Origin of the sequence: Anaeromyxobacter soli, from assembly GCF_022808855.1 — a bacterium.
GTDB classification, from domain to species: Bacteria; Myxococcota; Myxococcia; order Myxococcales; family Anaeromyxobacteraceae; genus Anaeromyxobacter; species Anaeromyxobacter soli.
On the sequence record NZ_JAKZLF010000013.1, the window covers coordinates 1 to 112,400 of the forward strand.

The window sequence follows — 112,400 nt, forward strand, 5'->3', positions numbered from 1 at the left end:
CCGCATTCCGTCGTAGGCTTGCTATTCAGTTTTCAAAGACCGAACGAACCCTCCCGATCCGTCTCCGGCTCGGGCCTGACTTGCGCGGTGTCTCGAGGACAATCCGTTCCGTCAGCGAGGGCGGCGTGTTTAGCAGCTTGCCGTCCCAGTGTCCAGGGCTGATTCCGAGCAACTCGGAACCCGCCCTTTCGTGAGGGAGTCGGTTTCTAGCCGACCCGCCTCCGCCCGTCAAGCCCCTCGCGACGTTCAGCCGTGTCGCGTTCGAGCTCGAGGAGGGCGCAGCTTCTACCCTCCATCGGGCACCCCGTCAAGCGCGTCCGAATCATCCGTTCGGCCGAGCCTGGGAGGGGGCGTCTTGTAGCCGCCTCCCGGGGGTACGTCAAGGAAGAAACCCTGCTACTTCGGATGCTTGCTGCCGGGTTTCCACCAGAACCGGGGGCAGCTTCTACCCCCGCTCTCCCCTCCCGTCAAGCTGGCTCCGGATCGTGCTGTCCGCCGTCCGTGAGCCCGCCGCCGCGAGGGGTGCGCGTTGTACCCGCGTCCCGAGAGGGAGTCAAGCCGTCGAGGCCTCCTCCCCTCCCCTGCTCGCGCGTCAGCGCGCCCAGCCGCGCAGATCCGCGCGCTCGCGCAGGCAGCGCTCCGCGGTCTCCGCTGCGCCGGGATCGCGCCTCCCGGCGCGGCGCGCGCGCACGTGCGCGGCGATCGCGTCGAGCTTCGCGAGCGCGTCCTCGAGCTCGTCGTTCACCACGACGAACTCGTAGGTCTGGAGCCCGCGCGCGATCTCGTCGTGCGCGGCCGCGAGCCGCCGCCGGATCACGTCCTCGGCGTCGGTGGAGCGGCCGCGCAGCCGGCGCTCCAGCTCGGCCTCGTCGGGAGGGAGCACGAGCACCGTCGCCGCCGCGTCGGGCCAGGCCGCGCGGATCTGGGCGCCGCCCTGGACGTCGATGTCGAACAGCGCGATGCGTCCCGCCGCGAGCGCGGCGTCGACCGTGTGACGGAGCGTGCCGTAGCGCCTGGCGTGGACCTCCGCCCACTCGGCGAAGGCGCCCTCCCGGACGAGCTCGGCGAAGCGCTCCGGCGTGACGAAGTGGTAGTCCACCCCGTCGCGCTCGTCGCCGCGCGGCGCGCGCGTCGTCGCGGAGATCGAGAACACCGCGTCGGGGTGCGTCGCGCGGAAGCGGTGCGCGAGCGTGGTCTTGCCGGCGCCGGAGGGCGCGGAGAGGACGAGGAGCAGCCCGGGCGCGGGGGAGGCCTCACTCGACATTCTGCACCTGCTCGCGCATGCGCTCGATCTCGGCCTTGAGCGCGACGACCACGCCGGCGATCTCGGCGCTCTGCGACTTGGAGCCGACCGTGTTCACCTCGCGGTGCATCTCCTGGACGAGGAAGTCGAGCTTGCGCCCGGCGGGCTCGCCGCCCCCGAGGAGCGCGCGCACCTGCGCGGCGTGGCTCGCGAGGCGCGTGAGCTCCTCCGCGACGTCGCTCCGGTCGGCGAGCAGCGCGACCTCCTGCGCCAGCCGCGCCGGGTCGAGCGCCACCCCGCGCGCGAGCTCGGCGAGCCGCTCCTCGAGCCGCGCGCGGTGGTGCTCCACCGCCTGGGGCGCGAGCACCGCGACCCGCGCCGCCAGCGCCTCGACCGTCGCGAGCCGCGCGGCGAGATCGCGGGCCAGCGCCTCGCCCTCGCGGGCGCGCATCTCGAGGAGCGCCTCGAGCGCCGCCCCGAGGCCGGCCCGCAGGGCCTCGCGCGCGCCGTCGAGGTTCACGTCGCGCTCTTCGAGCCGCACCACGCCGTCCGCGGCGAGGATGTCGGCGAGCGTCGCGCCGGCGGCGAGGCCGAGGCGCGCCTGGAGCTCGGCGAAGGCGCGCGCGTACGCCTCGGCGAGCTGGACGTCCACCCGCGGCGCGAGGCCGCCCGCGCCCGCGGCGCGCCGGATCGACACGTCCACGCTCCCGCGCGCGAGCCGATCCTTCACGGCCTTCGCCGCCTCGAGCTCGAGCGCCGCGTACTCGCGCGGCAGCCGGACCTTCACCTCGCAGAACTTGTGGTTGACGGAGCGGACCTCGACGTCGAGCTCCTCGCCCGCGGCCGCGCCGTGGCCGGCGCCGTAGCCCGTCATGCTGCGGATCATCGCTCCACCCCGGGGCAATTCATGGGCGCGGACCGTAGCGTCGCCCACCGGGAGCGTCAAGGCGCGCCGCCGCCCTCTCCGGAGCGGCCGGGCGGACGATCGCCGAGCGGCCGCGCCTCGTCGAGCAGCATCACCGGGATGTCGTCCTCGATGCGGAAGACCAGCCGGCACGCGTGGCAGCGGATCTCCCGGAGCTCCTCGCGGAACTCGAGATCGCCCTTGCAGCGCGGGCAGGCGAGGATCTCCTTCAGCTCGGGCGCGAGCGCCATCGAAAACCTCCGGCGCGGAGATTACGCCGCGCGTCCGGCGGGCGGCAAGGCCAGGATCTCGGCGAGGAACGCGGCGATCGCGTCGCCTCGCGCGGTCTCCGTGAACGCGGTGGTCATGCGCTCGCGCGCGGCCCGCCCCATGGCCTTCGCGCGGGCAGGCGCGCCGAGGAGCTCCACGAGGGCGTCGGCGAGCGCGGCGACGTCGCCCTGCGGGACGAGGAGCCCCGTCGACCCGTCGACGATCGCCTCCGCGGGCGCGCCGAAGCGGTACGCCACCCCCGGCCGCCCCGCGGCCATGCCCTCGAGCAGCGCGCGGCAGGTGCCGTCGTTCCCCTCCGCGAGCAGCACCTTCGCGTCCAGCGTCCGGTACGCCGCGGCGAGCTCGGCCCCTGCCCGGTACCCGGCGAAGACGACGTTCCGCTGGAGCCCGCGGTGCGCGACCCGCACCCGGAGCGCCTCCTCCCCCTCCCCCCGCCCGACCACGACGAGCCGCGCCTCGGGGAGCCGGTCGGCCACCCCGCGGAAGGCGTCCACGAGATCCTCGTGGCCGCGGCGGGGCTTGATCCGCGAGACGATGCCGGCGACCGGCGCTCCGGCCGCGATGCCGAGCTCCTCGCGCAGGTCGGGGCCCTCCGGCGTGAACGTCCCCGCGTCCACCGCGCCGCGCGTGGCGAGCACCCGCGCCTCCGGGACGCGAAAGCGCTCGACGAGGACCCGCGCGTGGGCCTCGCACACCGCCACGAGGCCGTCGGTGCGCCGGAACGCGAGGCCCTGCACGCCGCCCCGGGCGAGGGCGCGCGCGGCGTGCACCGTCCGCACGACGCGCGCCCGGCCGCCGGCGCCCGCGGCGAGCAGCGCCAGCACGTGATCGTGCGAGAAGTTCGCGTGCAGCACGTCCACGCCCCCGCGCGCGAGCGCGGCGAGGCGGCCGACGTCGCGGAGGTAGCGGACGGGCCCGGACTTCGGGGAGAGCGCGAGGTCGCTGCGCACCGCGAGCCCCTCGGCGCGGAGCCGCTCGACGAGGTTGCCGGGGCGGAGCGTCTCGACCGCGAGCTCCACCTCGTGGCCGTGCGCGAGGAGCGCCCGCGCCACCGAGGCCATCGGCTCGGCCGGGCCGGTCCACCACGCCGACGAGAGGAGCTCCAGGACCCGCACGCCGGCCGCCGCGCGCCCGCCTACCGGCGCGTCGCCTCGAGCTTGCCGATGAGCTCGGTGGTGGAGTGGTCCTTGGGATCGCCCGCGACCGCCACGCGGCCGCCGTAGGAGCGCACCTCGGCCGCCTCGGGGATCGTGTCGGGCGTGTAGTCGGTGCCCTTCACCTGCACGTCCGGGCGGAGCGCGCGGATCACCGGGACCACGTCCTTCGAGTCGAAGAGGACCACGTGATCCACGCAGGTGAGCGCCTCGAGGATCTCGGCGCGCTCCGTCTCCGGGACGACCGGCCGCCCGGGCCCCTTGTTCGCGCGCGTGGAGGCGTCGCTGTTCACCGCGACGACGAGCAGGTCCGCCTCCGCCTTCGCGCCCTGCAGGTAGCGGAGGTGTCCCACGTGGAAGAGGTCGAAGACGCCGTTCGCGAGCGCGATGGTCCGGCCGGCCGCGGTCGCGGCGGCCCGCACGGCCGGGAGCTCGTCGAGGGCGACGCGCTTCGAGGCGCTCAAGTCGGACCTCATGGGCGGAGGAGCTCCGCGGCGAGCTCGTCGCGCGACACGGTGGCGGTCCCCGGCTTCTGCACGACGAGCGAGCCCGCCACGTTCGCGAGGCGCGCGGCCGTCACCGCATCGCCCCCTGCGGCGAGGCCCGCGCTGAAGGTGGCGGCGACGGTGTCGCCCGCGCCGGTCACGTCCACGGCGTCCTGGCTGCCGTGCGCGGGGACGTGCACGGGCGGCAGCCCCTTGCGGAAGACGGACATGCCGTTTCGCCCGCGGGTGACGAGCAGCACCTCGCAGTCCACGCGCTTCTGGAGGGTGCGCGCGGCGCGCTCGAGGGCGCCCGGCTCGCCGAGCGGCACGCCGGACGCCGCCTCGAGCTCGACCTCGTTCGGCTTCACCATGGTGAGGCCGGTGTAGGCGCGCAGCTGGTAGCGCGAGTCGACGCAGACCGGGACCCCGCCTCGCTTCAACCGGCGGAGCGCCTCGATGGCGTCGGCGTGGACCGTGCCCGAGCCGTAGTCGCTCGCGAGGATCGCCTGGGCCGAGCGCCCGTGCTTCTCGAGCTCGCGGACGAGCCGCTTCTGGACCGCCGCGGAGAGCGGCTCGCGGGGCGCGCGGTCGAGGCGGATCATCTGCTGGCGCCGGCTCGAGCGGCCGCCGGCCAGGATCCGCGTCTTCGCCTCGGTGGGACGGCCCGCGACGCGGATCAGCCCCGAGACGTCGATGCCGCCGCCCTCGAGCTCGTCGAGGAGCGCGGTGCCGAGCGCGTCGTCCCCGACGACCCCCACGGCGCGGACCTTCACGCCGAGCGCGGCGAGGTTCTGCGCGGCGTTGCCGGCCCCGCCGGCCTTCAGCTCGGAGGCCTCGTAGCGCACGATGAGGACCGGCGCCTCGCGGCTGATCCGCTCCGTCTCGCCGTAGACGTACTCGTCCGCGACGAAGTCGCCCACCACCACCACCTCGGTCCGCGCGAACGAGGGGAGCAGGCCGGCGAGCGAGGGCAGGAGGTTCTCTCGGGGGCGGCGCACGCGCGTTTCCTACCGCGCGCCGTCCGCGCGCGTCAATGCGGAGGCGGCCGCCGGGGGACCCGCGGCCTCGCCCTCCGGCCGCGTCTTCCACCGGCGGTGGAGCCAGTACCAGCGGTCGGGGTAGAGGCGGATCCAGCGCTCGAGCCGGTCGTTCAGATCCTGCATGAACGCGAGCGCGTCCGCGTCTCGGTCGCCGGTGTCGGGCACCGCGAGGGGCCCCTCGATGACGACCTTGTGGCGCCCGTCGCCGAGCGGGACGGAGACCGTGAAGACCACGGCCGCCCCGGTGCGCATCGCGAGCAGCGCCGGGGTCGCGGCGGTCGCGGCCGGGACGCCGAAGAAGGTCGGGAAGATGGCGCGCCGGCGCGGCTGGTTCTGGTCGATGACGTAGCCGAGCACGCGCCCCGCCTTGAGCGAGCGGATCGCGGCCGAGAGCGTGCTGCCCCGCGTGACCACGAGATCCTCGACGCCGGCGCGGAGCCGCGCCTTTCGCCAGAGGTCGTTCGCGCCCGACTTGCCCATCTCGCGCGTGATCATGGTGATGGGGACGCCGCGCAGCGTGTGGGCGGCGGCCAGCACCTCGAAGTTCCCGAAGTGCCCCGTCGCGGCGATGACCCCCTTCCCGCGCGCGCGCGCCTCCTCGAACCGGTCCCAGCCCTCGTGCACGAAGATGCCCTCGAGCTCCTCGCGCGAGAGGGACGGCACGCGGAAGAAGTCCGGGATCATCTGCCCGAAGTTGCGGTAGGTGCGGCGCGCGATGTCTCTGCGCTCGCCCTCGGTCTTCTCGGGGAAGGCGAGCCGGAGGTTGTCGAGCACCACGCGCCGGCGGATCCGGCTCGTCCAGGCGAGCCAGCCGAGGGCTGCGCCGAGCGCCGCGACGACGCGGGGCGGGAGGCGGGCGAGGAAGAAGCCGAGGAGGCGCATGCGAGTCACCCAGCGCTGCGAGAGGAACCGGCGTGGACCGTGAGCGCTGCGTCGAGGACCTCGGCGAGGACCGCCTCCCCCCGGACGAGCTCCGCGTCGATGCGCACCGCGCACAGGCGCGGCTCGGCGGCGCGGGCCGGCGCGAGCCGGACGGCGTCCTTCTCGGTCATGACCACGCGCGCGCGGGCGGCCTCCGCGGCGCGGAGGACGTCGTCGAGCTCGCGCTCGGTGAACCGGTGGTGGTCGGGGAAGGCCCGCTCCGCGACCACCTCGGCGCCGAGCCCGGCGAGGGTGCCGAGGAACGCGCCGGGCCGCGCGAGCCCGGACACGGCGATCACGCGCTCCCCGCGCAGCGCGCCGAGGCCGAGGCTCCGCCCGAGCGTCCCGTCGACCACGTCGACCGGCGCGTGCCGCGACTCGACCGGCGCGCGGCCGGTGGCGTCGAGCGCCAGCGCGCGCAGCGCCGTGAGCGCCGCCGCGTCCGCCCCGTCCACCCGGGAGAGCCAGACGAGCCCCGCGCGCCGGATCGCCCCGCGAGGCTCGCGGTTCGGGCCGCGCGGCAGCAGGTGCCCGTTGCCGAACGGGTTCGCTGCGTCGAGCACCACGACGTCGAGGTCGCGCGCGAGGGCGCGGTGCTGGAACCCGTCGTCGAGGACGAGGGCGTCGGCGCCGAGCGTGGCGACCGCCATGGCGGCGAGCGCGGCGCGGCGGGGACCGCACAGCACGGCGACGCCCGGCAGCCGGCGCGCGAGGAGCGCCGGCTCGTCGCCCGCCTCGTCCGCGCCGAGGAGCGTCCGCACCCCGTCGGAGACGACGCGCGGGTCGGCGCGCGACGCGCCGTAGCCGCGCGAGAGCACCGCCACGCGCCGGCCGCGCGCGGCGAGCCGGCTCGCGACCGCGATGGCGGCGGGCGTCTTGCCGGCGCCGCCGACCGCGACGTTGCCGATCGACACGACCGGAACGCCGGCGCGCGCCTGGGCGAGCAGCCCGCGGTCGTAGAGCGCGCCGCGGGCCGCGGCGCCCACCCGGAACAGGCCCTCCGCGAGGACGAGCGGCGCGAGCAGCGCGGTCTCGCCGGGCGCGGCGTGGGGTCGCCACCAGATCCGCTCCACGAGGCTCATCGGGCGAGCAGCTCGCGGGACGCCGCGAGCACGGCCTCGGGCGCGAGATCGCGCAGGCAGCGGTGGTGGCCCTCGGGGCAGTAGTCCCCGCCGTGGTTCGAGCACGGGGCGCAGGCGAGCGCCAGCGAGAGCGACCGCCCCGGCGCGGGCGGTCCCCAGCGCGCCGCCGAGGTCGGGCCGAAGAGCGCGAGCGCCGGGACGCCGACCGCCGTGGCGAGGTGCACGGGGCCCGAGTCGCACGCGACGAGGAGCCGGACGCGGGAGAGCGCGGCGGCGAGCGCGTCGAGCGGCAGGAACGAGAGGTCGGCGGCCACCTCGCAGCGGGCGGCGGCGCGGAAGGCGGCGAACGCGTCGCGGTCGCCCGGCCCGCCGCACAGCACGATCCGGTGGCCCTCGGCGGCGAGCGCGTCCGCGACCGCGGCGAACCGCTCCGCCGCCCAGCGCTTCGTGGCCCAGCGGGCGCCCGGGGCGACGGCGACGATGGAGCCGTCCACCGCGCCGAGCGCGTCGTCGGCGAGGGCCCGCGCCTGCGCCGAGAGCGCGACCTTCATCCGGCCGGGCTCGCCGATGCCGAACGGCGCGAGGGCCTCCGCGTAGAGGCGGGTCTGGTGCGCGCGCACGAGCGGCGGGTCCGCCCCGAAGACCGACCGCAGCGCCTGCAGCGCGGAGCGGCGGCGGAAGGCGGCGCGCATCGGCGCGGCGGCGCGCGCCACGAGGACGCTGCGGGCCTTGTGCTGGAGGTCGATCGCGACGTCGAACCGGCCGCGCAGGCTCGAGGCGAGCCCCCACGCGCCGTTCGTGCCGTCGCGCCCGAGCCGGTGGACCTGGGCGAGCTCCGGCAGCCCCTCGAGCAGCGGCGCGTAGAGCGCGTCCGTCACCCACTCGATCCGCGCCGCGGGGAAGCGCCGGCGCAGGGGCTCGAGGACGCTCGTCGCGAGGACGACGTCCCCGAGCGCGCTGTAGCGGACGACGAGGATGCTCGCCGGATCCGTCACGCCGCCGCCTTTCCACGCGGGAGCATGGAGAGCATGTGCTCGACGTTGCGGGCGCTCGCGCCGCGGATCGACGTCACCGAGCCGCGCGCCAGCGCGCCGAGCTCCTCGAGCTGGTCGGGCCGCGAGAGCAGCTCCTCGGCCACCTTGAGGAGCTGCTCGGGCGAGGCGACCTGGATCCCGCCGCGCCCCTGCAGCACCTGCACCGAGTCCTTGAAGTTCTCCATGTGCGGCCCGAACAGCACGGGCTTCCCCTGCGCCGCGGGCTCGAGCACGTTCTGCCCGCCGCGCGTGACGAAGCTCCCGCCCACGAAGACCAGCGTCGCGAGGCGGTAGGCGATCGAGAGCTCGCCGATGGTGTCGAGCAACGTGACCTGCGCGTGGCCCGCGGGCGCGCCGCCGCTGCGCAGGCGGACGCCGAGCCCCGCCTCCGCCGCGAGCGCCATGATCTTGCCGCAGCGCTCGAGGTAGCGCGGCGCGATGACGAGCTGGAGGCGCGGGTGGCGCTCGAGCAGCCCCTTGTACACGCCGAGGACGAGCTCCTCCTCGCCCTCGTGGGTGGAGCCGGCCATGAAGACGGGCGCGGTCGGGTCGAGGCCCATCTCCGCACGGAGCGCCTGCTCCTTGCCCTCCGCGCCTTCGAGCACGAGCGCGTCGAACTTGGTGTTCCCGGTCACCCACACGCGATCGGGGGCGGCGCCGAGCGCGAGCGCCCGCTCCGCCTCCTCGTCCGAGCGCATGAGGAAGCAGTCGATGCGGCGGAGGGGGTTCCGGATGGCGCGGAACATCGCGCGGTAGCGCGAGAGCTTCGCCGGGTTGAAGCGGCCGTTCGTGAGCGCGATCCGCACCCCCGCCTTGCGGGCGGCGCGGATGAGGTTCGGCCAGATCTCCGTGTACTCGAGCACCAGGAGGTCGGGCTTCAGCGCCGCGACCGCGCGCCGGGTCGCGCCGAACAGATCGTACGGCGCGTACAGCACCACGTCGGCCTCGGCGAGCTTCTTCCGCGCCATCTCCTGGCCGCTGTTCGTGATGGTGGTGACGATGATGCAGGAGCCCGGCAGGCGCCGCTTCAGCTCCCGCATCATCGGCTGGAGCGAGAGGAGGTCGCCGGCGCTCGCGCCGTGCAGCCAGACCCGCGGGCTGCCCCGGCCGAGGTCGAGGCCGCGCCGGTAGAGGCCGAGGCGCTGGGCGATGCCGTGGCGCAGCTTCGGGTGCGTGAGCAGCACCGGCAGCGCGAAGACGAAGAGCGCGTAGCTCGCGATGACGTAGACGAGGTGCAGGGCGGGACCTCTCGTGGGGCGCTTTTACTCGATGCGCAAGGGGTTCGTGAAGATCCACGGCCGGCCGTCGATCCGGGCCTCCACGCGGTAGTCGCCGGGGGCGCACCGGCCGTCGCAGCGGAACGCGGCGCCGTCCGCGTCCGGGGCGAGCGCGCCCGCGGGGCGGCCGTCGCGCAGGAGCGCGAACCGGGCGCGCGGATCGGGGGGCGCGCCGAGCGACAGCGCGATCGTCTCCGGGTCGGGGCGCCCGAGCCGGACGCGCGCCGCCGGCGCGACGCCGTCGAAGACGCACGCCGCGCTGCCGTCGAGGAGCGCCGCGGTCACCGCGCGCGCGTCGGCCTCCGCGTCCCCGCTCCGGCGCACGGGCACGCGCATCGAGAACGCCTCGAAGGCCGCGCGGTAGCCCGGGTAGCCGTGCGCGTCGGCCGAGCACAGGAGCACGCGGACCTCGCCGCGGCCGCGCGCGGCGCCCTCCTCGGCGTCGAAGCGCGCGAGCTCGTCCGCGGGATCGGCGGCGAGCGCGAGCACGGCGCCGGCGCCGTCGAAGGGCAGCGCCGCCGCGGCGCGCACCACCTTGCCGGCCGCGCGATCCGTCACCACCCGGTACCAGGACGTGTCGTTCGAGACGACCTCGAAGCCGCGCCACGGCCCCCGACCCCAGCCGGTGAAGGGCCGGCGCGGGTGGAACGGGTGCGCCAGCACCGCCTGGCCGCCGAGCGCGGCGATCGCGCCGAGGGGATCGCGGACGCGCTCCTCCCGCGTGAGCGCGCGCGGCACCCCGAGCGCCACCACGTGTCCGTAGGGGGTCGAGACCTCGGTGGCGGGCACCACGAGGACGCCGTCGAGGTACTCCGCCCGCTCCGGGGCGCGGACGTTGTGATCGGTGACCACGACGAAGTCGAGGCCCGCGGCGCGCACCGCGGCGACCACCTCCGCGAGCGAGCCGCGGCCGTCGCTCGCGGTGGTGTGCACGTGGTAGGCGCCGCGCAGCCCCTCCCGCGCCGCGTCGGCGTGCGCGGCCCCGGAGCGGCGCAGCGTGCGCTCCCGGAGCGCCATCGCGCCGAACCCCGCGTAGCCGGCGAGGAGGAGGACGACCGCGGCGAGGACGATCCGCTTCAAGCCTAGCCCGCGCTCACGCGCGCCTCCGCGCGCGCCTCGCCCTCGAAGATCCGGTGGAGGCGCGCGTACTCGCCGCCGCGCGCGACGAGCTCGTCGTGGGTGCCGAGCTCGACCACGCGCCCGCCGGAGAGGACCACGATGCGGTCGGCGTTCCGCACCGTCGAGAGGCGGTGCGCGATGACGAGCGTGGTGCGGCGGCGTCCGCCCTCGATGGCCATGAGGGAGTCGAGCGCGCGCTGCACCTCGCGCTCGCTCTCCGCGTCGAGCGCGCTCGTCGCCTCGTCGAGCACGAGGATGGGCGCGTCCTTGAGGAAGGCGCGGGCGATCGCGATCCGCTGCCGCTGGCCGCCCGAGAGGAGGACGCCCTTCTCCCCCACGCGGGTGTCGTACCCGTGAGGCAGCGCCTCGATGAAGCCGTGCGCCTGCGCGAGCCGCGCCGCGCGCTCCACGTCGGCCTGCGCCACCTCGGGACGGCCGTAGGCGATGTTCGCGCGGATGGTGTCGTTGAAGAGCACCGTCTCCTGCGTCACGAGCGCGAGCTGGGCGCGCAGGCTCGCGAGCGTCACGTCGCGGACGTCCTTCCCGTCGACGGTGATCCGGCCGTCGGTGACGTCCCAGAAGCGCGGCAGGAGGTTCGCGACGGTCGTCTTGCCGCCTCCGGACGAGCCGACGAGCGCCACCACCTCGCCCTTGCGGATCTCGAGGTCGAGGCCGTGCAGCACCGGGCGATCGCCGTACGCGAAGGCCACCCGCTCGTAGCGGATCGCCTCCGCGAACCGCGGGAGGACCTCGCGGCCGTCGTCCGGCACGGCGGAGGGCGTGTCGAGGATCTCGAAGATCCGGTCGCCGGCCGCCGCGCCCTGCATCGCGATCTGCCCGACGCGCCCGAGCTGCTTCACGGGCGTGTAGAGGAGGAGCACCGCCGCCACGAAGGAGAAGAACTTCCCCGGCTCGAGCTCCCCCGCCAGGATCCGCCCGCCGACCCACCAGATCGCGGCCGCGAGCCCCGCCGCCCCCATGATCTCCATGAGCGGCGACGAGAAGGCCCGGACGAGATAGCTGCGGCGCAGGATCCGGATGAGCTTCCCGTTCGCCTCGGCGAAGCGGCCGGACTCCCAGCGCTCCATCCCGTAGGCCTGCACGACCCGCATCCCGCTCACCGCCTCCTGCACCATCTCGGACAGCTCGCCGGCGGTGGACTGGGCGTGGCCCGTGACGCGCTTCAGCCGCTTCGCGAGGCGCACGACCGGCAGGAGCGTGACGGGGACCGCGCCGAAGGCGACGAGCGACATGCGCCAGTCGAGGACGAAGCACGAGACGAGCATCACGATGACGGTGAGCCCGTCGCGCAGGTAGCTCGGGATCGCGTTCGAGACGGCGGTCTCGACCGAGAGCACGTCCGCCGAGAAGCGCTGGAGGATGTCGCCGGAGTGGCGGCGCGTGTAGAAGCCGGGCGACAGCCGCAGGAGGTGGTCGAAGAGGGCGCGGCGGACGTCCGCGATCATCCGCTGCCCGACCATCCCCATCAGGTAGAACTGCCCGAAGTAGGCCACGCCCTTCAGCGCGGCGACGCCGACGATGATCGCGGGCAGGATGCCGAGGATGGTCGAGCGGTCCAGCCGGGCGAGCTGGCCCGCGACGTCCCACGACGCCGGCACGAACTTGGCGAGGCTGCCGAGGGCCCGCGGGTCCCCGCGGAACAGGAACTCGAGCGCCGGCCCGAGCAGGTACACGTAGGCGGCCGTCGTGACCGACAGGATCGCCATGCAGAGGATGGCGACGGCGAGCGTCAGCTTGTACGGCGCGACGAAGCGGAGGAGTCTCAGGTACGAGCGCAAGGCGCGGCCATCCTATGCCAGAACGTCCGCGGGGGGCAGGACGACGCTACCCCGTCCGGGCGGCACCCTCACCCACCCGGCCGCCCGCCCGGCCGCCTGCCGCCCCCACTGGCCCGGTTGACCCACCCTCGCCGCCGGCGCCGAATCGGATCGTGGGCGCGGCCCACGCCGCGCGCCACGGAGGTCGCAATGGCGAGGACGGTGGAGCAGAGGCGGAACCCGGCGGGCGTCGAGCACTGCATCGCGATCACGGGCAAGGGCACGCCCGGCGGCACGGCGCTCGAGGAGGCGATCGAGGCGGTGACGAGGACCGCGGCGGTGCTGGCGGCGGCCAAGAAGAAGGGCGGGAACCTGTTCCGCCCGGGCGCGCCCGAGGTCCGGCTGCGTCCGGCCGGCGAGGGTGATCGCGGGAGCGGGGGCTTCACGGTGCTCGTGCGCGTCCCCGACTTCGTGAGCGCGCGCGACGCGCGCGAGGCGGCGCACGAGGCCGCGGAGCGTCGGCCCGCCGCCAAGGCCGTGAGGCTCGTCGCGGTGGGCGCGGCGGCGCTGCGCGGCGGCGGGCGGCCGGGCCGCGACCGGCAGCCGAGCGGGATCCGTCGCACGCGCTCGGGGCCGCAGCACCGGGCCCGCGAGACGCTGCGCTGAGCGACGGGTCGCGCTCGCGACGACCGTCGCAGCGCGCGGCTCGCTCACTCCTCGAGGCCCTTCACCTTCCCCTCCGCCCGCCGCCGCTCGATGATCTTCTGCGCGATGGGCGGCGGGACGGGGTCGTAGTGCGAGGCCTCCATCGTGAAGTACCCGACGCCCTGCGTGAGCGAGCGGAGGTCGGCGTCGTAGGTCATCGCCTCGGCGTGCGGGCAGAGGGCGCGGACGAGCACCCCGCGCGCGAGCGGCTCCATGCCCTGCACCTTCGCGCGCCGGCTGTTCAGGTCGCCCATCACCGCGCCGACGTACTCCTCGGGGACGCGCACCTCGAGCTTCATCACGGGCTCGAGGAGGATCGGGCGCGCCTCGAGGACGGCCTTCTTGAACGCCATCGAGCCCGCCACCTGGAACGCCATGTCGGAGCTGTCCACGTCGTGGTAGCTGCCGAACACGAGCCTCGCCCTGAAGTCGACGACCGGGTAGCCGGCGAGCGGCCCGGAGTGCAGGGCGCCGCGGATCCCCTTCTCGACCGAGGGGATGAACTGGCGCGGGACCACGCCGCCGACGATGGCGTCCTCGAACTCGAACCCCTCCCCGCGCGCCTTCGGCACGAGCTCGACGTGGGCGTCGCCGTACTGCCCGTGCCCGCCGGTCTGCCGCTTGAACTTGCCCTGCGCCTTGGCCGGCGCGGTGATGGTCTCGAGATACGCGGGCGTCGGGGGCGCGAGCGTGACCTCGACGCCGTGCTTGCGCTTCACGCGCTCCACCGTCACCTCGATGTGCGCCTGCCCCATGCCCTGGAGGAGCATCTCGCCCGTGTCCGGGGAGCGGGCCAGCTCGAGCGAGGGGTCCTCCTCGATGAGCTTCTGCAGCGCCGCGGCGGCCTTGTCGTCGCCGGCCTTCGCGTGGACGGCGTACGACACCGGCCGGGTGTGCTGCGCGAAGTGCGGCAGGAGGATGGGGGCGGCCGGGTCGCACAGCGTGTCGCCGGTGTGCGCGTCCTTCAGCTTCATGAGCACGACGAACTCGCCGGGTCCCGCCTCGGGCACCTCCGCCGTCTGCGCCCCGTCGGTGCGGTGCAGGTGCGAGACGCGCTCCTCGCTGCGGGTCCTGGGGTTCATCACGTTCGCGTCGTGCTTCAGGGTGCCGGAGAACACCCGGACGTAGTCGACGCGCCCGGCGAAGTGGTCGATGGTCGTCTTGAACACCTGCCCGCAGAACGGCGCCTCGGGGGTGGCGGGGCGCGTCACCTCCTTGCCGGCGAGGTCCTTGCCCTTCACCTCGCGCGCCTCGGGGCCCGGGACGATCCCAACGACGAGGTCGAGCAGCTCGCGGACGCCGACGCCGCTCTTCGCGCACGTGCACGCGACGACGAGGATGCGCTGCTCGGCTGCGCCCCGGGCGAGGCCGCGCGCGATCTCCTCCTCCGAGAGCGACCCGCCCTCGAGGTACTTCCCGAGCAGCTCGTCGTCCGACTCCGCGGCGGCCTCGACGAGCGCGGTGCGGAGGCGCTCCGCCTCGGCCGAGAGCTCGCCGGGGATCGCGCCCTCCTCGTACCGGCCCTTGCCGTCGTGCAGGTGAGCCTTCATCGAGACGAGGTCCACGAGGCCGGCGCACTTGCCGCCGCGCAGGATCGGGAGCTGGACCGGGACCGGCTTCACCTTGAGCGAGGACTCCACGTCGGCGAGCGTCCTCGCGAAGTCGGCCTGCTCGTGGTCGAGCCGGGTGATCACCGCGATCGCCGGGCGGCCCGAGTCGGCGAGCACGTCGTACGCGCGCTCGGCCCGGTTGTGCGCGCCGTCGGCGGCCGAGAGGGCGAGCACCGCGCCATCGGTCACCTGCAGCGCCCACTCCACCTCGGTGAGGAACGCGGCGAACCCCGGGCAGTCGAGCACGTGGAACGCCCGTCCGCCCTCCTCGAAGCTCTCGGGGTGGAGCGCCAGCGTGAAGTTTCGCTTCTTCTCCTCGGGCTCGGCGTCGAGGCGCGAGGTGGAGGCTTCGCCCGGGGGCCGCTTCGGATCGGCGATGCGCCAGAGCGCCTCGACGAGGGCGGTCTTGCCCGCCCCGTCGGCGCCGATGATGGAGAAGGTGCGGATCACGCGGGAGTTGGCCATGTCGTGTCTCCGGCTTCCCCGCGCCCCGGGGCGCGGGCGTGTGCGTTGAAGGATGCAACGAGACGCATGCGCGGCGCCACGTGTTCTTCACCGCGCGGCAGACGCGGCCCGAGAGGGCCGCGCCCGTTCGTCGCGCCCGCGTCAATCGCCCCTGGCGATCTCCGGGAAGTCGTCCTGCCAGAACTCGCGCGGGCCCCGCGGCGCCCCGGGCTCGCGGCCCTGCTCGCGGCGCCGCAGCTCGACCCGCCGGATCTTGCCCGAGACGGTCTTGGGCAGCTCCGAGAACTCCAGGCGGCGGACGCGCTTGTACGGCGCGAGCCTCCGGCGCAGGAACCGGAAGAGCTCGAGCGCGAGCTCGCGGTCCGGCGCGCGCCCCGGCTTGAGGATGATGAACGCCTTGGGGACGAGGCCGCGCACCGCGTCGGGGCTCGGCACGACGGCCGCCTCCGCGACGGCGTCGTGCTCGATGAGCGCGCTCTCGAGCTCGAAGGGGCTGATCCGGTAATCGGAGCTCTTGAAGACGTCGTCGGCCCGCCCGACGTAGGTCACGTACCCGCCCGCGTCCCGGGCGGCGACGTCGCCCGTGTGGTAATGGCCGTGGCGCGTCGTGAACTCGTTCAGGTTGGGGTCCTGCTCGTAGCCCGCCATGACGCCGGCCGGGCGCGGGTCGAGCGTGATGGAGAGCTCGCCCTCGGGCGCGTCGTTCCCCTCCTCGTCGAGCAGCGCGATGCGGTAGCCCGGCAGCGGGCGGCCCATCGAGCCGGGCTTGAGCGGCTGGCCCGGCGAGTTGCCGATCTGCGCCGTGGTCTCGGTCTGGCCGTAGCCGTCGCGGATCGTCACGCCCCAGGCCTTCCGGACCTTCTCGATCACCTCGGGGTTGAGCGGCTCGCCCGCCGAGAGCGCCTCGCGGACCTTCACCTGGTGGCGGGAGAGATCCTCGAGGATGAGCATGCGCCAGACGGTGGGCGGCGCGCACAGGGTCGTGATCTGGTGCCGCTCCAGGACGCCGAGCGTCTCGCGCGGCACGAACCTCGCGTAGTTGTGCACGAACACCGTCGCCCCGGCGTTGAACGGCGCGAAGAAGCTCGACCAGGCGTGCTTCGCCCAGCCCGGCGACGAGACGTTCATGTGCACGTCGCCCTCCCGCAGGCCGATCCAGTACATCGTCGAGAGGTGGCCCACCGGGTAGCTGCGCTGGGTGTGCACGACGAGCTTCGGCTTCGCGGTGGTGCCGCTCGTGAAGTAGAGCAGCACCGGGTCCGAGGACATCGTCTCGCCGTGCGGGATGAACAGCGACGACTCGTCGTAAGCGAGCTCGAACGGGATCCAGCCCGGCACCTGCTCGCCCACGACGTGCCGCGCGAACCCGCCGTCGAGCGCCCGCATCTTCTCCGCGCCGGCGGGGTCCGTCACGACGTGGCGCACCCGGCCGCGCTCCACGCGATCGACGAGGTCCTCCGGCGTGAGCAGCGTGCTCGCCGGGATGACGCACGCGCCGAGCTTCATGGCCGCGAGCATTACCTCCCAGATCTGCACGCAGTTCGGCAGCATCATGAGGATGCGATCGCCGCGCTCGACGCCGTGGCGGCGGAGGTAGATCGCGACGCGGTTGGAGCGCTCCGCCAGCTCGGCGTACGAGAGGCGCACCTCCGCGCCGTACTCCTCCACGAGGTGCAGCGCCGTCCGCGGGTTGCCGTCCGCGACGATGTCGAACCAGTCGAGCGCCCAGTTGAAGCGATCGAGGGCCGGCCAGCGGAACTCCCGGTAGGCGGTCTCGTAGTCCTCGCGGTGCTGCACGAGGAAGTCGCGGGCGCGGCGGAAGCTCTCCGTGGACGACATGCGGGCCTCCCGGGGTGGAGGCCGAGTGTGACAGACGGCCACAGGGCATTGCGAGACGCCCCGCCCGTCCCGTCCGGGTGCTCGCTAGGGACCCAGCAGGCGTCCGGCGAAGGACTCGGACAGCCCATCGAGCATGAACTGGATGCCGATGGCGACGAGCAGCAGGCCCGCCGCGCGCTCGAGGATGGCGAGGCCGGTCCGCCCCAGCACGCGCTCCGTCCGCGTGGCGCCTGCGAGGATCACGTAGCTCCCCGCGGCGGTGAGCGCGATCGCGACCAGCACGGGGATGGCGTGCCACCAGGGCCCGCTCCGCGCGCGCGCCATGAGGACGACGGCGGTCGCGATGCTCCCCGGCCCGGCGAGCAGCGGCATCGCGAGCGGCACGATGGCGATGTCCTCCTTGTCGGCGCCCGCCTCCACCTCACCCTCGGTGATGCGCGTCCTGGACGGCTGGGTGCGGATCATGTCGAGCGCGAGGAGGAGCAGCACGACCCCGCCGGCGATCTTGAACGCGCCGAGGCTGATGCCGAGCAGCTTGAAGATCCAGGCGCCGGCGAGCGCGAACGCGGCGAGCACGAGGCCGGCGGCGATGGCCGCGCGGAGCGCGATGACGCGCCGCTCCTCCGCGCTGTGCCGCCTCGTCATCGCGAGGAAGAACGGCACCGCAGAGAACGGATCGACGACGAAGAAGATCGCCGAGAACGAGACGAGGCCGAGGCCGAGGAGCTCACCCATGACGAGGCGGGCGGAAGATACCGCGGACGGCCGCGGCGCGGGGCTACTTCTCGGGCGCGGCGCGGCGCGCGAACCCCGAGCGGCGGATCGACCAGACCTTGCGCACCGCCTCGATCACGATCCGGCGCGACATCTTCGACTGCCCCACCCGCCGGTCCGCGAAGACGATCGGCACCTCCACCACCCGGAACCCCCGCCGGAGCGCGCGGTAGGTGAGCTCGATCTGGAACGCGTAGCCCGAGCACTCGACGCTCGGCAGGTCGATCGCCTCGAGCACCTCGCGCCGGAAGCACTTGAACCCGCCGGTGAGGTCGCGCACGCGCACGCCGAGGATGGTCCGCGCGTAGAGGCTGCCCCCGCGCGAGATGAGCTTGCGGCCGAGGCCCCAGTTCACCGTCCCGCCGCCCGGGACGTAGCGCGAGCCGAGCACGAGGTCGGCGTCGCTGCGGGCGCGAGCGAGCAGGGCCGGCAGGTAGCGCGGGTCGTGCGAGAAGTCGGCGTCCATCTCGAGCACGTAGGCGTACCCGCGCGAGAGCGCCCAGTCGAAGGCGGCGAGGTACGCCCTCCCGAGCCCCTGCTTCGCGGCGCGGTGGAGCACGTGGACGCGCGGCTCGCGCGCGGCGAGCCGGTCGGCGAGCTCGCCCGTGCCGTCCGGCGAGCTGTCGTCCACGACGAGCACGTCCACGTCCGGCGTGGCGGCGAGGATGCCCGCGACGATGGGCTCGAGGTTCTCGCGCTCGTCGTAGGTGGGGAGGCAGACGATCGCCGGGCGCCGCTCCGTCATGACATCACCCCCACGATCTCCTCCGCCACGCGCCGGGGCGCGCCGGGCTCGCCGAGCGAGTCGCGCACCTCCTGCAGCGCCGCGAGCTGCGCGTCGCGCACCGCGCGATCGCCGAGGAGCCGCTCGATCTCCGCGGCCATGCGCGCCGGGCTCGCCTCTCCCTGCAGGAGCTCGGGGACGACGCTTCGGCCGGCGAGGATGTTGACGAGCGCGAAGTGCGCGATGCGCACGAGCATCCTGCCGAGCGCGTACGTGAGCCAGGAGAGCCGGTACACCACGACCATCGGCCGGAGCATGATCGCGGTCTCGAGCGTGGAGGTGCCGCTCTTCACGATGGCGGCGTCGCTCGCGCCCACCACCTCCTCGGTGCGCCCGTCGACGAGCTTCACCTCGATGGTGCGGTGCACGGCGAGGTACGGCTCGAGCGCGGCGCGCGGGAGGGTCGGGGCGACCGGCACCACGAACTGCGCGTCGGGGTGGACGGCCTTGATCCGCTCGGCGGCCTCGAGCATGGGCGCGAAGAGGCGCTTCAGCTCCGACGCGCGGCTCCCCGGCACGAGCGCGACGGTGGTCCGGCCGTTCGCGAGTCCGAGGGCGGCGCGGTAGCGGTCCGGGGCCTCCGGCGGCGGCCGCTCCGCGAAGGGGTGCCCGACGAAGCGCGCCCGGACGCCGGTGCCCTCGTAGAAGCTCGGCTCGAACGGGAGGATGCAGAGCATCCGGTCGACGACCTTCGCGATCTTCTTCGCCCTGCCCTTCCGCCACGCCCAGATGGTGGGCGAGACGTAGTAGACGACGGGGATCCCGAGCTTCTTGAGCTTCGCCGCGAGGCGGAGGTTGAAGTCCGGCAGGTCGACGAGCAGGGCCGCCTTGGGGCGGCGCTCGGCGGCGGCGCGCGCGAGCAGGCGCAGGATCCCGAGGATCCGCGGCAGCCGCGGCAGCACCTCGGCGACCCCCATCACCGAGATGTCCTCCGCCGGCGCGAGCACCTCGAGCCCCGCGGCGCGCAGCCGCGGACCGCCGACCCCGAACGCGTGGATCCCGGGCCGCAGCGCCGCGAGCTCCTCGAGCGCGCGCGCCGCGTGCAGATCGGCGCTCGCCTCGCCGGCGACGATGAGGATCTCCTCGGACAAGCCGGCGGGTCATAACACGCACGCCTGGGCGGTCCAACGGTCCCAGGGGTCGGTGTGGGCACCCGGCGCCACGAAGATCGCGGTGGAGCCCCGCGCCGGTGCGTGGCTAACATCCCCCCGTGCCGCTCTTCCGCCGCCGGCCGCGCACGCGAGCCGAGATCGTCGCCGCCGCCGACCGCGCCCGGGCGCGCGGACGCATCCGCAAGGCGGTGGCCGGGTACCGCGAGGCCCTCCGCAACGACCCCGAGGACCCCTCGCTGAACGTGAAGCTCGCTCCGCTGCTCGCGCGCCTCGGCCAGGGCGCCGAGGGCGCCCGCTGCTTCCGCCGCGCGGCGGAGCGCCACCTCGCCGCGGGGTTCACCGATCGCGCCGCAGCGGTGTGCGCCACGGCGACCGGGGTGTTCCCCCTCGAGCCCGCCTTCCGCGTCGAGCTCGCCCGTCTGCACGCGCTGCGGGGCCGCCGGGCCGACGCGGTGGGTGCCCTCGTGGACGGCGGGCGCGCGCTCGCCCGGGCGCGGCGCCGCCCGGCCGCCGTGTCGCTCCTGCGCCGGGCGCTCGAGCTCGAGCCGCTGCACCTCGAGGCGCGGCTCGCGCTCGCGCCGGCGCTCGCCGCCGAGGGTGAGCGCGAGGAGGCGCGCTCCCTGCTCCGGGGACTCGAGGGGCACGCCCGCGGGCGGGACCTTCGGCGGGTGCGGTGGGCCGCGCTGCGGCTCGCGCCGACCCCCGCCGCGCTCTGGCGCTGGCTCTCCGCCGCGTTCGCGGGCGACGCGCCCGGCCGCCAGCCCGGCGGCGGGCGCGGACGAGACCGCGCTCGCTAGTCCACGTTTGGATTTGCGTCCACTCCGGCCCCCATGCTGGAGTGCGACCGAATGACACATGGGGGCCGGAGCGTCAGGGGCGAGCTGCCCTGGCTGGGGGTGTCGCTGTGCGGCATCCTGGCCGCGCACGCGTTCTCGCACTTCGTCATCCACCGCGGCGCCATCGTGGCGTCTCTCGCCGCCACCGGGACCGTGCCAGGCTGGATGTGGGGCGCCCTCTTCGCGCCGGAGCTCGTCGCCTGCTTCATCGTGGGGTGGCGGCTGACGCGCTGGTGGCAGGTCGGCCTGTACGCCGTCGGGGCGACCGTGGTGCGCCAGGCCTGCGAGCTCGCGCTCCACTTCGCCGGCGACGCGGGGCACGTCATCGAGGGGCCGCGCGCCGTGCTCGTCGCGACCCCGGTCGTCGCCCTCGTCTACGCGATGCTCATCGGGCTCGCCTCGGCGTCCGGCCGCCAGGACCGGCAGCTCGACGGCGCCTGAACGGCGGGACGATGCGCGGCACCGAGGGCGACCGCGCGTCGCCAGCCGTCATTCAGCGCTCGCAGCGCTCCATGCAGCAGACGAGGTCTTCCAGCGCCGGCTCGGCGAGCCGGTAGCGCGCGAAGCCGTCCTCGCGCGTCGCGGCCACGAGCCCGAGGCTGCGCAGGATGCGCAGCTGCTGGGAGACGATCGCCTGGCTCGCGCCCAGGCGCTCCGCGAGCGTCGAGACGTTCAGCTCCTCGCGGCAGAGCGAGGCGACGATGCGCAGCCGCAGCGGGTGCGCGACGGCCTTCAGCACCTCCGCGATCCGCCCGGCGCGGGCGGGGTCGGAGGCGAGGGGGGGCTCTGGACGAAGGTTCGACACGGAGGGACAGGATAGCGCGGACGGGCGTCGGGCGCCCGCCCGCGCCGGGGGACCTAGAACTCTTCCTTCTTCTGCTCCTTGTCGTGGAGCCGGTCGAACCAGAGCTCCGCGCTCTTCAGCTTGCGCCGGGCGATCTCGCCCTTCGAGTAGCCCAGCGCCTCGAAGTCGAGCTGCCCGTTCGCGGTGTGGCAGCGATCGCAGGACAGCGCCTTCTGCCTCGTCACGAGGTGGCTGTTCGCGAAGTAGATGGTCTGCCAGCCGGGGACGGGGTCGACGTTCTTCAGGCCGAGCGTCTTCGCGGCGGAGGCGACGCCCGCGAGCGTGTCACCGGTCGCCGTCGGCTGGGCGAAGTCCATGGAGAGGAGCTTGCCCGTGCGGCGATCGTAGTAGGCGCGCCCCTCGTAGATCTTGAACGGGGTGATCTTGCTCTTCGGGTCGGCCCGGCTGCCCTTCGGGCCGATGAAGTGCGGCTCGTTCCGGACGGAGCCGTTGAACCACGCGTAGACCGGCTTCGTGCCCGCCGGCTCCCGCTTGATGGTGGACGGCTCCCAGAAGCCCGTCGACGCGTCCTTCGACCACTTCGTGAAGTCCTTCGCCACCGCGCCGCCCGAGGTCGGGATGTGGCAGGTCTGGCAGGCGATCTTCGCGACGTGCGCGTCGTAGTCCGCGTCCTTGTGCGGCTTGGCGCCGTGGCAGTCGGCGCAGGCCACGCGGACGCCGTCGTTCGCCCAGTTGTTCGGATCGAAGCCCGTCGGGATCTTGTGGTCCTTCGCCTTGTGGCAGTCGGCGCAGGTCATGCCCTTCGCGGCGTGCGCGTCGTGCTCGGCGTCGAACGCGAAGCCGCGCTTGATGAGCGTGCCGCCGCCCGCCGTCTCGTGGCAGGTCATGCAGGCCTTGACGGTGGGCTTGCCCACCGCGAGGGCCGCCTCGACGCTCCGGTCCTGCCCGATCGCGACCTTGCCGTCGGGGGTCTTGTAGGGCTTGCGCTTCGAGTAGTCGTACTTGGCCGAGTGGCACACCAGGCAGTCGATGGCGGCCTCCGCCTCCGCGCCGTCCGAGCCGACGCCGGCGAGGTGGTTGCCGGGGTGGCAGGTGTTGCAGCCGGTGAGCTTCGTCTTGCCGAGCGCGTTCTGCGGGATCTCCTTGAGATCGTTGACGACGTCGTTCCCGTTGCAGAACGTGTAGATGCGGTTCTTCATCCCGTACTCGAGCTTGGGATCAAGGTTGTCCACGTTCGTCACCTTGGACGCGTGCTTCCAGTGGACGGTCCCGAGGAACGCCTTCGCCGTGCCGGGGTGGCACTCCTCGCAGGTCTCCGGGCCCTTGTAGCCCTTCTCGCGGATGACGTCGTTTCCGGGGTGCTCGGCGGCGAGCGCGGGCGCGGCGGCGAGGGCCGCGGCGAGCGCGAGGGTGCGGGACAGGATGCGCATTTTCACTCTCCGTTCAGCGTGTGATCTGAAAAAAAGGGCTGCAGCGCAAGGGGACGTGCGCTGCAGCCCTGCTCCGGCCCTCTGGAGGGGAGCCAGAGCGTCGCTAGCAGCCGCCGGCCTTCTTGAAGAACGTGGAGTGGTTCTTCCCGTCCTTCTTCTCGAACTTGGCCTTGATCTCGTCGCCGACGCCGATCCGCTTGTCCTTGAACTTGTCGAGCGTGACGGTGTCGTCCACGAGCAGATCGACGAGCGAGCCGCTCTTCGAGTCCTTGAGCGTCGCCGTCGCCGTCGCGCCGGCGAGGTCGATCTTCGTCACCGTGCCGAGCATCTTCTCCTCGGCGTGCGCGGGGGTCGCGGTCGCGAGGGTGAAGGCGACGGCGAGGGTGAGGGCGGACAGGATCTTCTTCATCTTGCTTCTCCTTGTGTCGACTGCGGGGTGAGCGGCGGCGGGATCAGGGCGCCGCAGCGGTGCCGGTGGGCAGGGCGAGCATCGCGACGCCGGCGAGGGCCACCGCGACCAGGCCGACGAAGATCCACTTCTTCGCCGCGCCCGACGGGCTCTCGGCGAGGGCCGCTCCGGCGACGAGGCGCTCGATGCGCTCGCCCGCGAAGAAGGCCGCGATCGCGAACGCCACGACGAAGACGGCGACGATCGGCGCGGGGAGCCCGAGCCAGGTGGAGAGCGAGAGCGCGCCGAGCTTGCCCGAGTTCGGGAACGCGCCGAGCGCCGGCTCGACGTGCGCGTACACGAGGCCGCCCACGACCACGCCGAAGACCGTCGAGACGCCGTCGAGCTTGCCGGAGGCGGTCGCGACGAGCGAGGTGCCGGGGCAGTAGCCGGACATCACGAACCCCGCGCCGAGCAACAGGCCGCCCACGATCATCGGCCAGAGGTAGGTCGGGTAGTTGAACTGGATGGCCGCGAGGTCCACGACCCCCGCGGAGGAGAGCACGACGAGCCCGAGCATCGCCGTCACGATCGCCGTGAACATCACCTTGAGGACGGTGAAGTCGTAGCCGTAGAACTGCCCGACGAGCTTCTGGGCGCGCCCGAAGCCGGAGCGCTCGAGCACGAACCCGAACGCGATCCCGACGACGACCGCGACGCCCAGGCCGAGGGCGCGGCGCTCGTCGGAGAGCGCCTCGATGGGGAAGATCGTCGTCATCGCCACTGCCTCCTCAGGAAGTAGGCGACCGCGTAGCCGCCCGCGAACACCGACAGCATGAAGGCCCACGACCCGACCGACATGGCCGCGCCGCCCGAGAGCGCCTGCCCCGAGGTGCAGCCGCGCGACAGCTTGGCGGCGAACCCCATGATCACGCCGCCCGCGATCGCGAAGCCGATCCGGCCGCCGCTCGAGAAGCTCGGGCCCTTCAGCACCTCGCGCGAGAAGCGCCCCGAGGTGATCGCGCCGAGGACGCCGCCGATGAGGACGCCCACGACCTCGAACACGAGCCAGTCGTCGAGCGGGTGACCGTCCTCGAGCATGCCGGCGATGGCCGGCACTCGCTCCGCGTGCGCGGGCGCCAGGCCGGACACGGCCCACACGCCGACCCGGTACGTCGCGCCCGAGGCTCCGAGCCCCTTCCCCATGAGCAGGAACGTGACGAGCAGCACCAGCCCGAGCGCCACGCCTCCGGCGTAGGGGTTCCAGAATCTGTTGGGGTTCCTCTCCATCCGTTCCTCCGCGTCGCGCGCGGCCCGTTCGACGAGCCGCGCCAGTCCGAGCTCAAGCGAGAGAGCCCATGCCTCCCCGAAGGGTTCTTCCACCGCTCGGCAGGCGGCCCGGCTCCACCGCCCGCGCCGCGGCGGCGGCGAGCGTCCGGGGCCTCGCGCACCGCTTCGCCCGCGGGCGCCCGCGCCGCCCCGCGGGGCCGGCCTCTGCGTCCTGCCGAAGAAGACATAGCGACATCGCTAGTTCGCTATGCAACCGCCGCACCCATCCCCGACCCTGCGGCGCTTCCGCCCATTTCTCGCGGGCTTCGGAGGCCCGCACCCCCTCCCCGCGCCGCCGCCTCCCGTCCTCCGGCGCGCAACCGGTGCGTGCTCGCGAGCCGAGTACGCAAATCGATCCGCCGCGCGCGGGTGAGCGATCCGCGAGGCGGCGACCGCCCCGCCGCACGATGGGCTCCCCATCACGATTTCTCTATCAGTGAAACCGAACCTGTCCCGTCCGGGCGAGATGACAAGGTCCCGTCACACGGATTAGACAGTCCGAGTGCCCCCTGGCCCCTCCCAGCGCGCGGGCGAGCCTCGACCGAACGTTTCCGAACCGCCCCGCGCCTCACGCTGGCGGCGGCGCCTGCCCTGGCCGCCCGGCCGCATCGTCGCCGCTTACGCGCTGCTCTCCGCCGTCTGGATCGAGCTGTCCGATCGGGCCGTCGAGCTGCTGATCGGCGATCACGCCGGGACGATGATCCAGACCGCGAAGGGCATCGCCTTCGTCGCGGTCACCTCCGTGATGCTGTACGCGCTCATCGGGCGTCGCGAGCGCGGCCTGCGCACGCGCGGCGCAGAGATCCGCGCCACCATCGAGAGCATGGCGGACGCGGTGCTCGTCGTGGACGCGGACACCCAGATCGTGGAGGCGAACCAGGCCGCGGCCGAGCTCCTGCGCGTCGGCAGCCGCGAGGCGCTGCTCATGCCGATCGCCGAGTGGGGCAAGCGCTTCCAGCTGCGCCACCTCGACGGCACGCCGGTCCCGCTCGAGCGCTTCGCGACGATCCGCGCGCTCAAGGGCGAGCGGGTGCCCGCGTACGACGCGATCATCCGCTCCGCCGACGGCCGCGACGTGTTCCTCTCCGTCACCGCCTCCCCCGTGCTCGTCCCGGGCGGCGGAACGGAGCTCGCCGTCGCGGTGCTGCGCGACGTCTCGCCCGCGCGCCGGCTGGACGAGCTGCGCGACGAGTTCCTCTCCACCGCCGCGCACGAGTTCAAGACCCCCCTCGCCGTGATCAAGGCGTATGCCCAGCTCCTCCAGAAGCGAGATCCCGGCGAGGCGCAGGCGCTCGTCGTCATCCAGCGCCAGGTGGACCGCCTGAACAGGCTCGTCCAGCACCTCCTCGACACGACGCGCCTCCGGCTCGACGCGCGCGAGGGGCACCTGCAGCACTTCGACCTCGGCGCGCTCGCCGGCGAGGTCGTGTCCCGCATGCGACCCGCCGCGCCGGCCCACGCCCTCTCGGTCGCGACCGTGCCGGCGCAGGTGCTCGCCGATCGCGAACGGCTCTCGCGCGTGATCACGAGCCTCGTCGACAACGCGGTCCGCTACTCCCCCGGCGGCGGCGCGGTCTCGGCGCGCGTCGAGTCGCGGGACGGCGAGGCGATCTTCTCGGTGGAGGACCACGGCCTCGGCATCCCGCCCGAGCGTCAGGCCCGGATCTTCGAGCGCTACTACCGCGCCCACGCGGGCACGCCGCAGGACTACGGCGGGCTCGGCCTGGGCCTCGACATGAGCCGCGAGATCGTGGCCCTCCACGGCGGGCGCATGTGGTTCGAGAGCGCCCCGGGCCGCGGCTCCACCTTCCACTTCAGCGTGCCGCTCGCCGGGGAGGGCTCCGCATGACCTCGCGCAGCGTGCTCGTCGTCGAGGACGATCCGGACCTCCTCGCCCTGCTCGAGATGATCCTCGAGGACGCCGGCCACAAGGTGCGGACCGCCCAGGAAGGCGGAGCGGCGCTCGCCCGCGTCGCCGAGGAGATGCCGGGCGTGATCCTCCTCGACATGCGGATGCCCGGCATGAACGGGTGGGAGTTCGCGCGCGAGTTCCGTACCCGCTTCGGGCACGCCTGCCCGATCGTCGTCGTGACGGCCGCCGAGAACGCGCGGGGCCGCGCCGAGGAGATCGGCGCCGAGGGATGGCTGTCGAAGCCGTTCGAGCTCGAGGACGTCCTCGCGACGGTGGCGCGGCACCTCTCAACGGCGGAGGGGGCGGAGGGGGCGCCGGCGACGCGCTGAACGGCCGATCATGACTCGCGAACAGGCCAGCGAAGCGAGCCCGCCAAACTGTCGTCTAGCGCCCTCGCTACGGGAATAGCGTGAACCGCACGCCCGCCTCGAAGAGCGGCTGGAGCCCGCGGTCGTCGATCGAGCGGCGGGGCAGTCCGAGGCCCTCCTCCTCGATGCGCGTGTAGGTGGTCCACGAGACGCCGCCGTAGAGGCCGACGCCGAACACCGGGTTCGAGCGCAGATCGACGCCGCCCATGAGGCGCAGCATCTCGTGGCCGGTGTAGGAGACGAGCTCGTGGCTGTCGCCGTTCGACGTCGTCACATTCGCCGCGGCGAAGCCGGTGCCGACCGCGAGCCACTTGCCGACCGGCGAGGTGGCGCCCCAGGTGTGCCTGAGGAGCACGCCGAACTTCACCGTCGAGGACATGCAGTCGAGCCCCGCCGCGGAGCAGGCGTCCCGGTACATGTTGCCCGCGTCACCGACGCCCACGTCGAGGTAAAGGCCGAGGCCGATGGCGGGCGTGATGCGCGCGCCGCCCTCGAACCAGAGGTCGAGCTGCCCCTCGAGCACGTCGCCCGTGTCGATCCCATCTCCCATGTCGCCGCCGAAGCCGATCCCTCCCAGCCCGAAGGAGGCGTACACGGGGAGGATGGGCGCGAGGCCTCGCTGCGGGCGCGCCTGGGCAGGCTGAGCGTACGGCGGCGGGCCCGCGTACGGCGGCCCCGCGGGCGGTGGCGGACGCCGCGGTGGCGGAGGGCGCGGATAGGGCTCGCGGCGCACGCGCACCGAGCCGTCCGCGTAGGCGATGCGCGCGATCTGCTCCGCGGGGATCCGCCGGGTCGTCCCGTCGGGGAGCTGGATCGTCACGCCCTCGGAGACCTCCTCGATGACGCGCCCGCGGACGCGTCCGCCGCTCACGAGGAAGACGGTGTCGAGCGGCCCCTGCACGACCGGCGGGGCGCTCCTCGGCTCCTGCGGCGCGGTCGCCGCGGGCCCGGACGGCTGCGACTGCGGCGGGCCGGCCGGGCTCGCCTGCCTCGCGCCACCGCCGCGCTCGATCCGCACGATCGCGTCGGGGTCGAAGCGCCGCAGGGTGCCGTCCTCGAGCTGGATCGTGACGCCCGTCGACGGGCTCTCCTCGACGATGGTGCCGGTGACCCGGGTCCCGTCCTTGATGACCACCGTGTCTTGCGCCGGCGCGGCGGCCAGGGCCGCGGCGAGCAGGATCGCGAGCATGTTCGTCCTCCGGACGGACCCCAGGGCCCGTCCCTTCCGAGCACACTAGCGACAAGCGTGCCGCTCCCGCAGGCCGCCGGGCTCCGCGGCCCGGGTGCCGTGCCGCACCGCGACATCACGGGCATTTCGCCATCCCGGCCCGATCCCTCGGGGACGGGCGGACCGTCCGCCCGCCCGCGCCGACCGCCTCCCCCTGTGGGCGGGCGGCTCGCGTGTCGCAAGGGATTCACGCCCCGCCCGCTGCCCTCACGCGGTCTCGGGATCGATCCACCTCTGCACGCGCGGCGGCTCGAACCGGTCGAACGCGTCGAGCAGCGCTCCGGGCTCCTCTCCGACGAGGATGAGCCGGCGATGCTCGGACCGAAGGAAGCCCTCCGTCACCGCATGATCGAAATAGGAGATGAGCGGGCGGTAATAGCCGGCGACGTCGAGGAGCCCGCAGGGCTTCGCGTGGAGGCCGAGCTGCGCCCAGGTGAGGATCTCGGAGAGCTCCTCGAGCGTGCCCATCCCGCCGGGCAGCGCGAGGAAGGCGTCGGAGAGCTCCGCCATCTTCGCCTTGCGCTCGTGCATCGATCCGACCACGTGCTGCCGCGTGAGGCCGCCGTGGCCGAGCTCGCGCGCGAGGAGCGCTCGCGGGATCACCCCGTCCACCTCGCCGCCCGCCTCGAGCGCGGCGCTCGCCACCGCGCCCATGAGCCCGACGCTCCCGCCTCCGTACACGAGGCCGAGCCCGCGCCTCGCGAGCGCCCTCCCGACCTCCTGCGCCATCGCCACGTACGAACCGTTGATCCCGGGGGAGGAGCCGCAGAACACGCAGATGCGTTTCATGCGCCGCAAATTAACGGACCAGTCTGGCCCGCAAAGGGCCCCTCCCGGGACTAGCATACCCGCGCGTGGTCTGGCACCGTGTCGGCCTCTATGTCGACCTCCGTGAGTCCGGTGTCCGCGCCCCGCGCTACGCGCCTGGGCGCCCTGTGGAACAGCGCCGTCGGTAAGAAGGCGCTGATGGCTGTGACGGGGATCGTGCTGTTCCTGTTCGTCCTCGTTCACATGATCGGCAACCTGCAGGTCTTCCAGGGTGCCGCGAAAATCAATCACTATGCGGAGCTGCTCCGCATCTCCCCGCCGTTCCTCTGGTTCACGAGGATCGTGCTGCTCGTGGCGGTGTTCGTCCACGCGCTCGCGGGCATCGAGCTCTGGATGGAACGCCAGCGCGCGCGCCCCGTGGGCTACCAGGACTACCGTCCGGTGGTCTCGTCCACCGCCTCGCGGACGATGATCTGGAGCGGCCTGCTCATCCTCCTCTTCGTCGTTTACCACCTGCTCGATCTCACGATCGGCGTGGTGAACCCGAGGTTCGAGCACGGGCAGGTGTACGCCAACCTCGTCGCGAGCCTGTCGCGCGCGGTGGGCGCCGCCATCTACCTCGTCGCGATGATCGGGCTCGGCTTCCACCTCTGGCACGGGCTCTATTCGATGTTCCAGTCGCTCGGCCTCTCGAACCGCGGCATCTCGCCGACGATCCAGAAGTTCGCGATCGGCTTTGCCGTGCTCCTGACGCTCGGGTTCTCCGCCGTTCCGCTGGCCGTCATCCTCGGCCTCGTGGGGTGAACAAAGACATGCCGCTCGACGCGCACATCCCTTCTGGCCCCATCGAGCAGAAGTGGCAGAAGCAGAAGTTCGACCTGAAGCTCGTCAACCCCGCCAACAAGCGGAAGTACCGGGTCATCGTGGTGGGCACCGGCCTCGCCGGCGGGGCCGCCGCGGCGTCCCTCGGTGAGCTCGGCTACGAGGTCCTGAACTTCTGCTTCCAGGACACTCCCCGCCGCGCGCACTCGATCGCCGCGCAGGGCGGCATCAACGCCGCCAAGTCGTACCAGAACGACGGCGACTCGGTGCAGCGCCTGTTCTACGACACCATCAAGGGCGGCGACTTCCGCGCCCGCGAGGCGAACGTCTACCGCCTCGCCGAGGTGTCCGCGAACATCATCGACCAGTGCGTCGCGCAGGGCGTCCCGTTCGCCCGCGAGTACGGCGGCGCGCTCGCGAACCGCTCCTTCGGCGGTGCCCTCGTCTCCCGCACGTTCTACGCGCGCGGCCAGACGGGCCAGCAGCTCCTGCTCGGCGCCTACCAGGCCTTGCAGCGGCAGGTGGCCGCCGGCACCGTGAAGCAGTTCGTCCGCACGGAGATGATGGAGCTCATCGTCGTCGACGGACGCGCCCGCGGCATCGTGGTGCGCGACCTCGTCACCGGCAAGATCTCCTCGTACGTCGCCGACGCCGTGGTGCTCGCCACCGGCGGCTACGGCAACGTCTTCTACCTGTCGACGAACGCGAAGGGCTCGAACGCCACGGCCATCTGGCGTGCTCACCGCAAGGGCGCGTTCTTCGCGAACCCCTGCTACACGCAGATCCACCCGACCTGCATCCCGAAGTCGGGCGAGTACCAGTCGAAGCTCACGCTGATGAGCGAGTCGCTCCGCAACGACGGGCGCGTCTGGGTGCCGAAGGCAGCCGGCGACAAGCGGCCGCCGAACGAGATCCCCGAGTCCGACCGCGACTACTACCTCGAGCGGATCTACCCGACGTACGGCAACCTCGCCCCGCGCGACATCTCCTCCCGCCAGGCGAAGAACGTCTGCGACCAGGGGCGCGGCGTCGGTCCCGGCGGCCTCGGCGTCTACCTGGACTTCCGCGACGCCTTCAAACGGCTCGGCCGGAAGGTCATGGACGAGCGCTACGGGAACCTGTTCGAGATGTACGAGCGGATCACCGGTGAGGACCCGCACGACGTCCCGATGCGCATCTACCCTGCCGTCCACTACACGATGGGCGGCCTCTGGGTGGACTACAACCTCATGTCCAACCTCCCCGGCCTGTTCGTGGGCGGCGAGGCGAACTTCTCGGACCACGGCGCCAACCGCCTCGGCGCGAGCGCGCTCATGCAGGGGCTCGCGGACGGCTACTTCGTCCTGCCGTACACCGTCGGCGACTACCTCGCCCGCGGCGGCTTCGCGAAGATGGACACCTCCCACCCGGCCGTGAAGGACGCCGAGCGCGAGGTGAACGAGCGGACGAAGCGCCTCATGTCCATCGGCGGCAAGAAGAGCGCCGACCAGCTCCACCGCGAGCTCGGCGAGATCATGTGGAACGACTGCGGCATGGCGCGGACGAAGGAGAGCCTCACGCACGCGCTCTCCGTCATCCCGGAGCTCCGCGAGAGGTTCTACAAGGAGCTGCGGGTCACCGGCTCGGGCGCCGAGCTCAACCAGCAGCTCGAGCAGGCCGGCCGGGTCGCCGACTTCTTCGAGCTCGCCGAGCTGCTCTGCTACGACGCGCTCCAGCGGAACGAGTCGTGCGGCGGCCACTTCCGGGTCGAGTACCAGACCTCGGACGGTGAGGCGCAGCGTAACGATGACGAGTACGCGTACGTGGCGGCCTGGGAGTTCAAGGGTGTCGGAACGACGCCCGTCCTGAACAAGGAGCCACTCGTGTTCGAGAACATCCACCTCGCTCAGCGGAGCTACAAGTGAGGATCACCCTCGACATCTGGCGTCAGAAGAACCCGCGCGACCCCGGCCGCTTCGAGCGGTTCGAGGTGCCGAACGTCAACGAGCACATGTCCTTCCTCGAGATGCTGGACGTGCTGAACCAGCAGCTCGTCTCGGAGGGCAAGGAGCCGGTGGCGTTCGACTCCGACTGCCGCGAGGGCATCTGCGGCATGTGCGGCTTCCTCATCAACGGCGAGGCGCACGGGCCGCTCCGCAACGCGACCGTGTGCCAGACGCACATGCGCCACTTCAAGGACGGCGACGTGCTGCGCCTCGAGCCGTGGCGGGCGTCGGCGTTCCCGGTGCTGCGCGACCTCATCGTCGACCGGTCCGCCCTCGATCGCATCATCGCCGCGGGCGGCTACACCTCGACCCGCGCCGGCAGCGCGGCCGAGGCGAACCAGATCCTCATCCCGAAGCCGTCCGCCGACAAGGCGATGGAGGCGGCGGCGTGCATCGGGTGTGGCGCGTGCGTCGCGTCCTGCCCGAACGCCGCGGCGGCGCTCTTCACCGGCGCCAAGATCGCGCACCTCGGCCACCTGCCTCAGGGTCAGCCCGAGCGCATGGGGCGCGCGATCGCCATGACGAGCCAGGCGCACGCCGAGGGCTTCGGTCACTGCACGACGATCGGCGAGTGCGAGGCGGTCTGCCCGGCCGGCATCAAGCTCGAGGTCATCTCGCGGATGAACAAGGACTTCATCAAGGCGACGCTCGGCGGGTACGCCAACGAGGTGCAGACGCTCGCGGCGCTGCCGCCCTCCGCGGCGATGCGCTTCTTCGAGGCCGAGCCGCCCAAGAAGGAGCCGTAAGCCGTCAGCCGTCCCCGCCGGCTCCGCGCCGGCGAGCCCCGCCCCGCATGCGCCGCGACCTCGCGGCGTGCGCGGGGCGGTGGCATTTCGAGGGTGCGGCGCGGCGAGCTCTCCCCCGCGACGGGGACGGACGGACGCGCGGAGACCTAGGCCGGCTCGAGCTCGGCGAGGAGCGGCTGCGCATCCCGGAGCGCGTGCGAGAACCAGCGCTCCCAGGGGAACCGTCCCTCCGAGTCGGGCCACACCGCCTGCAGCGCCGGGAAGCGCGGGCCGCCGTGGAACCAGCCTGCGTAGCCGAGGTACGCCGGGTAGTGGCGGCGCGCGACCGGCCGGAACGCGACCGGACGGTCCAGGAGGATCCCGTCCACGACGCCGCCCTCCTCGAACCGCTCCCCGGCGCGCACGCGCGCGCCGAGGCGGTCGAGCGCGGCCTCGCGAGTCGCGGCGTCGAGGCCGAAGACGATGACCTCCGGGTGATCGAACGAGCGGAACAGCCCGACCGTGAAGGCGTGCTCAGCGCCCGCGCCCTCGGCCTGGATGACGTGCCACCCGCCCTCGGCGACGTCCGCGAGCACGCGGAGGTCGAGCGCGTCGAGCGGCTCGCCGCGCCGGGGCGGATAGCGCGGATCGAGCGACGGCCAGCGGCGCGACGGTCGCGTGGGGAGCGGGAGCGGGCCCTCCCGGACGTGCCAGCGCTCCCCGAGGCCGGCGCGGCCGAGCGTCGTTCCGCGCGGGTGCAGCACGATCTCGACGCACGACGGGTCGCGCGCCACCACGGCGTCGAGCGTCCAGTCGCGGTCGTCGGCGGCGTCGTGCGGGGCGCGCCCGCACCGGAACCGCCACTCCGCGCCCCCGTCTCGGCCGCGGGCCGCGGCCAGGATGGGCGCGCCACCCTCGGCCACGTGCTTGCACACGGCGGCGCGATCGCTGGACATCGACGGGAGCAGACCACTTCGGTGCCTGCTTGTCACGGGGTGTCACGGGCGTCCCAGCGCGTCATGCCGGTGGCCCTCCGGGGTGGCCGCCGCGGCGCCCCGTTGCCGCGCCACGCACGGAGCCCGACCGTCTTGTGGAATGGCGGCCGAGACCGACGCGGCGGATCCGGGCGGGGCGTCCCTCATGAGACAGGCGGGGCCGCTCATCGCGGCGCGCCTCTTCACCGCGATCCTGACGCTGTCGATCCCGCTCGTGCTCGCGCGGGTCCTCCCGCTCGCCGAGTACGGCACGTACAAGCAGCTCTTCCTCATCGCGCTGACGCTCTCGTCGATCCTCCCGCTGGGCGTCGGGCAGAGCCTCTACTACTTCATTCCGCGCACGACCCACCGGCGCGTCTACTTCGGCCAGACCCTGCTCTTCCTGCTCGCGGCGGGCGGCGTGGCGGCGGTGGGGCTGTTCGCCGCGATGCCGCGCGTGGCCGCGGCCTTCGAGAACCCAGGGCTGCTCGACCATCGCCTCCTCCTCGCGCTCTACACGGGCTTCACCGTCGCCGCGTCCCCGCTCGAGCTCTCGATGACGAGCCAGGGCCAGACGCGTCGCTCCGCGCTCACCTACCTCGTGTGGGACAGCGCCCGCGCCGCCGCGTTCGTGGTGCCGGCCACCACGGGCCGCGGCCTGGGGGCGATGATGACCACCCTCACCTTGCTCGCCGCGCTCCGGCTCGTGGCCGCCTGGGCGGTGATGCTGGGCGGGAAGCGAGGCCCCCTCCTCGACCGGCGCCTCTTCGCGGGACAGCTGGCGTACGCCTTCCCGTTCGGGATGGCGATGCTCGTCGCGATCCCCCAGCAGTACGCCCACCAGTACGTCGTCGCGAGCACCGTCGGCCCCGCCCTCTTCGCGATCTACGCGGCCGGCTGCTTCGACCCGCCGTTCGTGGATCTGCTGTACACGCCCACCGGCGAGGTCCTCATGGTGCGCCTCGGCGCGCTCGAGAAGGCGGGACGCGCGGGCGAGAGCGTCGCCGTCTTCCGCGAGGCCGCGGGCCACCTCGCCCGCTACCTCCTGCCGGGCGTCGTCTTCCTGTGGGCGATCGCCCCGGACTTCGTGGTCGCCGTGTTCGGCGAGCGCTTCGCGCCCTCCGCCACGATCTTCCGCGTCTGGCTGCTCGCCATCCCGTTCGGCGTCTTCCCCATGGACGCTGCGCTCCGCGCCCGCAACGAGACGCGGCACCTGTTCCGCGCGTACGTCGTGAAGGCGGTCGCGACGGTGCCGCTCGTGTGGGCCGGCGTGAGCCGCTTCGGGATCCTCGGCGGGGTCGGGTCCTACGTCGCGGCGGAGCTCGTCGGCAAGGCGATGCTCGCGGCCCGGCTCCCGCGCGCGCTCGCCGACGCGGGCGTCCGTCCGCCGCTGCAGGCGCTCGTGCCCTGGGGCGAGATCTCGCGGGCCGGGATCGGCGGGACGCTCGCCGCGATCGCCGGCGTCGCGGTCCTCCGCGCGGCCCCTGCGCTGGAGGCGCCAGGTGCCGCCGCGACCGCCCTGTACCGGTTCGTGCCGCTCGCCATCGCGGGGCTCGTGGGCGCCGCGATCTATGTCGCGGTGCTCTGGATGACGGGCGTGCGCCCGGCCGCCGCGCTCGCCGCGATCCGCTCGCGCCGGCCGGCCGGGCTCCGTGAAAGCTCAGCGGGCCTGCGCCCCCTCGCGGCGCACCGCGCCGTAGACGATGCGAGGGACGTCTAGCCCGGTCAGGTCCTCGTACAGCGCGTCGTAGCTCGCGCGCATCTGCTCCACCGAGAACTCACGCTCGACCCGCCGCCGACCCCGCTCGCCCATCCGTCGCCGCAGCGGGGCGTCGTCGAGGAGCTCCAGGAGGCGCCGCGCGAGGACGGCCGGCGCGCCGGGCGGGACGAGGAAGCCCTCCTCGCCCTCGTGGACGAGCTCCGGAGTCCCGCCCACCGAGGTCGCGACCACGGGGAGGCGCGCGGCCATCGCCTCCAGGAGGGCGTTCGAGATCCCCTCGGCGTAGCTGGGCGAGACCGCCACCTCCGCCCGCGCGAGGAGTGAGGCCACGTCGCGGCGGTGGCCGAGGAAGTGGCAGTGCTCGGCCACCCCGAGCTGGCGGGCCGCCCGCTCGAGGAGCGGCCGGCGCGCGCCGTCGCCGACGAGCACGAGGCGCGCCTCGGGCCGGGCGCGCACGACCTCCCGCATCGCGTGGAGGAGGTCCGTCTGGCCCTTCACGGGATGGTGCATGTTGGCGACGCAGACGATCGCGCCGGCCTCCGGCGCGGGGGCCTCGGGGGCGCGGCGCGCCGCGCGGTCGAGCTCGCCGAGATCCACGCCGTTCCGCACCACCACGACGCGGTCCGGCGCCACTCCGTCGCGGACGGCCTGGTCGCGGATGCAGAGCGCGTTCACGAGCACCCGGTCGGCGAGGCGCGACGCGAGCACGAGCGCGGGGCGGTGCAGGCCGGGGAGCTGGTGCCCGAGATCCACGCGGGTGACGATCGACGGGACGCCGGCGAGGCGGGCCGCGACCACGCCGAGGACGTTCGTGCGAAGGTCCTGGGCGTGGACGATCCGGACCCGCTCCTCCTGGACGAAGCGCACGAGGCGCGCCACCTGGAGCAGCGTGTACGCCCTGAGGAGCTTGCTCCCGACGTCGAACACGAACGGGCGGACACCCTCCGCGGCGAGGTCCGCGAGGTGCTCGCCGTCGTCGTGCAGGGTCGCGACCACCGGCTCGAAGCGCGAACGCTCCATCGTCCGGACGTTGAGGACGGTCTGACGCTCCTGCCCACCGAGCTGGAAGCGGTCCTGGAAGACGAGGATCTTCAGCGGGCGGCCCACGGCGGCAGCTCCCCCCCGAGCGCCGCCCGCTCGCGCGAGAGCCGCATCGTCACCAGGGCGCAGGCGAACAGGAAGTAGAGGAACCAGGACAGCGAGTACCCGTTGGCCATCTCGATGACGAGGTAGCCCGCGAGCGCCGCGAAGACCGCGCGGGCCTCGGTGCCGACGAGCGGATCCGCGCCGACGCGCCACAGCTTCGGCATGAGCCAGGCGACGAACGCGCAGAAGAGCAGGAACGCGACCACCCCGAGCTCGCCGACGATCTCGAGCAGGATGTTGTGCGCGACGTAGCGGCGCCCGCCCGCCTCGAGCGGCGCGTAGCGACCCCAGGCCTGGAGGTACGCGCTCGCGCCCACGCCCGTGAACGGGCGCTCCTCGAGGATCACGCCCAGCACCTTCCAGGCGTTCTCGCGCCCCTCGACCGAGACGTCCGTCTCGTACTGCGTGATCGTGGCGTTGCGCTCCCAGAAGCTCGAGGGCGCGAACGCGACGAGGCCGAGCGCGATGGCCGAGGCGGCGACGAGCTTCCTCGCCGTGCTGAGGCTCTTGCCGCGGAACAGGAAGAGTGCGATGGCGACGGCCGCGGCCACCGAGCCGGAGCGGGAGTGGGTGAGCACGATGGCCGAGATTTGGGCGGCGAAGACGGCGGCGAACGCCACGCGGGCCCAGCGCTTCCTCGCGGTGACCGCACCGTAGAGGGCGAAGGGCATCACGGCGATGAGGCACATCGCGAGGCGGTTGGGATCTGCGTACGGACCGCGCCAGTGCGTGCGGAACCCGTCGATGAGGGCGTCGTCGTTGCGCCAGACGTCGATCGCCCCGAGGGCCGGGCCCAGCGCGGCGAGGGTCCCCACGAGCATGAAGCGCCTGAGCCGCTGGGGGCCGTCCACCGCGTTCTGCACGACGACGAAGACCACCGCCATCTTGGCGGCCTCGACCGTCGCGCCGAGGGTGTCGGTCTGCGAGATGGTCCAGGCGAGCGAGAGCGGCACGAAGGACAGGTAGACGAGGAGCGGGACCACGCCCGGACCGCCCACCCGCACCCGCTCGCCGGAGGTCACCCGGTGCATGAGCAGCGCGAAGGCTCCGACCGCCATCGCCACGAAGGCGAGCCGGAACTGCTCGAACCACGGCCACCAGAACTGCGGGTTCGAGTACAGCATCACGACGAACGCGAGCGTGGCGCCGTGCACGAGCAGGTGCCACCTCCGGCTCGCGCGCTCGATCCACGCTTGCCGCGCGAGGAGCGCCGAGTCGAGAGTCGCTGCGTCCGCGTGAGCCGTCATGTCCACCTCTGTGGGTCAGAAGGTGCGCGCACCCTGGCTCGCCCGGCCACCGTCCGTTCGGGGTCCGCTGAGCAGCCAGGCAGGCGTGCTCGACGAGGGAGTGGACCTGTACCTGAAGATCCCGAGCGCACGCCGCACCTCACGAGGCCGCGCGCTCGCGGCCGGCCGCGTGCGCCTCGTCGTCCACCGCTCCGGACAGGGCGTCCGGGCGCTCGCCCGAGACGTGCCGAGCGAGCCCCAGCGTGTGGAAGACGCTGTCCAGGCTGCAGATGGCGAGCGCCGCGCTGTAGGAGATCGGGCCGAGCGTCGAGTTCTCCCAGAGCACCTTGCGCGACATCGCGTACGGGTCGCCGCCGCGCACGTTCTCGCGATCCTCCGTGGTGACCCCCGTCTCGAACCCCGACTCGGCGACCGCGTGCCGCACCGCCGGCGTGTAGTAGCCGTTCGGATAGGCGAAGTGGAGCGGCGGGCGCCCGAGCCGCTCCGCGATCATCTGGCTGCAGCCGGCGATCTCGCGGCGCGCCTCCTGGAGCGGCAGGTTCGAGAGCACCGCGTGGTTCACGGTGTGGCCGCCCACGTCCATCCCCGCGCCGCGCAGCTCCGCGAGCTCTTCCCAGGTCATCGCGCGCGTGTCGTCGGGGAGGTCCTGCTCGGCGAGGCCGGTCCGCGCCTCGAGGGCGCCCGCGATCGCCACCAGCCGATCGTGCGGGAGCCGCGCGATGAGCCGGTCGAGGGTCGCGGCCGGCCCGGGCTCCGCGCAGGCGGTGAGCAAGGACTGCAGCGGCCCCGGCAGCCCTGCCCGCTCCACCGGGATCCCGCGCCGCGCGATCTCGGTGAGCGAGGCGTAGAGGCGGTCGTGCGGGAACCGCTTCGCCGTGCCGGTGTAGCCGGTCGCGACGAAGAAGGTGGCCGGGACCTTGAGCGCGGCGAGGACCGGCATCGCCACGTGGTGGTTGTCGGCGTAGCCGTCGTCGAAGGTGACGACGAACGCGTCGCGGCGGCGCGTGCCGGGCGGCTCGCCCAGGATCCGGCGCGCGTCGGAGAGCGACACGATCTCGCGGGTGCGCGCGATGTCCTCGATCTGGCGCTGCAGGGTCTGTGCGGAGATGAACATCGAGGCGATCGACTCGCGGGCGCTCGCCTCGAAGTCCAGGGTGGCGCGGTGGTACGAGAGGATGACCACGCGGGTCCCGCCGGCCTGCCGCCGCTGCCACGTCCGCACCGCGCGGTGGACCCCCGCCGCGAGGAAGGTCCCCGCCGCCGCGACCTTCACCGCCCGCCTCAGGATCCACTTCGGGCTGTTGTCCGCACGCTCCGGCATCTTCCGCCTCTCTTCTTCACCTTCGACCTCGCCGCCGCGCGGCGCGGCCCCACCCCCGCCGTACCGCCAGTCAGCCGCCGCGCGCGCCCGCCAGCGCGCTCGCCTCGAGCGAGCGCCTCGCGCGCCTGAGCGCCCCCCACACCCGCTCCGGCGCGACGGACCTCGCGATCCCGCGCGCCGCGCGGAACGCCTCCTCCGCGGCGACGGCGGTCCCGGCGCGCAGCGACGGCGCCTGCAGGCGGACGCTGCACGTCTCGCGGCGATCCCAGGCCCAGTCCATCTTGTAGGCCTCGGTGCCGCGCAGGAAGTCGTAGTCGGTGAGGCCGCGCGCGTAGGCGTCCGCGACCGTCCGCCCGACGAGCACGACGCCGGGGCTCCGGGCCGACCAGGCAGGGTCGTAGCCGGACTGATAGTAGAAGAAGCGGCGGCCCACCTCGAGGCCGTAGACCGCGGCGATCGCGTCGCGCCCCACGAACAGGCGGTACATGCGCAGCCAGCCGCGCGCGGCGAGGAGCGGCGCCACCTCGCGGTGGAACTCCTCGACCGGCCCGGGCGGGATGCCGGAGGAGCCGCCCTCGACCTCCCAGCGCAGCCGGTGCAGCCGCAGGAAGTCGTCCATGGCGGCGGTCGCCTCGTCCGCGGCCGCGACCTCGATCCGGAAGCCCGCCTGCTTCTCGAGCCAGCGGACCCGCCGCGCGTACGTCTCGCGCCGGCGGATCCTGGCGAGGTGCTGCTCGAAGGTGCCGCGCACGACGAACCCGGGACAGACGAAGCCGCGCTCCACCTGCGCCCGCACTCCGCGCGGCGCCATGGCCGCGCGCAGGGCGGCGACGGTCGGCGAGCCGCAGGGGAGGTCCTCGAGGCAGAGGACGTCCCACGCCGCGGCCCCCGCCGCGAGCGCCCGCGCGATCGCCTCGCGCGCGGCGGCCGCGTGCTCGGGCCGGGCGAGCACGTCGAGGCCGTCCGCGCCGGTGAGGCCGTTGCCGAGGAGGCTGAAGCGCCGCTCCCCCACGAGCCCCGGGCGCGCCGAGAGCACGAGGAGCCCGGCGAGCCGCGCGTCGCGGTCGCGCGCCTCCAGGATCCAGATCGGCCGGCGCGCGGCGAAGCAGCGGTGGAAGGTGTGGAGCCACTCCCAGGAGAGGAACGGCGACGGCGCCTGGGCGGCGTCGAAGAGCGCGCGCCACTCCTCCTTCAGGACCGCGAGGCGCGCGGGGTCGCGGTGCTCGACGACGGTGAGGCCGGCGGCGCGCTCCCCGGCGGGCGCTGGGCTGGTGGGCGTCACTCGAGCGCCTCCCTCACGCAGCGGGCGAGGTATGCCATGTCGTCGGGCTGCAGGTCCTGATGCACGGGGAGCTCGAGCACGCGCCGCCGGAGCATCGCGACGTCCGGGAACGGCTCCTCGGGGCAGAGCGGGTGCCCGGTGCGCCAGAAGTCCACCGTCTCGACGCCGCGCGCGGCGAGCCGCGCGGCCACGGCTGCCTTGTCGTCGCAGAGGAGCGGGTAGAAGAGCGGGCTCGCGCCGGCGGGCAGCTCCGGGAAGATCGGCACCACCCGGTCGCGCAGCCGGCCGAGGAGGAGGAAGTAGTTGCGCCGCCGCGCCGCGACGATGGCCTCGGCGTCGAGCCGCCGGGCGATGAGCTCGGAGAGGGAGCTCATGCCGAGATCGACCGTCGCGAGGTCGAACGTCATGGTGCCGGTGGAGACCGGGTGAACTCCGGTCGCGCCGCGCACGTACGAGTACGCCCGCCGCGCCGCGCTGCGGAGCGCCTCGCCCGCGTCCCCGAGCCGGAACGCGGCGTTCTGGAGGAGCGAGCCGGTCGCGTGGGAGAGCGTGGACGCGAGCGGCGCCGCCTCCGGCTGCGGGACCTCGCCGCGAACGGACGGGTCGTTCACGACGAGCGCGCCGCCGTTCGGCACCGGGAGCGTCTTGTAGAAGCAGAAGATCCCGAGCGCGCCCACCGACCCGAGCGGCCGGGTCCCCTCGGCGGCGAGGAGCGACAGCGCGCAGTCCTCCACCACCGGCAGCCCGTGCCGCCGCGCGATCGCCGTCACCTCGTCCATCGGCTGCGCGAAGCCGGCGTAGTGGATGACGTAGAGGGCGCGGGTGCGGGGGCCGATCTTGGCCTCGAGGTCCTCGAGGTCGAGGCGCATGCGAGCGTCCACCCGCACGAAGCGCGGGAACGCGCCGGCCGCGGCGAGCGCCCCCACCTCCACGCCGTGGTGGTAGGCCGGCACGAGCACCTCGTGGCCCGTGAGCCCGAGCAGCCGCGCGCCGTGGTAGACCGCGTTCCGCGCCAGGTAGAAGTGGGTCGTGCGCCGCGCCCCGAACGGGAAGGCGGGCGGCCGGGAGGCGGCCAGGGGAGAGAGCATCCTCGGCCAGAGCGTGGGCAGGGCCGGGATGTAGCGCCTGCGCGCCTCGCGCGCGGTCGGCCAGGTCCGCGCCGCCACCGCCCGACTCATCGCCACCACGAGAGCGCCTCCTTCACGGCCGGGCGGACCCGGTGCTTCAACGTGTGCATGGCCCTGCCGGCGAAGGAGGGGCGATACACGTAGAGCCAGTCATGGGGAGCGTGGGCCGGAGCCCAGTCGCGCTTCCACTCCATGTCGGGGCCGAGGAAGTCGAAGCGCGAGAGGCCGCGCGCCTCGCACTCGGCGAGCACCTCCCGCTGGAGGAGCTGCCCGGGCGAGACCTGGCCGAGGCGCTCGTCGTACGCCGTCTTCGGCAGGTAATAGACGCCGCGGTGCACCACGCCGAGGTGCACCGCGATGGCGCGGCCGTCGAGGGTGAGCGCGCGCACCGCGAGCGCCCCGCGCTGGGCGGCGTCCCGCGCGATGCGCGCGTAGAACTGCACGAGGGGCTGCGCGAGCGCGATGGCGGTGCCGCCCTGCCCCTTCCACCCGCTCGCCTCGAGCGCGAAGAACTCCGCGAGCGCCACGTCGAGCCCCTCGGCGCCGTCCACGCGCGTGAGCGCGACCGCGCCCAGCTCGCCGAGCCGCCTCGCGCGCCGGCGCAGGTTCGCGCGGAACTTCGCGCTCGTGCGCTCCTCGGCGCCCTTCTCGGACAGCTCGACGTAGGGCGTCCGCAGCGACTCCCAGCGCCCGGCGAGGTGACGGTCCGCGCGCGCGGCCGCCTCCAGCAGCACCGAGGTCGGCCCCTCGCGCGGGACGTCCCGCAGCACGAGCACGTCCCAGCGGATCCGGTCGCGCAGGTGGCCCCACAGCGCCGCGACCGCGCCGGGGGCGTCCTCCCCGAGGACCCACTCCACCCGGCAGGAGTGGTCGTTCGCAGGGGCGACGAGCCGCGTCACGCCGCGCTCTCGCTGCAAGAGGAGCGGGGCCATCCCGGCGGCCCGGCCGGCGCGGGTGCGCGCGACGAGCACCCGCAGCGGGGCGTCCGGCGCGAAGGCGTCGAGCCAGGCGGAGATCCACTCGTGACGGGCGAACGGGACGTCCACCGGGCCGCGCGCGAGCAGCCCGTTCCACTCGTCCCGGAGCGCGTCGAAGGCGGCGCGCCCCTGCAGCTCCTCGACGCGGTAGCGCGAGCCGGCGGGCTCGTGGGCGGGCGCGAGGAGGGTCTCGGCGGTCTGGACCAAGGTGTCGTCCCCTCCTCAGCGGACCCGCGCGATCGCGAGCAGCGCGCGCGCGAGCTTCCGGGGGTCGTGGCGCCCGCGCTCTCCCTCGGCGAGCAAGTCGGTCACGACCGGGACCGCGCCCGCGGCGTCGATCGCCGCACGTTCGACCCGCACCGGGACCGCACCCTCCCCGGCGTAGGCCGCCACCACGTCCTCGGGCAGCGGGGGCCGCTGCGCGAGCGCCACGTCCACCACGTCCCCGAGGTGGCGCTGCACGGCGCGGACGTGATCGGCGGCGTCGAAGCCGTCGGTCTCGCCGGCCTCCGTGAAGAGGTTCACGACCAGGACGCGCGTCGCGCCCGTCGTCCGCAGCGCCTCCGGGATGCCCGGCACGAGGAGCCCGGCGAGCACGCTGGAGTAGAGGCTGCCCGGCCCCAGCACCACCAGGTCCGCGCCGAGGATCGCCTCGATCGCCTGGCTCGAGGCCTGGGCCGCGCCGGCGAGCCGCAGCTCCGCCACGCGGCCGCGCGCCGCCGCGATGGCGGTCTCGCCGCGCACGATCCGGCCATCGTCCAGCTCCGCGACGAGCTCGACCGGCGTCGCCGTGGCGGGGACCACCCGACCGCGGACGCCCAGCATCCCGGCCGCGGCCTCCACCGCCTGGCCGAAGTCGCCGAGCCGCTGCGCGAGCGCGGTGAGGACGAGGTTGCCGATGGTGTGACCGGCGAGCTCGCCGCCCCCCTCGAAGCGGTGCTGGAACACCGACGCGAGCGGCGCTCCCGCCGCGAGCGCCACGAGGCAGTTGCGGACGTCGCCCGGCGCGGGCACGCCGTAGCGCCGCCTGAGCTCGCCGGAGCTCCCCCCGTCGTCCGCGGTCGTGACCACGGCGGTCAGCTCCACCGCGGGCTCCTCGTCCGGCTCTCCGTCGCCGGCGGCGAGCCCCTCGAGGACCCGGGGCAGCCCGGTCCCGCCGCCCACCGCCACGACGTGCACGGATCGCGCGTCGGGTGCGCGCACCGGCCGGGGGACGAGCTCCTCGAGCACCATCACTTCGCCCCCTTCCCGAGGAGCACCACCTTCGCGGTGGCGAGGAGGCAGACGAGGTCGAGGAACAGCGAGGCGTTCTTGATGTAGTAAAGGTCGTACTCGAGCTTGCGGGCCTGTTCCTCCATCGTGGAGCCGTACCCGTACTTGAGCTGCGCCCACCCGGTGAGGCCCGGCTTCACGAGCTCGCGCAGCGTGAAGAGCGGGTAGCGCACCTTCAGCTCGGAGAGGAACACCGGCCGCTCCGGGCGCGGGCCGACGAGGCTCATGTCGCCGCGGAGCACGTTCCAGAGCTGCGGTAGCTCGTCGAGCCGCGCGCGCCGCAGGAAGCGGCCCAGCGGCAGCACGCGGGGATCCTGCTCGGTCGCCCACACCGCGCCGTGCTGCTCGGCGTCGCGGCGCATGGTGCGGAACTTCCACACGCGGTACGGCGTGCCGCTGCGTCCGGTGCGCTCCTGCGAGTAGAAGATCGGGCGGCCGTCGGAGAGCCAGATCGCGATCGCGGTGGCGACCATGATCGGCGCCGCCCCGGCGAGCATCACGAGCGACACGGCGAGGTCGAGCGCCCGCTTGGCGGTGCGCGTGCCGCGCGAGACGCGGAAGCCGTCGTCGAAGATGAGCGAGCTGGGACGCACGAGCGACAGCGGGATGCGCTGCAGCGTCGCCTCGGCGAAGCCCACGTCGTCCACCACCCGGCGACCGCGCGTGCGGAGCGTCAGGAGGTCGTCGATGGGCAGGCCCTCCCGCCGGTCCTCCATGGCGACCACCACGATCTGGACGCGCTCCCGGCGCGCGACCTCGCCGAGCGAGCCCTCCAGGATCGCGTCCGCCGGGACCGCGGCCGGGGCGAGCGACCGCTGGGGCCTCACGAAGCCGACCGCCCGGTAGAGCCCGTCCGCCTCGCGCTCCATCGCGCGCGCGAGGTCGCGGGCCCGCGCGCCGGTCCCGAGGAAGACAACCCGGGTCGGCGAGCCGACGACGGCCGGCATGAGGACGCGGGCGGCGATGACGCCGAAGGCGCCGCCCGCGGCGGCGAGCACGAGCGAGCGGTGCAGCATCCACCCGGGCAGGAAGAGGTCGAGCGCGATGTCGGCGAGGGCGATGGCGATCGCGGCCACGCCGATCGCCCGCAGGAGGCGCCGCCCGTCCGCGCGATCGCGCACCGCCGCGTGGAGGTCGTAGAGGTCGCCGAGATAGAGCGCGCCCGCGAAGAACACGGAGGCGAGCGCGGCGCGGAGCACCGCCGGGTACATCGGCGGCCCTCCCACGGAGCTCGTCGCCTGGGCGGCGACCGGCCCGAGGGACGCGCCCGCGAGCAGCGCCAGCACGAGGACCGTCTCCTCGGCGAAGAAGTACGCCGCCTTGCGCGGCGAGAACCAATGGTTGAAGACCCGGACCAAGTCCCCTCCCCGTCCAACCCCGACCGCCGTGCCCGGCGCGCACTCCCGCGCACGGGCCAGGACCCGAGCCACCGTCTCCGGCCACGACCGTGCGTCGTGGCCACCCCCCTCCCACGCCCCCTCCGCGCCGCCGCTGGCGGCGCGGGAGGGCGCCGGTCCTTACCCCGCGCGGCGGCCGGCGATGGCCGGCGCCGCCTCCCCGGGTCCGCCGTACAGCCAGCGCCCGTGCGCCACGGACTCCGGGTCGACGTCGTTCAGCACCACGCCCGCGGCCCGGTCGCCGAGCGACTCGAGCGCGAGCCGCACGACCTGGCGCGGCGTCGCCCCGGCGCGCACGACGAGCACGGCCGCGTCGGCCGCCCCCGCGAGCCGCTCGCCGTCCGCGAAGGCGAGCGCCGGGGGCGCGTCGAGGACGACGAGGTCGTACGCCGCCCGCAGCTGCTCCACGAGCGCCGCGGTGCGCGGGTGGCGGATCGCCGCCACCGGGTCACGCACCTCGCCCGCGCACAGCACCGACAGCATGCCGACGCGCACGATGGCCTGGGACAGCTCGGCGGTGCCGTCGAGCACCTCGGCGACCCCTGCGCGCGGCGCGAGCCCGAACAGGCTCGCCACCGACGGCCGGCGGAGATCCGCGTCGACGAGGACCACTGCGCGCCCTTCCTGCGCGGCGGTGAGCGCCAGGTTGGCTGCGGTGGTGGTGCGGCCCTCGCCGCGGCTCGCGCTCGTCACGGCGACGACGCGCATGGCGCGGCGCGCCGCGAGGCGGGCGAGCCGCTGGTAGAGCACGCGGTACTGGTCCGCCGCGGGCGAGTCCGGCGCGGCCAGGGCCACGAGCTTCTTCTCGGGCGCGGCGGCGGGGTGGGTGGCCTGAAGGGTGTCGGCAGGGATCATCGGTCCATTCCTCCGATCGATTACGCGCAAGTCAGGAAGCCCGCCCGATGCGAGGGATCGCCGCGAGCACGGGGATGCCCAGCGTCGCCGCGTCCTCGGGTCCACGCATCGATGCATCGAGCCACTCGGCGATCCCCGCCGCCCCGAGCCCCATCGCGATCGCGGCGAGCACCGCGATCCACAGGAGCTTGGGCCGGTCGGGGGCGGCCGGCAGCCGGGGCGTGACCGGCGTCTCCACCATCCGGAACATGGTCGGCTGGTCCGCCGCGAGGAGCTGCTCGGCGGCCGCCGAGTCGGCGCGCCGCGAGAGCGTCGAGGCGTACTTGGCGCGCATCACCTCGTACTCCCGGGACAGGTTCGCGAGCGCCTGGCCCCAGCGCGGCGCCGCCTCGATCCGCTTCTGGTAGGTGGTCATCTCCTTGCGGAGGGAGGCGATCTGCTCCTCGTGCGCGCGCACCTCGTCGTCGATGCGCGCGAGGTGAGCCTGCACGCGCTCCTTCTGGAACTTCTCGAACGCGCCGTCGCGCTGGGAGAGCGCCTCCTGGAACTCGCGCCGAGCGCGCTTCACGTCGGGGTGATCCGGCCCGTAGGCCGCCTCGGCCGCGTTGAGGCGCCGCAGCGCGGCGTCCAGGCCGGCCTCGGCGAGACCCGGACCGCTCGGGCCCTCCGGGATGGACGAGAGCACGTCGCCGCGGCGCCGCTGCGCGTCGGCGATCGCGCCGAGCCGCATCTCGATCTGGCTCTGCGCGCGCCCGACCGCGCGGGCGTTGTCCTCGAGCAGCTCGGGCAGCTCGGCGGTGTGGTCCACCTTGAAGGCGAGGAGCTTCTTCTCCTGCGTCGAGAGCTCCTTGCCCATGTCGTCGACCTGGCGATCGAGGGTCTCGCGGAGGCTGCGCGCCTGGGCCTCGAGGACCTGACGCGTGAGCTCGCCGTAGTACTTCGGCAGGAGCTCAGCGGCCCGGGCGACCTTCTCCGGATCCCTGCCGCGCACCTCGACCACGAAGAGCAGCGCGGGCGCGCCGGCGGGGACCTCGCCCTCGAGCCGGACCTCCACGTTCCGCCGCATCTTGCGGAGCGCCTCGTCCATGTCGTCGCGGAGATCGGGGAAGAAGTCGGTCTCCTTGATCACCCGCTCGAGCACCGGGCGGGCCAGGATGCCGTGCTTGATGGTCCGCATCCGATCCTCGAACGGCGTGCCGTTCTGGGCCGGGAAGAAGTCGAGCCCCAGCCGCCGCGGCTCGATCTGGACCACCGATTGGGCGGAGTACTCCGAGGGGACGCCGAGCGCGAGCGCAACCCCGACGACGAGCACCGCGCCTGCGACGACCAGCGCGAGGAGCCGGCGACGCCGCAGCGCCGCGAGGAGATCCTGCAGGGTGTAGGTCCGTTCCATTCGTCCTTCCTCTTCGTCACCGTTCCGGCAGGGTCCAGCCGAGCCGGAGTCCGAACGTCGTTCGCCGCAGCGCGGCCGACGAATCGTCGAGCCGCGCGAAATGTGTCGCTGCCAGCGCCAAGCGCACCCCTCCCCCGACGAGGAGTGCCGCCTCGCCGTAGGTCACGTAGCCGGTCACCGCGTCCCCGCCGCTCGGGGCCCGGCCGGAGCGCCAGATGCCGCCGTCACCGCGGAGCTCGAAGCGCCGCGCGAACCTGCGCGCGAGCCCGAGCTCGACCGAGTCGACGAGGCCAGGGCTCGCGGTGTTGCCGAGGCCCAGCCCGTGGGCGAGCTGCGCACGCCCCTCCCAGTCGCGGGAGACGCCGACGAGCTCGACGCTGCCCTCGGGGACGACGACCGCGTTGCCGCTCTTCAGCCACAGGGCGGGCCCCGCCGAGCCGTTCACGGTCAGCTGCCGGCTGAGCTCGTACCGCGCGCGCGCCCTGAGCGCGTGCGCGAAGGCCCAGTCGGTGGCGTCCCGCTCGAAGCCCTGGAACAGCGAGGCCAGGTAGCCGGCCCCGAACGAGAGGCGCCGGCCGTACCGGTACAGCGCCTCCACGCCGGGCTGGTGCATCGCGCCGCCCGTGCGGTCGTCGAAGCGGACCGTGTCCTCCGTGAGCAGGGCGGCCACGTCCACGCGCTCGGAGGCGCGGTACTCGGCCCTGCCCCGGCCGTGGAGGATGAGCGCGGAGTCGCGCCCCGTGCGGAAGACGCCCATCTGCGCGAGCCCCACCGGGTCGAACGCGTACGCGCCCCGGAAGTCCGCGTGGAGCGTGAGGCGCCGCGTGGTTCGCGCGTCGAGCACGAGCGACCCGCGGTGGTTCCAGCTCCCTCCGGGCTGCATGCGCTCGTACGTGAGGAAGTCCACGCCGTAGAGCGTGCGGAGCTCCCAGGTGTGATCGCGGAAGCGGAGCCCCACGTCCGGGGACACCCGGCCGACGCGGTCGCTGCCCGAGCCGTCGTAGAGCACGTTCGAGTCGTAGCCGCCCTCGAGGGTGAGGCGGGCGATGGGATCCACGACCGTGCTCGCCGCCGCCCGCGCCGCAGCGCAGAGAGACACGGCGCAGAGCGCCGCCCTCCCGAAGCGCCCCGGCGCTCCCATCGCCCACCTCTTCCTCGGCCCTCTCATGGTCGGCACCGTCCCGCTACGGCACGTAGAGGACGTCGCCGCCCCTGAGCCAGAGCGCACCCTCCGCCTCCCCCTTCACCAGCTCGTCGAACGAGAGCTTCACTCGATCGGTCTTCCCGTTCGCTCCCTGGCGGAGCCAGCTCACCTCGCCGCGGGCGAACTCGGTGCGCCCGCCGGCGAGCGCGATCGCCTGCACCACCGACATGGGACCGCGCAGCGGGAACCCGCCAGGGCGCGTCACCTCGCCGAGCACGTACACCCGCGGTCCGTTGATCTCCCGGACCAGCACGGCCACGGCCGCGTCCTTGATGTACGGGCCGAGCGCCTTCGTGAGGCCCTGCTGCAGCTCCCCCGGCGTCTTGCCTGCCGCGTCCATCTCCCCCGCGAGCGGAAGCGAGATCTTGCCGTCCGGCCGGACGGGCACGACCCGCGTCAGCTCTGGCTCGTGCCAGACGACGACCTCGAGCACGTCCTCGCGCCCGATGCGGTACTCGCCCACTTCGGGCCGGGGATCCGGCCGCTGCGAGGCCCCCGACGAAGCGCACCCCGTCGCGGCGAGGAGAATGCCGGCCACCACTGCCCTCTTCGAGAACGCCATCCAATTCCTCCCGGGACTCCCCGTCCCGAAACGACTCCCTCGCATCGAGCACACCTCGTGCCACGACGCGTCGTTCACCCCGAGCGAACTCCACGCCACGCGTCGCCGCTCCTCCAGCGCACGTCGTCCACGCGATCCGGCGTGCGGCCACGAACGCGACGCGCGAGCGAGCGGCTGCCGCCGAGAGCGGGTTCCGGTGCGACGCTGAGGAACTTTTTTCCCTCGCGTGGGAACGGACGTGCCTGCGTTGCCGCGGCGACGAGGCGGGATGACGTTCTCCCTGGACGCGGCAGGATGGACCGGCAGTCGGCGCCGGTATGGAGGGCGGGAAGGCATGCTGAGGGCGGCGGCGTGGACGCTGGGCCTGTTCGGGGTCGGCACTTCGGTCGTTGGACTGTTTCCGGAATCGGCATGGGTCGAGCCGATCGTGCTGCTCGCGCTCGGGATCGCGTTCCTGTACGTGAGCGCGCGCACCGGCTTCCGCGAGCGCCGCTCGCGCGGCGAGCTCGCCCCCAAGCAGGCTGCGGCCTGAGCTTTCCGGCGGGAGGGGCGCATCGGATCTCCGGGGGGGGACCAGGGCGCGGCGCGGCTCCTCGCGGGGCCGCGCCGCGCTGCTTTCTCACTCGATCGTCGCCGCGTCTCGCGGGTCGACGATCCCGCAGTCCTTGATCTTGTAGAGCAGCGCCTTGTAGCTGACCTGCAGGCGCTTCGCGGCCTTCCGCTTGTTCCAGCCGGTCCGCATGAGCGCGCGGAGGATCGCCTCGCGCTCCGCGATGCGCGCGGCCCGCCGGGCCACGTCCTTGAGCGGCGCGTCCTCCGGGAGCGCCGGGCCCTCGCCCGGGCGGTGGACGCCGTTGACCCCGGGCGCTGCCGGCGGATGGGCCCCCGCGGCGACGAGCGCCGGCGGCGAGCCGCCGAGCTCACCCAGGACCATCGCGGGATCGCGCAGGACGACGAGCCGTCGCACGAGGTTCTCGAGCTCCCGGACGTTCCCGGGCCAGTCGTAGGCGTGGAAGCGCTCCATCACCTCGGCCGGGATCTCCTCGAGCCCGCCCCGGTAGCGCTGCCGGTACTTGTCGACGAAGTGCCGCACGAGGGGACCGATCTCCTCGCGCCGCTCGCGGAGGGGCGGGACCCGGATCGTGACGACGTTCAGCCGGTAGAAGAGATCCTCCCGGAACGTGCCCTGCCGGATGGCCGCCTCGAGGTTGCGGTTCGTCGCGACCACGACGCGGGCGTCCACGCGCACCGGGCGCTTGCCGCCCACCCGGTAGAACTCCTCGTCCTGGAGGACCTGCAGCAGCTTCGCCTGCAGCCGCGGATCCATCTCGCCGATCTCGTCGAGGAAGATCGTCCCCCGGTGAGCCAGCTCGAACTTGCCGGGCTTCTCCGCGTGCGCTCCCGTGAACGCCCCCTTCTCGTGTCCGAAGAGCTCGCTCTCGAGGAGCTCTCCCGGAAGGGCCGCGCAGTTGATCTTCACGAAGGGGCGGCCCGCGCGGTGGCTGGTCGCGTGGATCCGCCGAGCGATCACGTCCTTGCCGACGCCGCTCTCGCCGATGAGCAGCACCGGCACGTCCGTGTCGGCGATCCGGTTCACCAGCGACCAGACGCGCTCCATCGGGCCGGAGAGCGGGGTGGTGGGCAAGAGGTCGCCGTCGCCCGACTCGGCCACGACCGCTGCGACGCGCGCCTCGGCGACGTCGGGGGGACGCCGTCCGGGTCCGTCGAGGGCGCGGCGCAGCACGAGGTTCAGCTCGGAGACCTCGAAGGGCTTCGGGAGGTAGTCGTTCGCGCCGAGCTTCATCGCACGGACGACGTCCTCCGCCTGCGCCAGCGCCGACATGACGATCACCGGGACGCGCGGGTCGCGCTCGCGGATGCGCCGGAGGACCTCGAACCCGTCGGGCTCGGGGATCACCAGATCGAGCAGCACGGCGTGGGGGCTGGAGTTCGCGATCGCCGCCAGCGCCTCGACGCCGTTGCGAAGGGGGCGCACGCGATATCCCGCGGTCGCGAGGAACTCGCAGAGCGCCTCGCGGGCGTCGTCGTCGTCCTCGATGACCAGTACGGTGCAGTCTTTGTCCATCGTCGTTCCGCCGGCGGGGAGGTGCTTGCCGCCGGTGTGAAAATGGAACGACCAGGTGTTCCCGGCACCGGCCCTAACGCGGCGGCTGACGGCCGAGCGAGCGCTTCGCTTCGCTTTCGCGTGGAGGCGTTCCATGACATACCGGGGCCGTGCGGATGTCCCGTTCCCGTCTCCTCCTCCGGGCGGTCCTGCTCGCGACGGGAGGCGCGTTCATGCTGTGGAAGGCGTACGACTCCGCCCGCGGCGCGCGCGCGCTGCAGGGCGGCGAGGCGACGCTCCTCGATCGCGTCGCGCTCGTCGAGGCGCTCGTCGGCGTCCTCGCGCTCGGCGCGGCGTTCGTGGCCGCCGCCGCGCTTCGACCGCGCCGCAGGAAGCGCACGCTCACCCTCGGCGACGCGGATCGCCGGCCCTGACGCCGCTCCGAGCCCCGGCGCGCGGCTCGCGGAGCTCGGCCCGCCCGGTCTCCCGGTGATCGTGTACTGCGAGACGGGGAGGAAGAGCGCCGCGGTCGCTCGCGCGCTCGCAGAGCTCGGCTACTCGCGCGTCTACGATCTCGGCGCGCGCTCCAGCTGGTGATCGGTGGAAGGGGCGACGCGCGCTCCCGGGCGGGAACCCCTCGCGGCGCTCTTCAATAGAGGCGGGCGAGCTCCGCGCCCGAGTAGTAGCTGCCCAGGATCTCGCGGTACCCCTGGCCGGCCTGCGCACGCCCCACCGCGCCCCACTGGCACATCCCCGCGCCGTGGCCCCACCCCCCGCCGCGCAGGACGACGCCGTCGCTGGTGGGCTCCACCACGAACATCGCGGAGGGCAGCTCGCCGAGGAGCCGCCGGATGCGGAGCTCACCGGCGATCTCGACGCGCCCACGCTCGCCCTCGACGGCGAGGCGGCGGGCGCGACCCGACACGCCGCGCGCGCCGACCGCGATGGCGCGCACATGACCGACCCCGAGCTGCGCGGCCGCCGCGTCGAGCTCCGCGGCCGAGAGGCGGCGCTCCCATCGGAAACGCGTCATGCCCGGCGTGGAGGGCCGGCGGCACCACGCGTCTCCGGGCTCGGCGAGGAACGCGCGGAGCCTCGCCTCGTCGGCGAGCCCTTCCTTCCATCTCGCCGCCTGGGCCGCGGGAAGATCAGGCCGTCCACGCAGGCTCGCGCTCGCGGCGCCGCCCCAGACGAGCTCGTTGTGCTCCCCGTGGCCGCCGCAGGTCGCGGAGTACACGGCGTCGACGAGCGCCTGGTCCGCCGCGCCGAAGAGCGTCTCCCCGCGCGTGGTGCGCACCGCCTCGTCCGTGCGCGAGGTCCGCGCGCCGTCGCCGCGGTACGCCTGACAGTGAACCTCGGCGCACAGCATGAACGGGTCGGCCGAGTGGCGCGCGCCGAGCTGCGCGAGGACGTTCGAGCGGGCGGTGACCGCCTGGGCCTTGAGGGCCTCGAGCGGCGAGGACGCCGGCATCTCGCTGGGGACGAGCCCGCGCAGGAGCTCCTCGAGCGGGACCCCGTGGATGGCGGCGATCCCCCCGTGCGCGTCCAGCGTGACGAACAGTCGGCCTCCGTAGGCCCTGTCCTCGCGCGCCCGGCCGCGAGGACCGCGATCGTGCTCGACGCCCTCGACGAGGAACCCGGCGTCTCCCGCGACGTCCAGCCACAGCGCCGCGTCCGCCTCGCCGAGCGGCGCGCCGCCCTCGCCGCGGAGCTCGAGCGTCCCGCGCGGCCGGGCGACCACCTCTGCGCTCAGCGCCGGCTGCTCCCCGAACCGCTCGCGCAGCGACGCGCCGGTCGCCCGCGCCGCCTCGAGCGAGCCGTCTCCCTCGGCGACGAGGAGCTCGCGGCGCGCGTCCACCACCCGGCCGCCGACGCCGTACACCGTGCCGGTCACGCGGGAGCGCACCGGCACACCTCGCGCCGCCCAGGTGCGCCGCGCCTCGTCCAGCGCGGCACGCGCCGCGAGCGGCGCCTCCGCGAGCAGGGCGTGGTGAACGACGATCGCGGGCGCCGCCTCGCGCGCGCGGACCGTGAGCCGGGCACCGGCAGGGACCTCGACGACGGTCCCCCCTCGCAGCGTGATCCGCCCGGGGGCGCGGGCGCGGAACGCGATCTCGCGCTGCCCCTCCATCAGCCGGATCGTGACGAGCGGCTCGCCGTCTCGCGTGAACGCGAGGCGGTGGGCCCAGAGGAGCTCGAGGGGATCGGCGAGATCGGCCGCGGGAGGGGGAGCGAGGGGAGCGGGCGCCGGAGGCGGGATGGCGGTCGGGGTCGGGGTCGGGGTCGAGGTCGAGGTCGGGGTGGGGGTCGGGGTCGAGGTAGGGGTCGAGGTCAGGGCCGGGGCGGGGGTGGAGATCGACGGCGACGGCGACGGCGAGGTCGAGCTCGGGGCGTGCTCCACCCTCCCCGTGCCTCCCACCTCGTTCCGCCCGATCGCGCACGCGAGCAGCGCGGCGACGGCGAACCCCAGGGCTCCGCGGCTCCTCACGACGCGAGCCGCGCGTCCTTCTCGGCCGCCAGCGCCTCCAGCGACGCGGCGGCGGCGGCCCGCGCCTCCGGGGCAGCGCCGGGATCGCGGAGGAGCGCAGCGGCCCGCGCGAGCTCCTCGCGCTCTCGAGCCTCGCGCTCGCGGATGGCGTCCACCATCGCGCCGACGTCCACCGCGAGATCGACGAGCAGGTCGCGAGCGCGCAGGGGCCGGACCGGCGCGAGCCGGCCTGCGGCGACGTCGCGACAGGCGCGGCTCAGGACGAGCGCGGGGCCGGCGATCCGGTGCGTCACCACCACCGCAGCCGCGAGGAGGCACGGCAGCACGGCGGCGAGCACGACGGCCACGAGGCCGATGCGTCCTCGGTCCTCCGCCGCGAGCGCCTGCGCGAGGGACTCGCCGGCGAGCGGATCGCCGAGGGCCACGACCCGGCTCGTCTCGCGATACGCCGTCCAGAGGAGCCAGCCCAGGCCGGCCGAGAGCGCGACCGCCACGGCGAGGAGGTAGCTCGCGAGCCGGAGCTGCAGCGCGCCGTCGAGGAGATAGTTGCGGAACCGCCGGCGCGGGGGCTCTGCGGGAGGAGCCAAAGGCTCGGGCGCGGCCGGCGCTGGCGCCGCGCCAGGTGAGGGCGGCGGGACGGGACTCTGCCGGCCGGACGCGGATTCCATCCCTTCGGTTTACCTCCCCCCGAGCCGCGCCGCGAGATCCTCGCACAGCGCCCGGGCGGCGGCGTCGAGGGCCCGGGCGGCGTAGGAGGCGATCTTCGCCTCGGGGATCGCCCCCGCCGCGGAGAGGCGCGCGCCGCTCTCGAGCATCGCCGCCATGCGCCCATCGCCGTCGACGGCGACGAGCGCCGCCTTGACGGCGACGATCGTCCGCACGGCGTCCGAGTCCACGTCGACCCGCAGCACCGTCGGCTTCAGCACCATCCCGCCGCGTTCGAGGACCTCCCAGCCGTGCGCCGCGAGGTGCCGCGCGATCGCTGCGCGGAGCGCGTCCCGGGCCGCGGCCCCGCCGGCGCTCCCGCCGGGCTCGTCGATCGAGAACGCGAGGCCGAGCACGTCGAGGGCGCGGACGACCGCGGCCCGCACGGCCGGATCCGCGTCCGAGCGGCGCGCCGCCTCGAGCGCCCGGCGTGCCCCTCCGCCCCCGACCCTGCCCAGCGCGCCGGCCGCGGCGATGCGGACCGCGGGCGCGGCGTCGGACGCGAGCGCCGCGGCGAGCAGCGGGACGGCCTCCGCTTCGCCGCGCTGGCCGAGCACGATCGCCGCCTGAGCGCGGACCTTCACCGAGCCGTCCTCGCGGAGCGCGCGGGCGGCGTCGTCGTGGGAGTCGGCGCGGGCGACCGCGGTGAGCGCGAGGAGGACTGCGCAGACTGCGATCCGTGGCATGCGCGCGCGAGTGTACGCTCGCGCCCTGCCGCCGCCAGGGCGATTTCGCCGCCTACCTGCGCACCCTCAGTCCTACAGGACCGCCCGCGAGTCGCCTGAAGGCCTGGTGCAGGTGATGGGTGAGCGGCCCGGGGCGCCCGGCGCCGACGGGGCTGTCCCCGAGCCGTGTGACGGGGAGGATCTCCCGGACGGTGGAGGTGATGAAGAGCTCGTCCGCGCGCTCCAGGTCTTCCGGTCGGAGCGGCACCTCCTCGACGGGGACGCCCTCGGCTCGCGCGAGCCGGAGCACCACCGCCCGCGTCACGCCCTCGAGGATCCCGGACGCGATGGGCGGGGTGAGCAGCCGGCCCCCGGCCACCGCGAAGACGTTGGAGGACGAGCCCTCCGTCACGAACCCCGCGTCGTCGAGCAGCAGCGCCTCCTGCGCGCCGGCCGCGCGTGCCTCCCGGACGGCGAGCACGTGCGTCAAATGGGCGCCCGTCTTCGCGGAGGGGTCCACCGCCTGCGGGGAGGCGCGCCGAACTCCCACGACCGCCGCCGGGATCCCGTCCGCGTAGGCCCGCGCCGGCGGTCCGACGAGCGGCTGCACGATCACGATGGCGAGCGGATCGACGGCGAGCGCCGGATCGAGCCCGATCTCCCCTGCCCCGCGCGTCATCACCACGCGGACGTACCGCTCGCCCGCGTTCCACGGCGCCGCGTCCGGCTCCGGCGCGTCCGCTCCGCGCGCGGCGGCGAGGGTGCGATCGATCTCCGCGGCCGTCCGTTGCGCGTCCCAGCGCGGCGAGAGCCCGATGCGGGCCGCGGAGTGCGCGAGCCGGGCGAGGTGGGCCTCGCGCTCGAACGGGCGGCCGCCGTAGGTCCGGATCACCTCGTAGACGCTGTCGCCGTACAGGAAGCCGCGGTCGAACACCGAGACCCTCGCCTCCGCGGGGGCGACGAGGGAGCCGTCGAGGTTCACGAGCGTCCGCATGCCCCTGTTCTAGCGGAGAAGCGCGCGCCCGGCGCGCCGGGGTGTGGACCGCACGAGTCGCTCGACCGCGCGGGCGCCCCCTACGGATCCGGCCCGAATTCTTGACCCTGGGATCCCCCGGCGATATCCCGGGAAATCGATGGATGCCGCGGTCGAGTGCACTCACTGCAAGGTCGTGATGACGAGCTGGTCGGCTCCGGCCAGCCAGATCCGCTACTTCCAGTGCCCGTTCTGCGCGCGGACGCACTCCTCGCTCTACGGCGAGGTGTTCCGGCGGCGCGCAGGGGCGCGGGTGATCGACGCGCCCGCCCGGGCCTCCGCGCCTGCCGAGATCCCGATGGCGAGCGCCGAGGACATCCGCTGGGCCCGCGTGAAGGCGACCGCCGCCCAGTGGTTCGCGCGGGTGGAGGCGGACGAGCGCGCCTGCGCGCCGCGCGCCGCGCCCGTGACGCGAGTCCCCGCTAGACCCGCCCCTGCCGCTCCCGCGGCAGCCCGTGCTCGCATGGCCGTGGCCGCCGGCACGAAGCGCAAGCCCTGACCTCCGCGCGCTGGGCGAGGCCGCGACCCTCCGCGCAACCGCGGGACGGCGTCCTCATCCCGCACCCCCGAAGGGCGCCTCGGATCCCATCGCCCGGGCGAGCTCTGCCTCGGCCTCCGCGAGCTCCGCGAGCGCCTCCACGTGCTCCCGCCTCGCCTCGACGGCGCCACGCCGGATGAGCAGCAGCTCGGCGACCCCGATCTTTCCGGCGTCGTAAGCCTTCGTCGCGAGCGTGACGTTCGCCGCGGCGCCGGCGAGGGCCTCGCCCTCGAACGCCTGAGCGGCCTCCGCGGCGGTCTCGAGCCGCGAGACGGCCAGCCGCACCTCCTCACGGACGCGCCGCTCCGCCGCTGCGACCTCGGCCTCGGCCCGCGCCACGCGGGCCGAGGCGAGGCCTCGCCCGCCCTGGTTACGGTTGAAGACCGGCAGCTCGAACGTGAGCGTCCCGAGGACCACGTCGGCCCCCTCCTCGCGGGAGTACCTTCCGCCGATCGCCGGAGCGGGAAGCGACTCGCGTCGCGCGAGCCGCACCTCGCTCTCGGCCGCGGCGAGCTCGCGCCGCGCCGCGACGAGATCCGTCCGGGCGGACAGCGCCCGGTTCACGAGGCCCTCGGTGTCGAGGGGGGCGGCGCGGATCGCCCGCGGCAGCGCGCCGGCGAGCTCGAGCGGCGCGCCCGGCTCGCTGCCGAGCAGCGTCCGCAGCTCGGACAGCGCGGACGCTTGTCGCCGAGACGCTACCGCGACCGCTCGCGCCGCGCGTGCTCCCTCCACGCGCGCCGCGTTCACCTCGAGCTGCGTCGTCGCGCCGAGCTCGAAACGCCGCTCGACCGCGTGCACGGCGTCACGGGCGACCGTGAGGTCCTCACGTGCGAGCGCGATCAGCCGCTCGGCCGCGAGCACGCGTGCGAACGAGGCGCGGACCTCGGACGCGAGCCCGACGCGTCGCGCCGCGAGGCGCGCCTCGGACACGTCCCGCTCCGCCGACGTCACGTCGATCCGCGCGCCGCGCTGACCGAAGAGCTCGACGCGCTGCGAGACTGCGACCTCGACGTCGGTCGTGCGCCGGTCGCCCCGGCTCCGTGGGCCGGCGGCCGCCGAGATCTCCGGGTTGGCTCGAAGCGGGAGCTCCGCGTCGGCGAGCCGCGCGCGGGCCGCCCGGGCCTCCGCGGCGAGCCCGGCGAGCTCCGGGTTCCGCTCCAGCGCGATCGCGACCGCGCGCTCGCTCGTGAGGGGTTCCGCCCCTGCCGCCGACGCCAGGCAGACGGCCGCCGCGGCGGCGATGTTCTTCGCGTTCACGCCCGCTCCTCCCGTGCCGCCGAAAGCCCGGATCGTTCGGGCTCGCGCTCCGGGTCCAGGTCCTCCTCTCGCTCACCGCGCTCCGCGTCGCCCTTCGCCCGCAGCGCGGTGAACAGGACGGGCATCACGAGCAGCGTGAGCGCGGTGGACGACAGGACGCCGCCTATCACGACCGTCGCGAGCGGTCGCTGGACCTCGGCGCCCGGTCCCGTCGCGAGCGCCATGGGGATGAACCCGAGCGATGCCACCGACGCGGTCATGAGCACCGGCCGAAGCCGGGAGATCGCCGCCTCGCGTACCGCCTCGAGGAGCGCGACGCCCCGGTCGAGCAGCTGCCGGACACGCGAGACGAGCACGAGCCCATTCAGCACCGCGACGCCGAACAGCGCCACGAACCCGACCGCCGCCGAGATCGAGAACGGCAGCCCGCGCGCGGTCAGCGCCAGGATGCCTCCGACGAGGGCGAAGGGTACGCCGCTGAAGATGCGGAGCGTGTCGAGCAGGCGCCCGCTCGAGGCGTGGATCAAGAGGAACACCAGCGCGAGCGCGATCGGCACCACGACGAGGAGCCGCGTGCGGGCGCGCTCCAGGTTCGTGAACTGCCCGCCGAAGCGCACGAAGTAGCCGTCGGGCAGCTCCACCCGCTCGCCGATCGCCTGCCGGGCCGCCGCCACGAAGGACCCGAGATCGCGGCCGTGCACGTTCGCCTGGACCACCACGCGCCGCTTGCCCCACTCCCGCTGGATGGTCGTCGGGCCCGAGTGCTCCTCGACGTGCGTGAGCCGCGAGAGCGGGATCCGCTCGCCGGCGGGGCCCGGCACCTGCACGGCCCCCAGCGCCTCGGGATCCCGGAACTCCTCCGGGAGGCGGACGCCGAGCGCGAAGCGGCGGTCCCCCTCGCGGATCTCTCCCACGTGGCGGATCCCGACCGCCTCCGTGGCGTCGAGCACGCTGCGGGCGGTGATCCCGTACCGGGCGATGGCGTCGCGGTCCACGGTGACCTGGAGCACGGGCTGCCCGGTCACCTGCTCCACCGTCACGTCCGCGGCCCCGGGGATGCCCCTCAGCACCGTCTCGACCTCGCGTGCCTTCGCGCGAAGGAGGTCGAGATCGTCGCCGAACAGCTTCACGCCCAGGTCGCTGCGGATGCCGGCGACCATCTCGTTGAGCCGCATCTCGATGGGCTGCGTGAAGGCGAGCCGCTCGCCCGGGAGGCCCTCGAGCTCCTTTCGCATCGCCTCGACGAGCTCGGCTTGCGTGTGCGCGCGCTTCCAGCGCTCCCGCGGGCGGAGCGCCACGAACACGTCGGACAGCTCGACGCCCATCGGATCCGTCGCGACCTCCGGCGTGCCGGTGCGTGTCCAGACGCGCTCCGCCTCGTCCGGGAACTTCGCCAGGATCACCTGCTCGATCCGCTCGCCCATGCGGACGGACTCGTCGAGCGAGACCTCGGCGAGGCGCGCGACGTTCACGACGATCGTCCCCTCCGACAGGCGCGGCACGAACTCGCTCCCGAGCCGGAGCGCGCCGATCGCCGCCAGCGCGACGACCGCCGCGGCGCCGCCGAGTACCCACCGTGAGTGCGCCATCGTCCACGCGAGGATCGGCGCGTACGTCCGCTTCAGCCATCCCACCCACCTCGGCTCCGGGTGGGCACCCCTGCGAAGCGCCAGCGACGCGAGCACCGGCGCGAGCGTCATCGACAGGAGGACGGAGCCGAGCAGCGCGAGCACGACGGTGAGCGCCATCGGCCGGAACAGCTTCCCCTCGACGCCCTCGAGCGTGAGGATCGGCAGGTACACGAGCGCGATGATGAGCTCACCGAAGAGCGTCGGCTTGCGCACCTCGACGGCCGCGTCGCGCACGACCTCGCTGACCGTGCGCCGCCCGCCCTCCATTCCCAGGCGCCGCTCGGCGTTCTCGACCAGGATCACGGAGCTGTCCACGACCAGCCCGAAGTCGATCGCGCCGAGAGACATGAGCGTCCCGGCGACGCCGAACCGCAGCATCCCCGTGAACGCGAAGAGCAGGGAGAGCGGGATGGCGCTCGCCACGATCAGCCCTGCGCGGAGGTTCCCGAGGAACGCGAACAGCACCGCCACGACGAGGAGCGCCCCCTCGAGCAGGTTGTTCCGGACCGTCCGCAGCACGAGGTCCACGAGCTCGGTGCGCTCGTAGACCGGCTCGGCCGTGATTCCGGCAGGGAGGCTCTTCTGGAGGTCCGCGAGGCGCGCCGCGAGCGCCTTCGTGACCTCGTGGCTGTTCTCGTGGACGAGCATGAAGCCGAGCCCGAGCACGGCCTCGCCCTCGCCGTCCGCCGTGACGGCCGCGCGGCGGATCTCGTGCCCGACCTCGACGCGGGCGACGTCGCGGATCCGCACGGGCACGCCGTCGTGCGCGGCGACGACCACGCCTTCGACGTCGCGCCCGTCCGTGAGCGCGCCGACGCCCAGCACGAGGCGGCTCGTCCCGCCGCGATCGAGGACGCCGCCGCCGACGTTCGCGTTGTTCTTCTCGAGCGCCTCGTAGACGTCGCCGAGCGACAGGTCGAACTTCTGGAGGCGGCGCGGATCGACGACGACGTGCCACTGCTTCTCGTTGCCGCCCCAGGCGTTCACCTCGGCCACCCCGGGGACGCTCCGGAGCTGGGGCGCCACGATCCAGTCGTGCGCGGTCCGGATCTCCTCGAGCGACCTGCCCTTCCCCTTCACGAGATAGTGGAAGACCTCGCCGAGACCGGTCGCGACCGGCCCGAGCGCCGGCCGTTCGATGCCCGCGGGGAGCTCGAGCCGGGAGAGTCGCTCCGAGACCTGCTGCCGGGCGAACCACAGGTCCGTGCCGTCCTCGAACTGGACGGTGATCTGCGAGAGCCCGAACTTCGAGATGGAGCGGAGGTCCTCGACCTTCGGCAGCCCCGCGAGCACCTGCTCTACGGGGATCGTGAGCTGCCGCTCGACCTCGAGCGGCGCCAGGGCGGGCGCGACCGTGTTCACCTGCACCTGCACGGGCGTCGTGTCCGGGAAGGCGTCCATGGGGAGCGCGCGGAACGAGAGCACCCCGGCGACGACGATCGCGATCCAGGCGCCGACGACGGCCCGGCGGTGCCCGAGGGACCACTCGATGATTCGCGTGAGCACGGTCGCTCCTAGTCGTCGGCGCAGCCAGCGCCGATGGAGTCCTTCAGGATCTCGGTCTTGAGGACGAACGCGCCGGTCGTGACGACCTCCGAGCCGGGCGCGAGGCCGCCGACGACCTCCACGTCACCGCCGACCCGCGCGCCGAGCCGGACCGCGACGGGGTCGTACTGGCCCGGCGCGGTCCGCACGAACACGAGATCGTGCTCCTGCGCCCGCTGGATCGCGTCGCGCGGGACGAGGAGGGCGCCCCGCGGCGCGGCCACCTCGATGGTGCCGTGCACGAACGCGCCTGCCCGGAGCGCTCGGTCCTGGTTCGGCAGGTCCACGCGGACGCGGACCGTTCGCGTCCGCGGGTCGACCGACGCGGGCACGCGCGCGACGCGCGCCTCGCGGACCTCACCGGACCCGTCGACGCGAACCGTCACCTTCTGGCCTGCGCGGAGCGCTCCCGCGTGCTCCTCGGGGACCTCGAGCACGGCCCAGAGCGTGCGGACGTCCGCGATCTCGACGAGGGAGTCCTCCGGCGAGACCGCCCGTCCCGCGACGGCGGCCCGCGCGACCACGGTCCCATCGAACGGGGCGACGAGCGCGTACCGGCCGCCGCTCCCCGCTGCGCCCGCGCCTGCGGCGCGCAGCTCGGCTCGAGCCGCGTCACGCTCGGCCTCGGCCGCGGCGAGCTCCGTGCGCGCCTGCTCCACGTCGCGTCGCGAGCTGATCCCGTCGCCCACGAGCGACTCCTCACGGGCGAGCGCTGCCCGCGCCGACTGAGCGCGCGCCTCGGCCGCGGCGAGCCTCGACTGCGCCCCGCCGACGGCGCCGGAAGCGAGCACGACGAGCGGCTGGCCTCGGCGGACGTCCTCGCCCACGTCGACCTTCACCTCGACGACGGTCGCCTCGCCGCGCGCGGACAGCCGCGCGAGCTTGTTCTGGTCGAACTCGAGCTGGCCGACCGCCTCGATCCTCGGCGCGAACGGACGCTCCACGACGCGCGTGGTCACGATCCCGGCTTCCCGCTCCAGCTCTGCGGAGGCGAGGCGGATCTTCGTCCCCGGCTCCGGAAACGAGGGGAGCTCGTGCCCGGCGGCCTTCACCTTCTCGGGGTGACAGTACGGGCACACGGACTCGGGATACCCGTGCTCGCGGCAGTAGTCGCCGGCCTGGATGAACTTCGCGATGAGCTGCGGCCGGCACTTCGTGCACATCTCCTCGGGGACCGCGTGCTCCTTGCACCAGGGCAAGGGGCCCGGCGCGGCCTTCGCCGTCGTCTTCGCGGCCGCGAACGTGAGCCCTGGGTTGCACTTCACGCACTGCGACTCGGGGACGCCGTGCTCGTTGCACCAGTCGCCCATCTCCTTGAACGCCGGGATGAGGTCCGGGTTGCACCTCGTGCACAGGTCCGCGGGGACGCCGTGCTCGCAGAGCCTCGGCGCCTCGGCGCTCGCGGCGTGCGCCGCCTTCTCCGAGGTGCCGCCGTGCGGTCCCTCCGCGCCCGGCGCCGTGCGCGTGCAACCTGCCCCCGCGACGACCGCGGCGAGCGCTACCGTCAGGGCGACCCGGGTCACTTCACGCCCTCCTTCGCGAGCTTCGGGTTGCACCGGGCGCACTGGCTCTCGGGCACGCCGTGCTCCCCGCACCAGTCGCCCTTCGCCTTGAACACGGGGACGAGCTTCGGGTTGCACCGCGTGCAGAGCGTCTTCTTCACGCCGTGCTCGCACCTGGCCGCGGTGGAGTCCGCCGCGCGCGCGGCCGGCTCGGCGGCACGGCCCGGGACGGCGGAGGTGAACAGGGTGACCAAGCCGAGCGCGAGGACGATCGTGCGCATGGACTCTTCTCCTTCCGCGCAGTGGGCGCGGCGAGCGGACCGCGCTATCGCGCGGGCGCGTCGTGGACTTTGGACGAAGGACGGGGAAACCCGCTCGAGCGGGCACACTGCTCCCGTGATGGGAGCGCGTCAGGCTCTCGGCGGGTGAAACACGCCGGCCGTCACCACCGGGAGCCGAGGCGACGCCTGCGCGACGACGACGCTGCGCACGATCGTCGCTGCTGCCGGGCCGGGGCACGGCGCGCCGACCACGGCGAGGGATGCATGCACGTTCGCGCAGATGCCCTGGGCGCAGTTCGGCGGACAGTGCTTGCCGTCCAGCGCGCCGTCGCACGCCGCTGCGCAGTCGTCGTCCAGCGCGGCCGTGAGGACCTGGGGGACGCCCGACGTGAACACGCCGACGGCGACGAGGACGAGCACACGCAGGAGGCGCATGCTCACCGCGTCCCTTCGAGCGCGGTCTCGAGCGCTTCCCGGACCCACGCGTCGGCGAGGCTGTAGTACGCGAGCTTGCCGTCCATTCGGAACTTCACGAGGCCGAGCCTGCGGAGGAGCTGCAGCTGCTGCGAGGTGGCGGGCATCGAGCGCCCCGCGACCTTCGAGAGATCGCAGACGCACAGCTCGGCGCGGCAGAGCGCGTGCAGGATGCGGACCCGGGTGGGATCGGAGAGCGCCGAGAACCGCTCGGCGACCTGCAAGATGGCCGCGTCGTCCGGGGCCGCGGCGCGAACCGCGGCGACCCTGCGCGCGTCCACGCACACCACCGCGCACTCACCCGACGCGTCGAGGCGCGGGGGACGGGCACGGCGGGGTCGGGCGGAAGTCACTTCCACGACTTCGAAACTACGAAATCGGCTCCGCTCGGTCAAGCGGCCGCGGAGGACCTCACCGCAGCGTCTTCAGGAACAGGAGCAGATCGTCCCAATCCTGCCCGCTCAGCTGCCAGCGCGGCATGCGGGGGTCGAGCGTCTCGCCGTCGGCGCCGACGCCCTCGACGACCGCGCGGCGGATGAGCTCGTCCGTATACGTGGGGCCTCGAGTGCCGTCGGGCTCGCGCAGGCCGGACGGGTCCGTGAGGTTCGGGTACGTGATGTTCGGCGTCGTGAACATCATGGTGCGGAGGCCATGCCCATCGGACCCGTGACAGCCTGCGCAGCCGCTCCTGGTCATCATCATCATCCCGAAGCCGCCGCTGCGGACGATCGGCTGTCCGTCAGCGCCGATCCCCCAGTCGAAGATGCGCTCGCCGAGAGCGACGGGATCGCCGCTCGGGCCGGGGACGACGCCCGGGCCACCGCCGCATCCGTTCGCCATCGGTCCCCAGCCGTAGCCGTAGCCGTCGAGACCGCTCATCATCTGTCCGCACCGCGCGTAGACGTGCGCGGAGTACGAGGCCATGACGTCCGCGTGACGGAAGGCCTCCGCCTGGTCGTCGGTCAGGCTCGCGAAGGTGCACGCGACGCGGCCGTGCGCGTCGAGCTCGGCGAGCATCGCGCTCGCGACGCAGCTCATGTCCACGTACGCGACGCCGTCGTGCGCACCGATGAAGCCGTCCATCGCGCCGCTCAGCTGGACCATCTGCGAGATCCACGGACGCACCTGCGCGTCGTAGGCGTCGTGCGCCGCCGGGCAACCCGTGACCGTCATCGTGGAAGCGCCCATCGTCGCGCGATAGGAAAGCGCCGCCGACTGCACGCGCGCCGTCAGGTCCTGGTAATCCGCTATCTGCGTCCTGTCGGCTGTCGTCGAGCTGTTGCTCGGGTTCGTCGTCGACGACCCTCCGCAGGCGGTGACGGCGAGCAGGCCTGCGCTCGCAAAGGCAAGGATTCCGATCCGCATGTCGACGCTCGCGTGGCTCGGGGTTGAACGCGGGGGTGTAGCAACATGCGCGCCTCACCACGCCAGCAAGCGATCCGGGACGTGCGCCACCCACCAGGGGTGCGCAAGCGATGCGGAAGGCGCCCATCTGCGTGCACACATCGCGCTCGCAATTCGTGGCGCGCGACGCGGCTCCGTGACGGTGCGAGTAGCGTTCTCCAGAGTCGTCCACGGTCTCAGAGAGCGGACGCCACGCCGGGCGCATCCCGGTCAGGCGGGGGCAGGCTGCGCGGGGGCGCCAGTCACGTGACGCCGATGACCGCCGCAGTGAAGAGCGCGCTCATCGACTCGCGACTCGGGCAAGCGACGTCCACGGGGCGCACCCGCCGGCCGCGAGCCTCGTCCGGTCCCGCTGCTCCACGAGCTCCTCCGGCGGCGCTCAACTCGTGCAGCGTTCCTCGCCGGCCACGTGGTATCAAGCGACGCGACACACGGGGGCGAGTCACCGGATCATGGCCGGGTTCCGGCGCGACCGCGGGCTCCTCCTGTCGATCTTCGGCACGGACGTGAAGGAGGGCGATGCATCGCCCGGCGTGATTAGCTAAGAAGTGCGGAGCCTCGAGGCGCTAGCTCAACTGGCAGAGCATCGGCCTTTTAAGCCGGTGGTTCTGGGTTCGATTCCCAGGCGCCTCATTAGCCGCAGCGTCCTGAGCGAGAGCCGGCAGGTGGTCGAGCACCGACCGATCGGCGCCGGCGCCGCTCCGGGGTGAACGCGACGTGCGCAACGCGAGATCAGCCCACGATCGAGCCGCGCCGGCCGGACGCGAAGCGGGTGCGCCGGGCCTGGGCGCGGCTGCCGGCGCGACGGCCCCCGCGGCCGTGTTCACGCCGCCTGCCCCGGACCTCGCCGGACGGATCGATCTCTGCTGGTCCGCCGTGGGCGCCGGCCCCGGCACGACGCGCCACGAGTTCTTCCCCGACGCCGGCGTGCACCTCGTCTTGCGGCGGTCCGAGACCGGGTCCCGGCTGGTGCTGCTCGGGCCCGCGACCGAGCGGGCCACGATCGAGCGCGCCGCAGGCGCGGAGTACCTCGGGATCCGCTTCCGCGCCGGTCAGGCTCCCCGCCTCGCCGACGTCCGCTCCTCGGAGCTCACCGACGGCTGCGTCGAGCTCGACCGGCTCGCGGGCGAGCCGCTCGAGGTGATCGCCGAACGGCTCGGCGCGCTTCCGGACCTCGCCTCGCGGCAGCGCGCGCTCGAGGCGCTCGTGCGGCGGGCGGCGCGACCGCTCGTGGAAGACGAGCGGTGCCGCCAGGCCGCGCTCCTCCTCGAGGCCCGGGGCGGACGGGTCAGGGTGGACGCGCTCGCCGCCGCCGTCGGCCTCCACGTCCGCAGCCTGGAGCGGCTGTTCCTGGACGCCTTCGGAATGACGCCGAAGCGGGTGGCGCGGCTCGTCCGCCTCCGCCACGTGCTGGGCGCGCTCCACGCCGGCGGGTACGGGAACCTGGCCGACCTCGCCCATGCGTGCGGCTACGCGGACCAGCCGCACCTCGTCCATGACTTCAAGGCGCTGACGGGTCGGCTCCCCGCCGACGACGACGCCGCTCGCAGCCGGACGCTCGCGCGCGGGGACACGCGGGTCGTGCACCGCGTGAGGCCGTAGCGCGCGGATCGCCGGGGCGGCGTGTCGCATTTCCACAAGACGGCGCCGTCCGGGCCGCGCTACGAACGGCGCGCACCCCAGGAGGACGGCATGCGCGCGGAACGTGAGCTCGAATCGAACGCAGGACGGACGGCGGCGGCTGACGGCTCACCGCGCATGGTGAGCACGCGGCGCGGGCCCGTCGAGTGCGCCATCTCGGGCGAGGGTCCCGCGGTGCTATCGCTCCACGGCGCGATGGGCGGCCACGACCAAGGGCTCATCCTCGCGCGGACGATCGGCGCGCCGGGGTTCCGGTACGTCGCGCCCTCGCGCCCGGGCTACCTCGGCACGCCGCTCTCCGCCGGCCGGACGCTGGCCGAGCAGGCCGATCTCTACCGCGACCTGCTCGACGCGCTCGGCGTCGAGCGCGCCGCCGTGATGGCCGTCTCGGGCGGCGGCCCGTCCGCCCTCCAGTTCGCGCTCAGCCACCCCGATCGCTGCTGGGGCCTCGTGATCGTGTCGTCTGTCTGCCGGCGCGTCGAGCAGCGCCTGCCGCTCGCGTGGTACGTCATGAAGCTGACCGCGCGCTGCGGCCCGCTCGTCGCCGCGATGCGCCGGAAGGCGGAGCGGGATCCGGAGGCGTCAGCGCGCCGGCCGATCCGGGACCCGGCGGTGCGCGCGCGGACGCTCGGCGATCCCGAAGCAGGCCCGCTGCTCAGGGAGCTGCAGCTCAGCACGATGGATCGGATGGCGCTCCGCATGCCCGGCACGGAGCTCGACGTCGCCGCCACGCGCAGCGACCTGTCGTTCCCGCTCGAGCGGATCGCGGCGCCGCTCCTGGTCGTGCACGGGACGCGGGACAGCGCGGCGCCGTTCGCGCAAGGCCAGGAGCTCGCGGCGCGGGTCCCGGGCGCTGAGCTGCTCGAGATCGAGGGCGGCGAGCACGTCGCCATCTTCACGCACCGCGACCTCGTGCGCGCGCGGGTCGCGCGGTTCCTCGCGGCGCACGCGCCGCCGGTGGGCTCGAAGGAGAGCTGATACGCTTCCCCTCCCTACTCAGCGCGCCCCGAGCCGCCGGGCGCCCCACCCTGCGAGGGCGACGGCCGCCAGCGACGCGAGGATCGCGCCGCGCCGGAGCTGCAGCCACATCGACAGGCTCGTCGCGTGCGCCTCGCGATCGAACTCGCCGCGCGCGCCCGGATCGCCCGGGACGGGCGCGTCGACGTCGTCGGGCCGGCCCGGCTCCGGCGGGAAGTCGGCCTGCTGGGCGCGGTAGCCGATCCGCCCGAGGTAGCGATCGAGCAGGCCGGGGATGACGAACTGGCCGAGGATCGCCCGCGCGGTGGGCCAGCCGAGCCAGAGCTCCCGCACCGGGCGCCCCGCCACGCGGAGCACCGCGCCGGCGATGAGCTCGGGCTGGTAGATGGGCGGCACGGGCTTCGGGTGCCCGGGAAGCCGCGTGCGGACGAGGTCGAACTGCGCGGTGTTCACGGCAGGGAGATGGATCATCGAGAGCTTCACGCGCGAGCGGTCGTGGTGGAGCTCGCAGCGGAGGGCGTCGGTGAAGCCCCGCGCCGCGGCCTTGGCGGCGCAGTAGGCGCTCTGGAGCGGGATGGACCGGTAGGCGAGCGCCGAGCCGATCTGGATCACGTGCCCGCGGTCGCGCGGGAGCATGTGCCGGAGCGCGGCGCGCGTGCCGTGGACGACGCCGAGGTAGGTGACCTCGGTGACTCTCCGGTACTCGTCGGCGGTCATCTCCATCACGGGCGAGAAGACGCTGACCATCGCGTCGTTGACCCAGAGATCGATGGCGCCCCACTGACCGACGACCGCGTCGGCCGCCGCCTGGACCGCGCGATCGTCCGCCACGTCCGCCACCAGGACCAGCGCCTCGCCGCCGGCGGCGCGGATCTCGGCCGCCGCGTTCTCGAGCGCCTCGCTCCCGCGCGCGAGCAGCCCCACCCGCGCCCCCTCCGCGCCGAACGCCCGCGCGATGGCGCGGCCGAGCCCGGCGGCGGCCCCGGTGACGACGACCACCCTCCCCGCGAACCTGCGGCTCACCCCTCGCTCCCGCGCCTCGGGCCCCGGGGGGCGGGATGGTGCGGGTGCTCCACCGGCTCACCCTTCCGGTTCTCGACCTCCTCGTCCCGGGGCTCGAGCGCTCCCTCGGGCGGGTAGCCCGGCGAGCCGTCCCCCAGGATGCGCGGCGTCCCATCGTCGAAGCCGGGCGGCTTCGGTCCGGGCCCGCCCGCGAGCCCCGGCTCGGTGCCCAGCTCGTCCTTCGGTGTCCGTTGTTTCGCCATCGAAAGTCCCCTTCCCTTTCAAGGTGGGGAGTCCCTGCCGCCCGCGCGATGTCACGGCAGACGGAGGTCCAGCACGATCGGCTGATGGTCGGACGCGCGGGCGACGTCGGTCCCGTGCACGACCTCCGCGCGCACGACCGCGCCCGCGTGCCCCCGCGCGACGAGCAGCGCGTCCAGCCGCTCGGCGGCCACCCCCGTGGACCAGGTCGTCGCCTCGGCAGGCAGCGGATCGAGGTACGAGCCGTCGGCGGCGAGCGGCCCGAGGGCGGGCGCCGTGGGCGGGTCGTTGAGATCGCCGCCGGCGAGCACGACCGCGTCCGGATCCGCCATGGCGAGCGCGTCGGCGATCTCGCGCATGCGCGCCGCCTGGGCCGCGCGACGGGTGCCGTCGTCCGAGAGGCGCGAGCTGAGGTGGCTCATGACGATCGCGAGCCGCGTGGCGCCCGCGGCGAGGTGGACCTCCGCGCAGTCGCGCGGCCAGAGCACCCGGCCCGCCGCGTCGCGCTCCCCGGCGTGGCTCACGTAGCGCGAGATCGGCCGGCGCGAGAGCGCCGCGACGTCGATGCCCCGCGGGTCGTTGCCCTCGACGAGCCGCGCGACCTCGTATCCCGCGCCCTCCGCGAGCGCCTCGAGCAGCGCGAGGTTCTCGACCTCCTGCAGCAGCACCACGTCGGCGTCGAGGCGAGCGAGCACCGCCGCGAGCGCGCCGAGCTTCGCCTCCACCTCTGCGGTCGAGGGCACCTCGTCCTCCGCGCCGGGCGGCAGGAGGCGGTCCTCGGCGTCGAAGAGATCGTGGACGTTCCAGGTGACGATCCGCACCGCCCGCACCTCGGGCGCGCGCGCGGGGACGTCGAGCAGGGGCTGGCAGCCGGTGAGGAGCGCCGCGGCGAGCGCGGCCAGAGGGCGTCGCATGCGGCGCCCCCGTGCAAGCGCGGCGCCCCCGGACAGCGCCGCGCTCGCGAGGCGCCGGAGTCGAGCTCGGGCCGCGCTGCGGGCCTACCGTGCGCGCGACGGCCGGGGAGGCACCTGGCTCGCGTGGGTTGCGGGCGAGGCGCATGCCGCGCCCCGCCGCCGGCCCGCGCTCACCCTGGCGACCGTCTCTCCCGGTGCGGGTCGCCCGCCCGGCGAGCCTCTGCTTGACAGGACTCGCATCCGCTTTTAAAGATGGCGTCCGTTATAGCGGAACCCGCGCCGGGACCGCTCGCGAGAGGACACGGGATGCGCATCGCGGACGACGTGACGAAGCTCATCGGCAACACGCCGCTCGTGCGGCTCAACCGGGTGATGGATGGCGCGCGCGCCAACGTCGCCGCCAAGCTCGAGAGCTTCAACCCGTGCTCGTCGGTGAAGGACCGGATCGGCGTCGCGATGATCGAGGCGGCCGAGCGCGACGGGCGCATCAAGCCCGACACCATCCTCCTCGAGCCCACGAGCGGCAACACCGGCATCGGCCTCGCCTTCGCGGCCGCGGCGAAGGGCATCCCCATCGTGCTCACGATGCCGGAGACGATGAGCATCGAGCGGCGCAAGCTCCTGCTCGCGCTCGGCGCGAAGCTCGTCCTCACGCCCGGGCCGGAGGGCATGAAGGGCGCCATCAAGAAGGCGGAGGACCTCGCCGCCGAGGACGGCCGCTACCTCGTCCTGCAGCAGTTCGAGAACCCGGCGAACCCGGAGATCCACCGCCGCACCACCGCCGAGGAGATCTGGCGAGACACCGACGGTCGCATCGACATCCTCGTCGCCGGCACGGGCACGGGCGGCACGGTCACCGGCTGCGCCGAGGTCCTGAAGGCGCGGAAGCCGGGGATCCGCATCGTCGCCGCCGAGCCCGCCGACTCGCCGGTCCTCTCCGGCGGCAAGGGCGGGCCGCACAAGATCCAGGGCTGGGGCCCGGGGTTCGTGCCGAAGGTCCTCAACGTGAACCTCATCGACGAGGTGATCACGGTCGGGAACGATCCGGCCGGGGAGATGGCGCGGCGCCTCTGCCGCGAGGAGGGCATCCTCTCCGGAATCTCCTGCGGCGGCGCCGCCTGGGCGGCGCGCGAGGTGGCCCGCCGGCCGGAGAATGCCGGCAAGCTCGTCGTCGTGGTGCTGCCGGACACGGGCGAGCGCTACCTGTCGACCTGGCTGTTCGAGGAAGGCGCCCGCTGACACCTGGCGCGCCGCGTCGGGGCGCCGCCGCCCCCGACGCGCTCCGGGTACGCTTCCCGCGTGTCGCGTTGCGGGCCGAACGGCCGCCCCCTACCTTCCAGGGAGAAGGGCGCTCCTGCGCCGCCCGGAGGCAAGGCCGCCAAATGACGCACGCGTCGCGCGAGGAGCTCCGCGCCGAGCTCATGGGGCGCATCCCGAGCACCTACTCGCCCACGCTGCACCTGTTGCTGCCGAGCCTCGGCGGCCTCGCTCTCGCGGCCCTCGCCCTCTCGCGCGTCGAGGGCCTGACCGCCTGGCAGCTCCTGCTCGTCCCTGTCTTCTTCGCCTTCGGCAACGCCGTCGAGTGGCACGTGCACCGCGGGCTCCTGCACCGGCGCGTGCGCTGGCTCGAGGTCTTCTACACACGCCACACGCCGCAGCACCACGCCGTGTTCGTCGGCCAGGACATGGCGCTCCGCAGCGCGAAGGAGCTGAAGCTCGTGCTCCTCCCCGCGTACGCGGTGTTCGGCATCGTGATCCTCACCTCGCCGATGGCGCTCCTGTTCCTCTGGCTCCGCCAGCCGAACCTCGCCGCGCTGTGGGTCGCGACGGTCGTCCTTTACGTGCTCTCGTACGAGTGGCTCCACCTCGCCTATCACCTGCCCGAGGAGAGCCCCATCGGCCGCACCCGCGCGATCGGCTACCTGCGCCGCCACCACCAGCTGCACCACGCGACGAGCCTCATGCAGCGCTGGAACTTCAACGTGACGTTCCCGCTCTGGGACCACGTCCGCGGGACCGTCTACCGCCCGCGCGGCGCACCGGCGCACCCCGCCGCCGCCCGTCGCGTCTGAACCGACGCCCGGCGAGCGCCGACCCTTTGACAGACGCCGCCTTGTCGGGTACTAGACCGCCCGACCCCATCGTCTAGAGGCCCAGGACTCGGCCCTTTCAAGGCCGCAACCGGGGTTCGAATCCCCGTGGGGTCACTCACCATCCATTGATTCCGACTCGGGTTTACGGAGACGCGCCTTTCTGCGCCTCCGTTGCCCGGGTCGTCGTTCGTGGGACGTGCGTCGAGGGTGTTGCGACATCCCGCGGATCGCTTGCCACCGCCGCGTCCCGCCCGACGTCACTGCGCGTCGTGACAGACAGCCTCGATGTTGTGACCGTCCGGATCGAGCACATAGGCGCCGTAGTAGTTCGGGTGGTAGTGCGGCCTCAGGCCCGGCGCACCGTTGTCCCTGCCGCCTGCTGCGATGGCCGCCTTGTGGAAGGCATCCACCGCTGCGCGCGAGGACACGCGAAATGCGATGTGGATGGGCGGTGTGATCGCATCGCCCTGGCTGATCCAGAAATCGGATCCGTCGGCATGACAGAAGCCGGCGGTCAGCGCATGGCCATCGCGCGCGGCAGGGAGCTCCACCAGCCGCGAATGGCCGGTCTGCGCGAGCGCCTGCAGGTAGAAGGCCTTGCTCTTCGCGTAGTCGCTGACGATGACGCTCACGTGATCGATCATCGGAACTCCATCCGGTTTGCAGCGCAGACGTGAAGCAGCACCGGGGACCGTGGAGAATACGCCCCTCAGCCGAGGCGGCGGATCACCTTGCAAGGGTTTCCCGCAGCGACGCAGCGCGGCGGTACGTCTGCCGTGACGACGCTCCCCGCGCCGATCGTCGAGCCCTCACCCACCGTGACGCCGGGGAGTATCACCGCTGCGCCTCCGATCCACACCCGCGACTCGATGCGAACGGCGAGGGCCCGCTCCAGCCCTCGAGCTCGCTCGCCGGGATCGACGGGGTGCGTCGCCGTGTAGACCTGGACCGCCGGGCCGATGAGCACGTCCTCACCGACGTCGATGCGGTTGCAGTCGAGCAGGATGCAGCCGGTGTTGAGGTAGGTACGCGCTCCGAGGCTCACGTTGAACCCGTAGTCCACGAACAGCGGCGGCTCGACGTAGACGCCCGATGCCATCGAGCCGAGCAGGTCCGAGAGGACGGCGTTGCGAGCATCCAGATCGTCGGCATCCACCTCGGACAGATGCTTGATCAGGCGGCGAGCGCGGGAACGCGCTCGAACGAGCTCCGGGTCCGAGGCCAGGTAGAGCTCGCCCGCAGCCATCTTGTCTCGTTCGGTCATCGCGCGGTCGTAGCCCGGTCAGTCGGTCCGCGCTGCGAGTTGCCCGCCTGGGAGCGAGGCGGGGGACGGCTGCCCGTGCCCTCGTCTTGCCGTCATCGACCCGCGCCGGGCGTGCCATCGCAGGGCAGCTGCGCAGCATTCCCGCGTTCGGCGGACGCCCCTGGAGCCTCCGCGGAGCTATCGTCTCGCTGGCTGGGTTGAGGGTCTCTCATGCCGGAGCAGGGCGTGCGCAGCGTCGCTGAGCCGTCGTCGCGTCAAGACCCCGGCGCGCTCTCGGCTTTGCTCGCGGAGCTCGCGCGGGCGCCCGAGGGCGCGTGGGAGGCCGAGCTCCGGCCGGGAGCAGTCATCGGCAGGTTCGAGCTGATTCGCGAGCTCGGACGCGGCGGCTTCGGGATCGTCTGGGAAGCGCGCGACCGGGAGCTGGGCCGCGGCGTCGCCTTCAAGGCGCTCCGCCGCGGGGCTGGGCGCGACGTCGCAGAGGATCCCCTCCTGCGAGAGGCGGCGATCGCGGCGAGCCTCTCGCACCCGAACGTCGTCACGCTCTTCGATTTCGGGCGCGCACCGGCGGGCCCTTTCCTGGTCCTCGAGCTCCTCCGGGGAGAGACGCTCGGAGCCCGCCTCGCCCGCGGGCCGCTCCCGCCGCGCGAGGCGCTGCGCATCGCGCTCGAGGTCGCCCGAGGGGTCGCGCACGCGCACGCGAGCGGCGTCGTCCACCGCGATCTCAAGCCCGGAAACGTCTTCCTGTGCAGCGACGGGCGCGTGAAGGTCCTCGATCTCGGGATGGCGCAAGCGTTCGCGCACCGCGCGATGCCGGGCGGAACCCCTGGTCACATGGCGCCCGAGCAGGTGCGGGGCGCCCCGGAGGACGAGCGCACCGACGTGTTCGCGCTCGGCGTCCTCCTGTTCCAGATGCTCCGGGGCGAGCCGCCGCCGCGGGACGGCGAGGGCGACGTCGAGGGCGCCGTGCTCAGGGTCCCCGAGCCCCCTTCGGTCGCTCCGCTCGTCACGCGGATGCTCGCGGCCGATCCGGTGGAGCGCCCTCGGGACGGCGGCGAGGTCGTCGCCGCGCTCGCCGCGCTCGAGCGCGGTCCCGCAGCGGCGCCGACGCCATCTTCCGCCTCCTGGCGCGACACACGATACGAGCCGCACGGCCGCGGCTCCGGCCCGCCATCGATCGCGGTGCTGCCGTTCGCGAACATGAGCCCGGATCCCGGCCAGGAATTCTTCTCGGACGGGGTCGCAGAGGAGATCCTGCACGCGCTCACGCGGGTCCGCGGGCTCCACGTCGCCGGGCGGACCTCGTCCTTCTCCTTCCGCGACTCGCGTGAGGACGCGGCGACGATCGGGCGCAAGCTCGGGGTCACGAACGTGCTCGAGGGGAGCGTGCGCCGCGCCGGCGACCGAGCGCGCATCACCGCTAAGCTCCTGAGCGCGTCCGACGGGTTCACGCTCTGGTCGCAGACGTACGACCGGGAGCTGACGGACGTGTTCGCGGTCCAGGAGGGCATCGCGAGCGCGGTCGTCGCCGCGCTCGAGGTCCGGCTCGCGCGCGGCGAGGCGCCGTCGGTCGAGTCCCATCGCACCGCGCGCCCGGAGGTGTACGACGCCTACCTCATCGCGCGCCGGCTGCTCGAGCGACGCGATCTGCTGGGCCAGGCCGGCGCGACGAGCGCTTACGAGAAGGTCATCGCGCTCGATCCCGGCTACGCGCCGGCGTGGGGGGACCTCGCGGAGGCGCTCCTCTGGGCCTCCGACCTGGTGGCCGACGCGGCCTCCCGGACCGGGTGGCGGGGGCGCGCGCTCGAGGCGGCGGAGCGCGCCGTCGCGCTCGATCCGGGGCTCGCGACGGCGTGGAGCACGCGCGGAACCCTGCGGATGCTCCTCCGGTGGGATTTCGCCGCGGGCCGCGAGGACCTCGAGCGCGCCGTCGCCCTCGGGCGGGGCGACGCGCGCGTGGTGCGGGACCACGCGTGCATGGTCCTCGTCCCGTTCGGCCGGGTCGAGGAAGGGCTCGCGTCGCTGGTGAGGGCGACCGAGCTCGATCCGCTCGACGCGCTCGCCTGGACGTACCTCGCGATGACGTACGCCGGCACGGGAGACGTCGAGCAGTGCGCGCGGGCCGCGGAGCGGGCGCTCGAGCTCGATCCCGGGAATCCCTACGCCGCGTTCTGGCGGTCCGCGGCGCTGGTCCTGAGCGGTCGCGCCATCCAGGCGACCGCCGTCTTCGCGCCGCACACGTCGCAGGCGCACGAGGGGTTCGGGCTGACGATCGCAGCGATCGCACATCACGCGCTCGGCCACGCCTCGCGCTCACGCGTCGCGCTCGAGGCGCTCGAGGCCAGGTTCGCGTCCTCGATGCCGTACCAGCTCGCCGAGATCCACGCGTGGCGCGGCGAGCACGAAAGAGCGTTCGCCTGGCTCGAGCGGGCCCGGACGTCGCAAGACGCCGGCCTCGTGCTCGTCACCCGCGACCCCTTCCTGCGCAGCCTGCGATCCGATCCCCGATATCCCGCCCTGCTCCGCCGCCTGAACCTGCCTGCGGCCTGAGGCGTGCGGGTGAGCCTCCGGGACCATCGACCCCTCGGTCCCCTCCCCCGCCTACCCGAGGTGTCCCCGCTCAAGCGCCGCGCGGGGACAGGCGGGTGGGAAGACCCCGAGCACGAACGTGACGGTGGCGCTCATCACGAGCAGCTCGCCGATCTCCTCGATCAGCGCGCCGCCGCGGAGTCCCGCCAGCGCGAAGTCGACCACGACCCCGAACGCCGCGAGCAGGGCCGTGAGCCCGAGGAGCCAGCGCGCGAAGCGTCTCGTGTCCGCGTCGCTCCGGAGATAGCCGAGACCGAGCGGTACGAGGAACATCGACCCGACGGCCGCGGCCCACGCAGGCTGTCCGAGCTTCTCCGGGAGCAGCCCCGAGGCCGCCACCGCCGAGCCCATGACCTCGTGGATCCGCAGCGAGTCGTCGAGGAGGAGGTACAGGTAGAGCAGCGCCAGGACGGCGAGGAGCGTGCTCCGCTTGCGGACGCCGGCGATCCCGAGGAGCAGGAGCACGGAGAGCTCCTTCGCGTACTGGAACCACTCCGCGTAGCCGCCGTCCTGGGACAGCGAGAGCATGGGATCGTCCGGGAGCCACCCGAAGTGCCTGCCGAGGTGCAGGAGCACGAAGCCCGCGTCCGTGCCGACGAGCGCGAGGGCGACCCGGAAGTCGATCCGGGCGGGGACCTTCACGCCAGCGGGAACGGACGAGACGAAGGGGTCGAGCGGTACGGTGACGGATCGAACGACGTCGGCCATGGTGACGCTCCGTGTAGCCGCCCACGACCGGCCGCCGCATACCGGCGCGTCGACCGCGAGGGCTTCCGTTCTCCTGCTTCGGCGACTCTACGTGACGGCGCCGCTCCGGCGAGCGGCGCTCGCGGGGGCAGATGGGCGGGCGCCCTATTCGCGCCGCGATCCACATCCGCGCCTCCCCTCCACACGATCGCGTGCCCGCGCCGAGCGGGACTTGGGCCTAACGCCGGAGGCCGAGCGGGGACCGGAGGGCCGCCGCCGACGCTCCGCCCGGCCCTGCGCGTCGGTTCTCGGGAACCGCGTCCTCGGCACACCAACGCCCGGAGGCCGCGCAGCGTGATCTCGTGTAGCGCGGATCACGGACGTCTCGCGCGCCGAGGGGGCGCGCGCAGACCGCGCAGCCACCTGGGCCCGCCGCAGCCATGGAGCTTCTCCCGTGGCCGCAGCAGCGAGCCCCCGTCGAGCCCGGCGGCTGCTTCGCCGATTACGACTGCGCCGCGGGCGCGCTCTGCCTCGACGGCCTCTGCACCGGCTGCGCCACCGATGCGGCCGTGTGCTCGGGCGCGTTCGACGCGGCCGACGCCTCGCGGAACAGCTGCACGAGGTGCCTCACGGCCGCGGACTGCTCGGGGAGCGCCTCGCGCAGCAGGTCGGGGAGCTCGCAACCAGGCGGCACCTCGTGCAGGCCGTCGAGCACGAAGACGAACGGCACCTTGATGCTGGCCCAGAGCTGGCGGAAGAAGCGGCGCGCGAAGGTCTGGAGCCCACCGTGATACGGAGGGGTGAAGAGCGGGAGCGGCCGCCGGGAGCCGGGCGTCGCGCGCCGCGACGCCTGGACGAGATAGTAGAAGAAGGTCGCGGGGTCGGCGTCGCCGGGATCGAGCTGGTACCAGAGGCAGCGCAGCGCGCGGGCCGTCACGTAGCTCGCGGCGAGCGTCGTCTTCCCCGCGCCGGGAGGCCCGGCGATCCAGGTCGCCGCTCGCGCCTCGTCGAGCCGCGCGAAGAGCCGCGCGCGGGGCACGACGGCAGGCAGCCGCGGGCGGGAGATCTTGGCGAGCGAGGCCATGGCCGGATCCGGGCGCAGGCGCACCACTTCACGTGGGCAGCAGGCGCCCCATGCGCAAGGAGCTCGGGCGCGCCGCTCCGTGACGGCGCCTCGCGCGATCGCCCTATACCAGGAGCGGAAACCCACCCGGAGCACACCGACCGAGGCGCCGGCCGACGGCCTGCGCTCCGCTCACCGCTCGCGTTCCGGCCGGCGCCGCGCGACCGCCCCGCGCGCCGCCGCGGGCTGGCCGCTCGGGAGCGCCACGACGAAGGTGCTCCCCATCCCGGAGGAGGACGCCAGCTCCACGCGCGCGCCGATCGCGGCCCCGAGGTCCCGCGCGACCGTGAGGCCGAGACCGAGCCCCGGGACGTATTGCTCGGCGGCGCGCGCGCTGCGCTCGAAGGGCTCGAAGAGGCGGGAGCGATCCTCCGGCGCGATGCCCGGTCCGGAGTCCTTCACCTGCACGCGGAGCTCGTCGCCGCGGCTCTCGATCGCGACCTCCACCGCGCCGGCGGTGGTGAACTTGATGGCGTTCCCGACGAGGTTCGCGAGGATGAGGCGCAGGAACCGCGGCTCCGTCTCGATCCATGGGACGTGATCCGGCGCGCGGAGGACGAGCTCGAGCCCCTTGTCCTCCGCCTGCGGGCGCTGCTCCTCCACCACCTTCGCGACCAGCGCCCCGAGATCGACGTCCTCGACCTCGGCCGCGAGCCGGCCGCTCGCGAGCTGGGCCTGGTGCAGGAGCGCCTCGACGAGCCCGGTGAGCCGGGTCGCGGCGAACACCCCGCGGCGCAGGATCGCGCGCTGGTGCTCCTCGAGCGGATGCTCGGCGTCGCGGGTGAGCCGCTGGAGCTGGAGGTGCAGGGTCGTGAGCGGAGTCCGCAGCTCGTGGGAGACGAGGCGGAGGAAGTGGGTCCTTACCGCGTTCGCCCGCTCCGCGTCCTCCTGCGCGCGCCGCGCCACCTCGAGCGCGGCCTCGAGCTCGCGCTTGCGCGCCGCGAGCGCTCCGGCGAGCGCGACGACGTCGTGCGTCTGGGAGTCGAGCTCGCGCTGCAGGACCTCCCGGGCGCGCTTCACGGAGACGAGGTTCGCGACCCGGGCCCGCGCCTCCTCGGCCACGAACGGCTTCATGAGGTAGTCCTGCGCGCCTTCCCGGAGGAGCTGGGCGCGGAGCGCGTCGTCCGCCCTCGCGGTGAGCACGAGCACCGGGACGCCGTCGAGCTCGCGGCGCTCGCGCATGGCGCGGACGAGCGCGTCGCCGCTCATGCGCGGCATCATCACGTCCGTGACGACCGCGTCCGGCGGCCGTGCGAGCGCCTCCACCAGGCCGGCCTCCCCGTCGGGAGCGGTCGAGACCTCGAACTCGCCGGAGAGCACCTCGGCGACGAAGCGGCGCATCTCCGCGTTGTCCTCCACGACGAGCACGCGCGGCCTGTCCAGCCCTCCGCGCGAGACCTCGTCCGGCGGATCCGCGGCGGTCCGAAGCTCCTCGACGACCCCGGACCCGTAGTCGCCCTCCCCGCCCGCGGCGCCCGGGGGGAGCTCCTCCTTGCGGGCCTGCGGGGGCAGGTGGACCGTGAAGAGCGCGCCGCCCTCCGGCGCCTCGTCCACCTCGATCCGGCCGCCGTGCAGCTCCACGAACTCCTTGGCGATGGCGAGGCCGAGCCCGGTCCCGCCCACGCGGCGCGCCGCCTCGTCGTCCCCGCGCGCGAAGCGGGCGAAGACCGACTCCCGCTGCGCCTCCGGCACGCCCGGTCCGCTGTCCGCGACCTCGAGCGCGAAGCCCGGCGTGACCTCCGCGCCCGCGGCCGTGACCGCGCGCAGGGAGCAGCGGATCCGCCCCCCGGCCGGCGTGAACTTGAAGGCGTTCGAGAGGAGGTTGAACAGGACGCGCTGGAGCTTCCCGGGATCGACGCGGGCTGCGAGCGACTCGGGGCCTTCGACGGCGAAGGCCGTGCCGCGCTCCGCCGCGAAGGCCTCGAAGTGCGCGGCGACGAGGCGGACCAGGCGCCCCACGTCCGCGTCCGCGAGCTCGAGCGCCATCTTGCCGGCCTCGAGCTTCGAGACGTCGAGCAGGTCGTTCACGTGCTTCGCGAGCGTACGCGCGTTGCGCGCGATGACCTCGAGGTCGCGCCGGGTCCCCGAGGGGAGCTCCGCGGCCAGGAGCTCGTCGGCGGGGCCGAGGATGAGCGCGAGCGGGGTCCGCAGCTCGTGGCTCACGTTCGCGAAGAACCGGGCCTTCTGGCGCTCCAGCTCCTTCGACTTGTCGTAGGCGGCGCCCAGCTCGCCGAGCGTCGCCTCGAGCCGTGCGTGCAGGCGCGCCCGCTCCTCCTCCGCGCGCTTGCGCTCCGCGACGTCGCGGATGGCGGTGATGGCGAGCGGTCCGTCCTCGGTCTCCAGCGGCGAGAGGCTGATCTCCGCGGGGAACTCGGTCCCGTCCTTCGTGAGGCCGAAGAGCTCGAGGCGCCCCGCGCCCATCGGACGGGTCCTCGGCGAGGCGAAGTACTCGGTGCGGTGGGCCGGGTGCGCCGCGCGGAAGCGCGCCGGGATGAGCGCCTCCACGCGCTGGCCGAGCAGCTCCTCGCGCGAGTAGCCGAAGAGCTTCTCGGCCTGCGCGTTCACGAGGATCACCTTGCCGCGCCTGTCGGTCACCACCATCGCGTCCGGCGCGGCCTCGAGGACGCCCTTCACGTACGACTCCACCTTCTTGCGAGCCGTGACGTCCCGGAGCGCCGTGATCGCGTACATCCCGTCCTCGGTCTCGAGGGGCGAGAGGCTGATCTCCGCGGGGAACTCGGTGCCGTCCTTGCGCAGCCCGAAGAGCTCGAGGCCGCCGACGGCGCCCATGGGACGCGTGCGCGGGTCGCGGAAGTAGCCGTTCCGGTGGTGCGGGTGCGCCGCCCGGAAGCGCTCGGGCATGAGCATCTCGACGGGCTCACCGAGGAGCTCCTCGCTCCGGTAGCCGAAGAGCCGCTCGGCCTCGGCGTTCACGACCACCATGCGGCCGACGCGGTCCGTGATCACCATCGCGTCCGGCGCTGCGTCGAGCACCGCCTTGAAGCGCGAGGCGATACCGTTGACTGACTCCGTCATATCGGCCCAGTGCCTGTGGGAGCGGCGCGCTCGGTGCCATGACCTCTCGGGGCCACACGCCGCTCAAAGCCGGGCGATCCGCCGACCGCCCGCACGGAGGAGGAGCCTGCGATGTCACACGCGACCCGGCTGATGATCGGCGCCACCCTCGTCACCGTCCCGACCATCGTGTTCGGCGGCCTCGCCGTGCTCGGCATCGTCACGGCCGGCGGGGCGGGCGTCCCCGGCCCGGAGCTGACCCCGCTGCAGCTCACGCTGTACCGTGCCGGCCATGCTCACGCGGGCGTGCTCGTCCTGCTGTCGCTCGTGCTGCAGCACCTGCTCGACGCGGTCCGGCTCTCACCGGGCGTCGCCTGGAGCGCGCGCGTCGCCGCCCCTCTCGCCGCGATCCTGGTCTCGGCCGGCTTCTTCGGGCTCGCCCACGCGCCCCCGCTCCGCGCGCTGCTCTACGCGGGCGCGGCGCTCGTCGTGTACGCGACGCTCACCGTGGGGATCGGCCTGCTGCGATCTCTGCGGCCGCCGCCCGTCACGGCGGCATCACGGTCGTCCAGCGCGGGTCGTCCGAGACCATGAGCTCGAGCCAGGCCGCGAGCGTGGTCCCGCCCTCCTCGTGCGAGGCGACGTAGGAGCCCCCGGCGAACGGCGTCGCGGGCGTGAGGAGCATGTGGGCGTCGAGCTGCCCGCCGTCCGTGTCGTAGAAGACGCGCGCGTTGCCGGTCGGCGCGAAGACGAGCGCCTCGAGCTCGCGGAGCGACGCCTCGAACGCGTCCGGGGTCGAGAGCATGAACGTGGCCATGACCGGGTCGCGGACGTGAGACAGGAAGGCGATCCGGTCGCCCGCGTGCGAGGAGGAGAGCTCGCTGAACGCGGCGGACAGGTTCGAGCGGCACTCGACGCAGACGGGGTCGAGCGCCTCGCCGAGGTGCCAGGAGCCGTAGAACGCGTCGCGCAGGTCCGCGGGCACGTCGTTGTTGACGAGCGCGGGCCCGGAGTCGTCCACGAGGTAGCCTCGCGCCTCCGGCCAGTACCAGCGGAACGCCTCGTAGCTCACCAGCGCGCCGAAGCCGCCGGCGGAGGAGCCCGCCACGACGAGCTTGCGGGGCGACGGGAACGTCGGGGCGAGCCGCGCGAGGTACGCGAGCACGTTCGCGTGCCCGACGTGCCTCCAGGTCTCGGAGAAGACCGCGTTCCCGTACACCTTCACGTTGCTCCCACCGTGCACGTCGCCCGTGCAGTAGGGCACGAACACGATCGTCGCGCCGGCGAGGGAGGGCGGCAGGTTCGCGCGATCCGTGAGCGAGCTCGGCACGTAGTCCCGCAGCTCGACGTCCCACTGAGCCGGGCCGTAGTGGTCGTCGACCGCGGTCCCGGCGGCGCAGGTCGCGTAGTCCCAGCAGGCGCCCCCGCCGTCGAAGAACACGAGCAGGTCGGACCCGCTCCCGCGGTTCACGGCGAGGCCCGTGGTGGAGCCGTCGGCGCACACGGCGTCGTCGAAGGGGATCCAGGCCCAGGTCTCGAGCGGCAGCTCCGCCTCGGAGATCGCCTGCCCGAGCGGCGGCTTCCCGGTGTAGCCCTTCTTCTCGATGGGGGTCGTATTCTGCGCGCACGCGGCGAGCGCGGCGGCGAGCACTGCGGGTACGAGGCGGCGAAGGCGCATGCGAGCACTCCCCAGGCGAAGAGCGGCGATGCTCGTCCGGGAGCGGGTGAGCGCTCAAGCCCGGGAATCGCACACGCAGCCTGGGGCGAGGGTGCGCCGGGCGCGGACCGACGGTCGAACACCGGGGCCCGCGCGAGCCGGCGGAAGGGTGCCCCACGCGTTTCAGGCCTCGTCACGTGTGCGCGGCGGCGTCGTCCCGCTCCGTCGGCTTCCAGGCGACGAGCTTCAGGTCCTCGACGAGCACCACGTACAGCAGGGGCACGACGCCGAGGGTCACGAAGCTCGCGAGCAGCAGCCCCGCGACGAGGACGTACACGAGCTGCTGCCACATGGGCCCGCCCTCGATCGCGAGCGGGATGAGGCCGCCTACGGTCGCGAGGACGGTGGTGAGCACCGGCCGGAGCCGGACGAGGCCCGCGTCCACCACGGCCTTCCGGAGGGGCACACCCTCCTCCCGCGCCTCCTCGATGAAGTCGTTCAGCACGATGATGTGGCTCACGATGACGCCCATGAGGCTCGTGACGCCCAGGAACGCCATGAACCCGAAGTTCGTCCGCGTCGCCCAGAGCCCCAGCACCGCACCGACCATCCCGAACGGGAGCGCTCCGAAGACGACGAGCGGCTTGAACACGCTCGCGAACTGCCACACGAGCACGAGGAAGATGAGCGCGATGGAGACCTTCAAGGCGACGGCGACCCCGGCGAACGCCTCCGTCTGCTGCTCGTACTCACCTCCGTAGGAGAGGTGGTACCCCGGCGGCAGCGGCATCGCCTCGAGCCGGGGCCGCGCGTCGCCGAGGAGCGTCGACGCGAGCACGCCCGCGCGCGGACTCGCGCCCACCGTGATCGTCCGCTCCTGCCGGTACCGGACGATCTTCTGCGGCTCGTAGCTCTCCTCGAGGGCTGCGATCTGGTCGAGCCGGACCGCGCGTCCTCCCTCGGCGCCCCAGACGTACAGATCTCGCACGCTCGAGGTCGAGGCGCGCTCGCTCGGAGTGAGCCGCAGGACGATGTCGATGAGGCGATCGCCGTCGCGGAGCTGCGTGACGGCCTGCCCGCTCAGCGCGGTCGTGGTCGAGCTCGCCACGTCCGCGTGCGTCACCCCGGCGCGGCCGGCGCGCGCGTCGTCCACCTCGACGCCGAGCCGGGCGCCCTCCGCTCCCCAGTCGTCGCTCACCTCGCCGCTCGCGGGGAGCGTCCGGAAGATCCCCTTCGCCGCCTCGGAGAGGCGGCGAAGGACCTGGATGTCGGGGCCGGACATGCGGACCTCCACCGGCACCACCGCAGGCGCGCCGGACGAGAGCCGGTACACCGCGAACCGGGCTCCCGGCACGGAACGGGTGAGCGTCTCCTGGATCCGCCCCTGCATCGGCCGGGACTCCGCCGGGTCCCGAGCCTGGAGGATGAGCACGCCGTAGGCCGGGTTCTTCGGCTCCGGGCCCACGTTCGCCCACCAGCGCGGCTCGCCACCGCCGACGAAGGAGGTGATCTGCTCGAGCGCCTCTCCCTCCCGCGCGAGGATCGTCGTGCGCGCGCGCTCGAGGACGTCGTGCGTCGCCCGGACGTCCGAACCCTCCGGGAGCCGCACCTCGACGTAGAAGCGCTCCAGGTCCTCCTCCGGGAAGAATTGCGTTCGGATGAGGAGCGCCGGCGCGAGCCCGACCCCCAGGAACACCGCCGCGGCGACGAGGCTGCGCCGCTTGCGACGGAGCATCGCGTCGACCGCGCGGCGATACCAGGCGGCGACCCGCGCGGACCGCGCGCCGCCCGCCTCGACTCCGCGCTGCCCGCGCAGCAGGTACATGCCGAGGAGCGGCATGAACGTCATCGACACGACCCGGCTCGAGAGGAGCGCGAGCGAGACGACCACGGGGAGCGAGTAGATGAACTCGCCCATCGATCCCTCGACGAGGAGCAGGGGGGCGAACGCGACGACGTTCGTGAGCGTGGCGAACAGGATCGCCTTCGCCAGCCGGGTCGGGCCCAGCCACGCGGCTCGCCTCCGCGGCGTGCCGGCGGCCAGCTCACGGTTGATCGCGTCCGCCGCCACCACGGGATCGTCCACCAGGAGGCCGAGCGCGATGATGAGCGAGGCGATCGAGACCTGCTGGAGGTCGATCCCCAGGAGCTGCATGAGCCCGAAGGTCATCGCGAGCGCGAGCGGGACGCTCGCCGCGACGAGCAGCGCGCTCCGCCGCTCCATGAACAAGAGCGCCACCCCGATGACGATCGCGACCGCCTCGACGAGGCTTCGCGAGAACTCCCCGATCTTCTCGCGCACGAGCTCGGGCTGGTCGCTCGTCTTGACGACGCGCAGATCCGCCGGGAGCCGGTGACGCAGCTCCTCGACACGAGCGTCGAGCTCGTGACCGAGCTCCGCCACCTGCACGCCGCTCCGCGCCTGGACCGCGACCGCCAGCGAGCGCGTGCGATGCCAACCGCCCCGCGCGTCGCGCCAGGAGACCCAGCTCGCGTCGGAGACCGGCGTTTCGTACGTACGGTGAACCTCGGCGACGTCCCGGACGTACACCGTCCGCCCGTCCTTCGTCCGGGCCACCGGCGCGTCGAGCACGTCGCGCTCGTCCTCGAATGCACCCGAGGGCTCGAGCAAGATCGTCTGCCGCCCCGCGGCGACGCTCCCGCCCGGGAGGATCACGTTCCGCCCCCGGAGCGCCGCGGCGACTCGCTGCGGCTGGAGGTCGAACGAGGCGAGGCGCTCCTGGGAGTAGAGCAGGTACAGCTTCTCCGGGACGACCCCGTACCGCTCGACCCGTCCCACCGCGGGCAGGCGCGCCAGCTCGTCGCGGAGGACCGTCGTGAACTCGTCGAGCTCGCGATAGCTGTACTTGTCGCCGGCGGACGCCACGAGCTGTGCGCGCACGGCGGCGGGGTCGCGGACCAGGATCGGCGTCCAGATGTCGGGGTGCGGGAGCTCTCCCCCCATCACCTCCTGGCGAAAGTGCGCGTCGAGCGCCGCGATCCGCTCCTCTCCTCGCGGCGAGTAGTCGATCGCGACGAAGCCGCCGCCGCCCAGGACCGCGCCGTCCGCGATCGCCCCCATCCGCTCGCCGGTCTCGAGGTACTTCCGCGCGGCCGCCGCGACCGTCCGGCCGTCCACGCCCGCCGGGAACACGAAGACCTTGGCCGCGCGCCCGGCGGCGTCCGGCTTCCCCGCGCGGTGCGCCTCGATCGCCTTCCGGATCGATGCCGCCCGCACGTCGACCTCCACCTCGTCCACCGGCGGGCTCGCCACGGAGTACAGGACGGTCGCGGTGTCTCCGAAGTGCGTGTTGAGCAACGGGCGGAGCGCGCCGGCAGGGAGCCCGCGCAGGGTCTGAAGGCGCGACTCCAGATCGTTCCAGGCCTCCTCGAGCTCCTGCTTGCCGACGTCGTCCTCGAGCGTCACGAAGAGCGTGGTCGTGCCGGTGCGCGTGATGGACTCGATCTCGTCCACGTGCGGCACCTGCGCGACGAGGAGCTCGAGCGGGCGCGCAACGAGCTGCTCGACGTCGGCGGCCTCCGCTCCGGGCCACGCGGCGGTGACGGTCGCGGTCTTCACGAGGATCTCGGGATCCTTGCGCTGCGGCATCTGGACGTACGCCCAGGCGCCCCACGCGAGGGTCGCCACGAGCGCCACCCACGCGATGTGCGGGTGCTCGACGAAGAAGCGCGCCGTGTTGAAGCGCCCGCCGGCCGGGTGCATGTTCACGGCACGACCTCGACCTGCTGCCCGTCGTGGAGGAACTGTGCGCCGTCCACCACGATGCGCTCGCCCCCCGAGAGCCCCGAGACGATCGCGACGTCGTCCTGGTGGAGGTCGCCGATCTCCACCCGGCGCGCGGCGACGTGCCGGCCGCCCTCGCGCAGCACGAACGCGGCGAAGCCCTTCCCGTCGGGCGCTCGCGCGACCGCGGAGAGCGGGACGAGGATCGCCTCGCGGGCGTCGTCCGGCGCGATCCGGGCGGTGGCGACCATCCCCGGCTTGAGCGCGCCCGCGGAGTTGGGGATCGTCACCTCGACCGCGTACGAGCGCAGCCCGGGATCCGGGACCGGCGAGATCTTGGTGATCCTCCCCTCGATGAGGCGCCCCGGCAGCGCGTCCACCTCCACCGGGACCCGATCGCCGAGCGCGAGATCGTTCACCCGTCCGTCGGGCACGCCGAAGACGGTCCTCATCTCGGCGGTGCGGAGGATCGTGAAGACGGGCTGCCCCGGTCCGACGCGCTCGCCGGCGTTCACGCCGCGCCGGGCGACGACGCCGTCCACGGGACTCACGAGCCGCGTGTCCTCGACGTTCCCGGCGGCGAGCGCGGCCTCCTCCGCGCGCGAGCGGCGCTGCGCCCGCGCCGCCGCGAGGTTTCCCTGGGCCGTACGGAGTGCGGTCTCCGCGCGATCCAGCTCCGCACGCGCGATGGTCTGGTGCTCGAGCAGGTAGCGCGCGCGCCGCGCATCGAGCTCGGCCTGCGCGAGCGCCGCCTCGGCCGAGCGCTCCTGCGCCTCGACGTTCGCGAGCGACGCCTGCGCCGCGCGCGCCTGCATGAGCAGGTCCTGCGGGTCGAGCGTGGCGAGCACGGCACCCTTGCGGACGACGTCTCCCTCCTGCACGGCACGTCGACCCTCGTCGGCGTTCACCTCCAGAAGCCTCGCCACGCGGCCCCCGAGCTTGAAGCTCAGCTCGAGCCGTGTCTCCGGCTCCAGCGCGCCCGCGAAGCGCGACGGAGTTCCGGTGGGTCGGGCACCGACGGTGGCGACGCGGACTGCGCGAGCGAGTCGCGGCGGGGGCTCGGCCTCCCGGCACGCGAGCGCAGCGCCGACCGAGACGACCGTCAGGAAGACGCGCAGCCGGACGGCGCGGTCTGCGAGCACGCCTGGCGCGACGAGCGTGGAGCGGATGCGGTGGAGCTTCATGGAGTGTCCCCCTTCGCGACCCCTGCAAAGCTCGGCCCGAGGCACGATGCGAGCGCGACGAACGGTCGAGAAGCGGTGAGGGCGGCGCCGTCATGCGGCAGCGCGGTCAATCGGCCGTTGCCGTCGGGCGTCAGCGTGTCAGGAAGACCGGCATCTCCGTCGGATTCGTTTACACCGGGTCCCCACCCCGCTCGCCCAGGGGCGGCGCGAACGTCCCGGCGCGGCGCCGGCCGGCGCGCAATGCCTCACGCGCGTGCGCCGCTCGGCCGCAGGCGCGAGGGGTCGCCGCGGCGCCAGAGCGCTGCTCGTGGTCCACCGAGCGTGCAGCCGACGTGAGCCTGCGCGCGGGCGTCGAGCTCGGCCCGTCGCCCGGAGCGCCCGGCGGCAGGCGGCGCCGCTGGGCGCTACGGGCAGTTCTTCTCGGAGGAGGTGTCGTTCGCCGGGATCGGCCTTCACATCTTTCTCTGAGCGGCACGCACGTTGCGAGGGAGGACGATGATGCCTGCCTCGATCTCGGAACACGCGCTGCTCGGGGATACCCACTCCGCCGCCCTCGTCGCATCCGACGGCTCGATCGACTGGGCGTGCCTGCCGCGCTTCGATTCGCCCGCCGTGTTCGCAGCTCTGCTGGGAGACGAGCGACACGGCCTCTGGCGCGTCGCGCCCCTCGCCCCTGCCCACGCAGTCCGCCGACGGTATCGGCCGGGCTCGCTCGTCCTCGAGACGGAGCTCGACACACCCGACGGCACGGTGCGCCTCGTCGACTTCATGCCCCCGCGCAGGGGCCCGCCGCGGGTGCTCCGGATCGTGGAGGGCGTCCGCGGGCGCGTGGAGATGCGCATGGAGCTCGCGCCGCGGTTCGGCTACGGGGCGATCCTGCCGTGGGTGTGGCGATCAGCCGGCCAGCTCGTGCTCGTGGGCGGCCCCGACGCGCTCGCGTACCGCGGCACCATCGAGCCTCACGTCCGCCCTGGCTCGGTGACGGCCGAGTTCGCGCTGGAGGCCGGGGCGAGCGCGGAGCTCGAGCTCGCGTGGTTTCCTTCGCACGAGCGCCCGCCGAACCCGGAGGATCCGGCCGCCCTGCTGGCCGAGACGGACGCGTACTGGACCGCGTGGTCGGGGCGTGTCCTGCATGCCGGGCCCTGGCGCGACGCGGTCGTGCGATCGCTCGTCACGCTGAAGGCCCTCACGTATGCCCCGACCGGCGGGATCGTGGCGGCACCGACCACCTCGCTTCCGGAGCGGCTCGGCGGCGAGCGGAACTGGGACTACCGGTACTGCTGGGTGCGGGACGCCGCGCTCACGCTGTACGCGCTGCTGCACGCCGGCTACCGGGACGAGGCGCGCGCGTGGCGAGACTGGCTCCTGCGCGCGGTGGCGGGCGCCCCGGAGCAGGTCCAGGTCCTCTACGGTGTCGCCGGCGAGCGGCAGCTGCCCGAGCTCATCCTGCCCTGGCTGCCCGGCCATGCGCGCTCCGCGCCGGTCCGCGTCGGGAACGCCGCCGCGGGCCAGCGGCAGCTCGACGTGTTCGGCGAGCTGCTCTCCGCCCTGCACGCGACGGCGGAGAGCGGCGTCGAGCCGGCTGCGCGGGGCTGGGAGGTGGTGCGGGCGCTCGTGGAGCTGCTCGAGTCCCGCTGGCAGCTGCCGGACGAGGGCATCTGGGAGGTGCGCGGCGGTCGCCGCCACTTCACGCACTCGAAGGTGATGGCGTGGGTGGCGTTCGACCGCGCCGCGCGGGCCGTGGAGCGGTTCGGGCTCGATGGACCCGCCGCGCGTTGGCGCAGGGTGCGGGACGACGTCCACGCGGAGGTGTGCCGCCGGGGATACGACGCGGCGCGCGGCACGTTCACGCAGACCTACGGCTCCGCGGAGGTGGACGCGAGCCTGCTCACCCTGCCGCTCGTCGGGTTCCTGCCGCCGCACGACCGGCGTGTCCTCGGCACCGTCCGCGCCGTCGAGCGCGATCTCGTCCACGACGGGCTCGTGCGCCGGTACCGCGACGACGCCGACGTGGATGGGCTCCCACCGGGAGAAGGGTACTTCCTGCCGTCCAGCTTCTGGCTCGTCGACGCGCTCGCCGTGACGGGCCGGGTGGGCGAGGCGCGGGCCCTCTTCGAGCGCCTCCTCTCGCTCCGCAACGACGTCGGCCTCCTCTCGGAGGAATACGATCCCGCCGCTGGGCTGCTCGGAAACTTCCCCCAGGCCTTCACGCACGTGGCGCTCGTGAACTCGGCGCGCGTGCTCGCGGCGCTGGAGATCGAGCGCCCTCCCTCGGCGGGCGATTCCACGTAGCACGGGGTGGCGACACCGCCGGGCCGCGCCGTCCGCTCGCCTCAGTGCGTGTTGCCCGCGCTCTTCGCCGCCTGCCGCGCCTCGGCGCGCGCGCGGACCTTCCGGAACTCGGCCTCGAGCTCCGCGAGCTCGTCGTCCGTCGCGTGCTCGAGGTCGGTGAAGATGTTCCTCGCCTTCCGCTGCGAGCGGATGAGCTCGTCGAGCTTCAGGTGCAGCGCGCGCGTCTCGCGGTTCTGGGTCGCCTGGATGAGGAACACCATGAGGAAGGTCACGACCGTCGTGCCGGTGTTGATGACCAGCTGCCAGCTGTCGCTGAAGTGGAAGAGCGGCCCGGTCACCCCCCACCCGACCACGAGGGCGAGCGCGAGGAGGAACGCGCGGGGCGTCCCCACCACCTCCGAGATCGCCAGGGCGAAGCGGGCGAAGCGGCCGTTCACTCCAGGAATCTAAGGCGCGGGCAAGGCCCGGGCGGGCCTCCGGCCCTCCGAGCGCAGCGCGGCGCCGGCCAGCGGGCGCTCAGCCTCTCCATGGCTCGCTCGCCCGCAGCGCGGCCACGATGGCGCGGGTCGAGGTGGAGCGGTTGAGCGTGTAGAAGTGGATGCCGGGCGCCCCGCGGCGCAGGAGCTCGGCGCACTGCAGGGTGGCGTAGGCGACGCCGAGATCTCGCGCCGAGTCCGGATCGCTGCGGCGGACCTCCATCGCGGCGCGCAGCGGCGGGGGGATGGCCGCGCCGCACATCGCCGTGAAGCGCTCGGTCTGGTCCACGTTCGTGAACGGCATGATCCCCGGCACGATCGGCACGGTGATGCCCGCCGCGCGGGCCCGCTCGACGAAGCGGACGTAGTGCGCGTTCTCGAAGAAGAGCTGGGTGACGAGGAAGTCGGCCCCGGCCTCCACCTTGATCTTGAGGTGCGCGAGATCGGCCGCGAGGTCGCGCGTCTCGACGTGGCCCTCCGGGTACGCCGCCGCGCCCACGCAGAAGCGCCAGCGGTCCGGGCGCGAGCGGATGAAGGCGACGAGCTCGCTCGCGTAGCGGAAGCCCTCCGGGTGCGGCTCGAAGCTCGCCTGCCCGCGCGGGGGATCGCCGCGGAGGGCGAGGACGTTCTGGATCCCCGCGTCCGCGAGCTCGTCGAGGACGCCGGCGAGCTCCTCGCGCGAGGCGCCGACGCAGGTGACGTGCGCCATCGCCTCGACCTCGGTCTCGCCCTTGAGCCGCTTCACGAGCTCGAGCGTGCGCTGCCGGGTCGACCCGCCGGCGCCGTAGGTCACCGACACGTAGGCGGGCCCGAGCGGCCGGAGCGCCTCGACGGTCTCGAAGAGCTGGCGGACTCCGTCGTCCGTCTTCGGCGGGAAGAACTCGAACGAGAAGATGGGCTCGCCGCGCTCGCGGGCGAAGCGGAGGAGGTCGCTGATCCGCACGGTCCGCCGGAGGTTACAATGAAGCCTGTCCCGCCGCCATGTCGAAGCCGCCCCGCTACATCACGCCCGAAGGTTTCCGCCGGCTCGCCGCCGAGCACGAGCGCATCTGGTCCGTGGACCGCCCCCGCATCGTGGCGGAGGTCGAGGCCGCGGCCGCCCTCGGCGATCGCAGCGAGAACGCCGAGTACATCTACGGCAAGAAGAAGCTGCGCGAGCTGGACCGGCGGCTGCGCTTCCTATCCCAGCGGATGGACGCGCTCACGGTGATCGTGCCGCGGCCCCACCCGCACGGGCGCGCGTTCTTCGGGGCCTGGGTGACGGTGGAGGGGGAGGACGGCGACGAGCGGACGTACCGGCTCGTGGGCCCCGACGAGTTCGACGTCCCGGCCGGACTCATCAGCGTGGACGCGCCGCTCGGCCGGGCGCTCCTCGGCAAGCGCGAGGGCGACTCGGTCGTGGTGCAGCGCCCCGCCGGCGAGGCGGAGCTGACGATCGTCGAGATCTGCTGGACCGCCCCGGAGAGATCATGACCGCCGTCACCGACCGGGCAGCGCAGCGCGCTCTCGTCGAGCGCTACGTCCGCGAGCGCCCCTTCGCCCTCCTCCTCGACGCGACGGGCCCGTCGCTCCTCGACGTCTTCTCTGGCAAGGCGCTCCCGCTCGACTACGCCGCCCTCGCCGCCGTCGAGGAGCGGAGGGACGCGACGACCGGGCGTGCCTACCTGGCCCTGCTGCGCGATGGCGGGACCGAGATCGCCCTCACGGACGCGGGGCTCGCCTTCCCGCCGGTGACCTCCAGCACGGGACCGCTCGAGGGGCTCCCCGCCGCCGTCTGCCTGCGCGACCTCGCCGGGGCGGAGGCGAGGCTCACGCACTTCCTCCTCGAGCATCCGGGCGAGCGGCCGGACCGCGCGCACGTCGATCTGTTCATGTTCTGCCTGGCCGTGGTGGAGGGGGCGAGGGCGGCTGGGCTGGACGTCGGCCCGGAGGAGCGCCGCCTCGAGCGCATCCTGGGCGAGCTCGAGGCGCGCCGCCGCGGCTGATCCCCCGGCCTCGCGGCCGGCGTCCTAGCTTTCAGGTCGTGAGAGTGATGAGCTGGAACGTCCACTCGCTCCGCGGGACGGACGGGCGGCGCGATCCCGAGCGCATCGCGCGGGTCATCGACGAGCTGCGCCCCGACGTCGTCGGGCTGCAGGAGGTGGGCGGCGAGCTCTCGGCGGGCGGGCCGCAGGACGCCGCGGAGGTGCTCGCGCGCCTCACCGGCATGCACAGCGCCTTCGGACCCACCCGGAGCTTCCACGGCCATCCCTACGGGAACGGGATCCTCTCGCGGCACCCCATCGACGCGACGCGCACCTACGACCTCTCGGTCCCCGGCCGCGAGCCGCGCGGCTGCCTGCGCGCGGACGTCGAGATCGCCGGCCTGCGCGTCCACTTCTTCGCAGCCCACCTCGGCCTGCACTGGAGGGAGCGCCGCCGCCAGGTCGCGGCCCTCCTCTCGGCCGACATCCTGCGCGACGCGGCGCTCGCCCACCCGCTCGTCCTGGTCGGAGACTTCAACTCGCTCTCCAACCGCTCCGCCGTCCCGCGCTGGCTCCGGCGCCAGCTCGTCGACTGCGCCCACGCGTCGGGCGACGAGGCGCCGACCTTCCCGTCCCGCTTTCCCTTGCTGCGGCTCGATCGCGTCTTCGTGGACTCGGCGTTCACCGTCGTCCGGAGCACGGTCGTGCGCGACCCGGTGGCGCGGCGCGCCTCGGACCACCTGCCCATCGTCGTGGACCTCGAGCTCGCGCCGGCGGCCCGGCGGCCGCCCGAGCTCCGGCCGATCGAGGCAGCAGGCGTCGTGACGACCGTCCGCACGTGAGGGCTTCCATCCGCCGCGCGCGGCGGCGCGAGGCGCGGCCGCAGGAGGTCCGCCCGCCGGGGTGAATGTGAGGGAGAACGACCGTGCGCAGCCTAAGAGCGGCGCCCGAGGCGGGCGGGAGGGACTCGATGGACATGAACATGAACTGGAAGCTGATGAAGAAGTACCTGGAGCGGGATGCGCTCTTGAAGCGCATCGGGCTCGAGGAGCGCAGCCCGACGACCGACGTCTTCACCGGCCTCGGCCTGTTCGCGGTGGGGGTGCTCGTGGGAGCCGGCCTCGGCCTCATGTTCGCGCCGAAGCGGGGCGACGAGATGCGCCAGCTCGTCGGCGAGGCCTGGAAGAACCGCGGCCGGACGGGCCAGGACTTCCAGCGCGAGATGGGAGTGGAGTCGGGGCTTCCGCCCACGACGTCGGCAGGTCACTGAGCGCCGCGGGCGCTCGGTGCGAGGGGGCGCTACGCGCCGGTCCCGGCCGGCGCCGGCGCCCCCTCGTCCGACGCGGACCTCGCGATGCGCGCCCAGAGCGCGTCGGTGCCGGTGCCCTCGATCGCCGAGAACGGCACCGCGTCTCCCCGCTCGAGCTGCAGCGTCTCCTCGACCGTTCGGAGCGCGGCGCTTCGCCGCGTCTTCGGCAGCTTGTCCATCTTCGTCGCGGCCACGAGCACGCGCCGGCCGGTGGCGCGCAGGAACGACGCGGCGTCGACGTCGCTCTCGGAGGGAGCGTGGCGCGCGTCGACGATGAGCACCACCGCGCGGAGCACGTCGCGGGCGCGGAGGTAGTCCTCGATCATCGCCGCCCAGCGATCGCGCTCGTCGCGCGACACCTTGGCGTAGCCGTACCCCGGCAGATCGCAGAAGCGCACGTGGCGTGGCCGCGCGGCCGGCGTGGGCCGGAAGGCGATGTCGAAGAACTGGAGCGCCCGCGTGCGGCCGGGCGTCGCCGACACGCGCGCGAGCCCCTTCTTGCGCGTGAGCGCGTTCAGCATCGACGACTTGCCGACGTTCGAGCGGCCGACGAACGCGAGCTCCGGCGTGGCGCTCATCGGCCACTCCTTCTGCTTCGTCGCGGTCTTCACGAACTCCGCGGAGACGACCTGGATCGGCACGTCAGCGCCCCTTCCTCTCGTCGACCCAGTGCTCGATGAGCGGCATCTTTCGCTTCGCGTCGAAGCGCTCGAGGCTCGGGGTCGACTCCGTGTGGCACGCGCCGCAGGTCTTCTCGCCGGGATCGACGAGCCCGAGCGCGTGGGAGAGCTCCGGATCGCGCATCACGTAGCTCGCGGCGTAGAGCTCGCCGGGGCCGTGGCAGGCCTCGCAGCTCACGCCGGAGATCCCGTCGGCGGCGTCGGGCGCGTGGCAGGACAGGCACCGCCGGTCCTCGCGGCTCTTCTCGGGCAGGCTCTCGCGGGCGCGCGCGTGCGGACCGGCGCGCCAGCGCGCGTACGCGGCGGGGTGACAGGCCTTGCACGTCTCGGGGCCGACGCGGTCGCCGGCGAGGGCGAGGGCGGGCAGCGCGAGGGCGCACACGAGGGCGAGACGGACGGGGGCGATCACGGGCACGGAGTATAATGTCTCATGCGTCCCGTCCACCCTGCTCTGCTGGTCCTCGTCGCCCTCGTGCCGGCGCTCGCGGTCGCGCGCCCTTGGCAGGGCATCCAGCCCGGCGCCAGCACCCAGCGCGACGTGGTCGAGCGCTTCGGGGAGCCGGTCACGCGGGCGAAGCGCGGCGCGCGCACCGTCCTCGCCTACCACGGCGAGCACGCGCCCGCGGGGACGCGCCAGGCGCAGTTCCACGTCGATCCCGCCGGCGTCGTGCAGGAGATCACGATCTTCCTCACCGCCCAGCTCGACGCGGAGACCGTGGAGGGGACGTACGGGAAGCCGCCGCAGCGCACGTTCCTCGAGGACACCTTCCAGAAGGTGTGGCTCTATCCCGCCGCCGGCGTGACCGTCTACTTCGGGAAGGACGGAAACGTCGAGGCGCTCACCTTCTCCCAGGGCAAGGCGCGCCCGGCCGCCTCGGGCCCCTCGGCCGGCGGGGCGCCGGCCGCCGGGGCCGCCGCGCCGGGCGCGACCCAGGCGGCGCGCTAGCGTGCGTGTCATCGGCCTCACCGGCGGGATCGCCACGGGAAAGAGCACGTTCGCGGCGGCCCTGCGCAGCCGGGGCGTCCCGGTCATCGACGCGGACGCCCTCGCGCGCGCGGTGGTCGAGCCCGGCACCCCGGCGCTCTCCGAGATCGCGCGCGTCTTCGGGCCCGGCGTGCTCGACGCCCGGGGCGCCCTCGACCGGCGGGCGCTCGGCGCCATCGTCTTCTCGGACCCGGAGGCGCGCCGGCGCCTCGAGGAGATCACCCACCCGGCCATCCGCGCGGCGATGGTGGCCGAGACCGCCCGCCTCGCCGGCCTCGGACACGACCTCGCCTTCTACGACGTGCCGCTCCTCTTCGAGGTCGGCCTCGACGCGGCGCTCGACAGCGTCGTCGTGGTGTGGGCGCCGCGCGACGTGCAGCGCGCCCGGGTCGTGCGGCGGGACGGGAGCACCCCCGCCGAGGCGGACGCGCGCCTCGCGGCGCAGCTCCCCATCGACGAGAAGGCCAGGCGGGCCGACTTCCTCGTGGACAACGCCGACGAGGAGGACCTCGGCCCCAAGGCGGACCGCCTCCTCGCGGACCTCCGGCGGGGCCTCGGGCGGAAGCTTCCCAACGCACCCGCCGTACGTTATTGACCCCGCCGATGCCCTCCTCCGAGCGCGTCCAGCTCGTCACCGGTTACCCCGGCTTCATCGGCAAGCGCCTCGTGCGCCAGCTCGCCCAGGCGGCGCCCGACCGCGGCCGGCTCGTGCTGCTCGTGCAGCCGAAGCACGCGGCCGCCGCGCGCGCCGAGCTCGCCGCGCTGGGGGCGCGGCACACCGAGGTCGTCGAGGGCGACGTCGAGCAGATGCACCTCGGCCTCTCCGGCGCCGAGTTCAAGGCGCTCGCCGGCGCGGTGACCGACGTCTGGCACCTCGCCGCCATCTCCTGGCTCGGGGCCGATCCGCGCTACGTCCGTCGCGTGAACGTCGAGGGCACCCGCAACGTCCTCGAGCTCGCGCAGCGCGCTCGCCGGCTCGCGCGGCTCAACCACTTCTCGACCGCGCTCGTCTCCGGCGACCGCGAGGGCGTCATCCTCGAGGACGAGCTGGCGCTGGGCCAGCGCTTCCACGACGCCTACGAGGAGAGCAAGTACGAGGCGGAGCTGCTCGTGCGCCGCGCTCAGGCCGATCTTCCCGCGACGATCTACCGGCCGAGCATCGTGGTGGGCGACTCGCGCACCGGCGAGATCGACCGCTTCGAGGGCCCGTACGCGCTCGCGATCCTCCTCGTGGCGTCGCCGCTCGCCGTCCCGCTGCCGCTCCCGGGCGCCGGCTCGGCGCCGCTCAACGTCGTGCCGATCGACTTCGTCGTCGAGGCGTCGCTCTCGATCGCCCGGAACCCCGCCGCGGCGGGCAAGACCGTCCACCTCGTGGACCCCGCGCCGCTCTCGACGCGGCGCGTGTACGAGCTCATCGCCGCGCGCGCGGGCAAGCGGCTCCCCTCGATCGCCTTCCCGTCCCGAGCGTTCGACGCGATCCTCCAGCTCCCCGTGCTCGAGCGGCTCTCCCGCCCGCACCGCCCCGCGCTCGCGCGGGTGAACCACCTCGCGATCTACAACCCGCGCAACCTGCTCGACCTGCTCGAGGGCACCGGCATCCGCTGCCCGCCCATCGCGAGCTACCTCGACCGCCTCATGGACTTCGTGCAGGGCGCCTTCGCGCGCCGGCGCGAGGACGCCGCCCGGGCGGCGGAGGTGGAGGACCCGCTCGATCCGCGCGGGTGACCGGGCGCCGCCGCCGTGAACCTCGCGACGGCTCGGCTCGGCCCTGGCGAGCGTCGCGTGACGCGCGGCGTCAGGCGCGCCGGCCGGGGCCGGAGACTTGTGCTGCCGTCCGCTCTCCCTTACAGGGATGGGATGAAACGCCTCCAGGACTTCACCGCGGGCGACACCTTCGAGCTCGTCCGGGAGGTCGATCCTTACCGTCCCGTCTACTACGCGGGCGCGTCGGGCGACTTCAACCCGATCCACATCGACCCCGAGGTCGGCCGCGCCGCCGGCTACCACGGCGTCATCCTCCAGGGCATGTGCACGTTCTCGTGGCTCTCCGACGCGTGCGTGGGGTACCTGGACGATCCCGCCCGGCTCGTGCGCGTGCGCGCCCGCTTCACGAAGCCCGTACAGGTGGGCGACGTCATCCGGATCGAGGGGCGCTGCGTGGCCGTCGAGGGCAGCGCGGTGAAGCTGGAGCTCTCCGCGAGGAACCAGCGGGGTGAGGACGTGCTGAAGAGCGCCGTGGCCGAGGGCCGCGTCGAGGAGAGGTGATCGTGCCCGTCGACAGGAAGCACCTCGGCCGCCGCTACGGGCCGTACCGGTTCCAGGTGAGCGTCGAGCAGATCAAGGACTTCGTGGCCGCCACCGGCGGCGGCGTCCCCGGCCATGCGTTCCCGAGCCCGCCGGACCGGTTTCATCACCCGTGGACCTGGGACGAGGAGGCCGCGAAGGCGTCCCCGCACGGCGGGATCGTCGCGCCCCCGACGTTCGCGACCACGTTCGCCATCGAGCCGTTCGCGCGGGCCTGCTCGGATCCGGAGCTCGCGGTGAACGTCCTCCGGCTCGTCCACGGAGAGCAGGAGTTCGAGTTCCACGAGCCGGTGCGGCCGGGCGACGTCCTCGAGACCGAGGGCGAGATCACCCGCCTCCAGGAGCGCGGCAACCTCGACTTCGTCGAGGTCACCACGACCACGCGCAACCAGCACGGGCGCGTGGTGGTGAAGGGCGTCTGGACGGCGATCGTCCGGAATTGACGGCTCGAGCGACGGCGTGATTCGCGACACCGAGTGGTCGCGAATCACGCACCGTCACGCGCTGCCGCTCAGCGCCGCGCCATCGACCGCTGGTGGGCGTCGCTCGACTCGTCGTGGATGAGCCCCTTCACCTTGTCCGCGAGCTCCGGCGTCACCGTCAGGTTGTGCGCCTGCTGCGCGTGACGACCGGCCTGATCCAGGATCTCCTGCTCGTTGCTCCCGCGCGCCACGAAGTCGCAGCTCATCCCCACGTCCCGGCAATGGAAGTCCTTCATGGTCCACCTCCCCGCAGCCACGTACCGCGGGCCGGCGGCGCCGGCGAGGGGACGCACGGGTTCCCTCGCACTCGGGCTCGCGCGGTGGAGCGGGCGCACGCCCGCGGCGCAGCCGCCACGGCGCGCGCAGGGCGGCGCGCGCGGCGGGCGGTGCCCGAAAGCAGGACGCCCCCGCCGGCGAGGCCGACGGGGGCTCCGTGACGACTCGCGCGGCGCGCGCCGGGCGCGCCTCGAGTCACTCGTCGTCTTCGCCGGCCCCGAGCAGCGCCGAGATGCTCGGCCCGCTCTTCGCCGCCCCGAGCGCGCGGACCGCGTCGAGGTGGTGCAGGAGGAGCGCGCGGTTGTCGCCCACGTTCAGGTTCTGCAGCTCGAGCGCGCCGATGCGGTCCTCCGGCGTGAACGCCGGCTCCTCCACCCGCTCCATGGAGAGCTTCTCGGGCGCGTAGCTCATGTACACGGCCTTCGTGGCGACGATCGTCCAGTCGTCCCCGCGGCGCAGCTCGACCTTCACGGAGCCGGTGACCGCCGGGGCGATCCAGCGCGTGAGCGCGTCCCGGAGCATCATCGCCTCGGGGTCGTACCACTTGCCCTCGTACAGCAGCCGGCCCAGCCTGCGGCCGAGCGTGAAGTAGAGATCGAGGGTGTTCTCGTTGTGGATCGCGGAGAGGAGCCGCTCGTAGGCGAGGTGGAGGAGCGCCATGCCGGGCGCCTCGTAGATGCCGCGGCTCTTCGCGTCGATGACGCGGTTCTCGATCTGGTCGCTCATCCCCAGGCCGTGGCGCCCGCCGATGCGGTTCGCCTCGAGGAACAGCTCGTAGGGCGACTCGAAGCGCTTGCCGTTGAGCTCCACCGGCTGGCCGTTCTCGTAGGCGACGGTGACCTCCTCGGCCTTGACCGCCACCTCCGGCTTCCAGTGCGCGACGCCCATGATCGGGTTCACGATCCGCATGCCCGAGTCGAGCCGCTCGAGGTCCTTCGCCTCGTGCGTGGCGCCGAGCACGTTCGCGTCGGTGGAGTAGGCCTTCTCCGTCCCCATCTTGTAGGGGAGCTTCCGGCGCTCGAGGTACTCGCTCATCTCCTTGCGGCCGCCGAAGGCGGTCACGAACGCCTGGTCGAGCCACGGCTTGTAGATCTTGAGGTCGGGGTCGACCAGGATCCCGTAGCGGTAGAAGCGCTGGATGTCGTTGCCCTTGTGCGTCGAGCCGTCGCCGAAGACGTGCACGCCGTCCTCGCGCATCGCCCGCACGATGGCGGTCGTGGTCACCGCGCGGCCGAGCGGGGTCGTGTTGAAGTACTTCTTGCCGCCCGAGGAGAGGTGGAACGCGCCGCACTGGATGGCGGCGAGCCCCTCCCGCACCATCGAGTCGCGGCAGTCGATGAGCCGCGCCTTCACGGCGCCGTGCTGCAGCGCGATGGGCGGGATGTCGGCCGGGTTCGCCTCGTCCGGCTGCGCGAGGTCGGCCGTGTAGGCGTGGACGGCCATGCCCTGCTCCGACAGCCAGGCGACGGCGCAGCGGGTGTCGAGGCCTCCGCTGAAGGCGATGCCGAGGGCGGTTCCCTTGGGCGGGAGCGACTTGTAGATGCGGCTCATGGTCCCCGCGACGTAGCAGAAAATGCCGTCGCGTTCCAGCGCGGGTCGCGCCGGGAGGCGCGCTCGCTCGCCTCCTAGACCGCGATCACGCCCTCGGCGAGCAGCCGCGCGAGGATCCGGGCCGTGTCGAGCCGCGGCAGGCCGGAGAGGGCGAAGAGCGCCTCGAAGTCCACCGTCCCGTCGACCTGCGCGAGCAGGAAGCCGGCCCGGTGATCGAGGTTCAGCCAGAGGACCTCCTCCGGACGGATGGCGAGGCGCGGCACGCCCGTGCGCGGGCCGAGCTTCGACTCGTACATCGCGACGAGCGTCGCCTCGTTCTCCGCCAGGTACGCGCGCGCCTCCGGGTGGTCCGGATCGACCTGCAGGACCTTCTCGATGAGCTCGAGCGAGCCCGAGAAGTCGCCGAGCGCGAACAGCTCCTTCGCGGCCGCGAGCCACGCGGTCGGCTCGCCGCGCCGGTCCGCGCCGCCCGGGGCGCCCGGGGCGCCCTCCGGCACGAGGGGTCGCAGGCCCGACTTCTCCGAGACCGCCTCGAGATCCAGGCCGCCTCCCGGCTCGAGCACGTAGGTCGCGGCAGCCGCCGGACCGTCGTCCCAGGGCGACGGCGCGAACTCCTGCCCGCGCTCGGGCCGCGGCGGTGCCGGGACGGGGTGCGGCGTCACGTACCGCGAACCGGGCACCGGCGTCACCGCCCGGAACGTGCCCGGGGTCGGCGTCGAGGCGGGCGTCACGGCGTGGATCCGGACGATGTACCCGCGCGCCTTCGCGTTGCCCGGATCGAGGACCAGGACCGCCTGGAACGCGGCCAGCGCGTCCTTCACGCGCCCGGCGAGGTAGGCCTTCACGCCCTGGTCGATGAGCTCCGCCACCGTCGCCATCGCTCACCGTCCCCCGGGCGTGCGCCCGCCGGCGGCGAGCCCCTGGAAGAGCGCGAGCGTGCGCTCGAGGGGCTCCACCTCCGCGGCGAGGGCGTCGCCGTCCCGCGCCTGCATCGCCGCCCGCGCCCGCGCGAGCACGGCCTCGGCCTTCCTCAGCGCGTCCCCCCCGAAGCGCGTCCGCTCGATCGCGTCGCGCGCGGCGGGGACGAGCGCCTCGACCTCGTTCACCATCCGGCTGATCCACTGCCGCCGCTCCTCGATCTCGCGCGTCGTCTGCTTGCGCTGGAGCTGCTCGTCGAGCTGCTCGTCGAGGATCCGCCGCAGCTCCTCCTCGGTCAGGCCGGAGGTGGCGGTGACCGTGATCGACTGCCGCTGCCCGGTGGCGACGTCCTTCGCCGAGACGCCGACGATGCCGTCCGCGCTGATCTCGAAGGTGACCTCGATCGAGATCTCGCCGCGCCGGGCGGGCGGGATGCCGTCGAGGACGAACTCGCCCAGGAGCTCGTTCTCGATCGCGCGCTCGCTCTCGCCCTGGAGGACGGCGATGCGCACGGAGGTCTGATCGTCCCTCACCGTCGTGAAGAGGTGGGTCTGCGCGGTGGGGACGGTGGTGTTCCGCGGGATGACCGTCTGGAAGTAGCCGCCCACCACGAGGAGGCCGAGGTTCTGGGGCGTGACGTCGAGGAGGAGGACGTCGTCCCCCTTCGCCGGCGCCGCGAGGGCGTGGGCCTGGATCGCCGCGCCGAGCGCGACCACCTCGTCCGGGTGGACCCCCTTGCACGGCTCGCGCCCGAAGAACTCGCGCACCGCGCGCTGCACGCGCGGCATGCGGGTCATCCCGCCGACGAGGATCACCTCGCCGACCTGGGCCGGGCGGACGCCGGCGTCCTTCAGGGTCCGATCGGTGACGGCGATGCAGCGATCGACGAGGTCCTTCGTGAGCTCCTCCAGCCCCTCACGCGAGAGCTGGCGGTCGAGGTGCAGGGCGCCCTTGCCCTCCCCGCCGCCGAGCAGGAACGGCAGGTGGATCGCGGCGGTCTGGGTGGAGGAGAGCTCGCACTTGGCGCGCTCGGCCGCGTCGCGGACCCGCTGCAGCGCCATCTTGTCCTGGCGAAGGTCCACCCCGCCGTGCTCCTTCGCGAAGCCGAAGGTGAGCCAGTCCATGACCCGGCGGTCGAAGTCCTCGCCGCCGAGGTAGGTGTCGCCCCCGACGGCGACGACGTCGTAGACGCTCCTGCCGATGTCGAGCACCGAGACGTCGAACGTGCCGCCGCCGAGGTCGAACACGACGACCTTGCTCTGCACGTGCTTCCCGAACCCGTAGGCGAGCGCCGCGGCCGTGGGCTCGTTCACGATCCGCAGCACCTCGAGCCCGGCGATCCGCCCCGCGTCCTTCGTGGCCTGGCGCTGCCCGTCGTTGAAGTAGGCGGGGACGGTGACGACGGCGCGGCGCACCGGCCGGCCCAGGAACGCCTCCGCGTCCCCCTTCAGCTCGGCGAGCACGAGCGCCGAGATCTCCGGGATGGAGACCGCGCGGCCGCCGAGCTCCACGCGGACGTCGTTCCCCTCCGGGCCCGCCACGAGCGCGTAAGGCAGGACCTTGCGGGCGTCCTCGACCTCCTGCGACCCCCAGCGGCGGCCGATGAGCCGCTTCGCGGCGAACACCGTGCCGTCGGGGTTCGTGATCGCCTGCCGCTTCGCGAGCGCGCCCACGAGGCGCTTGCCGTTCTTCGCGATCGCCACGACCGAGGGCGTGAGCGGCTGTCCGGTGCGCCCGGGGATGACGCGCGGGATGCCGTCCTGGACCGTGGCGACCACCGAGTTCGTGGTGCCGAGGTCGACGCCGACGACGGGATCGAGGTCGCTCATCCGAGGAAGCTCCACCGGAGGCTCTTCAGGCGCGCCCTGGCCGACGCGCGTCCGGGCTCGAGCTCAAGGGCGCGCTCCAGCGCGCGGCGGGCCTCCTTTCGCTCTCCCTGCGCGTCGAGCACCATCCCGAGCGCCTCGTGGGCGATCGCGGCCCGCGGCGCGGCGCGCACCGCGGCGTCGGCGAGGGCCCGCGCCGCCGCGACGTCGCCCGCCGCGAGCGCCGCGCGCGCTCCGCCTGCGGCGGCGCGCACGTTGCCCGGATCGATCTCCAGCGCCTCCCGGTAGGCCGCGAGCGCCGCGCCCGGCCGGCCGCTGGCCTCCGCCGCCGCGCCCTCGTCGACGAGCCTCCCGCCACGCTGCGCGGCGGCGCGACGGCGGGCCTCCGGGGCGAGGCGCACGGCGTCGAGGTGGCGCGGGTCGAGGCCGAGCGCGAGCTGCAGGTCGGCCGCGGCCTGCGCGAGGCGGCCCTCCGCGAGCGCCTCCTTCCCCCGCGCGACGAGCTCTCCCACGCGCGACGCGCGACCGACGATGGGGTTCTGGCGGACGAGCCGGGCCCGGCGCTCTGCCGCGCGACGCTCGTCCTCGAGGCGCCGGGCCTCGAGCTGCGCGCGCGCCTCGGGCGGCGCCGTCTCCCGGGCGTAGGCAGCGCGGCGGTCCTCGTCGGCGAGCACGTCCCGCGCCTCGGTGATCCTGCGGAACACCCGCTCCAGCCGTTCCCGGTAGCTCCCGAGCCGGCGCCCTGCGTAGCGGTCGGGGTGAAAGACTTTCACCTTTTCGAGGTAGGCAGCGCGGGCCGCCTCCACGGAGGCGTTCCACGGCAGGCCCAGCGCCTCCCAGTGGGTCCAGCCGTCCGCGTGGGCTGCGGCGAACAGGACGTCCTTCCGGCGGTCGAGCTCGAGTTCGACATCCTCGGCGAGGTCCGCGGGTGCGAACCGGAACCCTCTGAATTTGTCGCTGTTCAAGCCAGATGACCCCCGCCACCCGCTGGCCAGGCGACATTACCGGCCGTCACGGGGAGGGTCAACGCGGCACACCACGGATGGTGCGCCACCCGAAAGGCCCGGTATGGCCGGACCCACCTCTAGCGGGGGGACAGCAGCAGCTCGAGCAGCGCCTTCTGGGCGTGGAGCCGGTTCTCGGCCTCGTCGAACACCGCCGACTGCGGCCCCTCGAGCACACCGTCGGAGATCTCCTCGCCGCGGTGGGCCGGGAGGCAGTGCAGGACGATCGCCTCCGGACGCGCCTTCTGCATGAGCGCCTCGTCGACGATGAACCCCGCGAACCGGCGCTGTCGCTCGGCCGCCTCGCCCTCCTGGCCCATGCTCGCCCAGACGTCGGTGTTCACGACGTGGGCGCCGTCCACGGCCTCCGCCGGCGAGCGCACGACCCGCGCGTGGGCGCCGGCGCGGGCGAGGAGCTTCGGATCGGGATCGTAGCCCTCGGGGCACGCGATGCGCAGGTCGAAGCCGAGCAGGACGCAGGCCTCGAGCCAGCTGTTCGCCATGTTGTTGCCGTCGCCGATCCAGGCCACCGACAGCCCGCCCTTCGAGAGCGCGTCCGCGCCGAAGCGCTCGGTCACGGTGAGCAGGTCGGCGAGGAGCTGGCAGGGGTGCGACGAGTCGGTGAGGGCGTTCACCACCGGGACCGAGGCGTAGCGCGACATCTCCTCGATCTTCTCGTGCTCGAACGTGCGGACGACGAGGCAGTCGAGGTAGCGAGAGAGGACGCGCGCGGTGTCGCGGATGGGCTCGCCGCGCCCGAGCTGCGTGTCGCGCGGCGACAGCATCATGGCGTCGCCGCCGAGCTGGTAGGCGGCCACGGCGAACGAGACGCGCGTCCGCGTCGACGCCTTCTCGAACACGAGGCCGATGGTGGCGTGCTCGAGGGGCCTCGGCCCCCGCTTGCCGAGGAGCTTCCACTCCGCGGCGCGCTCCACGAGCTCGAGGAGCTCGGAGCGATCGAGATCGGTGAGGCGGAGGAAGTCGCGCTTCGTGCCGGTCGGGCGTGCCATGGGGGATCTCCGCGGGAGTCAGGACTTCGCGGGCGCCGCCGCGAGGGCGGCGGCGAGCCGCTCGACGGCGAGGTCCGCCTCGGCCGCCGTGAGGTTGAGGGGAGGAGCGAGGCGCAGCACGTCGTCGCCGATGGCGTTGACGAGCAGGCCGCGGGCGCGGGCGCCCTTCATCACCTCTGCGGCCGAGACGCCCTTCACCACCACCGCGAGCAGCATGCCCCGGCCGCGCACCGAGGCGACCCGGCCGCCGGCGGCGAGCCGCTCGAGCCCTGCCCGCAGCCGCGCGCCCACCTCCCGCGACCCCTCGAGCACGCCGCCCGAGAGCTCCGCGAGCACCGCGAGCGCCACCGCGCAGCCGAGCGGATTGCCGCCGTAGGTGCTGCCGTGGCTGCCGGGCGTGAGGTGCTGGCCGACCTCCTCCGACGCGAGGAGCGCGCCGATGGGGAAGCCGCCGCCGAGCGACTTCGCGCTCGACATGAGGTCGGGGGTGACGCCCGCCCACTCGTGCGCCCACAGCCTCCCGGTCCGGCCCATGCCGGTCTGGACCTCGTCGAGGCAGAGCAGCACGCCGCGCTGCCGCGTGAGCTCGCGCGCCGCCTGCAGGTACCCCTCGGGCGCGGGGATCACCCCCGACTCGCCCATGATCGGCTCCACGATGAAGGCCGCCGCCGTGCCGTCGAGCGCGGCCTCGAGCGCGGCGACATCGCCGAACTTCACGTGGCGCACGCCGGGGACGAGGGGCTCGAAGCCCTGGCGGTACTTCTCCTGCCCGCCCACGGTGACGGTGAAGAGCGAGCGTCCGTGGAAGGAGTCGTCGCACGAGACGATCACGTTGCGCTCGGGGTGGCCGAGGTCGTGGTGGTACTTGCGGGCGAGCTTCAGCATCGCCTCGTTGGCCTCGGCGCCGCTGTTGCAGAAGAAGGCGCGGCTGGCCCACGGGGTAACCTCGAGCAGCGCCTCCGCGAGCTCCACCTGGCGCGGGATGAAGTAGTGGTTGGAGACGTGCCACACCGTGCGGGCCTGCTCCTCGAGCGCCTTCACGAGCGCGGGGTGGCAGTGCCCGAGCACGTTGACCGCCACGCCGCCCAGGAAGTCGAGGTACTCGTTCCCGTCGGCGTCCCAGACCCGGACGCCCTCGCCGCGCGCGATCGCCACCGGCTGTTGCCGGTAGTTGGGGGTGAGCACCTTCTGCGCGCGCTTTGCGACGGCCTCGTTGTTGCCGGTCATCTAGCGCTTATAGCAGCGGCGGGGCGGGTGTTCTAGAGCGGCGCGCGCCCCGCGGGTCAGCGCTTGCCGGCGGGGCGCGGCGGCCACGTCGGCGCGCGGACGCGCTCTTCTCGTACGGTCGCGTTGTACGCGCCGGATGGCCCCAGGTGACGCGACAGGTCGAAGTCCGGCCGCGGCTTCGCGTTCACGAACGCCGCGAGGTCGACCGCCTCGCCGTCCTGGAGGTTCGGCTCGTCCGGCGGCATCGTCACCTTGAGGAACCCCGCCAGCTTCGTCGCGTCCGCGAGCCCTGCCCCCGCGTTGTACGAACGCGGGCCCCAGACCGGCGGGTCGCCCTGGCCGTCCTCGCCGTGGCACGCGGCGCAGCGCTCCGCGTACAGCGCGGCGCCGCGCGCCGTGTCGACCTTGGACGGATCCACGGACAGCTTCGGGAAGCTGCGCGGCCCGAGCGGCGCCTTGGGGTTCTGCGCGATCCGCTCGCCGGTCGAGAGCCACGTGAGGTACGCGGTGATGGCGACGGCGGGTGCGCCGCCGTTCGGCGGCCGCTGCCCGTTCATGCTGCGCATGAAGCAGTTGAGGACCCGATCCTCGAGCGTGATGACCGCCTTCTCCCGGGGGGACCACGCCGGATAGGCCGCCGCGACGCCGACGAGGGTCGCGCCGCCGGCCTGCGCTCCGGCCTGCGGGTGACAGGACGCGCAGCTCAGCGCGTTCTTCACGTACCGACGCGTGAGCGGGTGCGTCCCGGTCCGCTCGAAGAGCTCCTTACCGAGCCGGATCGTGTCCCCGAGCGGCCCCTCCGGCAGCTCGCGCGCGGGCGCCTCTTCCGCGCCGCGCGCCGCCACGGGCGCGATCCCCGAGGCGGCGAGGACGAGCGCGAGCGGGGCCAGGCGGCGGGAGAGCATGGTGACCTCCGGACCCCACCGTCGGTCCGTGGCTCGCCCGCGGCAAGCGGGCACGTGGGGCCGTGAGCGATCGGCCGCCCGGTGGGGTGGACGGCGGGCCGCCGCTACAGGATGTACCGGGCGAGATCCTCGTCCTGGGCGATGCCCTCGAGCCGCTCCCGCACGTACGCGGCGTCGATGACGATCCGCTGGCCGCGCAGGTCCGGCGCGTCGAAGGAGATGCCGTCGAGCAGCCGCTCCATCACCGTGTGCAGCCGGCGCGCGCCGATGTTCTCCATCCGCTCGTTCACCTCGGCGGAGATGCGCGCGATCTCCTCGACGGCGTCGTCGCGGAACTGCACGTCCACGCCCTCGGTGGCGAGGAGGGCGGTGTACTGGCGGACGAGGGAGCTCCTCGGCTCCTTGAGGATGCGGACGAGGTCCTCCCGGCCGAGCGGCTCGAGCTCGACGCGGATGGGGAAGCGGCCCTGCAGCTCGGGGATGAGGTCCGAGACCTTCGCCACGTGGAAGGCGCCGGCGGCGATGAAGAGCACGTGGTCGGTCTTCACGACCCCGTACTTGGTGTTGACGTTCGACCCCTCGACGATGGGCAGGAGGTCCCGCTGCACGCCGCCGCGCGACACGTCCGGCCCGTGCCCGGCGTCGCGCCCGGCGATCTTGTCGATCTCGTCGATGAAGATGATGCCGGCGTTCTGCGCGCGATCGAGCGCCTCGCGGACCACCCGGTCCATGTCGACCATCCGGGAGGCCTCCTCCTGCGTGAGGAGCTCGAGCGCCTCCTTCACCTGCACCTTGCGCTTCCGCTTCTTCTGGCCGCCCCCGAGCATGCTCACGATGGGGTTGTTCCCGAGCTGGCTCATCATGTCCTGGAGGCCCTGGGCCATGTCCTCCATGCCGGGCGCCATGAACGGCATCGGCGGCGGCTTCTCGGTGAGCTCCACCTCGACGAGCTCGTCGTCGAGCGTGCCGGCGCGGAGCTGCGCGCGCGCCCGCTCGCGGCCGCCGGCCGCCGGCGGCGCCTCCCCCTCGCCCTCCCCGCGCACGCGCGACACGGCGCTGCGGAACCCCAGCCCGAACCCGCCGCCGTACCCGAGCGCGTCGAGGACCTTCTCCTCCGCCGCCTCGCGCGCCCGCTCGCGGAGCTTCTCGACCTCCTCCTCCTTCACGAGCTTCACCGCCGCCTCGACGAGGTCGCGCACCATGGCGTCGACGTCCCGCCCCACGTAGCCGACCTCGGTGAACTTCGAGGCCTCGACCTTCACGAACGGCGCCCCGGCGAGCCGCGCGAGGCGCCGCGCGATCTCGGTCTTCCCCACCCCGGTCGGGCCGATCATCACGATGTTCTTGGGCAGGATCTCGTCCTTCAGCTCCGGCCCGACCTTCTGGCGGCGCCAGCGGTTGCGGAGGGCGTTCGCCACCGCGCGCTTCGCGTTGCCCTGCCCGACCACGTGGCGGTCCAGCTCGGCGACGATCTCCTTCGGCGACAGATCCTGGGGCTTCACGGCCTAGAGCTCCTCGAGCGTGAGGTTCGCGTTCGTGTAGATGCAGATCTCCGCGGCGAGCTTCATCGACTCCTCCGCGATCTGCCGCGCCGACAGGGGCGAGTGGGCGAGGAGCGCGCGCGCGGCCGCGACGGCGTACGGACCGCCCGAGCCGATGGCGACGACCGCGCCGCCCGGGACGGGATCGGGCTCGATGACGTCCCCCGCGCCGGACAGCACTAGGACGTGCTCGCGATCCGCGACGACGAGCATCGCCTCGAGGCGCCGGAGGAGCCGGTCCGTGCGCCACTGCTTCGCGAGCTCGACGGCCGCGCGGGGCAAGGAGCGCGCGTGCTCCTTGAGCTTCTTCTCGAACAGCTCGAAGAGCTGGAACGCGTCGGCGGTCGCGCCCGCGAAGCCCGCGAGGACCGAGCCCTCGGCGAGCCGGCGGACCTTCCGCGCGGTGGACTTCATGACCGTCTTGTCGAGCGTGACCTGCCCGTCGCTCGCCATGACGACCTTGCCGTCGCGTCGGACGCAGAGGACGGTGGTGCCGTGGAAGGGGCGCATCGCCCGTAGGTAGCGCCGGACGGGCGCCCGGGCAACGGCGGAGATCGACGCGGCCTGCGGCGACCGGAGCGCGAGGGTCAGCTCCGCTCGCGCTTCGCGCGCGGATGAGCGGAGTCGTAGACGGCGGCGAGGCGCTTCCAGTCCACGTGGGTGTAGCGCTGCGTCGTCGAGAGCGAGGCGTGCCCGAGGAGCTCCTGGATCCCGCGCAGGTCGGCGCCGTTCCCGAGCAGGTGCGTCGCGAAGCAGTGGCGCAGCACGTGCGGGTGCACGTGGCGAGGCAGCCCGGTCGCGATCACCGCCCGGTCGAGCCGCCGCGCGACCGAGCGTGGGCTGAGCCGTCCGCCGCGGTAGTTGAGGAAGAGCGCCTCGCGCGCGGTGGCGTGGTCGCGCCCCGCCGCGAGGACCGGCCGCGCCTCGTCGAGGTAGCGGCCGATCGCCTCGGCCGCCGTCACGCCGAACGGGACGATCCGCTCCTTGCTGCGCTTGCCGAGGACCCGCACGAGCCGGCCCCCGAGATCGACCGAGCCGCGGTCGAGCCCGGTGAGCTCCGAGACGCGCAGCCCGCTCGCGTAGAGCAGCTCGAGGAACGCGCGGTCGCGCAGCTCCAGGGGCGCGGCGAGCGCGGGGGACTCCACGAGCGCGGCGACCTCCTCCTCGGGCAGGACCTCGGGCAGCCGCTTCGGGCGCCTGGGGCCGGAGACCGAGCGCGCAGGGTTCGCCTGGGCGAGCCCCTCGCGCACGAGGAACCGGTAGAGCGTCCGGATCGCGGAGAGCTTGCGCCCGAGGCTCGTCGCGCCGGCCTCCGCCGCCGCGCGCGAGAGGAAGGCGCGCACGATCGCGGGCGAGGACGGCACGACCCCCTGCCCCGCGCTCGCAAGGTACGCGGCGTACTGGGCGAGATCGGTGAGGTACGCCTTCACCGTGTGCGGCGAGGCGCGTCGCTCCGTGCGGAGGTAGGCCGCGAAGCGCTGGATCTCGGGCGGGAGGGTCCCCTCGTCGACGGGCACGCTGCGATCGGTAGCACCGGGGTGGGCGGGAGGCGAGTTCTGGGTCGAGGTCGAGGTCGCGCCGCCCCTCACCTCGGCAGGTCGGCCACGTACACCCCCGCCCGCTTCGGGTCCGCGACCGCATAGGCGACGCCGCGCGAGTCGGGCCCGAGGAAGCGGGCGGTGCCGGGGAGCACGTGCGTGTCGATCGAGCGGAGCTTCCCACCCTCCCAGAGCGCGACGTCGAGCGCGATCATGTCGGAGCGCTGCCAGGTGAGGAGGAGCCGCCCGGGGTCGCGCGGGTCGAACTCGAAGCTCTTCACTCCCTGCGCCACGGCCTCCGGCTTCTTCCCCCCGGCGAGCCCGGCTGCCGGGACGCGTTCGAGGTCGCACGCCTCGCCGTTCCGCGTGCAGCGGGTGCGGTAGTAGAGCCAGCGCGCGTCGGGCGAGAAGGCGAAGCCGAACACGCCCTGGGCGACCCGCTCCGCCGGCGTCCCCTTCGGCGTGTCGAGGTGCGCGAGCGCGAGGTCGACCGAGTACCCGCCCCGGGTCGTGTGCTGCAGCATCGCGACGTGGGCGCCGTCCGCCGAGACCTCGAACTCGGAGACGTTCGCGCCGAAGGTCCGGGGCGACTGCCCCGGGCCGCCCGCGCCGAGGACGCCCGCGCGGACTCGCGGATCGTACTGCTCGAGCCAGGCGAGGCGCGGCGCGCGGGACGCCCAGCGAAACTCGCCCACCTCGCGACCGCACAGGGCGCCCGGCTTGCCGAGGGGGCCGACGTGGAGCTCGCCCTGCTGCCCGGGCGCGATCCCCGCGACGTAGGCGAGCGCGGCGCCGTCCCGCGAGAACGCGAACGCGCCCGCCTGGCGCGCGACCCGCGCCGGCGCACCGCCCGTCGAGAGCATGAGGTCGTACCCGGTCGCCGTCTCGACGGTGAACGCGTAGGCCGCGCCGCCCGGCGCGAAGGCGTACTCGCCGGTGCGCTCCGCCACGCGGGCGGGAGGCTCGCTCGCGGTGCGGACGGCGAGCAGCGTCCCCCCCGCGCGGACGCCGCGGCGGGCGAGCGCGGTGGTCGCCCCGGCGCGCGGCGCGCCGTCCTTGGCGAGGAGCTCGAACGAGGAGAGGCCCTCGGCCCCGGGCAGCCACGCGGGGGGCTCGCCGGGGTTCACCCAGAGCAGACGCCCGCCCGCGATCGCCGCCACGCGCTCGCTCCCCGGCACGAACCCGGTGAACGTCACGCCGTCGGCGATCCTCGCCGGCTCGCCGCCGGCGCGGGCGACGTAGAGCGTGCCCGCGCCCGAGAGGTAGTCGTACTCGCCCAGCGCGGCGAGCACCGCGCCCTGGGGCGCCCACGCGAACCCGTGCGGGAGCGTGGTGACCGAGGGCGCCACCTTGCGGGCCTCGCCGCCGGCGGCCGCCACCACCCGCAGCGCGCAGCTCGCGGTCTGGGGCGGGAGGTACTGCCCCTTCACCTCGGCGCACCCGTCGAGGAACGCGAGCCAGGCGCCGTCGGCCGAGGCCTTCAGGGCGCGCACCTGCCCGCGCATCACCGCGCGGCCGAGCCCGTGCTTCTTGGCGGCGTCGTGCTCGCCGGTGCATCCCGCCGCGAGCGCGGCCGCGGCGGCGAGGGTCAGGGCCCGGAGGCTCCAGGGGTGGCGTCCGCAACGGGGTCGATCCACGGCGCGATCTCCTTTCGCGCCCGCTCGACGTGGGCCTCCTTCCGCGCGGCCTTGCCGCGGTGGCGCCCGGTGAGCGGGGGGAACAGCGCGAAGACGACGTTCGACGGCTGGTAATCGTACCCCGGCGGATGGGCCTCGCCGGTGAGATGTCGATGGAGCGCCCCGAGCGCGGTCGCCGGGGGAGGCGGGCGGAAGCCCCTTCCGGCGAGCCGGTCCAGGATCGCGCGCGCCGCGAGGTGCCCGCACGCGGCCGACTCCACGTAGCCCTCGACCCCGGTGATCTGGCCCGCGAAGAACAGGTGCGGCCGCTCCCGCGCGGAGAGGTCCGGCGCGAGGACGCGAGGCGCCTCGAGGAACGTGTTCCGGTGGATCTGGCCGAGGCGCACGAACTCGGCGTTCGCGAGGCCGGGCACCTGCTCGCGGAAGATGCGCCGCTGCTCCGGCCAGGTGAGGCGGGTCTGGAACCCCACGAGGTTGTACGCCGTCCCCTCCACGTCCTCGCGGCGGAGCTGCACCACCGCGTGCGGGCGCCGCCCGGTGCGGGGGTCCTCGAGGCCCACCGGCTTCATCGGCCCGAACGCGAGCACCTCCGCGCCCCGCTCGGCCATCACCTCGATCGGCAGGCAGCCCTCGAAGTAGCGCGGCTCCTCGAAGTCGTGCGCGGGCACCTTCTCGCCGGCGAGCAGCGCCGTGACGAAGGCGCGGTACTGCGCCTCGTCGAAGGGCAGGTTGAGGTAGTCGTCCCCGGCGCCCTTGCCGTACCGCGAGCGCGCGTACGCGATCGAACGGTCGATCGAGTCCGCCGCCACGATCGGCGCGATGGCGTCGTAGAAGTGGAGCCGGCCGCCCGCGAAGGCGGCGATGTCCGCGGCGAGCGCGTCGCCCGTGAGCGGCCCGGTCGCGACGAGCGCGAGCTGTGGCCCCTCGGGGAGGCGCAGCACCTCCTCCTCCCGAAGGTGCACGCGAGGGTGGGCGCGGAGCCGCGCGCCGACGAGCGCGCTGAACCGCTCGCGGTCCACGGCGAGCGCGTCCCCCGCCGGGACGCGGGTCGCGTCGGCGGCGGAGAGGACGAGGCTGCCGAGGCGGCGCAGCTCCTCGTGGAGCAGCCCCACCGCGTTGTGCGGGTTGTCGGAGCGGAGCGAGTTCGAGCAGACGAGCTCGGCGAGACCGCCCTGCGTGTGAGCGGGCGAGCGCCGGCCCGGCTTCATCTCGACGAGCTCCACCTCGGCGCCGCCCTCGGCGAGCCGCCACGCGGCCTCGCTCCCCGCGAGCCCGCCGCCGATCACCGTCACGTGCGCCTGTCCCATGACCACCCGTCGTCCCATCGCATGGCTGGCTCCCCGCCAGCCGGGCGCCTACCGATCTCTCGGAACCCCGACGACCTGGCCGCCTCGACCCGCGGTGCGCAGGTTTCGAGCCGGGCGCGCCCGGGGCCCGGGGGGCGGCGGCGAGAGAGGTTTCGGCCGGACCGGGCGCGCTCCATCTACCGTCCCGACGAAAGGAACGCAACGTGGCCGACGACAGGTTCGAGACGCTGAAGAGCGAGCTGCAGCGCCGCCGCCGCGTGATCCTCGAGACCTTCCGCCGCGCCGACGCCGAGCTCGACGCGCTCCGCTCCGCCGAGCGGGATCCGGAGTTCGAGGAGGGGGCGCAGACCGACCACGAGGCGTACACCCTCGCGCGCCTCTCCGAGAACCAGCGCCGGGAGCTCCAGCAGATCGACGCCGCGCTCGCGCGGATCGACGCGGGGACGTACGGGATCTGCAAGGACTGCGACCAGGAGATCGACCCGCGGCGGCTCGCCGCCCTCCCCTACGCGCTCCTCTGCACGGAGTGCGCGGCCGGGAGCGAGCGGGCCGCGGCGCCGAGGTTCGTCGCGCCGCCCCAGCCGGGGATCTGATCTAACGGGGGCTGCGCCCCCGCCCCGCCGACGGCTGACCGCCGTCGTCGGGGGCCCCACCCCTGCTCGCCGGGTCCCGTGCGCCTACGCGTGGCGGCTTCGCCGCGAACGCGTAGGCGCGTTGATCTGACGGGGGCTGCGCCCCCG

106 protein-coding genes and 2 tRNA genes are annotated in these 112,400 nt (G+C 73.9%); 31 read left to right on the forward strand and 77 right to left on the reverse strand.

The window, feature by feature from the left end; all coding sequences use genetic code 11:
• Positions 1-592 precede the first annotated feature (592 nt).
• From gmk to MLV88_RS11205, 12 genes are read right to left on the reverse strand one after another with little or no spacing between them, the layout of a single operon-like run.
• Positions 593-1,264 (reverse strand): guanylate kinase, encoded by a 672-nt coding sequence (gmk, locus tag MLV88_RS11150; RefSeq protein WP_242340391.1) that lies wholly within the window; start codon positions 1,262-1,264, stop codon positions 593-595.
• Complete coding sequence (locus tag MLV88_RS11155) at positions 1,254-2,129, reverse strand: YicC/YloC family endoribonuclease (RefSeq protein WP_243337521.1); 876 nt, start codon at positions 2,127-2,129, stop codon at positions 1,254-1,256. The genes gmk and MLV88_RS11155 overlap by 11 nt, the downstream gene beginning before the upstream one ends.
• A 56-nt stretch (positions 2,130-2,185) precedes the next feature.
• Positions 2,186-2,398 (reverse strand): Trm112 family protein, encoded by a 213-nt coding sequence (locus tag MLV88_RS11160; protein ID WP_242340393.1) that lies wholly within the window; start codon positions 2,396-2,398, stop codon positions 2,186-2,188.
• A gap of 21 nt (positions 2,399-2,419) precedes the next feature.
• On the reverse strand, positions 2,420-3,553 hold the full coding sequence (locus MLV88_RS11165; RefSeq protein ID WP_243337522.1) for a glycosyltransferase family 4 protein: 1,134 nt from the start codon (positions 3,551-3,553) through the stop codon (positions 2,420-2,422).
• 20 nt (positions 3,554-3,573) lie between these two features.
• Positions 3,574-4,056 carry an adenylyltransferase/cytidyltransferase family protein gene (locus tag MLV88_RS11170; RefSeq protein ID WP_277957340.1) on the reverse strand — a complete coding sequence of 161 codons (483 nt, stop codon included), beginning with the start codon at positions 4,054-4,056 and terminating at the stop codon, positions 3,574-3,576.
• Positions 4,057-4,064: 8 nt separating this feature from the next.
• The gene (locus tag MLV88_RS11175; protein WP_242340396.1) at positions 4,065-5,075 is read right to left on the reverse strand and encodes a bifunctional heptose 7-phosphate kinase/heptose 1-phosphate adenyltransferase; all 1,011 of its coding nucleotides are present in this window, start codon (positions 5,073-5,075) and stop codon (positions 4,065-4,067) included.
• 9 nt (positions 5,076-5,084) lie between these two features.
• On the reverse strand, positions 5,085-5,999 hold the full coding sequence (locus MLV88_RS11180) for a lysophospholipid acyltransferase family protein (protein WP_242356322.1): 915 nt from the start codon (positions 5,997-5,999) through the stop codon (positions 5,085-5,087).
• A gap of 5 nt (positions 6,000-6,004) precedes the next feature.
• Positions 6,005-7,120, reverse strand: coding sequence for a tetraacyldisaccharide 4'-kinase (lpxK, locus tag MLV88_RS11185; protein ID WP_243337523.1), 1,116 nt, complete (start codon positions 7,118-7,120; stop codon positions 6,005-6,007).
• Positions 7,117-8,115, reverse strand: a complete 999-nt coding sequence (locus MLV88_RS11190; RefSeq protein WP_242340399.1) for a glycosyltransferase family 9 protein — start codon at positions 8,113-8,115, stop codon at positions 7,117-7,119. Before MLV88_RS11190 ends, lpxK begins: the two co-directional genes overlap by 4 nt.
• Positions 8,112-9,392: a 3-deoxy-D-manno-octulosonic acid transferase gene (locus tag MLV88_RS11195; protein WP_242340409.1), complete on the reverse strand. Its 1,281-nt coding sequence runs from the start codon at positions 9,390-9,392 to the stop codon at positions 8,112-8,114. Before MLV88_RS11195 ends, MLV88_RS11190 begins: the two co-directional genes overlap by 4 nt.
• 24 nt (positions 9,393-9,416) lie before the next feature.
• A complete protein-coding gene (locus MLV88_RS11200; RefSeq protein ID WP_243337524.1) occupies positions 9,417-10,511 on the reverse strand; it encodes a CehA/McbA family metallohydrolase domain-containing protein in 1,095 nt (364 codons plus the stop codon).
• A gap of 2 nt (positions 10,512-10,513) precedes the next feature.
• Entirely contained in the window at positions 10,514-12,349 is a 1,836-nt protein-coding gene (locus MLV88_RS11205) for an ABC transporter ATP-binding protein (protein ID WP_242340401.1), read from the reverse strand.
• 189 nt (positions 12,350-12,538) lie between these two features.
• Here MLV88_RS11205 and MLV88_RS11210 point away from each other — a divergent pair, with 189 nt between their 5' ends.
• Positions 12,539-12,994, forward strand: a complete 456-nt coding sequence (locus MLV88_RS11210; protein WP_242340402.1) for a hypothetical protein — start codon at positions 12,539-12,541, stop codon at positions 12,992-12,994.
• A gap of 44 nt (positions 12,995-13,038) precedes the next feature.
• Here MLV88_RS11210 and MLV88_RS11215 read toward each other — a convergent pair whose 3' ends face one another.
• From MLV88_RS11215 to lpxB, 5 genes are all read right to left on the reverse strand, one after another.
• The gene (locus MLV88_RS11215; protein WP_242340403.1) at positions 13,039-15,108 is read right to left on the reverse strand and encodes an elongation factor G; all 2,070 of its coding nucleotides are present in this window, start codon (positions 15,106-15,108) and stop codon (positions 13,039-13,041) included.
• Positions 15,109-15,249: 141 nt separating this feature from the next.
• Complete coding sequence (locus MLV88_RS11220) at positions 15,250-16,947, reverse strand: AMP-binding protein (protein ID WP_242340404.1); 1,698 nt, start codon at positions 16,945-16,947, stop codon at positions 15,250-15,252.
• Between the two features lie 84 nt (positions 16,948-17,031).
• Complete coding sequence (locus MLV88_RS11225) at positions 17,032-17,682, reverse strand: MarC family protein (RefSeq protein WP_242356316.1); 651 nt, start codon at positions 17,680-17,682, stop codon at positions 17,032-17,034.
• Positions 17,683-17,725: 43 nt separating this feature from the next.
• Entirely contained in the window at positions 17,726-18,466 is a 741-nt protein-coding gene (locus MLV88_RS11230; protein ID WP_242340406.1) for a polyprenol monophosphomannose synthase, read from the reverse strand.
• The gene (gene lpxB, locus MLV88_RS11235) at positions 18,463-19,596 is read right to left on the reverse strand and encodes a lipid-A-disaccharide synthase (protein WP_242340407.1); all 1,134 of its coding nucleotides are present in this window, start codon (positions 19,594-19,596) and stop codon (positions 18,463-18,465) included. The genes MLV88_RS11230 and lpxB overlap by 4 nt, the downstream gene beginning before the upstream one ends.
• Before the next feature lie 119 nt (positions 19,597-19,715).
• Here lpxB and MLV88_RS11240 point away from each other — a divergent pair, with 119 nt between their 5' ends.
• Together MLV88_RS11240 and MLV88_RS11245 are read left to right on the forward strand one after the other, a co-directional pair.
• Complete coding sequence (locus MLV88_RS11240; protein WP_243337526.1) at positions 19,716-20,414, forward strand: tetratricopeptide repeat protein; 699 nt, start codon at positions 19,716-19,718, stop codon at positions 20,412-20,414.
• A gap of 51 nt (positions 20,415-20,465) precedes the next feature.
• A complete protein-coding gene (locus MLV88_RS11245) occupies positions 20,466-20,894 on the forward strand; it encodes a hypothetical protein (RefSeq protein WP_242335892.1) in 429 nt (142 codons plus the stop codon).
• 52 nt (positions 20,895-20,946) lie between these two features.
• Here MLV88_RS11245 and MLV88_RS11250 read toward each other — a convergent pair whose 3' ends face one another.
• The 5 genes from MLV88_RS11250 to MLV88_RS11270 all read right to left on the reverse strand — a co-directional run bounded on the left by MLV88_RS11250 (position 20,947) and on the right by MLV88_RS11270 (position 24,459).
• Positions 20,947-21,258: an ArsR/SmtB family transcription factor gene (locus MLV88_RS11250; protein WP_242335889.1), complete on the reverse strand. Its 312-nt coding sequence runs from the start codon at positions 21,256-21,258 to the stop codon at positions 20,947-20,949.
• 53 nt (positions 21,259-21,311) lie between these two features.
• Positions 21,312-22,688, reverse strand: a complete 1,377-nt coding sequence (locus MLV88_RS11255; RefSeq protein WP_242335886.1) for a cytochrome c3 family protein — start codon at positions 22,686-22,688, stop codon at positions 21,312-21,314.
• 103 nt (positions 22,689-22,791) lie between these two features.
• A complete protein-coding gene (locus MLV88_RS11260; protein WP_242335883.1) occupies positions 22,792-23,097 on the reverse strand; it encodes a hypothetical protein in 306 nt (101 codons plus the stop codon).
• A 43-nt stretch (positions 23,098-23,140) separates the two neighbouring features.
• Complete coding sequence (locus tag MLV88_RS11265) at positions 23,141-23,854, reverse strand: YeeE/YedE thiosulfate transporter family protein (RefSeq protein WP_242335880.1); 714 nt, start codon at positions 23,852-23,854, stop codon at positions 23,141-23,143.
• Complete coding sequence (locus tag MLV88_RS11270; protein ID WP_308197046.1) at positions 23,851-24,459, reverse strand: YeeE/YedE thiosulfate transporter family protein; 609 nt, start codon at positions 24,457-24,459, stop codon at positions 23,851-23,853. Before MLV88_RS11270 ends, MLV88_RS11265 begins: the two co-directional genes overlap by 4 nt.
• A gap of 448 nt (positions 24,460-24,907) precedes the next feature.
• Between MLV88_RS11270 and MLV88_RS11275 the strand changes: the two genes are divergently transcribed.
• Together MLV88_RS11275 and MLV88_RS11280 are read left to right on the forward strand one after the other, a co-directional pair.
• Positions 24,908-26,254, forward strand: coding sequence for a sensor histidine kinase (locus MLV88_RS11275; protein WP_242335874.1), 1,347 nt, complete (start codon positions 24,908-24,910; stop codon positions 26,252-26,254).
• Complete coding sequence (locus MLV88_RS11280) at positions 26,251-26,646, forward strand: response regulator (protein WP_242335870.1); 396 nt, start codon at positions 26,251-26,253, stop codon at positions 26,644-26,646. Before MLV88_RS11275 ends, MLV88_RS11280 begins: the two co-directional genes overlap by 4 nt.
• Positions 26,647-26,713: 67 nt before the next feature.
• Here MLV88_RS11280 and MLV88_RS11285 read toward each other — a convergent pair whose 3' ends face one another.
• Together MLV88_RS11285 and MLV88_RS11290 are read right to left on the reverse strand one after the other, a co-directional pair.
• Complete coding sequence (locus tag MLV88_RS11285; protein ID WP_242335867.1) at positions 26,714-27,874, reverse strand: hypothetical protein; 1,161 nt, start codon at positions 27,872-27,874, stop codon at positions 26,714-26,716.
• A 246-nt stretch (positions 27,875-28,120) separates the two neighbouring features.
• Positions 28,121-28,702, reverse strand: coding sequence for an LOG family protein (locus tag MLV88_RS11290; RefSeq protein ID WP_242335865.1), 582 nt, complete (start codon positions 28,700-28,702; stop codon positions 28,121-28,123).
• Between the two features lie 90 nt (positions 28,703-28,792).
• On the opposite strand from MLV88_RS11290, the gene MLV88_RS11295 reads away from it, so the two are divergent.
• The 3 genes from MLV88_RS11295 to MLV88_RS11305 are packed head-to-tail and all read left to right on the forward strand — an operon-like array spanning position 28,793 to position 32,234.
• Positions 28,793-29,485, forward strand: a complete 693-nt coding sequence (locus MLV88_RS11295) for a succinate dehydrogenase cytochrome b subunit (protein ID WP_255821130.1) — start codon at positions 28,793-28,795, stop codon at positions 29,483-29,485.
• Positions 29,486-29,493: 8 nt separating this feature from the next.
• Positions 29,494-31,407, forward strand: coding sequence for a fumarate reductase/succinate dehydrogenase flavoprotein subunit (locus MLV88_RS11300; RefSeq protein WP_242335858.1), 1,914 nt, complete (start codon positions 29,494-29,496; stop codon positions 31,405-31,407).
• Positions 31,404-32,234 carry a succinate dehydrogenase/fumarate reductase iron-sulfur subunit gene (locus MLV88_RS11305; protein WP_242360299.1) on the forward strand — a complete coding sequence of 277 codons (831 nt, stop codon included), beginning with the start codon at positions 31,404-31,406 and terminating at the stop codon, positions 32,232-32,234. Before MLV88_RS11300 ends, MLV88_RS11305 begins: the two co-directional genes overlap by 4 nt.
• A gap of 146 nt (positions 32,235-32,380) precedes the next feature.
• Here the strand turns inward: MLV88_RS11305 and MLV88_RS11310 are convergent, their stop codons facing one another.
• Positions 32,381-33,169 carry a DUF4262 domain-containing protein gene (locus MLV88_RS11310; RefSeq protein WP_243337527.1) on the reverse strand — a complete coding sequence of 263 codons (789 nt, stop codon included), beginning with the start codon at positions 33,167-33,169 and terminating at the stop codon, positions 32,381-32,383.
• Positions 33,170-33,308: 139 nt separating this feature from the next.
• Here MLV88_RS11310 and MLV88_RS11315 point away from each other — a divergent pair, with 139 nt between their 5' ends.
• Positions 33,309-34,907: an oligosaccharide flippase family protein gene (locus MLV88_RS11315; protein WP_243337530.1), complete on the forward strand. Its 1,599-nt coding sequence runs from the start codon at positions 33,309-33,311 to the stop codon at positions 34,905-34,907.
• On the opposite strand, the gene MLV88_RS11320 is transcribed toward MLV88_RS11315, so the two are convergent.
• From MLV88_RS11320 to MLV88_RS11375, 12 genes are all read right to left on the reverse strand, one after another.
• Positions 34,848-36,014, reverse strand: coding sequence for a glycosyltransferase (locus MLV88_RS11320; RefSeq protein WP_243337532.1), 1,167 nt, complete (start codon positions 36,012-36,014; stop codon positions 34,848-34,850). The two genes, MLV88_RS11315 and MLV88_RS11320, sit on opposite strands and share 60 nt — an antisense overlap.
• On the reverse strand, positions 35,999-37,300 hold the full coding sequence (locus tag MLV88_RS11325) for an O-antigen ligase family protein (RefSeq protein WP_242335844.1): 1,302 nt from the start codon (positions 37,298-37,300) through the stop codon (positions 35,999-36,001). Before MLV88_RS11325 ends, MLV88_RS11320 begins: the two co-directional genes overlap by 16 nt.
• A gap of 139 nt (positions 37,301-37,439) precedes the next feature.
• Complete coding sequence (locus MLV88_RS11330; RefSeq protein ID WP_242335842.1) at positions 37,440-38,621, reverse strand: polysaccharide deacetylase family protein; 1,182 nt, start codon at positions 38,619-38,621, stop codon at positions 37,440-37,442.
• A 70-nt stretch (positions 38,622-38,691) separates the two neighbouring features.
• Complete coding sequence (locus MLV88_RS24595) at positions 38,692-39,903, reverse strand: GNAT family N-acetyltransferase (RefSeq protein WP_242353660.1); 1,212 nt, start codon at positions 39,901-39,903, stop codon at positions 38,692-38,694.
• Positions 39,900-41,081, reverse strand: a complete 1,182-nt coding sequence (locus MLV88_RS11340; RefSeq protein WP_243337555.1) for a DegT/DnrJ/EryC1/StrS family aminotransferase — start codon at positions 41,079-41,081, stop codon at positions 39,900-39,902. The genes MLV88_RS24595 and MLV88_RS11340 overlap by 4 nt, the downstream gene beginning before the upstream one ends.
• The gene (locus MLV88_RS11345; RefSeq protein WP_242353658.1) at positions 41,078-42,214 is read right to left on the reverse strand and encodes a GNAT family N-acetyltransferase; all 1,137 of its coding nucleotides are present in this window, start codon (positions 42,212-42,214) and stop codon (positions 41,078-41,080) included. Before MLV88_RS11345 ends, MLV88_RS11340 begins: the two co-directional genes overlap by 4 nt.
• 15 nt (positions 42,215-42,229) lie before the next feature.
• Positions 42,230-43,240: a gluconeogenesis factor YvcK family protein gene (locus MLV88_RS11350; RefSeq protein ID WP_242353656.1), complete on the reverse strand. Its 1,011-nt coding sequence runs from the start codon at positions 43,238-43,240 to the stop codon at positions 42,230-42,232.
• Positions 43,240-44,637 (reverse strand): exopolysaccharide biosynthesis polyprenyl glycosylphosphotransferase, encoded by a 1,398-nt coding sequence (locus tag MLV88_RS11355; protein ID WP_242335829.1) that lies wholly within the window; start codon positions 44,635-44,637, stop codon positions 43,240-43,242. The genes MLV88_RS11350 and MLV88_RS11355 overlap by 1 nt, the downstream gene beginning before the upstream one ends.
• A 159-nt stretch (positions 44,638-44,796) precedes the next feature.
• Entirely contained in the window at positions 44,797-45,531 is a 735-nt protein-coding gene (locus MLV88_RS11360; protein ID WP_242335826.1) for a CpsD/CapB family tyrosine-protein kinase, read from the reverse strand.
• Between the two features lie 31 nt (positions 45,532-45,562).
• Entirely contained in the window at positions 45,563-46,924 is a 1,362-nt protein-coding gene (locus tag MLV88_RS11365; RefSeq protein WP_242360293.1) for a lipopolysaccharide biosynthesis protein, read from the reverse strand.
• 16 nt (positions 46,925-46,940) lie between these two features.
• Complete coding sequence (locus MLV88_RS11370; RefSeq protein WP_242360292.1) at positions 46,941-48,065, reverse strand: hypothetical protein; 1,125 nt, start codon at positions 48,063-48,065, stop codon at positions 46,941-46,943.
• A gap of 43 nt (positions 48,066-48,108) precedes the next feature.
• Entirely contained in the window at positions 48,109-48,690 is a 582-nt protein-coding gene (locus MLV88_RS11375) for a polysaccharide biosynthesis/export family protein (RefSeq protein ID WP_242335817.1), read from the reverse strand.
• A 268-nt stretch (positions 48,691-48,958) separates the two neighbouring features.
• Here MLV88_RS11375 and MLV88_RS11380 point away from each other — a divergent pair, with 268 nt between their 5' ends.
• Positions 48,959-49,222 (forward strand): hypothetical protein, encoded by a 264-nt coding sequence (locus MLV88_RS11380; RefSeq protein ID WP_242335814.1) that lies wholly within the window; start codon positions 48,959-48,961, stop codon positions 49,220-49,222.
• 87 nt (positions 49,223-49,309) lie between these two features.
• Here the strand turns inward: MLV88_RS11380 and MLV88_RS11385 are convergent, their stop codons facing one another.
• Positions 49,310-50,776 carry a sigma-54-dependent transcriptional regulator gene (locus MLV88_RS11385; RefSeq protein WP_242335811.1) on the reverse strand — a complete coding sequence of 489 codons (1,467 nt, stop codon included), beginning with the start codon at positions 50,774-50,776 and terminating at the stop codon, positions 49,310-49,312.
• Positions 50,777-50,931: 155 nt separating this feature from the next.
• Between MLV88_RS11385 and MLV88_RS11390 the strand changes: the two genes are divergently transcribed.
• On the forward strand, positions 50,932-51,189 hold the full coding sequence (locus MLV88_RS11390; protein WP_242360291.1) for a hypothetical protein: 258 nt from the start codon (positions 50,932-50,934) through the stop codon (positions 51,187-51,189).
• A 215-nt stretch (positions 51,190-51,404) separates the two neighbouring features.
• Here the strand turns inward: MLV88_RS11390 and MLV88_RS11395 are convergent, their stop codons facing one another.
• The 4 genes from MLV88_RS11395 to MLV88_RS11410 form a co-directional block, all read right to left on the reverse strand.
• Positions 51,405-53,243, reverse strand: coding sequence for a SpoIID/LytB domain-containing protein (locus MLV88_RS11395; protein WP_242360290.1), 1,839 nt, complete (start codon positions 53,241-53,243; stop codon positions 51,405-51,407).
• Positions 53,240-53,830 (reverse strand): hypothetical protein, encoded by a 591-nt coding sequence (locus tag MLV88_RS11400; protein ID WP_242335800.1) that lies wholly within the window; start codon positions 53,828-53,830, stop codon positions 53,240-53,242. Before MLV88_RS11400 ends, MLV88_RS11395 begins: the two co-directional genes overlap by 4 nt.
• Positions 53,831-53,920: 90 nt before the next feature.
• Complete coding sequence (locus tag MLV88_RS11405; RefSeq protein ID WP_242353643.1) at positions 53,921-54,634, reverse strand: HEAT repeat domain-containing protein; 714 nt, start codon at positions 54,632-54,634, stop codon at positions 53,921-53,923.
• 52 nt (positions 54,635-54,686) lie between these two features.
• Positions 54,687-55,607, reverse strand: coding sequence for an aminotransferase class IV (locus tag MLV88_RS11410; protein ID WP_242353641.1), 921 nt, complete (start codon positions 55,605-55,607; stop codon positions 54,687-54,689).
• A gap of 139 nt (positions 55,608-55,746) precedes the next feature.
• On the opposite strand from MLV88_RS11410, the gene MLV88_RS11415 reads away from it, so the two are divergent.
• Entirely contained in the window at positions 55,747-56,145 is a 399-nt protein-coding gene (locus tag MLV88_RS11415) for a hypothetical protein (protein ID WP_242335791.1), read from the forward strand.
• A 54-nt stretch (positions 56,146-56,199) separates the two neighbouring features.
• Here MLV88_RS11415 and MLV88_RS11420 read toward each other — a convergent pair whose 3' ends face one another.
• The 7 genes from MLV88_RS11420 to MLV88_RS11450 all read right to left on the reverse strand — a co-directional run bounded on the left by MLV88_RS11420 (position 56,200) and on the right by MLV88_RS11450 (position 64,239).
• Positions 56,200-57,441, reverse strand: a complete 1,242-nt coding sequence (locus tag MLV88_RS11420; RefSeq protein WP_242353630.1) for a TolC family protein — start codon at positions 57,439-57,441, stop codon at positions 56,200-56,202.
• Positions 57,438-60,578, reverse strand: coding sequence for an efflux RND transporter permease subunit (locus MLV88_RS11425; protein WP_242360289.1), 3,141 nt, complete (start codon positions 60,576-60,578; stop codon positions 57,438-57,440). The genes MLV88_RS11420 and MLV88_RS11425 overlap by 4 nt, the downstream gene beginning before the upstream one ends.
• A gap of 8 nt (positions 60,579-60,586) precedes the next feature.
• Positions 60,587-62,140 (reverse strand): efflux RND transporter periplasmic adaptor subunit, encoded by a 1,554-nt coding sequence (locus tag MLV88_RS11430; protein WP_243337534.1) that lies wholly within the window; start codon positions 62,138-62,140, stop codon positions 60,587-60,589.
• Positions 62,137-62,400 carry a hypothetical protein gene (locus tag MLV88_RS11435; protein ID WP_243337536.1) on the reverse strand — a complete coding sequence of 88 codons (264 nt, stop codon included), beginning with the start codon at positions 62,398-62,400 and terminating at the stop codon, positions 62,137-62,139. The genes MLV88_RS11430 and MLV88_RS11435 overlap by 4 nt, the downstream gene beginning before the upstream one ends.
• A gap of 129 nt (positions 62,401-62,529) precedes the next feature.
• On the reverse strand, positions 62,530-62,835 hold the full coding sequence (locus tag MLV88_RS11440; protein WP_242353606.1) for a hypothetical protein: 306 nt from the start codon (positions 62,833-62,835) through the stop codon (positions 62,530-62,532).
• Positions 62,836-62,837: 2 nt separating this feature from the next.
• A complete protein-coding gene (locus MLV88_RS11445; RefSeq protein WP_242353604.1) occupies positions 62,838-63,155 on the reverse strand; it encodes an ArsR/SmtB family transcription factor in 318 nt (105 codons plus the stop codon).
• Between the two features lie 130 nt (positions 63,156-63,285).
• Positions 63,286-64,239: a c-type cytochrome gene (locus MLV88_RS11450; protein WP_243337538.1), complete on the reverse strand. Its 954-nt coding sequence runs from the start codon at positions 64,237-64,239 to the stop codon at positions 63,286-63,288.
• Positions 64,240-64,838: 599 nt separating this feature from the next.
• Here MLV88_RS11450 and MLV88_RS11455 point away from each other — a divergent pair.
• The 3 genes from MLV88_RS11455 (at position 64,839) to MLV88_RS11465 (ending at position 66,897) form a co-directional block, all read left to right on the forward strand.
• A tRNA-Lys gene (locus MLV88_RS11455) sits at positions 64,839-64,911 on the forward strand.
• A 186-nt stretch (positions 64,912-65,097) separates the two neighbouring features.
• On the forward strand, positions 65,098-65,880 hold the full coding sequence (locus MLV88_RS11460) for a helix-turn-helix domain-containing protein (RefSeq protein ID WP_242353590.1): 783 nt from the start codon (positions 65,098-65,100) through the stop codon (positions 65,878-65,880).
• A gap of 213 nt (positions 65,881-66,093) precedes the next feature.
• A complete protein-coding gene (locus tag MLV88_RS11465; protein WP_242353588.1) occupies positions 66,094-66,897 on the forward strand; it encodes an alpha/beta fold hydrolase in 804 nt (267 codons plus the stop codon).
• A gap of 18 nt (positions 66,898-66,915) precedes the next feature.
• Here MLV88_RS11465 and MLV88_RS11470 read toward each other — a convergent pair whose 3' ends face one another.
• The 3 genes from MLV88_RS11470 to MLV88_RS11480 are packed head-to-tail and all read right to left on the reverse strand — an operon-like array spanning position 66,916 to position 69,074.
• Positions 66,916-67,920: an SDR family oxidoreductase gene (locus tag MLV88_RS11470; RefSeq protein ID WP_242353586.1), complete on the reverse strand. Its 1,005-nt coding sequence runs from the start codon at positions 67,918-67,920 to the stop codon at positions 66,916-66,918.
• Entirely contained in the window at positions 67,917-68,162 is a 246-nt protein-coding gene (locus tag MLV88_RS11475; protein ID WP_242353584.1) for a hypothetical protein, read from the reverse strand. Before MLV88_RS11475 ends, MLV88_RS11470 begins: the two co-directional genes overlap by 4 nt.
• 51 nt (positions 68,163-68,213) lie before the next feature.
• On the reverse strand, positions 68,214-69,074 hold the full coding sequence (locus MLV88_RS11480; protein WP_242353567.1) for an endonuclease/exonuclease/phosphatase family protein: 861 nt from the start codon (positions 69,072-69,074) through the stop codon (positions 68,214-68,216).
• A gap of 306 nt (positions 69,075-69,380) precedes the next feature.
• Here MLV88_RS11480 and cysK point away from each other — a divergent pair, with 306 nt between their 5' ends.
• From cysK to MLV88_RS11495, 3 genes are all read left to right on the forward strand, one after another.
• The gene (gene cysK, locus MLV88_RS11485) at positions 69,381-70,313 is read left to right on the forward strand and encodes a cysteine synthase A (RefSeq protein WP_242353563.1); all 933 of its coding nucleotides are present in this window, start codon (positions 69,381-69,383) and stop codon (positions 70,311-70,313) included.
• Between the two features lie 143 nt (positions 70,314-70,456).
• On the forward strand, positions 70,457-71,146 hold the full coding sequence (locus MLV88_RS11490) for a sterol desaturase family protein (protein WP_242353554.1): 690 nt from the start codon (positions 70,457-70,459) through the stop codon (positions 71,144-71,146).
• A gap of 62 nt (positions 71,147-71,208) precedes the next feature.
• Positions 71,209-71,281, forward strand: a tRNA-Glu gene (locus tag MLV88_RS11495).
• A gap of 143 nt (positions 71,282-71,424) precedes the next feature.
• Here MLV88_RS11495 and MLV88_RS11500 read toward each other — a convergent pair.
• Complete coding sequence (locus MLV88_RS11500) at positions 71,425-71,811, reverse strand: VOC family protein (protein ID WP_242335748.1); 387 nt, start codon at positions 71,809-71,811, stop codon at positions 71,425-71,427.
• Positions 71,812-71,876: 65 nt separating this feature from the next.
• Entirely contained in the window at positions 71,877-72,431 is a 555-nt protein-coding gene (locus MLV88_RS11505; protein WP_242353552.1) for a sugar O-acetyltransferase, read from the reverse strand.
• A 210-nt stretch (positions 72,432-72,641) separates the two neighbouring features.
• Here MLV88_RS11505 and MLV88_RS11510 point away from each other — a divergent pair, with 210 nt between their 5' ends.
• Positions 72,642-74,978: a protein kinase domain-containing protein gene (locus MLV88_RS11510; RefSeq protein WP_242335743.1), complete on the forward strand. Its 2,337-nt coding sequence runs from the start codon at positions 72,642-72,644 to the stop codon at positions 74,976-74,978.
• Between the two features lie 51 nt (positions 74,979-75,029).
• On the opposite strand, the gene MLV88_RS11515 is transcribed toward MLV88_RS11510, so the two are convergent.
• From MLV88_RS11515 to MLV88_RS11525, 3 genes are all read right to left on the reverse strand, one after another.
• Positions 75,030-75,725 carry a hypothetical protein gene (locus tag MLV88_RS11515; protein WP_242335741.1) on the reverse strand — a complete coding sequence of 232 codons (696 nt, stop codon included), beginning with the start codon at positions 75,723-75,725 and terminating at the stop codon, positions 75,030-75,032.
• Positions 75,726-76,206: 481 nt separating this feature from the next.
• Entirely contained in the window at positions 76,207-76,788 is a 582-nt protein-coding gene (locus MLV88_RS11520; protein WP_242335738.1) for a P-loop NTPase family protein, read from the reverse strand.
• A 171-nt stretch (positions 76,789-76,959) separates the two neighbouring features.
• Positions 76,960-79,863: an ATP-binding protein gene (locus tag MLV88_RS11525; RefSeq protein WP_243337539.1), complete on the reverse strand. Its 2,904-nt coding sequence runs from the start codon at positions 79,861-79,863 to the stop codon at positions 76,960-76,962.
• A 111-nt stretch (positions 79,864-79,974) separates the two neighbouring features.
• On the opposite strand from MLV88_RS11525, the gene MLV88_RS11530 reads away from it, so the two are divergent.
• Positions 79,975-80,436, forward strand: coding sequence for a hypothetical protein (locus MLV88_RS11530; protein WP_242335732.1), 462 nt, complete (start codon positions 79,975-79,977; stop codon positions 80,434-80,436).
• Here MLV88_RS11530 and MLV88_RS11535 read toward each other — a convergent pair.
• The 3 genes from MLV88_RS11535 to MLV88_RS11545 all read right to left on the reverse strand — a co-directional run bounded on the left by MLV88_RS11535 (position 80,390) and on the right by MLV88_RS11545 (position 86,428).
• Positions 80,390-81,520, reverse strand: coding sequence for a pectin acetylesterase-family hydrolase (locus MLV88_RS11535; RefSeq protein ID WP_243337540.1), 1,131 nt, complete (start codon positions 81,518-81,520; stop codon positions 80,390-80,392). The genes MLV88_RS11530 and MLV88_RS11535 overlap by 47 nt on opposite strands.
• A gap of 172 nt (positions 81,521-81,692) precedes the next feature.
• Positions 81,693-85,223: an efflux RND transporter permease subunit gene (locus MLV88_RS11540; RefSeq protein ID WP_242335895.1), complete on the reverse strand. Its 3,531-nt coding sequence runs from the start codon at positions 85,221-85,223 to the stop codon at positions 81,693-81,695.
• A gap of 2 nt (positions 85,224-85,225) precedes the next feature.
• On the reverse strand, positions 85,226-86,428 hold the full coding sequence (locus tag MLV88_RS11545; RefSeq protein WP_242335727.1) for an efflux RND transporter periplasmic adaptor subunit: 1,203 nt from the start codon (positions 86,426-86,428) through the stop codon (positions 85,226-85,228).
• Between the two features lie 498 nt (positions 86,429-86,926).
• Here MLV88_RS11545 and MLV88_RS11550 point away from each other — a divergent pair, with 498 nt between their 5' ends.
• Positions 86,927-88,720: a glycoside hydrolase family 15 protein gene (locus tag MLV88_RS11550; protein WP_242335724.1), complete on the forward strand. Its 1,794-nt coding sequence runs from the start codon at positions 86,927-86,929 to the stop codon at positions 88,718-88,720.
• 41 nt (positions 88,721-88,761) lie between these two features.
• Here MLV88_RS11550 and MLV88_RS11555 read toward each other — a convergent pair whose 3' ends face one another.
• On the reverse strand, positions 88,762-89,157 hold the full coding sequence (locus tag MLV88_RS11555) for a low affinity iron permease family protein (protein ID WP_242335721.1): 396 nt from the start codon (positions 89,155-89,157) through the stop codon (positions 88,762-88,764).
• 79 nt (positions 89,158-89,236) lie between these two features.
• Positions 89,237-90,139 (reverse strand): methylenetetrahydrofolate reductase [NAD(P)H], encoded by a 903-nt coding sequence (gene metF / locus MLV88_RS11560; RefSeq protein WP_242335718.1) that lies wholly within the window; start codon positions 90,137-90,139, stop codon positions 89,237-89,239.
• 38 nt (positions 90,140-90,177) lie between these two features.
• Here metF and greB point away from each other — a divergent pair, with 38 nt between their 5' ends.
• The 4 genes from greB (at position 90,178) to MLV88_RS11580 (ending at position 92,430) form a co-directional block, all read left to right on the forward strand.
• Positions 90,178-90,669, forward strand: a complete 492-nt coding sequence (greB, locus tag MLV88_RS11565) for a transcription elongation factor GreB (RefSeq protein WP_242335715.1) — start codon at positions 90,178-90,180, stop codon at positions 90,667-90,669.
• The gene (locus MLV88_RS11570; protein ID WP_242335712.1) at positions 90,666-91,181 is read left to right on the forward strand and encodes a hypothetical protein; all 516 of its coding nucleotides are present in this window, start codon (positions 90,666-90,668) and stop codon (positions 91,179-91,181) included. The genes greB and MLV88_RS11570 overlap by 4 nt, the downstream gene beginning before the upstream one ends.
• A 47-nt stretch (positions 91,182-91,228) precedes the next feature.
• Positions 91,229-92,002 carry an endonuclease/exonuclease/phosphatase family protein gene (locus MLV88_RS11575; protein WP_242335709.1) on the forward strand — a complete coding sequence of 258 codons (774 nt, stop codon included), beginning with the start codon at positions 91,229-91,231 and terminating at the stop codon, positions 92,000-92,002.
• A gap of 83 nt (positions 92,003-92,085) precedes the next feature.
• Positions 92,086-92,430, forward strand: coding sequence for a YtxH domain-containing protein (locus MLV88_RS11580; protein WP_242335706.1), 345 nt, complete (start codon positions 92,086-92,088; stop codon positions 92,428-92,430).
• 29 nt (positions 92,431-92,459) lie between these two features.
• On the opposite strand, the gene yihA is transcribed toward MLV88_RS11580, so the two are convergent.
• Both yihA and MLV88_RS11590 read right to left on the reverse strand, forming a co-directional pair.
• Positions 92,460-93,110 carry a ribosome biogenesis GTP-binding protein YihA/YsxC gene (gene yihA, locus MLV88_RS11585; RefSeq protein ID WP_242335703.1) on the reverse strand — a complete coding sequence of 217 codons (651 nt, stop codon included), beginning with the start codon at positions 93,108-93,110 and terminating at the stop codon, positions 92,460-92,462.
• Between the two features lies 1 nt (position 93,111).
• The gene (locus MLV88_RS11590) at positions 93,112-93,558 is read right to left on the reverse strand and encodes a cytochrome c family protein (protein WP_242335701.1); all 447 of its coding nucleotides are present in this window, start codon (positions 93,556-93,558) and stop codon (positions 93,112-93,114) included.
• Between the two features lie 21 nt (positions 93,559-93,579).
• On the opposite strand from MLV88_RS11590, the gene MLV88_RS11595 reads away from it, so the two are divergent.
• The 5 genes from MLV88_RS11595 (at position 93,580) to MLV88_RS11615 (ending at position 96,881) form a co-directional block, all read left to right on the forward strand.
• Complete coding sequence (locus MLV88_RS11595; protein ID WP_242335698.1) at positions 93,580-94,095, forward strand: hypothetical protein; 516 nt, start codon at positions 93,580-93,582, stop codon at positions 94,093-94,095.
• Between the two features lies 1 nt (position 94,096).
• Positions 94,097-94,729 (forward strand): dephospho-CoA kinase, encoded by a 633-nt coding sequence (coaE, locus tag MLV88_RS11600; protein WP_242335695.1) that lies wholly within the window; start codon positions 94,097-94,099, stop codon positions 94,727-94,729.
• Between the two features lie 8 nt (positions 94,730-94,737).
• Positions 94,738-95,859: an SDR family oxidoreductase gene (locus MLV88_RS11605; protein ID WP_242335691.1), complete on the forward strand. Its 1,122-nt coding sequence runs from the start codon at positions 94,738-94,740 to the stop codon at positions 95,857-95,859.
• Positions 95,860-95,991: 132 nt separating this feature from the next.
• On the forward strand, positions 95,992-96,399 hold the full coding sequence (locus MLV88_RS11610) for a MaoC family dehydratase (RefSeq protein ID WP_242335688.1): 408 nt from the start codon (positions 95,992-95,994) through the stop codon (positions 96,397-96,399).
• Positions 96,400-96,401: 2 nt separating this feature from the next.
• On the forward strand, positions 96,402-96,881 hold the full coding sequence (locus MLV88_RS11615) for an FAS1-like dehydratase domain-containing protein (protein WP_242335685.1): 480 nt from the start codon (positions 96,402-96,404) through the stop codon (positions 96,879-96,881).
• 68 nt (positions 96,882-96,949) lie between these two features.
• Here MLV88_RS11615 and MLV88_RS11620 read toward each other — a convergent pair whose 3' ends face one another.
• From MLV88_RS11620 to trmFO, 13 genes are all read right to left on the reverse strand, one after another.
• Positions 96,950-97,156 carry a DUF1059 domain-containing protein gene (locus tag MLV88_RS11620; protein WP_242335682.1) on the reverse strand — a complete coding sequence of 69 codons (207 nt, stop codon included), beginning with the start codon at positions 97,154-97,156 and terminating at the stop codon, positions 96,950-96,952.
• A gap of 235 nt (positions 97,157-97,391) precedes the next feature.
• Positions 97,392-98,747 carry an argininosuccinate synthase gene (gene argG / locus MLV88_RS11625; protein ID WP_242335679.1) on the reverse strand — a complete coding sequence of 452 codons (1,356 nt, stop codon included), beginning with the start codon at positions 98,745-98,747 and terminating at the stop codon, positions 97,392-97,394.
• Positions 98,748-98,821: 74 nt separating this feature from the next.
• On the reverse strand, positions 98,822-99,625 hold the full coding sequence (locus MLV88_RS11630) for a tetratricopeptide repeat protein (protein WP_243337541.1): 804 nt from the start codon (positions 99,623-99,625) through the stop codon (positions 98,822-98,824).
• A gap of 3 nt (positions 99,626-99,628) precedes the next feature.
• On the reverse strand, positions 99,629-101,494 hold the full coding sequence (gene dnaK / locus MLV88_RS11635) for a molecular chaperone DnaK (protein WP_243337542.1): 1,866 nt from the start codon (positions 101,492-101,494) through the stop codon (positions 99,629-99,631).
• Entirely contained in the window at positions 101,491-102,456 is a 966-nt protein-coding gene (locus tag MLV88_RS11640) for a J domain-containing protein (protein ID WP_243337543.1), read from the reverse strand. Before MLV88_RS11640 ends, dnaK begins: the two co-directional genes overlap by 4 nt.
• Before the next feature lie 119 nt (positions 102,457-102,575).
• A complete protein-coding gene (gene argF / locus MLV88_RS11645; protein ID WP_243337544.1) occupies positions 102,576-103,505 on the reverse strand; it encodes an ornithine carbamoyltransferase in 930 nt (309 codons plus the stop codon).
• Between the two features lie 18 nt (positions 103,506-103,523).
• Positions 103,524-104,732: an acetylornithine transaminase gene (locus MLV88_RS11650; protein WP_243337545.1), complete on the reverse strand. Its 1,209-nt coding sequence runs from the start codon at positions 104,730-104,732 to the stop codon at positions 103,524-103,526.
• 56 nt (positions 104,733-104,788) lie between these two features.
• Positions 104,789-105,637, reverse strand: a complete 849-nt coding sequence (locus MLV88_RS11655; RefSeq protein WP_243337547.1) for a c-type cytochrome — start codon at positions 105,635-105,637, stop codon at positions 104,789-104,791.
• Positions 105,638-105,741: 104 nt separating this feature from the next.
• Positions 105,742-107,139 carry an ATP-dependent protease ATPase subunit HslU gene (gene hslU / locus MLV88_RS11660; RefSeq protein WP_242341130.1) on the reverse strand — a complete coding sequence of 466 codons (1,398 nt, stop codon included), beginning with the start codon at positions 107,137-107,139 and terminating at the stop codon, positions 105,742-105,744.
• A 3-nt stretch (positions 107,140-107,142) separates the two neighbouring features.
• Positions 107,143-107,688, reverse strand: a complete 546-nt coding sequence (hslV, locus tag MLV88_RS11665; RefSeq protein WP_243337550.1) for an ATP-dependent protease subunit HslV — start codon at positions 107,686-107,688, stop codon at positions 107,143-107,145.
• Between the two features lie 77 nt (positions 107,689-107,765).
• On the reverse strand, positions 107,766-108,695 hold the full coding sequence (gene xerC, locus MLV88_RS11670) for a tyrosine recombinase XerC (RefSeq protein ID WP_243337552.1): 930 nt from the start codon (positions 108,693-108,695) through the stop codon (positions 107,766-107,768).
• A 68-nt stretch (positions 108,696-108,763) separates the two neighbouring features.
• A complete protein-coding gene (locus MLV88_RS11675) occupies positions 108,764-110,353 on the reverse strand; it encodes a TolB-like translocation protein (protein ID WP_243337554.1) in 1,590 nt (529 codons plus the stop codon).
• Positions 110,305-111,660 (reverse strand): methylenetetrahydrofolate--tRNA-(uracil(54)-C(5))-methyltransferase (FADH(2)-oxidizing) TrmFO, encoded by a 1,356-nt coding sequence (gene trmFO / locus MLV88_RS11680; RefSeq protein ID WP_242341126.1) that lies wholly within the window; start codon positions 111,658-111,660, stop codon positions 110,305-110,307. Before trmFO ends, MLV88_RS11675 begins: the two co-directional genes overlap by 49 nt.
• Positions 111,661-111,863: 203 nt before the next feature.
• On the opposite strand from trmFO, the gene MLV88_RS11685 reads away from it, so the two are divergent.
• The gene (locus tag MLV88_RS11685; protein WP_242341125.1) at positions 111,864-112,253 is read left to right on the forward strand and encodes a TraR/DksA family transcriptional regulator; all 390 of its coding nucleotides are present in this window, start codon (positions 111,864-111,866) and stop codon (positions 112,251-112,253) included.
• Positions 112,254-112,400: the final 147 nt, after the last annotated feature.

Bases quoted from the DNA above. Each gene is read 5' to 3' on its own strand.
- MLV88_RS11340 (WP_243337555.1), bottom strand. From the start codon at position 41,081: ATGAGTCGGGCGGTGGCGGCGCGGACCTGGCCGACCGCGCGCGAGGCG.
- MLV88_RS11310 (WP_243337527.1), bottom strand. From the start codon at position 33,169: ATGTCCAGCGATCGCGCCGCCGTGTGCAAGCACGTGGCCGAGGGTGGC.
- MLV88_RS11360 (WP_242335826.1), bottom strand. From the start codon at position 45,531: ATGATCCCTGCCGACACCCTTCAGGCCACCCACCCCGCCGCCGCGCCC.
- MLV88_RS11535 (WP_243337540.1), bottom strand. From the start codon at position 81,520: ATGCGCCTTCGCCGCCTCGTACCCGCAGTGCTCGCCGCCGCGCTCGCC.
- MLV88_RS11450 (WP_243337538.1), bottom strand. From the start codon at position 64,239: ATGCGGATCGGAATCCTTGCCTTTGCGAGCGCAGGCCTGCTCGCCGTC.
- MLV88_RS11295 (WP_255821130.1), top strand. From the start codon at position 28,793: ATGTCGACCTCCGTGAGTCCGGTGTCCGCGCCCCGCGCTACGCGCCTG.
- MLV88_RS11595 (WP_242335698.1), top strand. From the start codon at position 93,580: ATGCGTCCCGTCCACCCTGCTCTGCTGGTCCTCGTCGCCCTCGTGCCG.
- MLV88_RS11605 (WP_242335691.1), top strand. From the start codon at position 94,738: ATGCCCTCCTCCGAGCGCGTCCAGCTCGTCACCGGTTACCCCGGCTTC.
- MLV88_RS11510 (WP_242335743.1), top strand. From the start codon at position 72,642: ATGCCGGAGCAGGGCGTGCGCAGCGTCGCTGAGCCGTCGTCGCGTCAA.
- MLV88_RS11480 (WP_242353567.1), bottom strand. From the start codon at position 69,074: ATGCGACGCCCTCTGGCCGCGCTCGCCGCGGCGCTCCTCACCGGCTGC.
- MLV88_RS11155 (WP_243337521.1), bottom strand. From the start codon at position 2,129: ATGATCCGCAGCATGACGGGCTACGGCGCCGGCCACGGCGCGGCCGCG.
- MLV88_RS11285 (WP_242335867.1), bottom strand. From the start codon at position 27,874: ATGCTCGCGATCCTGCTCGCCGCGGCCCTGGCCGCCGCGCCGGCGCAA.
- argF (WP_243337544.1), bottom strand. From the start codon at position 103,505: ATGGCACGCCCGACCGGCACGAAGCGCGACTTCCTCCGCCTCACCGAT.
- lpxK (WP_243337523.1), bottom strand. From the start codon at position 7,120: ATGAGCCTCGTGGAGCGGATCTGGTGGCGACCCCACGCCGCGCCCGGC.
- MLV88_RS11280 (WP_242335870.1), top strand. From the start codon at position 26,251: ATGACCTCGCGCAGCGTGCTCGTCGTCGAGGACGATCCGGACCTCCTC.
- MLV88_RS11370 (WP_242360292.1), bottom strand. From the start codon at position 48,065: ATGGGAGCGCCGGGGCGCTTCGGGAGGGCGGCGCTCTGCGCCGTGTCT.
- MLV88_RS11315 (WP_243337530.1), top strand. From the start codon at position 33,309: ATGGCGGCCGAGACCGACGCGGCGGATCCGGGCGGGGCGTCCCTCATG.
- MLV88_RS11160 (WP_242340393.1), bottom strand. From the start codon at position 2,398: ATGGCGCTCGCGCCCGAGCTGAAGGAGATCCTCGCCTGCCCGCGCTGC.
- MLV88_RS11620 (WP_242335682.1), bottom strand. From the start codon at position 97,156: ATGAAGGACTTCCATTGCCGGGACGTGGGGATGAGCTGCGACTTCGTG.
- MLV88_RS11570 (WP_242335712.1), top strand. From the start codon at position 90,666: ATGACCGCCGTCACCGACCGGGCAGCGCAGCGCGCTCTCGTCGAGCGC.
- MLV88_RS11390 (WP_242360291.1), top strand. From the start codon at position 50,932: ATGTCCCGTTCCCGTCTCCTCCTCCGGGCGGTCCTGCTCGCGACGGGA.
- MLV88_RS11440 (WP_242353606.1), bottom strand. From the start codon at position 62,835: ATGCGCCTCCTGCGTGTGCTCGTCCTCGTCGCCGTCGGCGTGTTCACG.
- MLV88_RS11435 (WP_243337536.1), bottom strand. From the start codon at position 62,400: ATGCGCACGATCGTCCTCGCGCTCGGCTTGGTCACCCTGTTCACCTCC.
- MLV88_RS11290 (WP_242335865.1), bottom strand. From the start codon at position 28,702: ATGAAACGCATCTGCGTGTTCTGCGGCTCCTCCCCCGGGATCAACGGT.
- MLV88_RS11260 (WP_242335883.1), bottom strand. From the start codon at position 23,097: ATGAAGAAGATCCTGTCCGCCCTCACCCTCGCCGTCGCCTTCACCCTC.
- MLV88_RS11365 (WP_242360293.1), bottom strand. From the start codon at position 46,924: ATGGAACGGACCTACACCCTGCAGGATCTCCTCGCGGCGCTGCGGCGT.
- MLV88_RS11545 (WP_242335727.1), bottom strand. From the start codon at position 86,428: ATGAAGCTCCACCGCATCCGCTCCACGCTCGTCGCGCCAGGCGTGCTC.
- MLV88_RS11520 (WP_242335738.1), bottom strand. From the start codon at position 76,788: ATGGCCTCGCTCGCCAAGATCTCCCGCCCGCGGCTGCCTGCCGTCGTG.
- MLV88_RS11550 (WP_242335724.1), top strand. From the start codon at position 86,927: ATGCCTGCCTCGATCTCGGAACACGCGCTGCTCGGGGATACCCACTCC.
- MLV88_RS11505 (WP_242353552.1), bottom strand. From the start codon at position 72,431: ATGACCGAACGAGACAAGATGGCTGCGGGCGAGCTCTACCTGGCCTCG.
- MLV88_RS11215 (WP_242340403.1), bottom strand. From the start codon at position 15,108: ATGGCCAACTCCCGCGTGATCCGCACCTTCTCCATCATCGGCGCCGAC.
- MLV88_RS11530 (WP_242335732.1), top strand. From the start codon at position 79,975: ATGTCACACGCGACCCGGCTGATGATCGGCGCCACCCTCGTCACCGTC.
- MLV88_RS11230 (WP_242340406.1), bottom strand. From the start codon at position 18,466: ATGACGGAGCGGCGCCCGGCGATCGTCTGCCTCCCCACCTACGACGAG.
- gmk (WP_242340391.1), bottom strand. From the start codon at position 1,264: ATGTCGAGTGAGGCCTCCCCCGCGCCCGGGCTGCTCCTCGTCCTCTCC.
- MLV88_RS11255 (WP_242335886.1), bottom strand. From the start codon at position 22,688: ATGCGCATCCTGTCCCGCACCCTCGCGCTCGCCGCGGCCCTCGCCGCC.
- MLV88_RS11405 (WP_242353643.1), bottom strand. From the start codon at position 54,634: ATGCCACGGATCGCAGTCTGCGCAGTCCTCCTCGCGCTCACCGCGGTC.
- cysK (WP_242353563.1), top strand. From the start codon at position 69,381: ATGCGCATCGCGGACGACGTGACGAAGCTCATCGGCAACACGCCGCTC.
- MLV88_RS11225 (WP_242356316.1), bottom strand. From the start codon at position 17,682: ATGGGTGAGCTCCTCGGCCTCGGCCTCGTCTCGTTCTCGGCGATCTTC.
- MLV88_RS11210 (WP_242340402.1), top strand. From the start codon at position 12,539: ATGGCGAGGACGGTGGAGCAGAGGCGGAACCCGGCGGGCGTCGAGCAC.
- MLV88_RS11330 (WP_242335842.1), bottom strand. From the start codon at position 38,621: ATGCCGGAGCGTGCGGACAACAGCCCGAAGTGGATCCTGAGGCGGGCG.
- MLV88_RS11380 (WP_242335814.1), top strand. From the start codon at position 48,959: ATGACGTTCTCCCTGGACGCGGCAGGATGGACCGGCAGTCGGCGCCGG.
- MLV88_RS11375 (WP_242335817.1), bottom strand. From the start codon at position 48,690: ATGGCGTTCTCGAAGAGGGCAGTGGTGGCCGGCATTCTCCTCGCCGCG.
- MLV88_RS11325 (WP_242335844.1), bottom strand. From the start codon at position 37,300: ATGACGGCTCACGCGGACGCAGCGACTCTCGACTCGGCGCTCCTCGCG.
- argG (WP_242335679.1), bottom strand. From the start codon at position 98,747: ATGAGCCGCATCTACAAGTCGCTCCCGCCCAAGGGAACCGCCCTCGGC.
- MLV88_RS11475 (WP_242353584.1), bottom strand. From the start codon at position 68,162: ATGGCGAAACAACGGACACCGAAGGACGAGCTGGGCACCGAGCCGGGG.
- MLV88_RS11350 (WP_242353656.1), bottom strand. From the start codon at position 43,240: ATGGTGCTCGAGGAGCTCGTCCCCCGGCCGGTGCGCGCACCCGACGCG.
- greB (WP_242335715.1), top strand. From the start codon at position 90,178: ATGTCGAAGCCGCCCCGCTACATCACGCCCGAAGGTTTCCGCCGGCTC.
- MLV88_RS11515 (WP_242335741.1), bottom strand. From the start codon at position 75,725: ATGGCCGACGTCGTTCGATCCGTCACCGTACCGCTCGACCCCTTCGTC.
- MLV88_RS11490 (WP_242353554.1), top strand. From the start codon at position 70,457: ATGACGCACGCGTCGCGCGAGGAGCTCCGCGCCGAGCTCATGGGGCGC.
- MLV88_RS11575 (WP_242335709.1), top strand. From the start codon at position 91,229: ATGAGCTGGAACGTCCACTCGCTCCGCGGGACGGACGGGCGGCGCGAT.
- MLV88_RS11630 (WP_243337541.1), bottom strand. From the start codon at position 99,625: ATGGCGACGGTGGCGGAGCTCATCGACCAGGGCGTGAAGGCCTACCTC.
- MLV88_RS11650 (WP_243337545.1), bottom strand. From the start codon at position 104,732: ATGACCGGCAACAACGAGGCCGTCGCAAAGCGCGCGCAGAAGGTGCTC.
- trmFO (WP_242341126.1), bottom strand. From the start codon at position 111,660: ATGGGACAGGCGCACGTGACGGTGATCGGCGGCGGGCTCGCGGGGAGC.
- MLV88_RS11525 (WP_243337539.1), bottom strand. From the start codon at position 79,863: ATGACGGAGTCAGTCAACGGTATCGCCTCGCGCTTCAAGGCGGTGCTC.
- MLV88_RS11265 (WP_242335880.1), bottom strand. From the start codon at position 23,854: ATGACGACGATCTTCCCCATCGAGGCGCTCTCCGACGAGCGCCGCGCC.
- MLV88_RS11610 (WP_242335688.1), top strand. From the start codon at position 95,992: ATGAAACGCCTCCAGGACTTCACCGCGGGCGACACCTTCGAGCTCGTC.
- MLV88_RS11245 (WP_242335892.1), top strand. From the start codon at position 20,466: ATGACACATGGGGGCCGGAGCGTCAGGGGCGAGCTGCCCTGGCTGGGG.
- MLV88_RS11415 (WP_242335791.1), top strand. From the start codon at position 55,747: ATGGATGCCGCGGTCGAGTGCACTCACTGCAAGGTCGTGATGACGAGC.
- MLV88_RS11500 (WP_242335748.1), bottom strand. From the start codon at position 71,811: ATGATCGATCACGTGAGCGTCATCGTCAGCGACTACGCGAAGAGCAAG.
- MLV88_RS11220 (WP_242340404.1), bottom strand. From the start codon at position 16,947: ATGTCGTCCACGGAGAGCTTCCGCCGCGCCCGCGACTTCCTCGTGCAG.
- MLV88_RS11300 (WP_242335858.1), top strand. From the start codon at position 29,494: ATGCCGCTCGACGCGCACATCCCTTCTGGCCCCATCGAGCAGAAGTGG.
- dnaK (WP_243337542.1), bottom strand. From the start codon at position 101,494: ATGAGCGACCTCGATCCCGTCGTCGGCGTCGACCTCGGCACCACGAAC.
- MLV88_RS11385 (WP_242335811.1), bottom strand. From the start codon at position 50,776: ATGGACAAAGACTGCACCGTACTGGTCATCGAGGACGACGACGACGCC.
- MLV88_RS11540 (WP_242335895.1), bottom strand. From the start codon at position 85,223: ATGCACCCGGCCGGCGGGCGCTTCAACACGGCGCGCTTCTTCGTCGAG.
- MLV88_RS11655 (WP_243337547.1), bottom strand. From the start codon at position 105,637: ATGCTCTCCCGCCGCCTGGCCCCGCTCGCGCTCGTCCTCGCCGCCTCG.
- hslV (WP_243337550.1), bottom strand. From the start codon at position 107,688: ATGCGCCCCTTCCACGGCACCACCGTCCTCTGCGTCCGACGCGACGGC.
- MLV88_RS11410 (WP_242353641.1), bottom strand. From the start codon at position 55,607: ATGCGGACGCTCGTGAACCTCGACGGCTCCCTCGTCGCCCCCGCGGAG.
- MLV88_RS11180 (WP_242356322.1), bottom strand. From the start codon at position 5,999: ATGCGCCTCCTCGGCTTCTTCCTCGCCCGCCTCCCGCCCCGCGTCGTC.